The following is a 115,343-nucleotide window of genomic DNA, read 5'->3' on the forward strand; positions in this document are numbered from 1 at the left end:
CCTCTCTGTCAGGTGTCACGCCATTCTGCGCGGTCCTTGATGATGCGCTCGTTTCGGCGCGATCATGGCGGGATGGTGGCAATCCACGGTTTCGGGAGACCAGTCCCGAAATGAGCCAGTGAGAGTTGCAAGGGGCCCTATCGGCGTGTTTGCCCGTCAATAAGGCACCACGATGCTGCAGTGCCGCATTTTTCAGCGACCTCTTGGGGCATGATGAGGTCGTGGCATCGCCTGTAAAATGCGGGGCCACAAACTGGATAGTGGCAAAATGAATCATTTGGCATTCCACCGACAAGACGCAGGCCAGTGAGGCACCAAACTTACATTTTTTCGGGGGGGCACGTGAATACGACAAGCCAAGCTACTAAAATAACGAACCTAATCTACAACTGTGCGCAGAAATCGCCGGGTCAAACGCACACATCCGGTAGCGCGCAGCTTGATTTGTCGGATGGGGTTGGCTTAATGGCATGCCATAAATCTGGTATGAGGCTCGTGCGGGTATGACTGAGGATTTGGGATCTGCGCAGGGTGGGGCGCCAGCGACAGCCACCGCGCAATGGGTGGCCGACACGCTAAGAGATCGGATCGTAAAGGGGATCTATCCCCCGGGATCGCGGATCGTCGAGCGGACGATTTCCGCAGAGCTGAATGTATCGCGAACACCCGTACGCGAGGCATTGAAACTGATCGCGGCGGACGGGCTGATTGTCATTTCCCGCAACAAGGGGGCACAGGTCGTACAGTACTCCCCGCAGGAGGCCCTGGCGCTTTTCGACGTGATCGCGTCACTTGAAAGTCTGGCAGCGGAGCGGCTGGTAGAGAGTATTGACGCTCAGACGCTGGACCTTCTCGAGGAGATGCACGACCGGATGATGACGTACTATAAGATCGGAAGCCACGACGATTATTTCGATACGAATTCCGAGATTCACGACTTCATCATCGAGTGCTGCGGCAATGCCATCGTCGCGGAAACCCATCGCAAGTTGATGGCGCGTGCCCGTCGTGGTCGCTTCCTTGCGATCATGCAGCCAAACCGGCTGACAGAGGCGGTCTCCGAGCATGACGAATTGATGGAGGCGTTGCGCACGAAGGACGCAGAGCGCGCGGCGAAAGTCTGGCGCAGGCACCTGCTTCACACAGGAGAGACCGTCGCCGCACTGCTCTGAACGCCTAGGTGTTCGCCGCGCGATCCCACAGCCTTTCCGAGACCTTCTGCGCTTCGCATATGATGTCGCGCGCATCTACGAGGGTTGGAGCACGGTCGCGCACCAGCCATTTCCCCTGCACCATGACGTCCGTCACGTTTGCCGCCGAGCCAGAGTGGGCAACGATTCCGAAGCCGTCGATAACCGGGCACAGGTTTGGAGCGAGCGGATCCAGCAAGATGAGGTCGGCGGGATCACCGATTTCCAACCGGCCTGTGGCCCCGTGACCCTTGAGCGCATCGGCCCCTGCACACGTCGCCCAGCCAAAAACCTCCTCCGCGTTAAGATCAAAAGACATACCGGCCTTCCATCGCGCGGCGGCAATTGCCATCCGCATGGCCTCAAACATATCGGCAGATTTCGTGTCTGTACAAAGGGTGATTGTAGCACCTGCGTCGCGGAGCGCCTTGATCGGCGCGGCGGCCCCGAAACTTGCGTTTCCGATTGGAGCATGGGCCACAATTCCGCCGGCCGCGCCAAAGCGGGAGATATCACTTTCGGACATGAAGATACAATGTGCCGCGATCAGGTCGGGGGAGAGCAGCCCGAGATCATCCAGAAATTCCGTCGGCGTCATGCCTTCACGAGCGACGATCTGATCCACCTCCATCTGTGATTGGCTTAGATGTGTGTGGACCTGTTTGCCGGTCTGCTCCGCCAAGGCGCGGAACTCGGTGAACATTTCGCGTGAGCAACTGTCAGGGGCATGAGGCGCGAGGATCGTGGAGATACGGTCGTGGCCCTCCCACGTCTCGATTACATCAAGCGCCGCGCGCAAGGTGGAGTCGCCCAAGGAAGAGTTTCGTTCAAATCGGCCCTCGGACAGCGCGGCGGTGTCCATATCCATCACGCGCCCGCCGACCAACGCCCGAAGTCCAAGTTCATCGGCGGCCCGGGCAAGAGCTTCGGGGTAGCGATAGTAATCAACGATCGTCGTCGCGCCCGCCAGAAGCATTTCGAGCACGCCAAGCCGGGCGAGGGCGAGCGTTTCTTCCTCCGACAACCAATGCCCCTGCGGAACATTGGGAATGTAGGCCGGGGCAAATCCTTTGTCTTCGACCATGCCCCTGACGACCATCAGCGGGGAGTGATTGTGGCTATTCACAAAGCCCGGCAAGCAGAGCGCGCCCCTTGCGTCCACAACTTCGACACCGTTCCTCGCGGGCAAGTCGGCGCCGATCTCTGCGATGCGACCATCGTCATCGACCAAAAGATCCACCGAGCGCTGAAGCCTGATTCCGCAGGAGAGGAGAGTGATATTTCTTAGATGGGATGCCATTTTTGGTTTTCCTGTTGCTCATTCGGTGTGCAGGCTCGGTTCCTTCTGCACAAATTATAAAGTTTCGATATTTTGCGCGGCTGCGACACGTGCATGCCGCGTCTAACCATGCTTCTACGGGACTAAGCCAAATGGCATCCCATTTTCAAGTCGGCATCAGAACCGTTTTTCCAACACCAGAAATTCACCCATCATCGGAGCAACGAGGAACATCATGACACAATCCAAGACCGAAGGTTTGACCCGCCGAAGCCTGCTACGCACATCCGCAATGGTTGCCGTCGGCACGTTGTCCGCGCCCTCCATCCTGCGGGCGCAATCGAGCGAAATCGTGATCGGATGCGCCGGATCGCATACCGCTTGGATGGAGCAGCTGGTCGCGCCGCATATGAAGAAGGCCATCGGCGCCGACATCCTGTTTGAGGGCACGAAGTCGTCGGTGAACCTCGAGAAGATGTCCTCCAACAAGGATGCTCCTTATCTTTCCGTCGTGCAGATGGATGACCCTGTGATGATTCAGGCGGTAGAAGCCGACCTGCTGAACCCCATCACTGCCGGGGCCGTGCCGAACATGACGGACCTGCGCCCGGACGCAGTGCATATGGACGGTATGTGGTGCAACTACGTACAGCCTTGGGCGGGGGTGGCCTACAACACAGACTACTCCGATGGTGTCCCCACTTGGGCCGCGCTTTGGGATCCGGCGAACGCGGGACAGGTCATCATCCCTTCGCTGCAGAACACAGAAGGCATGTGGACACTCTTTGTCGCGGCGATGCTTGGTTCGGGCAAGCCCTTCTCCGAGGCGCAATATGAAATCGACGCGGCCTTCGCCAAGTTGGAGGAACTCAAGCCCAACCTGCTGTCGGTCTATTCGACCATGTCTCAGGCTTTCAATCTTTTGGAGCAGGGCGAGATTTCGATGCTCGCGGGCAACTTCTCGTCCTATACCCTGCCGCGCAAGGGGGAGGGCGTGCCAGTCGATCTCGCGGCCCCCAAGGAAGGCATCTTCGCCATGCCGTCAGGCATCTGTCTTGTGAAAGGCGGGCCGAACCCGGAACTGGCAGAAGCCTACGTCAACGAGATGCTTGGCGCAGAAATGCAGGCCGCAATAGCGGACTTTGCCACCTCTGTTCCGGCGAACACGACCGTCACCGCCGGCGCGGTTATCCCGGAGGGCGTGCCGATCTACTCGCCGGACTGGGCCTTCGTCGCAAAGAACCGCCGGGCGTGGATCGAGCGCTTTGACAAGCTCATGGCACTCTAAGGCGGAATTCGGACATGGCACTGGATCAAGCAAAGCCGACATCGCGATACCTCGAAGCCTGGGGCATCGGGAAGTCGTTCAAGGGAACACGGGTCATGTCCGACCTGAATTTCCGTGTGGATCGGGGGGAGCTTGTATCTCTCCTCGGTCCCTCGGGCTGTGGCAAGTCGACACTTCTGCGCATCATCGCTGGCCTTTTGGAAGGCGACGAGGGATCTGTTGTGCTTGGCGGGCGCAACATCACGCGCTTTCCGGCGCACAAGCGCAACGTGTCGGTGGTGTTCCAGAATTACGCACTTTTCCCCCACCTGACGGTCGCCGAGAACGTGGCGTTTGGCCTGCGGGCGCGTGGCGTGGCCAAGAGGGCGACGGGTGCACCGGTTGCAGAAGCACTTTCACTCGTTCGCATGTCCGAGTTTGCCGACCGCCCCACTGCGGCGCTTTCCGGCGGTCAGCAGCAGCGCGTTGCCGTGGCGCGGGCACTGGTTGTCGGGCCTGACCTGTTATTGCTGGATGAGCCATTTTCCGCGCTGGACCGCAAGCTGCGCGAGACCATGCAAGTCGAGTTGAAGTCACTGCTTCTGGATCGCGGCATTACCGCCATTTTCGTGACGCACGACCAAGAAGAGGCGATGGGCGTCTCCGACAGGATCGCCGTGATGAATGCCGGCAGGATCGAACAGTTTGCCGACCCATCAACACTCTACGCCCGTCCGGCCACTCCCTTCGTTATGGATTTCGTTGGGCTGTCGACCCGGATTGTCGGCACAGTCACGTCGCGGGACGGCGAGGTGATCACGGCGGAAACGCCCTTTGGGTTGCTCAAGGCGCGAAGCGCGGCTCCCGCGGGCGCGCGCGTCCTGTTGGGCGTGCGGCCCGAACTGATCGAGGTGGGCGCGGGAGAGAACACGATCTCATCGACGCTTGCCGATGTGATGGTCCTCGGAGCCAAGACAGTGTTGCACGGGACAGCCGAAGGAGAGGATCGCGTGCTCTGCGAACTGTCCGGTATTCGGAGTGGTTTTGCCCGTGGGCAGGAAATCACGCTTGGCTGGAAGATCGAAGATACGCTGGCATACGAGGTGCCGGCATGAGCGGGCGCATCGACCGTGTTGCGCTTCTCGCTGTGCCGGGTCTCGCATATCTCGCTGTGATCTACGCGCTCCCGCTGCTGATGCTGCTTGCCAAGTCGATCCAGACCGCCGAAGGAATTTCGTTTTCGGAATACCGCGCCTTCTTTGCCGATGACTACAATATTCGGGTGCTTCTGCGCACCTTGAGAGTGGCTGCGCTGACGACGCTGCTTGCGCTGATATTTGCCTACCCCACCGCCTTCGTGATGAGCCGCGCGAAGGGCCCGTGGTTGACAGTGTTTCTCGTCGCGATGGTTTTGCCCATGTCGCTGGGGGTCGTGGTGAAAGCCTTTGCCTGGTCGATCCTGTTTCGCGCCAATGGCTTCATCAACTCATCGTTGCAGTGGATTGGCCTCACGGAAAAACCCGTGCGAATGCTCTTTACCGAAACGGCGCTCGTGGTTGGTGCCGCGAATGTGTTCCTGCCGTTCATGGTGCTTCCGATCTACGCGGTGGTGCGCCAGATGGATCGCGCCTTGCCGGAGGCTGCGGCCTCTCTGGGCGCCGGGCCGTTCTTTCGCTTTTTCAATGTCACCTTGCCGTTGACCCTCCCCGGTGTTGTCGCCGGCTCGGCCTTCACATTCTCCATGGCGATTTCAATGTACGTGATCCCCTCGCTGATCGTGGGAGAGCGGCAACAGACCCTGTCGATGCTCATTGCCCGCAGTTTCCTCTACCTGCGCAACGAACCGCTGGGATCCACAATTTCCGCTGTGCTGCTGGGTATAGCGATATTCGTGGTCGTCTTCTCAAGTTGGCTGGCGCGGCGGCTGGGAGCTCGTTCATGACACAGACTGACAGAATTTTCCGGGCGCTGAGTTGGATCGTGGCGCTTGGCTGCGTCGCCTTTCTGATGCTGCCGATCTTCATCACCGTCGCGGCGTCCTTCTCGGCGTCACCGGTCTATACGCTGCCGCCGCCGGAATGGTCGCTCCGCTGGTATGTGTCGCTGGAACGGCGCTCTGGGCTTTGGGATGCGGTGGTTCTTTCACTCAATCTGGCCTTCGTCTCGACCGTGATCTCATTGGTGCTGGGAACTCTGGCCTCGATCGCAGTGACGCGGGGCAATTTCCGGGGGCGCGAGGCGATTGCCACCTTTGCTGTCTCCCCCTTGATGATGCCGGGGCTGGTTGTTGGGGTGGCACTGTTGCAGTTCTTCCGCGAAATCGGACTTCGCGACGCCTATGTGTCGCTGCTGCTGGGGCATATCGTCATCACCTTGCCCTTTGTGATGCGCACATTGTTGGCCTCCATGGCGGCGTTTGACTTCTCGATGATCGACGCGGCGCGAACGTTGGGGATGAGTTATCCCAAAGCGATCCTCAGGGTGTTGGTGCCCAACCTCGCGCCCGCCTACCTCACATCGGGTCTCTTCGCCTTCCTCGCGTCGATGGACAACTATCCGATCTCCATCTTCCTGACTGACGCGCGCAACAAGACGCTGCCGATCAAGATGCTGCAGTATCTCGAAGAACAGCCTGATCCGTCTCTGGCCGCGATGTCTTCGGGATTGATCCTGCTCGCCGTCGTGGTCTTGGTGTTTGGCGCCCGTACGGTCGGCCTCAACCGCATGATCCAAGGGTGAGTCATGACTGATCGTAGGGATTTCAAGGGCTACTTCGGTGCGGAGCCCGCGCCTTGCTGGCCGGGAGGGGCGCGGCTGGCGGTGTCCTTTGTCGTGAACGTGGAAGAAGGTGCGGAACTCTCCATCGGCGACGGTGATCCTTGCAATGAGGCGACCTATGAGATCCGCGAAGAAGTGAAAGACGTGCCCGATCCCTGCATGGAAACGCATTTTGCCTACGGGACGCGGCAAGGCTATGGGCGCATCGCAGCAGCCTTCGATCATCATGGGGTGAAGGCCACGTTTTCGACCTGCGGACGGGCGGCAGAGCGCAGCCCGTGGTTGATGCAGGACATCATTGCGCGCGGGCATGAGGTATCCTGCCACGGTTGGCTATGGCAGCGTCACGCGCATCTCGAGCGGACAGAAGAGGCGGCGGTGATCGAGCGTACGCACGCCGCGATTACAGCGGCCTGCGGCATCGCACCGGTGGGTTGGCACACGCGCTCCGCGCCGTCGGTGAACACCCGGGAGTTGCTCATCGAGCGGGGTGATTTCCTCTATGACAGCGACGTTTACGATGATGACATCCCGCGAATGGCGGGCGGCCACGTGATCTTGCCCTATGCCTTCGACACTAATGACATGCGGTTTTCCCCCGGGGGCGGTTTTGTGCAAGCGCGGGATTTTAGCGATTATGTCATCGGCGCGTTTGACCGGCTTTATGCCGAGGGGACAGGTGCGGCGCGTATGATCTCGATCGGTTTGCACCTGCGGCTTATCGGACGTCCGGGGCGGATTGGTGGGTTGGAGGCCGTGTTGGCGCATATCGCCTCGTTCGATGACGTATGGATCGCGCCCCGCCGCGAGATCGCCCAGTGCTGGGCCAAGGTGCATGGAGATTCCGCATGAACCCGTTGGATCTCTCGGCCGTTGCACTTGCTCATCGTGTCCGTTCCGGCGTTGTCACGCCATCAGAGGTCGCCATCGCGGCACGGGCACGCGTGGCGGAGCGAAATCCGGCGCTGAACGCGATGACGGTGCTCAATCCATCGCTCGATGAAGAGGCGGCGGAGGTCGCCAGACGGCTCGCGGCGGGAGAGGATCTTTCGCTCGCCGGGGTGCCCGTGGTCATCAAGGACAACATCTGGGTCAAGGATCTGCCAATTACCCAAGGCTCGCGCCTGTTCGCCGAATTTGTCGCGCCGAAAGATGCCGCCGCGGTGAGTAAGCTGCGCGATGCGGGCGCGATGATCCTTGGGATCGCCACCTGTTCTGAGTTCGCCTGCAAGGGCGTGACCAACACGCCGCTGCATGGCATCACGCGCAACCCAGTTGACACGCGGCTTACGCCCGGTGGCTCCTCCGGCGGACCGGTGGCGGCGGTGGCGTCGGGAATGGCTCCGCTGGCGCTTGGCACCGATGCGGGCGGCTCCTCCCGCCGCCCGCCTGCGCACACCGGGCTCTTTGGATTCAAACCGACGCAGGATTTCGTGCCCTACGGGCCGGGTTTCGACGAGCCGGTTGATGGCATCTCGGTTATCTCTCCGATCGCGAGACACCTCGAAGATATCGACTTGGCGATGCAGGTTCTGGCAGGCATTTCGACTGGAAGCGTCTTTGCCGGCACAATCGCATGGTCCGAAGATTTCGGGCTTGGGCAGAAACTCGATGCGGATGTGGCACTGGCGCTGCGCGGGGCCGTGGCTCAGCTGAAACGGCAAGGCTTTTCTCTTGTCGAGACCGCTCCGGATTGGGGCGGGCTTACCGGCGGCTCGGTCATGCCTCTGCAATTCGCGGGTCTGGCGCGATTGTTTGGGGAGGCCTTGAAAGAGGATCGCTCGGTCTTCGACCCGGACCTCGCTCTCCAGATTGAAACGGGGCTTGGCTTGACGGCGGCGGAGGTCGCGAACGCCAAATCGGCCTCGGTCCACATGGGCGAGATCCTGAACGGTTTTCTCGAAGGCTACGACGCTGTCATCGTTCCGACGACCCCGTGCCCCGCGTGGCCGGTGGATCGCTTGGCCCCAGAGTTCATCGGCGGCCTTCCTTGCGCGCCTCGGGATCACGCGGCCTTCACGCCGCAGGCCAATCATGCGGGCTGTCCCGCGCTCTCGATCCCGTTCGCGGAAACAAAGGCGGGCCTGCCGCTCGGCCTTCAGATTATCTCGGCCAAAGGTCGCGACGCGGACCTTCTCGCCACTGCACGCAATATCATGGGCGCCTTGTCCCGCCCAAAACACGAGAGGGCGAGTTGATGCGCATTCTTCTGGTCAATCCCAACATGACGCAATCCATGACCGACAAGATGGCCGAAATCGCCCGCCAGATTGCAGATGGCCGGGCGGAGATCGTGCCCATCACCGCGCCAAGCGGCTTTCCCTATATCGCCTCCCGCGCGGAGGCACAGATTGCCGGGGCTATCGCGCTTGAGATGATCGCTGACAATCTCCACGACATCGATGCCGTTATAATCGCGGCGTTCGGCGACCCGAGCCTCGCAGGCGCGCGGGAGCTTTTCGATGTGCCTGTCGTGGGTATGGCGGAGGCGGCGGTTATGACCGCGGCGATGTTGGGGGAGCGGTTTTCCATCGTGACCTTTTCGCCGGTCATGACGCGGTGGTACACGGATTGCGTTTCGGATACTGGCCTTGCGTCAAGGTTTACCGGCGTGCGTACCCCCAAGACGCATCTTAGTGACGTTGCCAACGCCGCGCGGGATGTACGAGCGGATCTTGTCGCACTCGCACGGCGCGCGGTTGCCGATGATGGTGCCGACGTGGTGATCCTCGGGGGCGCACCTCTGGCTGGACTCGCGACGGAGATCAGTGCGGATGTGCCTGCGGTGGTCATCGATCCGATTGCCGCCGCGGTAGCGCAGGCCATCGCGCTCGCTTCGCTCGGCTCGCGTTTCGCGGACCGGGCGTGCAAGCCCATCGCCAAAACCTCGTCCGGCCTCTCGGCGGCTTTGGCGGCTGTCATCGCGCAGGGGGCTTAGTCGCTCCGCTATCGCAGCGCGTCAGGCGGACAGAAGGCGAACTTCTTCCGCGGCAGCAAGGATGGGATTGATAAGCTGCGCGGCGCTTTGGCCGGACAAACGGTCGGCGGCTGCGCCCAATGGTCCACCCCCGATTATCACGCATTTCGCGCCTGATCGCTCTGCTGCCTCAACGGCCTTGAGGAGTGCAACGTCCAAGGCGGCTTCGTCCGACATCAGCGGCCCGGGGTCTCCAACCGTCAGAAAACAACCAAGGTAGGGGGACCTGGCATGTGCTGCCATCAAGGCGTCGATCCGATCGGCAAGGGCCGGCGTAGTGGTGGCGACGGCAAACGGCTGCTTGCAGGCTCTAGCGGCGGCGCCGCCGATGCCGACGACCGGGATTGTGAGTTGCTTAGCAAGGGTTGCGGCTCCGGGATCGCCAAAAGCGGAGACAATGATCGCTGTGACGTTCGGCGGAATATCCGCTCGCGCCACGTTGTGCGCCGCCGCGTCCAACGCTTCGGGTGTTGTGATGAGGTCGGGGCCTTCAGGGGCGGTCCAGGCCAGCGGGGCAACGGAGAGAGCACGCGCGGCAATCCGGCACATCATGTCGGTCGTGGTGACGTTTGAATTCGGGTTCATCAGTAGAACGGACATGGCGCGCAGGTCTTTCCCATTATAGTTTCGTAAGAGCGCCCGCAAACCAGCCATTCCAGCGCTGCGCTTGGAGAGGTGCCATCGCTCCCGGCTCCGCTCTGTCGCTGCAGGATATCAAAGCCTCGCCAGATGGGCGTTTCTGTTCGAGCCCAACTTTAGATGTTCGGCAATCTACCGGCCAATCCTTTTTGACAGAGGGACGCTCGATTTGGCCCCAATCCCTTCAGCGTGCCCTTCCAAGCCTCAGCCCAGATGCGATACATCCGTCCAGTTGTCATTCTTGCGGATGATCTCGATGATCTGCTGATAAGCGCTGCCTTCCTTGAATGTCGGGTAGGGAGGAACCGTTTCGCCCGAAATGTCGGCTACGAAATCGCGCGCCAGATAGTGCCAGCATTGCTCGGTCTCGCCTTTCACGTCGGGTATGGCATCGGCGATCTGTGGCGGCAAAGGCAGCTCTTGCCATGTCTTGTCCGCGCCGTAGTAGGACAACTGCCCACTGCCATAGTGGCCCTTGATGTATATCGCGCCCTCATTGCCATAGAAAACGATGTGGTCCTCATGAAACCGCGGGACCAAACCGCCATGCTTGAAGAGCACCGAGACAGGCTTTTTCGCAAACGGACTCTCGAGTTGCGCAAGGACGGTATAGGACCATTCCACATCGCTGGTCCCCCATTTCAGGTTGGGATCGTTCAGGTCCTTGGGGATAAAATCGCGCCGCGTGGCAAAGTTATGCACGCCTTCGACAATGGGGGCACGGCCCAGATCGTCGCGGACCTCACCGATTATGGACAGGATCTTTTCGCCGACGACCGAACAGGCAATCGAAAGCGTGTGGGTGAAGTTGTTGTTTAGCCGTCCGCCGCCATCCTTCTTGCGGTGTGACCAACCAAAGGGGATGTCGCGCTCCAGATTGAAATGCGAGATGCATTCGATCTCCGTCGGCTCCCCGATGGCCCCTTCGGCCACCAATTGCTTGGCGTGCTGAACGCTGGGCGCATAACGAAAGCTGGCAGCATAGGCGGTTTTGACGCCTTGCGCTTGGGCCAGTTCATACAGATGCACGGCACTTTCCGCGTTGTCGGTCATGGGCTTGTCACAGAACACATGACAGCCGCGCGCAATAGCCTGTTTGATCGGCTCGTAATGGGCGCCGCCGGGTGTGGCGATAGAGACAATATCGGGCTTGCATGTGTCGAGCGCGACCTGCCAATCGGTCCCGGCGAAGGGAATGTCCAACTCCTGCGCCACCTCCCGGACCACGTGATCCGTACGGCCGACGATTCCGACGATCTCACAGCCTGCACCGCGAAACGCATCGGCATGGCCCTGTCCGGCGAAACCGGTTCCGGCGATCAGAACTTTGAGCATGGCTCATTCTCCCATGACATGTGTAAGGCCCGCACCGCGAGGCAACCTGGGGCTGAAATTCGGCCCACCGGTCCGGTGGGCGTGGGCATCAAACGCGGCGACCGGTCGCCTTGTCGAAAAAGTGGACTTGCGTCGGATCGATGGAGACCGTCAGCGTCTCACCCACTTCCATATCGACCCCGCCATCAAGCACGGCCGTCGCGGAGGTGCCCGCGAGTTCGAAGGTGATATGCGTCTGCGCGCCCGTCGGTTCCACAAGGGTGGTCGCACCGGACAGCGTTATACCGGAGGGATCGCGCGTGAAGTGTTCGGGGCGCATGCCGACGATGACCTTTTCGTTCTCTTCCATCTTCGGGTGTTCGTCCAACACCGGGATGGACTGTCCGCAGGCAAACATCGCCACTGGTCCAGTGTCGGTTTTGACGATGGTTGCCTCAACCAAGTTCATCGACGGGGTGCCGATGAAGGCCGCGACAAAGAGGTTGTCTGGCTTGTTGTACAGGTCGATCGGTCGCCCGGCCTGTTCGATATTCCCGCCGTTGAGAATGACCACCCGATCAGCCAGCGTCATCGCTTCGATCTGGTCGTGCGTGACGTAGATCGAGGTTGTCTTTACCCGCTGGTGAAGTGTCTTGATCTCCGACCGCATTTGTACGCGCAGCTTGGCATCGAGGTTCGACAGGGGCTCGTCGAACAGAAACGCCGCCGGATCGCGTACGATGGCACGCCCCATGGCGACGCGTTGGCGTTGACCGCCGGAGAGTTGTCCGGGCTTGCGATCAAGCAGGTTGTCAAGCTCCAGTAGCTTGGCGACATCCTTGACCTTTTCGTCGATGGCCTTTCGATTCATGCCCGAGAGTTTCAGGTTGAATCCCATGTTCTTGGCCACCGACATATGCGGGTAGAGCGCGTAATTCTGAAACACCATCGCGATATTGCGTTCGCGGGGGTTGAGGTGATTGACCACATTGCCCCCGATCCGGATCTCTCCTCCGGAAGCGGGTTCGAGCCCAGATATGATCCGAAGGAGCGTGGACTTGCCACAGCCGGACGGACCGACAAGCGCGACGAATTCGCCATCTTCGATCTGAAGATCGATGCCGTGGATCACTTCGACCGCCCCGAAGTTCTTCTTGAGACCGGTGATTTCTACTGAGGCCATGTCGTTCTCCTCTCCCTGTAACTGGTATCGTTGATGACGGTTGGTTTTCTGACCTCACGCGAGGACGGCCGCCTTTTCACGAAGAATTTCCTGTTTGAGCGTCTCGCCGGCAAAGTACCGGCGCACATCTTCCACTGCGGCAAGTCCCTGTCGGATATAGCTTTCTCGGGTATGACCGGCGCAGTGCGGCGACAGATAGACGTTGCCTTGCGTCCGCAGCGGATCGTCTTGGGGCAAAGGCTCTATATCGAATGTGTCGATCGCGGCGAAAATCCGGCCCTGCTGCAGGGCGTGGATCATTGCCCCCGCTTCGATCAGCCCAGCCCGAGCAGTGTTGACCAGCAGAGCGCCGGGGGCCATGGCCTCGAGGTGGCTGCGCTTGATCATGCCTTCGGTGGCGGGCAGGTTCGCGGCATGCAGGCTGACCACCCGGCACCGAGCGAACAGGGTTTCCAGATCCAGAAGCGTCACGCCCAACTGCTTTGCCTGTTCGGCGCTGATGAAGGGGTCATAGACCGATACGGTGCATCCAAACGGGCGCAACCGGTCAAGCACAAGGCGGCCGACATAACCCAGCCCCACAAGGCCGACATTCTGTGCCGCCAGAAGCTGTCCGAGTTGACCCGTGCGCATCTCCTGCCAGCCCATATCGCCGCGCAACGCGGCATCCTGCTCCCGGTGCAGCCGCAGATGGGCGAGGATTTGCGTCAGGGTGAATTCGGCCACGGCCAGCGCGATTTCCGGCGCGGAATGGCTGACCCTGATGTGGCCGTCGCGCAGTGCATTTTCCACGCCCAGAGACTTCACGGATCCTGCGGCGTGGGAGACAAAGGCAATTGACCCGTGCGGCGCGAGAAAGCTCGACAAGCTGGGGCTGCGCCACCCTGTGATCGCTGCGGTTACATCCTCCAACGCACTGGCAAAATCGCCCGAGGCCAATGTATCGTCGCTGACGAACACGGGTTCGGCAAACGCCTGCAACGCTGTTTCGACTTCCCGCGTGAATATCCGCGAGCGCACCTCTTCGGGCATCAGCACCGCAACCTTCGGACGGCGGGCGAGTTTGGTAATGCATTGGTCTGTGGTCGTTTGTTGCATCTTATCCCTGCTTGTTCTCTGGCGGCACGGCTGGGCCCACCTCAGCGGTTCGCCGGCTGGATCATCAGTTCGGACACATGCGCCCGGGCCGGCAGTTTCATGACAAACATGCAAGCTTCGGCGATGTCTTCGGGTTGCAGCGCCTTCGCGCGCATCTCTTCGGTCGGGGGAGTAGGGCGTTTTTCCAGCAGCGGCGTGTCGGTCATGCCCGGCAAGATCACGGTGGCACGGATCCCGTTCTGCCATTCTTCTTCCATGATCGCGTGGGTCATTGCCATCACGCCCGCCTTCGTTGCCTGATAGGCCGCGCCGGAAGGGTCAGGTTTGCGGGCCGCCGTGGAGGAGATGTTGATCAGCAATCCGCCGCCGCGTTTGCGGAACATCGGCACAATCACCTGCGCCAAATTGAACGCGGCATTGAGATTGGTGTCTATCATCGATCCCCAACTCTCTTTGGTCAGTTCGAGAAAGGCCCGGTTGACCAGATTGACGCCTATGGAGTTGATCAGGGTATCGACGGTAGACAGAAGCTGAGCATGCGGCGCGAGCGCTTGGGTGAGTTCGGCGGCATCTGAGGCATCCGCCTGAATCCCCGTGACATTCGGCGCGCCCAGATCAGAGGCTTCTTTCGCGATCTCTTCCAGCCTGGCCGCATCACGGCCCAACAACACCAGATTTGCACCCTCTGCCGCGGCGGCACGAGCCGTGGCACGGCCCATTCCGCTGGTTGCGCCTGCGATCAGGATTTGACGGTCTGACATGGTGGTTTCCTTCGTCATGGCATCGCTCTGTGCGAGCGTTCACGGTGGGATTTTGGGGCGGCGGTCGAATTGCGCACGATCAGTTCGGGCCGCAGGATCACATGCGGGTCCTCTGCGCCGTCTTCATCCTCAAGGGTGTGGATCAGGTTCGCGACGATAAGCTCGGCCATCTGGTCTGCGGGCTGACGCACGGTGGTCAGCGGCGGCTCCATGACCTTGGACATGATGATATCGTCGAACCCGACCACGGAGAGATCGTCCGGCACGCGGTACCCGAGTTCGCGCGCGCCAGAGCAGGCCCCGATCGCATACATGTCGTTGACCGCGAAAAGGGCGGTTGGGGGATTGTCCTGGGTCAGCAATTCCCGCGCGGCGGTGCGACCAAGCTCAGCGGCGTGGCTGTCGCCAAATCCGCAGGCATTGGGCCCAAGCCAGATCATGTCATCCTCAAGGATCAACCCGTCCTTCTCCAACTCGCTGCGCATACCCTCAAGGCGGGCGATGCGGCTGGAGGTGCCGATAGGGCCGGAGATGAAGGCGATCCGCTTGTGTCCCAGACCGATCAGGTGGCGGGTCGCGAGCCTCGCGCCAAGGGCCTGATCCACGCTGACCGAGCAGGAAACGACACCCTGCGCGCCTTGCGTGGTCCGATCGAAGGCCGCGATATGCATCCCCTTTTCAGAGTGTTCTCGCAGGTGATCGAAGGAGACGGGCGATGAGCCGAGAATGGTGCCGCGTACGGAGGAGCCGTACAGGGAATTCATGTAGGTGGCCTCGAGCTGCGGATCGCGCTCGGCGTTGCAGATCAGCACCTGATAGCCACGCTTCAGCGCGGCCTTCTCGATCAGTTGCGAGACGTTCCCCCAAAACGGGTTTGCAACCGATGGCACCACAAGCCCCAGCGTCTTGGTATGCCCCGACTTCAGCTGACGAGCGACGGAATTGGGCGTGTAGTTGAGCTCTGTTATCGCGTCCTGCACCCGGCGAAGCGTCCGGGCGCCCATCTTGGCATGTCGCCCATTGATGACGTTCGAAACCGTGCTAACGGATACGCCAGCCTTCTTCGCCACATCCTTGATACCTGCCATCGCTTCAGCCCTACATCCTGCCAACGTGCCAGCCGACAAATTCGGATGGAATCACTCCGTAAGCTCGTTGGTAATACGTTATACATACTACACACTCCTCAAGAAATTTGACCAGAGCATTCTTTCGCTGGGGCGGAAATTTTTGGCGTACAGCCCGAATGAATGGCGGTGATTTTCACCGCGATCTCGTGGTTCGGCTTGTTGTAGTTTGTAATTATATATTGAAATTCAATGTGCTATGTCGACGTTACTGCGGGTGCCCCTCATTCCTCAAGCGGTCGAGGTCTTCCCGATGTGTAAAGTGGAGATTTACAATCGACATAGGTGTAACGTTTTACTATCCTTTGGTGAGGGAGGCCGCGAATCGTGGTGATCCGCATCTGCGATCCGTGAATGGATCGCGTCCTTAGGGAGGATAAAATGATGACAACTCAGTCGCGCAGAGCATTTCTGAAGCAAAGCGGAGCCGCGTTTGGCGGGTTCGCTTTGACGGTGGTCGCAGGGGGCGCCATGGCGCAGGGCAAGACGACCGTTCGCTTCAGTGGTTTCGTTGAATCGGAGGAGCAACTGGCCACAACGCTCAAGGTTCTCAAAGCTTATATGGCGAAGAACCCGGACGTGGAGATTGTGCCGGAATTCTCCAGCTATCGTGCCTTTACCGACAAGCTCGCGACCGAGGCCGCCGGCGGGAATGCCCCCGACATGTTCAGCGTGAACGTCGATCTGTTGGCGGAATATGCAGCGCGCGGTGTGCTGATGCCCCTCACGGAATGGATTCCCGACCCGCTCGATGTGTCCGAATATCAGGATGGCAGCGTCTTTTCCTGCACCTATGCGGGCGAGATGTACGCCATGCCCAACGATGCAATCGCAACCGCTATCTTCTTCAATCCTGCGAAGTTCGAAGAGGTCGGCGTCGCAATTCCAGAGAAGTTCTATACGTGGGAAACGCTGCACGAGACGGCTGTTGCGCTTGGCAAGGAACACGGGCGCGGCTTCTGGGGTATCGAAGATGGTGGCGGCAACAATCTTGCCTGCGATATCTTCCTTCGGGCCGGGGGCGCGGCACTTTTCACGCCCGAGCACACGATCGGGTTCAACGGCGAAGATATGGCGAAATGGTTCCAGTATTGGGAAGACATGCGCCAAGCCGGGGGAGCGCCGCCTGCGGATGTTCAAGCCCAGGCCGGGGATAACTCTGCCTCCTTGGGGATCGTGCGCGGCCGCTCGGCCATGTTGGTCCAGACCACCGACAGCTTCATCGGCATCGGTGCCCTCATGGACACCCCGCTTGACCTCATGATGCTGCCCAACGGCTTTGCGGGCGGCGAGATGAAACAGCATCTTTATGACTATGCCGGCAACTCTACCGGGATCTGGAAGAACGCGGCCAACAAGGAGCTGTGCGTCGATATCATCCGCTTCATGCACTTCGATCCAGAAGGGGTGGAACTTTACTACACCGGTAGCGGCATGATCCCGGCCTCCACCGCTGGGCTTGAGAAGTTCGGCTCCTCCGGCACGCCGGAAGAAAAGAAGCTGGTCGAATATCTGCGGATGCTTCGCGAAGATCCGGCGCCGTCGCGTCGTCCTGGTGTGGGCGGGCTCGGCGGGATCTTCCGCCGTCACAACGAGGCCGTTGCCTTTGGCGACATGACCGCGCTCGAAGCTGGCAATTCGCTGACCGCCGAGATCGACGGAAAGCTGCAGGCGCTCAAGCAATAGGGATACCTCTCGAGGCGGGGCAGGGGGTATCTGTCCCGTTTCCGCATCACCGCGCTCTCGGGCGCGGTGGGCACTCGATGGCTCCAGAGTAGGGAAGTTCCCATGAGCAAGATACAGAATGTCTCCAAGAAGCAGAACGGCGTCGCGTTTCTCTTTCTGTCGCCGTGGATCGTCGGATTTCTTTTCCTGACACTGGGCCCGATGCTGGGCTCGCTGTATCTGTCCTTCACGGACTACGATCTGTTCAGCTCTCCGAATTGGGCGGGCATGGACAATTACGCCAAGCTGATGAGCGACGATCCGCGATATATCGCGTCGCTGAAGGTGACCCTCTCCTATGTGGTGTTTTCAGTGCCACTGAAGCTGGGGTTTGCCCTCTTTATCGCCCTCATCCTGAACCGGGGCCTTCGGGGGCTGGGCTTTTATCGCTCGGTTTTCTACCTGCCTTCGCTTCTCGGGGGGAGTGTGGCGGTCGCGCTGATGTGGCGCCAGATCTTCTCCTATGACGGGATCATCAACCAGTTTCTCTGGACCTACTTCGGGTATGATGCGCCCAGTTGGATCACCAATCCCGACTATGCACTCGGCACTCTCGTTCTTCTGGCCGCCTGGCAGTTTGGCGCGCCAATGGTGATCTTCCTGGCCGGCCTCAAGCAGATCCCACAAGATATGTACGATGCCGCAGCCATCGATGGCGCGCGCCCCGTGCAACAGTTCTTCTTTGTGACTGTCCCGCTTCTGACGCCCATTATCTTCTTCAACTTCGTGATGCAGACGATCGGCGCATTTCAGGCCTTCACGCCCTCCTACATCATCTCGGACGGCACCGGCGGGCCAGCGGATTCCACGCTGTTCTACACACTGTATCTCTATGAACAGGCCTTCACCAACTTCGAGATGGGCTATGCCTCCGCCATCGCTTGGGTGCTGGTTGCCATCATCGGGCTTGCAACGACGATTTCCTTCCTCAGCGCCAAATACTGGGTTCACTACGGGGACGAGGGGTAACAGGCATGACACTCGCAGACATCCAACCGACCACAGCCGATATCAATCAGATCACGGCAAAGACCAAAGCCCGGTCAAAGCTTTTCATGCACGCGTTCCTGATCTTCTTCGCGCTGATCATGCTCTATCCGCTGGTCTGGCTCGCCGTGAGTTCGCTGAAGCCGTCAAATATCATCTTCTCGGACACCAGTATCATTCCCCGGCATTTCGTCTGGCAGAACTATGCTAACGGGTGGGCGGGGGTGGCGGCACCGTTCAAGGTGTTCTTCACCAACAGCTTCGTCATCGCCAGCATCGCGGTGGTCGGAAATGTGCTGTCATGTTCGTTCGTCGCCTATGCCTTTGCCCGGCTGAGCTTCAGCTTCAAGGCACCGCTGTTCGCGCTCATGATGATGACGATCATGCTGCCGGTGCATGCGACATTGATCCCCCAGTACATCCTGTTCAACTGGCTCGGCTGGGTGAATACTATCCTGCCGATCGTCACACCGAAGTTCCTCGCGGTCGAAGCCTTCTTTGTCTTTCTGATGATCCAGTTCATTCGCGGCATCCCGCGTGAGTTGGACGAGGCGGCGGCGATTGATGGGGCGGGACCGATCCGGATCTATTTCTCGATCATCCTGCCGCTGCTCACTCCGGCGCTGGTGACGACAGCGGTTTTCACCTTTCTGTGGACGTATGAGGATTTTCTCACGCCGCTCATCTATCTCACCTCAATCGAAAACTACACGGTGCCGCAGGGGCTTCGACTGCTTCAAGCGTCGCGCGGGGCAAGCACATGGGGCGCGATGCTCGCCATGTCGCTGCTGTCGCTGGTGCCGATGTTCATCGTCTTCTTCATCTTTCAGCGAAAGCTGATCGACGGGATCGCGACCACCGGGTTGAAGGGCTAAGGCCCTTCCCCTCAATCCTCTTGGACACCGAAGGATCCTTGTCAAAATGGCAAAACCGTTGATTTCAGTATTCACCAAACCCTGGACCGATGAGCTGCCTGCGTTGGCTGAAAAACTTGCCGGTCTGGGCTTCGAGGGCGTCGAGCTTGCGGTGCGTCCCGGGTATCAGGTGGTGCCGGAGAATGTCGCGGCCGATTTGCCCCGCGCGGTCAAGATTCTGGCCGAATACGGGCTCAAGACGCCCAGCATCGCGGGCGAAATAGATGAGGCCACCATAGCCGCCTGCGGCGATGCGGGCGTCGGCACGATCCGTATCTGCGCGCCGATTGATCTCGCACGGGGTTATCGCGCGTCGATCGACGAGTATCGCCGCTGCTTTGACGCGCTTCTACCTGCCTTGGAAAAGAACGGGGTCAGCATTGGCGTGCAGAACCACTATGGCAACATGGTGGGCAGCGCGGTCGGACTTGCGCATTTGCTGGCAGGCTACGACCCCAAACTCGTCTGCGCCGTGCTGGATATGGGTCATTGCGCTGTTGACGGAGAGCCAGTCCAGATGGCCGTGGATATCGCCCGCCCGCATATGAGCGGGCTGGTGAATTTCAAAAGCGCCTGCCACCTGCGCGCCAATGGCCCAGAGCTTGAGGCGGAGTATGTGGTCCATTGGACGACCCATGACCACGGCGGATACAACTGGGGCGAGCTTGTTCAAGAGCTTCACCGCACAGGGTTCGATGGCACCTTCTGTATGCCTGCGGAATACAGCGAGCAGGCGGGCAGGACGGGCCAGCGGATGGGCGATGATGTGATCCCATTTCTGAAAAGGGACCTGGCGCATCTCAAACGCCTGATCGCCGAAACCTACGCCTGATCCGAACTGAACCGCAGGCAATCCTTCGGTCCGGTCTCCGCTATCGGGAAGGCTGTGCACAACCGACGCAATCGCAGTTCTGAAAGTTGAATCGATGAGCAAGACAAAAGATCTGACAATCAAGGATGTCCGGGTGATCGTGAGCAGCCCGGGTCGCAACTTCGTGACGCTGAAGATTGTCACCGAATGCGGGATCCATGGGATTGGCGATGCCACCGTGAACGGCCGTGAAATGGCAGTGGCGTCCTACCTTCAGGAACATGTCGCGCCCTGTTTGATCGGGCGAAATGCGCACGAAATCGAAGATATCTGGCAATATCTCTACAAGGGTGTCTACTGGCGCAAGGGGCCGATCAACATGGCCTGCATCGCCGCGGTGGATGTCGCGTTGTGGGATATCAAGGGCAAGGTCGCGGGCCTGCCTGTCTATGAGTTGCTGGGGGGAAAGAGCCGCAGGGCCGTCACCACCTATGCCCACGCCAACGGCGAAACCATCGAAGGCACGCTGGACAGCGCGGAAGCGCTCATCGCGCAGGGGTTTAAGGCGATACGGTTGCAAACGGCCGTGCCCGGGCTGGAAGGCACCTATGGTGTGCTCGGCGACAAGAAGGACTACTACGAACAGCAAAGCAGCCGCCCCCTTCCGCCCGAACAGCCTTGGTCTACCCGCAAATACATGAACTCCATCGAAGCGCTTTTCCGCGAGGCACGTGATCGGTTCGGCGACGATATTGCGCTGACGCATGATGTGCACAGTCGGCTAACCCCGATCGAAGCGGCGCGGCTCGGCAAGATGCTGGAGCCCTACGATCTGCTCTTTCTCGAAGATGCGGTCGCTGCGGAAAATCAGGACAGCTATCGCATCATACGCGACCACACCACGACACCTCTGGCGATCGGTGAGATCTATAACACGATCTGGGATTGCAAGGAGTTGATCCAGAACCAGTGGATCGATTACATCCGCACCGCCACCACCCACGCCGGCGGCATCACCGGTGTGCGGCGTATCGCGGATTTTGCGGCGCTGTTTCATGTCCGAATCGCGCCGCATGGTGCACCGGACCTGTCGCCGATCTGCTATGCCGCGCAGGCGCATCTCGGTCTTTGGGCTCCAAATTTCGGAATTCAGGAATTCGTGGGCTTCGGCAACGAAGTCTCGGACACGGTTTTCTCTCATGATCTGACGTTGAAAGACGGGATGATCCATGTCGGCGACAGCCCCGGTCTGGGCGTTGACTTCGACGAAGAAGCCGCGGCGGCCCACCCCTACAAACGCTCCTACCTGCCGGTCAGCAGGCTGGAAGATGGCACCCTGTGGAGTTGGTAGTCCGCAGATGCCGAGCCCCCTCACACTCAGTAAAATAAGGTAACGAAACATGAGCAACACATTTGGCAAAACCGATCTCGTGACGACTAAGGTTGTCTATGGCTGCATGGGCGGTGCCGGGGCCTTTGGCGCGCAAGAGGAAAAGGATTCCATCGAGGCTCTGCAGGAGGCGCACAACGTCGGCATCAACTTTTTTGACACCGCCGAAGCTTATGGCGCGGGATATTCCGAACAACTTCTTGGCAAGGCGCTGGGTGACAAGCGCGCCGATCTCGTGATCTCCTCCAAGGTGGCCCGTGAGAACATGGCCCCCGGCGACATCATTGAGGCCTGTGATCGCAGCCTCAAGAACCTCGGCACCGACTACATTGATCTCTACATGCTGCATTGGCCGAACCGGGATGTGCCCTTGGCGGAGAGCATCGGCGCGCTGAAAACGCTGAAGGAAGAGGGCAAGATCCGCTGGTATGGAGTGTCGAACTTCGGCAGTCAGGATCTGGACGAAGCGCTGGCTTTGGGTGAAATTTCGGTCAACCAACTGCCATATCACCTGTTTTCGCGCGCAATCGAGTTCGAGGTGCAGCCGAAATGCGAAGCGGCGAATGTTCCGATCATGTGCTACTCCTCGTTGATGCAGGGGCTGCTGGCGGGCAAGTACAAATCGCTTCAGGATTTCCCGGTGGACCGCGCCCGTACGCGCATGTTCGATCACCGCAAATGGGCCGACGTTGCCCATAAGGAAGAAGGCGCGGAGGACGCTGGGCAGGAGTTGCTCGACGCGCTTTGGAAACTGGTCGGCGACACTGGCCTATCGATGGAAGAACTCGCGATCGGATGGCTGAAATCCCGCCCCGCCGTGGGCGGCGTGATCGTCGGCACGCGCAATGGCGAACAGAGCAGGGGCCTCAAGAAACTGTTGGACGTGCAGCTTGACGACGGCGTTCTAAAAGCGCTGGACGATGCCTCGGAGAGGTTGAAGCAGGAACTGGGCGCGGACATCGACATGTGGGGCAAAGGCCGCACCCGCTAGGGATAGGGCCAATCTTCGGAGGCCAGTATGTGCGCCGCAGCGCATGTTGGCCTCTGTTTGCTCTCGCCCGAGATCTTTTCCACCTGACACCATTTCACGCGGATTCCTGCCTCGTTGCTTAAACAGGCGGCGATCTCACCCGCGCCGCCGCAAACTGCATGGCGCATTCTCGAATTGTCTTGCCCCGTCACAAGCCAGTGCGCGAAACAGGTTTCGAACCGACAACGATGCCGGTCCTTTTCCCGATGTTCGGGCCACCCTGAGCAAAGCCGCTCGACCTCCGTTTCCACGGAGTGTCTGCGGCTTTTTTTGTGTTGAGGAGATCAGAATGAAAACCTTCCCGATGTTCCTGCGGATGGACGGGCGGCGCGTAGTGATTTGTGGCACAGGTGCGGAGGCGGCGCGCAAGGCGCGGCTGGTGCTCAAGGCCGAGGCTGAGTTGGTGCTCATCGGGGCACCGCTCGATCCGGAACTTTCCGGTCTTGTGACCCAAGGTCGCGCCACGCATCATCCAGTGGACCGGCCAGACAGTTTCGAGCGCGCCGCCCTCGTTTTCGTCGCGACCGGTGATCTGTCGGAGGATATGCGGCTGTTGGAGCGGGGGCGCGCCGCGGGGGCCGTCGTCAATGTCGTGGATCGGCCGGATCTGTGTGAGGCCTATACCCCGTCCATTGTGGACCGTGACCCGGTCGTCGTGGCCATTGGCACCGAAGGGAATGCCCCAGTGCTCGGTCGCACGATCAAGACCAGATTGGAGGCGATGCTCACGCCCCGGCTCGGAGCGTTGGTTTCACTGGCGGGCCGCCTGCGGGGGGCGGTAGAGGCTTCGATGCCTGCGGAATCTCGGCGGCAATTCTGGGAAGAGGTGTATGGTGGTGAGGTGGCCTCGCTGCATGATCGCGGTGACGAGGACGGCGCGGCGCGGGCGCTCAAGGACGCCATTGCAGCGGGTGCCCCTGTTGCGCGGGGGCGGATATCGCTGGTCGGCGCGGGTCCGGGCGCGCGGGACCTGCTCACACTTCGAGCGGTGCGCCGCCTGCAGGAAGCGGATGTGATTTTCTATGACCGGCTGGTGGATCCCGATGTCCTCGAACTGGCCCGGAGGGATGCGGATCGTGTGTTTGTCGGGAAAGAGGTTGGGGCCTGCGCCTGGCCGCAAGACAAGATCGACCGGCTTATCGTAGCTGAAGCAGGGCAGGGAAAGCGTGTTGTGCGCCTCAAGTCGGGTGATCCGTCGATATTCGGCCGAGCGGCCGAAGAACTCGCGGCGGCACGCACCGCCGGTATCGACATTGAGATTGTCCCCGGTGTCACAGCGGCCTCGGCAGCGGCGAGCGCGCTCGGCCATCCACTGACCGAACGAGGCGAGACGGACACGCTGGTGGTGACCACCGGGACGTGCAAGCCGGGGGACGCGGCCCCGGACCGCCGACTGGTGGCGCAGCCCGGGACATCGGTGTGTTTCTATATGGCCGTGCAACGCGCCGCAGAGGTTCAGGCGGATCTGCTTGCGGCCGGCGCACCAGCGGAATGCCCGGTCGATGTGGTCGCATCAGCCAGCTGCGCGGAAGAACGGACCTTGCGCACGACCCTCGGGGCACTGCCCGACGATCTGGTAAATGCGGAAATCCGCAGCCCCGCGATCCTCTTTTTGCGCTACCCCAAAAGCCTCGCGAGGGCATCGGTCGCCGCCGCATGACGTGCCGGCTTTACCCGAGCGGGTACATATTTCGGGGATTTGGTAGGCCCGGAGGGACTTGAACCCCCAACCAAAGCGTTATGAGCGCTCTGCTCTAACCAATTGAGCTACAGGCCCCACCTGACGCCTTTGCTACCAGAGACGCAATCGGCGTCAACCCAAACCGTTGCAGAGGGCGGCGCGATGGTCTAACGCGGACGCCATGATCAACAGGGGAGCGCGATGAGCGAGCGCAAGACGGGGCTGACCTACGCTGAGGCAGGGGTCGATATCGACGCAGGCAACGAACTTGTGGAGCGGATCAAACCCGCGGCCAAGCGAACCGCGCGTCCGGGAACAATGTCGGGTCTGGGTGGCTTCGGCGCGCTCTTCGACCTGAAGGCCGCCGGATTCGAGGATCCGGTGCTCGTGGCCGCGACGGATGGTGTCGGCACCAAGCTGCGCATCGCCATCGACACAGGCTGCGTCGACACGATCGGGATCGACCTCGTGGCGATGTGCGTGAACGATCTGGTGTGTCAGGGGGCTGAACCTCTGTTCTTTCTCGACTATTTTGCGACGGGCAAGCTGGAGACGGAGCAGGCCGCGCGCATCATCGAGGGCATCGCCGAGGGCTGTGCCCGCTCGGGGGCCGCGCTGATCGGCGGTGAGACGGCGGAGATGCCCGGCATGTATGCGGGCGGTGATTTCGACCTCGCCGGCTTTGCCGTTGGTGCGATGGAGCGCGGTACAGCACTTCCCGACGGCGTCGAGGTTGGCGATGTCCTTCTGGGGCTATCAAGCGACGGGGTTCATTCGAACGGATATTCGCTCGTCCGGCGCATTGTGGAGCGTTCTGGCCTTGGCTGGGATGCGGAAAGTCCCTTTGGGGGCGGCGCCACGCTTGGAGAGGCTTTGCTTACACCTACGCGGCTCTACGTCCGGTCGGTCCTTTCGGCGGTTCGTGCGGGCGGGGTCCATGCTCTCGCCCATATCACCGGCGGGGGGCTGACGGAAAACCTGCCGCGCGTCCTGCCCGAAGGTTGCGGCGCAAAGATCGATCTTGGTGCATGGGAGATGCCGCCCGTCATGCAATGGCTCGCTTCCGAGGGCGGGCTGGACGAGACGGAAATGCTCAAGACATTCAACGCAGGGCTGGGCATGGTTGTGGTCGTTTCGGCGGATCGTGCAGACGCTCTGGCCGAAGGACTGGCGCGTGACGGGGAAACGGTGCACCGGATCGGGGTGATCACGGACGGCGCGGGAGTGTCATACGAGGGCCGCCTTCTTTGAGCCTTCGCGTCGGGATTCTGATCTCTGGCGGCGGGTCCAACATGGTCAAGCTCGTCCAGAGCATGACCGGTTCGCATCCTGCCCGCCCCTGTGTCGTCCTGTCCAACCGCCCGGATGCTGGCGGGTTGGACGTGGCGCGATCCATGGGCATCCCGACCGAGGCGGTGGATCACCGCCCGTTTGGGGGCGACCGCATTGCGTTTGAGGACGAGCTGACCCGCCGCCTTTCCTACTACTCGCCGGACATCCTTTGCCTCGCTGGTTTCATGCGGGTGCTCTCGGAACGGTTCGTGCAGCAGTGGGATGGCCGCATGCTCAACATTCATCCCTCGCTTCTGCCGAAGTACAAGGGGCTCGATACCCACGCGCGGGCGCTGGCGAGCGGAGATTCCACCGCCGGCTGCAGCGTACACCTGGTGACACCCGCCCTCGACGACGGGCCGATCCTCGGGCAGGCGACGGTGCCGATCCATCCCGAAGATACGGCGCAAAGCCTTGCCGCCCGCGTGCTTGTCGAAGAGCACCGCCTATATCCGCAAGTCCTGTCCGAGTTCGTCTCGCGACTGGCTGCGGGCCTTCCGATTGCCCCTGCCGATGCCACGAACTATGCTCAGGCCGCGCAGAAAGGACCGACCGAATGAAGACCGTAACGACCACCGAAGACCTCGCCACTTTCTGCACTGCCGCTCGGAGTTATCCCTACGTGACGGTGGACACGGAATTCCTGCGTGAGCGGACCTATTATTCCAAATTGTGCCTGGTGCAGCTTGCCGTTCCCTTCGAGGGAGATGAAAGCGCCGTGCTCGTCGATCCGCTTGCAGAGGGGATTTCGCTGGAGCCGCTCTACGAGCTTTTCCGGGACAAGGGCGTCGTCAAGGTGTTCCACGCGGCCCGGCAGGATGTTGAAATCTTTCAGGTTGATGGCAACGTCATTCCAGATCCTCTGTTTGATACGCAAGTGGCCGCAATGGTGTGCGGGTTCGGGGAGCAGGTCGGCTATGAGACCTTGGTGCGCAAGATCACCAAGGGGCAGATCGACAAGACGAGCCGGTTCACCGATTGGTCTCGCCGCCCGTTGACGGACGCGCAGAAGACATACGCGCTGGCCGATGTGACGCACCTGCGGCAGGTCTATGAGTTTCTTGAGGCGCAATTGCGCAAGAACGGTCGGGAAAAGTGGGTCTCCGAGGAGATGAAAATCCTTACCAATCCCGAAACCTATGTCGTGCAGCCCGACGAAGCATGGAAGCGGGTGAAAACCCGTACGAATTCTGGCCGTTTCCTCGCCATCGTGCGGGAGCTTGCCAAGTTTCGCGAAACCTATGCCCAGAGCCGCAACATTCCCCGGAGCCGAATCTTCAAGGATGACGCGCTGCTGGAATTGGCCTCCACCAAACCGACGGACTACAAGGCTTTGGGCCGGTCACGACTGCTGCTGCGCGACGCCCGCAAGGGGGAGATCGCCGACGGCATCATCGCCGCCATCGAGGCCGGTCAGGCCTGCCCGCAAGATGACGTGCCACGGCTTGATACCTCGCGGGACAAGTTGCAGGTGAATCCAGCGTTGGCCGATTTGCTGCGCGTTTTGCTCAAGGCAAAGACGGAAGAGGCCGGTGTGGCGCAGAAACTCATTGCCTCCGCGTCCGATCTCGACGCGATTGCGGGCGGAATACGGGATGTGCCGGCGCTTTCCGGTTGGCGGCGCGATGTCTTTGGTGAGGACGCGCTGCGGCTTTGCGAAGGTCGGATCGCACTGGCCGCTAAGGGCAATTCCGTGCGGATCATCGACGTCTGATCAGGGGGGGGCGGTCAGCGGCGGCGGGTGAGCGTGTTCTGTTCGGCCTGCACGGTGACCGCAGAGATCCCCGCCAGATCCTGATTGGAAAAAACCCTCGATACGACGACTTCGCGCGATTTGGAGGTGCCGACAGCCGTACGGCCCTCTGCCTTTGACGCGCGGAAAACCAGCGTGAGCGTGCCGCCGGCGGGATCCCCGGTCAATTCCGCATCATAGGCGCCTTGGGTCGCGGCGATGCCCGTGGCCGTGACGATCGCGCCAGTTCGGGTCGGCTCTATGCGCAGATCGGTGACCTGGGCGATGGCGGGCCGTGTCTCCACAACCTGTACGATGCGATCGGCCCGTACGAGTGGGGGAACCTGCGCCGGGGCGGTGCCCTGAACTTTCGGGCCGAACCAGTTGACCGGGTTGAGCCTGCTGCCCTGTATCTGGGAACAGGCACCGAGCGAAAGCGCCGCGGCGGAGAGCAGAAGAACGGATTTGCGCATTGGATCAACCCCTTGAGGTGCTGCCGGAAGGGGTAGCCGATCAGCGCGCTGTTGAAAAGCGTCTATTGGGGGTGGACCTTGGCGCATGTGCGGCTTACCTGCAAATTGCACTGGACGGGAGAGGCGAGCATGGCGACCAAAGCCTTTGAAGACATCGCGCAAGACTTTGAATTTCTTGACGATTGGGAAGACCGCTATCGCTATGTCATTGATCTTGGAAAGAAGATGCCCCCGTTGGAGGATGCGTTGAAGGTGCCAGCCACCAAAGTGGATGGCTGTGCCAGTCAGGTTTGGCTTCACCCCGAGATCGAGGGGAATACCTTCGCCTTTCGTGGCGACAGCGATGCGATGATCGTCCGGGGCCTCATTGCCGTTCTCGGGGCGCTCTATAACGGGCTGCCGGTGAACGAGGCGGCGCGGCTTGACGCGGGCGGACAGCTTGCACGTTTGGGATTGCAGGATCACCTCTCGGCACAGCGTTCAAACGGGCTCAGGGCCATGATCGAACGTATAAGAACCGTCAGCGCCGAAGCAGCCTGAACCCGGTCCCTAGTCACCGAAACGCCTCTGGCTCAGCGCTCCTCGCCCGCCCAGCGGGAGAGCGTCTGCGCTAAATCTCCATATCCGGTCGGCCTGCGTTCATAGATCAGGCCGAGGTGTTGCGCTATGCCCTGTGCCCGTAGATCCAGCGCGGGGTCGTTCGTCTGGGCCAGAAACACCAGCTTGCGGTAATTTCCAAAATAGACATCGCGCAATTCCGGGTGCCGATCCAGACCGAGTGGCCGAGTGACGAAGGCATCAAACTGACGCGTCAGGAAATCGGTGAGGTAGAAGGCATCGATCTCATCTTCATGATCAGCAAAGGCGTCGAGGCCCTCGAAAAACGCATAGCAGTGGGGACCGCGCACCATCTCGACACCCAATTCGGCGCAGGCCCGTTCCAACTCACCGCCCGTGCCGCAATCTGCATAGACAACGTGAATCGTCTCATACTTGTCGCGGTTGCGAAGCACAGCCTCGTGCACCGCTGACACGATACGCTCCGGGTGATTGTGCAGGATCGCGGGCAGGCATGTGAGATCGAGATGATCCCAGCCGTTCGCCTCCCGCAGGGCGATGATTTCCCGCGCCAATGCCCCACACGCGATGAGCAGAACCGGACCGGCGCCCTCTGCGGACAGGCCAGTTTCGGTCAGGGTGGTGTCGGCGATGTGGTCAGTCATGGGATGCAGTCGATCACAGTTGAGAATGGGCGTTTGTTCGGCGGCGGTTCAGGGGCGCGGGCGCTTTGACTATCGACGGTCTCGCCGCCTCAGTTGCCCTCAAGCGCCTCTGACAATCCGCCGCTTGGGGAGGGGGCATCCACCGTCAGCACTCCGAGCGCATCGAAGCCCCCGAGAACCGCGTCGACCGCGATGGTCGCAAGCACGATGCCCATCACCCGGCTGATGACACTTGCGCCCGTCGTTCCGATGATCCGGTTGATCCAACTCGCGGCAAGAAGCAGCGCCAGCGTGAGAAGCAGGACAAAGACCAGAAGCCCCGCCGTGACGAACTGTTCGACCAGCGGGGTGGAGTGATTATCGGTAAGCACCACGATCGCGAGCATGGCCCCGGGAGATGCGATGGATGGCATTGCGAGGGGGAAGACCGCCCCGGCAAGGTGATCCCGCTCCGCCTCTTCGATCTCGCGCGCAGGCTTGGAATCGCCAAAGATCATGGTCAAGGCAAAGAGGAAGAGGATGATGCCGCCAGCGATCTGGAATGACCCAAGGCGCAACCCGAGGGTTTCCAACAGATATTGACCACCGGCGAGAAAGGCGAGAAGCACCATCGCAGAGATCGCCACCGCGCGCACTGCAAAGCGCCGGTGCAACTTGCGAGGCACCCGCGTCACCGCAAAGAGAAAGACGGGGATGGAGCCCACGGGATCGATCACCACAAGCAGCGTGATGAATTCGCGCAGCAGCGCGGTCCAGTCCATGGAACTCCCTCTTCTTTAGCCGGCGACCCGCGAATTGTGTTTGCGGGCAATGAAATCCTTGGCTGTCTCTACGGCGACGGCCGCATCGCGGCAATAGGCATCTGCCCCGATTGCCCTGCCAAACTCTTCGTTCAGCGGCGCTCCGCCCACCAGAACGATGTAATCCTCGCGGATGCCCTTTTCCTTCATCGTGTCGATCACGACCTTCATATAGGGCATCGTGGTGGTGAGAAGCGCAGACATCCCCAGAATGTCGGCGTTGAACTCTTCGCAAGCCTCTAGATAGCTTTCGACCGGGTTGTTGATCCCGATGTTCTTCACCTCAAAGCCTGCGCCCTCCATCATCATCGTGACGAGGTTCTGGCCGATGTCGTGGATGTCGCCCTTGACCGTCCCGATGACCATCCGGCCAATCGTGGGCGCGCCGGTTTCCGCCAGCAGAGGCTTGAGGATGGACATGCCGCCCTTCATCGCGCCCGCGGCCAGCAGAACCTCGGGGACGAAGAGAATCCCGTCTCGGAAATCCCGGCCGACAATCGTCATGCCCCCGACGAGCGGTTCGGTCAGGACGCGGTAGGGCGCCCATCCCCGTCCAAGGAGGATGTTCACCCCCTCCGCGATCTCATCCTTGAGACCGTCATAGAGGTCATCCATCATCTGGGCGACAAGCTCTTCGTCGTCGAGTTCAGACAGGATCAGGTCGTCGTTTTCGTCCGACATGGGCGGGTTCCTTCGATACGCCGGGTTGAGCGGCTTTCCGACAGCTTGTGCCGGATTTCTATTCGGGGACGCGGCCGTTTGCGACATGGCTCGCGTATCGAACGACTTCTACGGGGAACGCGCGCGGCATTCCAATGAGAAATTCGGGGATTGATTATCGGTTCCTTGCAAGTGTTCTCTGTATGTTCTAACTCCGTGGTCATGGATCACGACGAGGGAACCCGTATCGGTGCCGGGCGCAGGCGTGGGCGCGGCGCGGTCAGCAATGAGGCCAGCCGCTTTGACCTTGGCCGCGAGGTGGAATCGGACGGCTGGGATATCCCGGAGGATCGGGGGCTTCTGCGGACCGAGGTGCGTGAGGAACGCCCTCGTAGCATTATAAACTACGTCCGCTCACCGGATTTGCCATTCGATCGGTCGATCAATCCCTATCGTGGCTGCGAGCATGGGTGCATCTACTGTTTCGCGCGGCCAACTCACGCCTATCTTGGTCTTTCGCCAGGGCTCGATTTCGAAACCCGTCTCGTGGCGCGGCCGGATGCGCCCAAGGTGTTGACACGTGAACTTCGGGCCAAGGGGTATCGCGCGGCTCCGATCGCGATCGGAACCAACACCGATCCCTATCAACCTCTGGAGCGGGAGCGGGGGATCATGCGCGCCTGCCTTGAGGTGCTGGAAGCCGCGTCGCATCCGGTTGCCATCGTCACCAAGGGCGCGGGCATAGAGCGGGATCTGGATATTCTGGGCCGTATGGCCGCGCGCGGATTGGTCCGTGTGGGCATTTCGGTGACGACCCTTGATCCCGGGCTTGCGCGCAAGATGGAGCCGCGCGTGCCGTCTCCTTCTCGACGGATGGCGGCGATCACGCGGCTGAGCGAGGCGGGCGTTCCGGTTCGGCTTATGGCCTCGCCGATGATCCCGGCCCTGACCGATCCTGAACTGGAGGCAATCCTTGAAGCTGGGCGCGATGCGGGTGCGCGGTCGGCAAGCTGGATTATGTTGCGGTTGCCACGGGAGGTCGCGCCACTCTTTCGCGAGTGGTTGGAGGAACATGTCCCCGGACAAGCGGCGCGCGTGATGGCGCGGGTGCGGGAGATGCATGGCGGCAAGGATTACGATGCCCGCTGGGGGCGGCGGATGCGCGGTGAGGGGCCCTACGCCAAGCTCATCGCGCAGCGTTTCGATCTGGCGGTTCGTCGTCTTGGGCTTGACGCCGCACAGCCTCCGTTGACCACGGGCCTATTCCGCCCACCCAGTTTACCAGGAGACCAGATGGCGTTGTTTTGATCATCCCGCCTAGCCTTGATCTTCGCGGCCGCCACGGGCGACGATGCACAGCGCGTCATCATCGAGCGGGCGTTGCAGCACCGCCGCGTCGGGCCATGGGGCATTGAGCCAGAGGTCGACGTCCTCCGCAGAGGTCAGGATGACCGGCATGGCCTTGGGGTGAACCGCGCCGACCGTGGCATTCGCCTCCGTGGTCAGAAAGCCAAAAAGATTGTCGGTCGTCTCGCCATCCTTGAGCTTGCGGACGGATGTCCAGCGGGTCCAGATCCCCGCGAAGAAGGCGAGCGGGCGGCTTTCATCAAGCGCGAACCAAATCGGGACAGCCGGCGCTCCGGGGCGGGTTTCATATTCGGAAAAGCTGGTAAAGGGCACGACACAGCGGTGTTCGGGGCCGAGCCAGCGGCGCCAGTGGGGCGAGCCGGTGTTTCGGATGTTGGTGACACCGGAATCCGTACGGCGTGTCTTGAGGGCAAAGGCGGGCGTCGGCATGCCCCACCGCATTCGGGTAAGTGTCCGACCCTTTGCGCCTTGGGCGACAACCGGCGCGGCCGTGTCGGGAAAAATGGCGGGCATCGGGGCCAGATTGCCCGTGTCGTCTTCCATAACCTTTGCGATCTCGCGGATCGCAGCCTGTCCCTTGGTCAGCGAATAGAGATTGCACATTCTCGACCCCAGTCACCCCGCCGCACGAAGCCCTATCCCGATCCCGAGCGGAGGCCTATTTGCGCCGGCGCCGCCGTGGGCGGTCCGGTGCGACGTGATCATCGCCCGTGCCGTCGGACGCCGAAGAAAATCCGCCAAGCGCGCCCGTGATCATCTCCAGCGTAGGCCGCTCGCCCGCTGGGCGTGTTTCCAGCGCGTTGCGCATGGCGCGAAGGTGCTCGGGCATGGTGCCGCAGCATCCACCGATGATCTTTGCGCCTGAATCCCGCGCGAGGATGGCATATTCCGCCATTAACTCCGGGGTGCCGTCATAGTGGATATGGCCGTCCTCGTATTTCGGAATACCGGCATTCCCCTTGGCGACTACCGGACGGGCGGTGCCCTGCGCGGTGAAGCCAAGCACGGTGCGCAAAAGATCCGAAGCCCCGACACCGCAATTCGCCCCGAAGGCAATCGGCGGATGGTCGAGGGTTTCGACCATGGCGACCATCGCTTCGGACGTCATGCCCATCATCGTGCGGCCCGCGGTATCAAAGCTCATGGTGCCGCACCAAGGCATTCCCGCCAGAGCGAAGGCCTCCGCGGCGGCTTTGTATTCCTCGGGCGCTGAGATGGTTTCAAGCCAGAGCACATCGGCCCCGCCTTCCTTCAGGCCTTCCGCCTGTTCATGGAACATCTCGACGGCGATCTCGTGGGTAAGCGTACCCATCGGGGCCATGATCTCGCCCGTCGGACCGACAGAGCCTGCAACAACGACCGGACGGCCCGCCGCATCGGCCACTTCCCGCCCGAGCTCCGCACTGATCCGGCTCAACTCGCGCGCGCGGTCCTCTGCCTGATGCAGTTTGAGGCGGCTTGCGTTTCCTCCGAAGGAATTCGTGAGAAAGAGATCACTGCCCGCATCGACGGCCCCTTTATAGAGCGCTCTGATCCGGTCGGGGTAGTCGACGTTCCAGAATTCAGGCGGGTCGCCCGCCTCCAACCCCATGTTGAAAAGATTTGTTCCGGTCGCGCCATCGGTCAAAAGCCAGTCGCGTTCGGAAAGGAGCCTGGACAACAGGTCGGTCATGGCAGTGCCCTTCTAGCTAGAGTTGTGGCGGGGCATCTCATGAAACGTGGGCAGGCGCAAACTCAAAACCTTCATGTTCGCCATGAGGTGGAGTGGCCTTTGTCGCGCTCGGCAGAGCATCGGGACGGCGCACGCTGCGCGCGATTTCAAAGAGCGCAAGGGCGAGGGCCAGGGGGCCGGGCGCGGCCGCGTAGAGAGGAACCCAGCGAGGCGCGAAGGCGGCCTTGAACTGTCGCAGACCAGCGGATCCGGCGGCCCGGTCAATCCGCGCGCGCAACTGCGCGGGCACTGCTTCCGAAAGCGATGGCACCGCTGCAAGTGACAAACGCGGGATGCCTTCATCAGAAGCGAGGGAGATTGCCCTGTGAACCAAGAGGTGCATGGTGCCATCGGGCGCGTCCGGGGCGAGGCGCATCAGGTCAAGCGCCCATTCCCTTGAACTCATGTGAAAAGTTGCGAAACCGATGAGGCGCGGACCCTCCCATGCAAGCAGGACACGCTGGGTCTCTATATACGCAGGGCAAAAGCGCCCCATGGAAAATCCGCGCTCTCCGCCGGTACGTTCGGCCCATCGGTCGGACAGGCGGCGCATCTCCCCCAAGGGCAGCGATCCGGGATCAGCCATGATCTCTACCCCCGCATTTTCGGCTTTGCGGAGTTTGCGGCGCAGCCCACGGCGGGCCGATATTCCCAGATCATAAGAAGCGATATCGACAAGCGCCTCCTGTGCGATACGCAGCGTGCTGAACCCGTTCGCCCGAACTACCGCCGCATTTCGCGGCGACAGTTTATAGAGACAGGCGATACGGTCGCTCGCGCGTGCTTCGGCGCGCAGGGAAGGGAGAAGGCTCGATACCTTGCCGTCCAAGGGATCGAAGAGCAGCACACTGGCTTGCCGAGTATGTCGGAGTACAGCCGATGCATCACCTGACTGTAGCAGGGACGCAGCCCCCTGTCGTGCCACGCCGCATTCGGATCGGGGCGCAGTGTCCAGCAGAGGTGTCGGAATGCGTGCCGCCGATGGTTCGGTCTTTGCGCCGGATTTGGGCCGTAGCATGATCGCTCCGGCAACAATCGCGGGCAGGGCGTAATAGAGGGCCCGGAACGCCAGAATGGCCGCTATCAGGGCATAATCCTCACCCGGAAGAAAGGCCAGCAGTGTCAACTCGAACGGGCCAACCCCGCCGGGCACACCAGAAAGTAAAGCCGCGCCAATCGCGATCAGGAAGATCGGGTAAAGCGCGAGAAACGCAGGCGCCGAGGCCTCCGGCAGAAGGATCCAGAGCGCGAAGGCCGCAGCCGCCGTATCAAGTGCGGCGTATCCCAGAAGGCGAAGGCCCGCCGCTGCCGTTGGCAATCGAAGCCGCTGGCCGCCCAGCCGCAATTCTGGGGCAAAAAGGAGAAAACCAAAGAGCGCGATGGTGGCAACCACCGCTGTGGGGGCGATCCATCGGGGAATGCCAGCCGGGCTCGGCAAAAGGGCGAGCGCCAGACCGCACAGAACTGCCAACAGGGTCATGAAGCTGATCGTCAGAAGAAGCGTCACCGCAGTGGCCTGCTTGAGCGACAGTTCCGGAACAAGCCGCCAGCGCGCGATTGTCCCGGTCGCCACACCAGCACCTAAGAGCTGCGCAAGCGCGACGGCGGCGGCACCACTCCTTCCGGCCCGGGCGGGGGTGATGGCGGTGCCCAGATGGCGATGCAGCACCCGCTCATACCCCGCGATGGCCCAGAAGCTCAGAGCGGTGGCGAGAGCCGCGCAAAGCCAGGCTTCGGCGGGTGTCTGCATCAGCGCCGTGCGCAATCCTACCATATCGAGGTCTTTCAACCGGTCATGGAGCAGCCACACGGCCACGGTGCCCAATGCTATGGGCAGGCAAATTCGCCCTGTTTTGCGCCAAACGGGCGCGTCCGACTCGGACCTCACCATTTTGTTACCTTCCACTCATACCCACCTTTTGGCCTACGCGCGGCAGGTTGCTGGACGGTTAAGGTTAGAATTCGCGAGGTTCTGCCTATACGGGAGTATGGGGTCTCTATGCCGCTGTGGGATTGTGTAATTGACGTTAAGTGATGCAAAGTAGCGTCAGGTGTTGGGGAACGTTTTTGGTTTCTGGGGGGAACGTAGGTGGCCATCATGATCAAGATGCCGACAATGCGCGGGGCAGTGTTTGCGATCCCTGCCATGTTGCTCGCCGTTCTCGTTCCACTGGGGTTGATGAATGGCGCGCCGATGCCCCCTCCCTTCTTGCTTCTTTACATGTCCGTCATGGCCGCAGCCCTTCTTGGTGGCTCCGGCACGGGCCTGCTGGCGGGATGCTTTGGGGCAGGCACGGTGGTCTTCTGCCACGTCTCCGGGATCGGCCCGAGGCTGCTTGTCGGGACGATTTTTTCCACCGCCTTCGGGATTCTGATCTATCTCGGCACCGGGATCGTGCTCGGACTTTTAAGAGACCAGCGCGACAGAACCCTGCTGAAGCTTCATGAGGCCGAAGCCGAACTGCGCCTGCGACTTGACGAAGAAACCGCCGCTCTGGAAGCTTCTGCCAAGATCCTCAACGTGAGTGAGGTCCAACTGGATCAGGCGGCGCGGATCGCGAAACTTGGGTACTTTGTCTTCGATGCGCAGCGGAACCTCTGCACAGTCTGCTCCAAACGCCATGCTGAGATTTTCGGTGTCTCGTCCGAAGAATTCATCTCGATGGTTGCGGAGCTTGACGGCAACAGGCTTGCGTTCATCCATCCCGAAGATCAGCCGGAGGTTCGGGAGAAGTATCGGCGTCTTCGGGCAGGTGAAGAAATCGACATGGAGTATAGATTTACCCGCAGCGACGGATCCGAAGGCTATATCCGGGAATTTGTCGTTCCCTACTTCGACGAAGCGGGTAAGGCCGTGCGGGGGATCGGATCGAGCATCGATCTGACCGAAGTGCGCAGGACGGAACAGACGCTGCTGCATACCCAAAAGATGGATGCCATCGGGCAATTGACCGGAGGTATTGCGCATGACTTCAACAACTTGCTGGCCGTTGTTCTGGGGAACCTTGAACTTGTCGAAGAGCAGATTGGCGAAGACACGGAACTTCGCGAGGAAATAGACGCGGCCAAAGGCGCGGTTGCGCAGGGCGCCGATCTGATCCGCAACATGTTGAGTTTCGCGCGCAAGGCACGGCTGCAACCGCGGCAACTTGACCTCGGCAAGGTGGTCGGCGACGTCAAGCAATGGGCTGCGCGCGTCTTGCCGCCCACTATAGAGGTGGAGACGCGGGCAGATGATGATCTCTATCCCGTCATGGCGGACCCTTCATCGACGCAGAGCGCATTGCTGAACCTGATCGTAAATGCCCGCGATGCGATGCCTGACGGTGGCAGGCTGACGATTGAGACGACCAATCTCGATTTCTCCGCACAAGATGGCGAGGAAAGCGGCGATGTTCTGGCGCCGGGGCGCTATGTGCAGCTCGCGGTGCGTGACACGGGCAGTGGGATGAGCCGGGCGGACCTCGACAGGATTTTTGATCCGTTTTACACCACCAAGCGTCCGGGCGAAGGATCGGGCCTTGGCCTGTCGATGGTACAGGGCTTCATGAGTCAAACCGGGGGCGTGGTTCGGGTATGCTCAGAACCGGGGCGCGGGACCACATTCCGGCTCTTCTTTCCGGCACTTGAAGTCGGTCAGGCCGTGGTACGCAACGAGGCTCCGCCGCAAATCGAAGTGCCCACCATCGGTGCGCGCATCCTCGTGGCCGAAGACGAAGAGGGTCTTCGCGACCTGCTGCTCAAGATGCTGAGACGATCGGGATATTTGCCAAGCGTCGCACCCTCGGGGGATGCGGCATTGCTGCTCGATCAACGGGAGGGGCCCTTTGATCTGCTTTTGTCGGATGTGATGATGCCGGGTCGATTGCAGGGGCCCGATCTGGCGACAGAATTGCGCAAGGTGCATCCCAACATGCCGGTGATCTTCCTGACGGGGCAGGGCGGCGATCACGCGGAACTGGCTGAGACAGCGCACGGATTGCGGCTGATGAAGCCGATCCGCCGCGAAGCGCTCATCCGGTCGATAGAATGCGCGCTTTCCGGCACACACATTCTCGTCGATCCCGCCTGACGGCTTGTTCCCCCCGGCCAGAGGCGGGGAGGGACGTTTTCGTCGGGGCTGGCTTCAGACCTCGTCGACGATCTGGCCTTTGGCGACGGGAAGCAGCGCTTCGAGCTTGGCACGGATCTCATCCGCACTGGCCTTGTCCCCAAGATCGGCGGAGACCTTGCGCACCACATCTTCGTAGCCGGGCTCGGCGAAATCGGCCTTGACTACTTCGCGCGCATAGGCCTCGGCATCGGCGCCTGTTTTTCCCATCAGTTCCGCAGCCCAGAGACCGAGCAGCTTGTTGCGGCGCGCTTCGGCGCGAAAGATCATTTCCTGATCGTGGGCGAACTTGTTCTCGAAGGCGGTTTCGCGGTCGTCGAAGCTGGTCATTACTCGGTCCTCTGAAAGGGCTATCCTGCACAAATGATATGGACGTAGCGCACGCCCCGCGCAAGCCCCGCGGCCCGCTTGCGGCAGGACGCCCCATGGAGTAGGGAAAGCGCAACGACACGGGGGAGTCGCCCCGGTGTCTGCTATTGCAGGAGAGCCCATGGCACGGCGCAAAAAAATCTACGAAGGCAAGGCGAAGACGCTCTATGAGGGGCCCGAGCCCGGAACGATCGTCCAGTACTTCAAGGATGACGCCACCGCTTTCAACGCTGAGAAACGCGATGTGATCGAAGGCAAGGGTGTGCTCAACAACATCCTTTCCGAGTATTTCATGCAAGGTCTCAACGATATTGGAGTGCCGACACACTTCCTCAAACGGCTCAACATGCGGGAGCAACTGGTTCGTGCCGCCGAGATCATTCCTCTGGAGATCATCGTGCGCAACTACGCGGCCGGGTCCCTGTCGAAGCGCCTCGGGCTTGAGGAAGGGATGCGCCTGCCGCGCCCGATCATCGAATATTGTTATAAGGACGACGCGCTCGGTGATCCGCTCGTGTCCGAGGAACATATCGCGGCCTTCGGGTGGGCTACGTCGCAGGATATGGATGACATCGTCAGCCTCGCCTTGCGCGTCAACGACTTCATGTCGGGCGTGATGAAGGCCGTCGGCATCCGGCTGGTGGACTTCAAGATCGAAGTTGGCCGGGTCTATGAGGGTGATTTCCAACGGCTGATCGTGGCCGATGAAATCAGCCCCGACAGCTGCCGCCTGTGGGATGTGGAAACCAATCAAAAACTCGACAAGGACGTGTTCCGGCGCGACCTCGGCTCGCTCACGGATGCCTATTCCGAAGTGGCCCGCCGCCTTGGGGTGCTGCCCAAGGGGGCCGTGCCGATGGCCAAGCCGACACTGATCAACTGAACCGGGTGACGCGCATATCGGGCGGCGACACGTGATGAGACCAACTGGGAGCGGAGCCTCCCGAAAACGCAAGAGGGCGGCATGAAGGCACGGGTGCACGTGATGCTGAAGAACGGGGTTCTTGATCCACAGGGCGAGGCGGTGCGTCACGCACTTGGCGCGCTTGGCTTTGATGGCGTCGAGGGCGTCCGTCAGGGGAAGGTGATCGAGCTGGATCTGGCCGAAGGCACTTCGGAGGCGGCTGTGCATGACATGTGCGAAAAGCTTCTCGCGAACACGGTGATCGAGAGCTACACGGTGGAGATGTCCTGATGCGCGCGGCGGTTCTGGTTTTCCCCGGCTCCAACTGTGATCGTGACATGGCATTGGCGCTGGAACGGGCCGGGGCCGATGTGTCGATGGTCTGGCACAAGGAAACGGCGTTGCCCGATGGGGTTGATGTCGTCGGTGTACCGGGCGGCTTTTCCTATGGTGATTATCTGCGCTGCGGCGCGATTGCCGCCAACTCCCCCATTTGCCGGTCGCTGGCGGCCCATGTGGAACGGGGCGGATATGCGTTCGGCATCTGCAACGGGTTTCAGGTGCTAACGGAAATGCGCCTTCTTCCCGGCGCGCTCCGGCGCAATGCGGGGCTGAAGTATATCTGCCGCAACGTGGGCCTGCGGGTTGAAACGCGCGATAGCGCTTTCACCTCCGGCTATGAGGTGGGGCAGGAGATTTCCGTTCCCATCGCCCACCATGATGGCAACTATTTTGTCGATCCCGATACGCTCAACCTGCTTGAGACGTCCGGCCGGATCGCCTTCCGCTACACCGACAACCCCAATGGTTCGCTCGGCGATATTGCCGGTGTTCTCAGCGAAAACCGGCGCGTCCTGGGCATGATGCCCCACCCCGAGCGTGCATCCGAACCCTCGCAGGGCGGCACCGATGGCGCGGCATTCTTTGATGGGCTGTTGGGCGCGCTGGCTGAGGCGTGACTTGAGCCTCACGGCTTGCAGGTCTAGGCTTTGTCGATGAAGCAGGGTTTCCTGAAACGCGTCCTTCGGCCGCGGCGTGGCAGTTTCGGCTGGCGTGTGCGGCTGGCGATTTTGATGGTGGTGGCCGTGGCGACCGCCACCGTCCTTGTCACCAACGATTGGCTCACGACACGGTTCACGGAAAGCACGCGCAACAGGGCCGAGTTGCGGCTGGCGCTTTATAACGGCAACCTCATCTCTGAGTTGCGGCGCAATTCGATTGTGCCACAGCTGTTGGCACGTGATCCCGCGCTGATCGGCGCATTGAACTCCTCGGATTATTCGCAATCGACCGCGCGGTTGATCTCGTTCGTGGATGAGATTGGCGCCGCATCCTTGATGTTGCTTGATATGGATGGGCGGGCCGTCGCGGCCACGGACCGCAATCGCCTCGGCAGCACCCACGCCCAAACCCCTTATTTCGTGGATGCTTTGCGCTCCGCAGGGACGGTGTTTACCTCGCAACAGCGCGAGACCGGTGCCTATGGGTTCACCTACTCCCGCCGGATCGAAAGTCAGGGCAACGCCGTCGGCGTGATTGTGGTGGAGGCGGATCTGGCCAAGTTTGAGCGAGCTTGGGCGGGGATCTCCGATGCGGTGCTGGTGACCGACAGTGAAGGCACGATCATCCTCGCCACCGAGCCCCGCTGGCGCGGGCTGACCGAAGAAGAGGCTCTGAAGGAGCAACCGGCGCAAGGCGCGATAGAGCGCGCGATCCGAGTCACCGCCGATTGGACGGCGCTCCCGGCGGATGCCTATCTCAAGGGTGAGGCCGTGATGCGGCTTGAGAGCCGGGTGCCGTTCCAAGGGTGGCGCATGGCATCCTTCACCACTTACGACAGTGTCCGGGAGCGGGTGAACGGCGTGATCGCGCTGGAGATCATGGCCTTTGCCATCCTGCTTTCGGGGATCTTCTACATCCTGAACCGCAAGACCACGCTCCGCATGGTGCTGTTTCAGCGGGAGTCAGCGGAACTTCGCGCGCTGAACCAACGGCTACAGCGGGAAATTGCCGAGCGAGAGAAGGTCCAGGAAGACCTTGCCGTCGCCGAACAGACGCTTGCGCAAAGCTCCAAACTGGCCGCGCTAGGCGAGATGTCAGCCGCGGTCAGTCACGAACTGAACCAGCCGCTTGCCGCCATGCGCACCTATCTGGCGGGGGCCAAACTCCTGCTCAATCGGAACCGGCCCGAAGAGGCGCTATCGTCCTTTAGCCGGATTGACGATCTGATCGGACGGATGGGGGCCATCACGCGACAGCTCAAGAGCTATGCCCGCAAAGGGGGGGAGCCACTTGCCCCCGTCAACGTGGGTGAGGCGCTGTTGTCAGCAATTTCCCTGATGGAACCGCAGCTTCGCCAGCGTCACGTACGGATCGAACGGGCCATTCCGGACCGCCCTGTTCTGGTGATGGGTGACCGGGTGCGGCTTGAACAGGTGATGATCAATCTGTTGCGCAATGCGATCGACGCCACCAAGGGCGTGCGGGAGCCGCGGATCGACGTGATCCTCGCTGCCGGTGAAACGGCGAGCCTGACGGTGCGTGACAACGGGCCGGGCATCGAGGATCTCGATGCGCTGTTCGAGCCCTTCTACACCACCAAGCAGCCCGGCGATGGGGTAGGGCTGGGGCTTGCCATTTCCTCGGGGATCGTCAACGACCTCGGCGGACGGTTGACCGCGCGAAACGGTCAGGGCGGAGGCGCGGTCTTTGAAGTACAGCTTCCGATCCTAGATGAGGATCATGGCCGCGAAGCGGCAGAGTAAACACGCCCGCAACGTCGGGGCGGTGCAAGAGCAATGGCGGCAGGAGCCGCAGAAGGTGGGTGAAGCATGGCCAAGGCAATGAAAATCGCGATTGTTGATGATGAGAAGGACATGCGCCAGTCCATCAGCCAGTGGTTGGCGCTCTCCGGCTACGATACCGAAGCCTTTGCGAGCGCCGAAGAAGCGCTCAAGGCGATCGGGCCGGATTACCCCGGAATCGTGGTGAGCGATATCCGGATGCCCGGCATGGACGGGATGACCTTTCTGAAAAAGCTGATGGGAACCGATTCCTCGCTTCCCGTCATCATGATCACCGGCCATGGCGATGTTCCGATGGCGGTAGAAGCGATGCGCCTTGGCGCGTTCGACTTTCTCGAAAAGCCGTTCAACCCCGATCAGATGACGCGCCTTGCCAAGCGCGCGTCGGCGCAGCGGCGCTTGACCCTCGACAACCGTGCCTTGCGCCGCGAATTGTCCGATGGTGGCGAAATCATGAAGAAGATCATCGGCAGTTCGCCTTCGATGGAGCGGCTGCGCGAGGATATCCTCGATCTCGGGCAGGCCGATGGCCACGTTCTGATCGACGGCGAAACGGGGACAGGCAAGACACTAACCGCCCACGCGCTGCATGCGGTTGGCGCGCGTGCGGGCAAGAAATTCGTGCTCATCTCCTGCTCTGCGCTGGAGGAACAAGCGTTGTCGCGCCGTCTCTTCGGACCGGTTCTGGAGGATGACACGACGCTTCCCGCCATTGAAGAGGCGCGAGGGGGCACGCTTGTGCTGGAGGACATCGAAGCCCTGTCGGACGCACTGCAGGCTCAGCTTCTGCAAGCCATCAACGATCAGGGCACCCCGTCAGAGACGCGCATCACCGCGATCTGCAACATGCAGGACGAGGGGCGCACCTGCGAAGATGCGCTGCGGCCGGATCTTTTCTACCGGCTTGCCGCCTTGCGGATCACGATGCCCCCACTCCGCCAGCGGGGGGAGGATATCCTGACGCTGTTCACGAGCCTTTGCGATCAGTTCGCGGATGAGTATGGCTGCGACGCCCCGAAGGTCACGGCGCAGGAAGCGGCCCAGCTTTTGCAAGCGCCATGGCCGGGCAATGTGCGGCAACTTATCAACGTGGCCGAACGCGCGGTGCTGCAATCGCGGCGCGGGTCCGGCACAATTGCCTCGCTACTTATGTCCGACAACGAAGAAATCCGCCCTGTGGTGACCACCGAAGGCAAGCCGCTCAAGGAATATGTGGAGCATTTCGAGCGCATGTTGATCGACAACACGATGCGCCGGCATAAAGGCTCCATATCCAGCGTCATGGAGGAACTTTGCCTGCCGCGCCGGACCCTGAACGAAAAAATGGCTAAATACGGCCTTCAGCGGGCCGATTACCTCTAGCGAGAGCGCGCGTATGACGATTGTGCATTGTCATTCGCCTGTCGCTGGTTTTATGTACACTAGAGAGCGTATTTCCTTAACGAAAATCGCTCCAACCGAGAATTTCACCGTTCGGATGTGAGGCAGGTTTGCCCGTTTGAATGGATGGACGAGGCCCGTTCGCGGGCCACAAGACTGGCCCGGAACGCGCCAAGCGACGGGCCTCACGAGTGGCGCGGCGCTATGCGCGCGTCGGAGAAGAAACGCGATGAAGCGCGCGAAACTGGCAGAGTCAGAAGCAGGTACAGGCGGAAACCGCCTGTCGTGCCGCGCGTATCCCCTCGCCCAGACAAGACATGCCCCGCCCGGACTTCGCTCCAATGCGTTTGTCCGCCCGAGGCCATGCAAACGGAAACAATGCCCAAGAAAATGCTTATCGATGCCACCCACGCAGAGGAAACTCGCGTCGTGGTGGTTGACGGAAACAAGGTTGAGGAATTCGACTTTGAATCAGAAAACAAACGGCAACTCGCCGGAAATATCTATCTAGCCAAGGTCACGCGCGTAGAGCCGTCGCTTCAGGCGGCCTTCGTCGATTACGGCGGCAACCGGCACGGGTTTCTCGCCTTTTCTGAAATTCATCCCGATTACTACCAGATCCCGGTCGCTGACCGCGAGGCGCTTCTCGAAGAAGAGCGCGCCTATGTTGAGGCACAGCGCCGCGACGAGGATGACGAAGAAAGCCCCAAGCGCCGCAGTCGTTCGCGCCGTGCACCGAAAGCTGAGAAGACCGGGACCGAAGATGCCGTCGCCACCCGCGAGATAGACGGGATGGAGACCATCGACCTCGATCCTGACGCGGGTTCGGAAGACAAGTCCGGCGCGCCCGAAGGCTCTTCGCCCATGGAAACCGTGGCCGAGACCCCGGTTGAAACCCCTGCGGCGGAAGAAGCCCCCGAGGCCGAGGACACCGAGGTTGAGGACGTCCGCGAAGTGGCGTCTGCCGATGATGATAGTGCGGAGATCGAATCCGTCGCCGATGAGGACGACAGTGAGGATATCCGCCCCGTTCGCAAACCGCGCCCCCGGAAATACAAAATCCAGGAAGTGGTCAAGGTTCGCCAGATCCTGCTCGTGCAGGTCGTCAAGGAAGAACGCGGCAACAAGGGCGCTGCGCTGACCACCTATCTGTCGCTCGCCGGTCGCTATTGCGTTCTGATGCCCAATACCGCCCGAGGCGGTGGGATTTCCCGCAAGATCACGAACGCTCCGGACCGTAAGAAGCTCAAGGAAATTGCCGCAGAGATCGACGTGCCGACCGGCGCGGGCCTGATCATTCGCACGGCCGGTGCGAAGCGGACAAAATCCGAGATCAAGCGCGACTATGAATACCTGCAACGGCTTTGGGAGCAGATCCGCGAGCTGACCCTCAAATCCATCGCCCCGGCGAAGATCTATGAAGAGGGTAACCTCATCAAACGGTCGATCCGCGACCTTTATAATCGCGAGATCGACGAGGTTCTGGTCGAAGGCGAGGCGGGCTATCGCGTGGCCAAGGACTTCATGAAGATGATCATGCCGTCCCATGCCAAGAACGTGAAACACTATCAGGACGCGATGCCACTCTTTGCGCGCAGCCAAGTGGAAGGCTACCTCGCGGGGATGTTCAACCCGACGGTCCAGCTCAAATCCGGCGGCTATATCGTCATCGGTGTGACCGAGGCGCTCGTCGCGATCGACGTGAACTCGGGCCGGGCGACCAAGGAAGGCTCGATCGAGGAAACCGCGCTTCGGACCAACCTCGAAGCGGCGGAAGAGGTCGCGCGCCAATTGCGGCTTCGGGATCTCGCGGGTCTGATCGTCATCGACTTCATCGACATGGATGAGCGGAAAAACAACGCCGCCGTCGAGAAAAAGATGAAGGACAAGCTCAAAACGGATCGGGCACGTATTCAGGTCGGGCGCATCTCGGGCTTTGGCCTTCTGGAGATGTCACGTCAGCGCCTGCGCCCGGGCATGATCGAAGCGACAACACAGCCTTGTTCGCATTGCCATGGCACGGGTTTGCTGCGCTCGGATGATAACGTTGCTCTCTCGATCCTTCGTCAGATCGAAGAAGAGGGCGTTCGCGGCCGCTCCCGCGAGGTGCTCGTCAAGTGCCCCGTGGCCGTCGCGAACTATCTGATCAACCAAAAGCGTGATCACGTCGCCCAGATTGAGGTGCGTTATAGCTTGTCTGTGCGCATCGAAGCGGATGCGACAATGGTCAGCCCGGACTTCACGATGGAGAAGTTCAAGACTGCGATCCGCAATATCGCCGCCGTCGCCGCACCGGTTGTCTCCGTTGATACGTCCCTGATGGATGCCATCGATGCGCAGGCCGTCGAAGAGCCGGACGAAGAGATCGAGGACGAAGTCAACGACGTCCCGGAGACCGTTGAGGCGGAAGAAACACCATCGCCCAAGAAGCGCCGTCGTCGGCGTCGTCGGCGGAAGTCCAACGGTGCGGAGGGCGAGAACGGGACCGATACCGACGCCTCAAATGAGGGCGAAAGCACCAACGAAGCCGCCCCCGCAGAGGCATCGGAGACCGAAGCCGAGACCCCTGCAGAAGAGGGTGAGGAAAAGCCCAAGCGCAAGCGGACCCGTTCGCGGAGCCGTCGCAAGAGCGCCGATGCAGTGACGCCCGTCGAGGGCGAAGCCGCAGGCGCGAGCGAGGAAACTTCCGCAGAGGCGCAACCCGAGGCGGAGGCCGCAGAGCCCGAGGCTGAAGAAAAGCCCAAGCCGAAGCGGACCCGTAGCCGGAGGAAGCCCGCCGCCGAGAAGACAGAGGCCCCCGCGGCAGAAGCACCCACCGACGCAGTGGAATCAGCCCCCGTAGCGGCCACGGAGCCCGCTGCCGAGCAAGCACCGGAGCCGGTTGCCGAAACAGCAGCAGAGCCGGAACGGGCGGCGGAGCCGACACCGGAACCCGAAGCGGCGCAGGAGGCAAAACCCCAGCCCGCAGAGCAGACGCAGGAACCCGAACCGGCGCTCGCGGAGGCGGAACCGGACGACAGTTCCAAGCCCAAGCGTCGCGGCTGGTGGTCGCTCGGTCGCTAAAAGAAAACGAGGCCCTTCGGATCCCTCCGGAGGGCCTTTCTCTTTGCGGTGCTCAGACTTTGCGAATGTAGTAAAGCTGTACCGGGCCATCCGTCTCCGTCGTGAGGAGGGTATGCCCGGCCTCGGTACAGAAATGGGGCACGTCGATCACCGCTGCGGGGTCATCTGCACGCAGGCAGAGTATCTGACCCGTCTCAAGCGCCTTGATCCGCTTGCGGGCCTTGAGAACCGGAAGCGGGCAAAGAAGCCCCACCGCATCGATTTCGATATCTGCTTTCATAGCACCTGATTAGCCGAATTCGGCGGCGGTGCAAACGCGGCAATCGCGCCGCAGGCACGCGGTTGTGACAAGGTGGTTGGTGACGCCATGCATTCGATCAGATAGCACCTGTAGCATGTTCGGATTCGACATCATCGACGCCAGCTTTCTGCCGGCAATGGCCATCGCTCTCTTTGCGGGTGGGCTTTCATTCCTGTCACCTTGCGTCTTGCCGATCGTGCCGCCGTATCTGGCTTATATGGGCGGCGTGACGGTCTCCGATCTTTCGGCCTCGCGGGCACGGGCCAAGATCATGCTGCCTGCGCTCTTCTTCGTGTTGGGGCTGTCGACCGTGTTCCTGCTCATGGGATTCGCGGCATCGGCTGCGGGCGCGCTCTTTCTCGCCTATCAGGAATGGTTCGGTATCGCGGCAGGGCTGGTCGTGATGATCTTCGGGCTGCACTTCCTCGGGATTTTTCGCATCGCAGCCTTCAACCGTGAGGCACGGATAGACGCTGGAGATCGGGGCGGTTCGGCCTTGGGCGCTTACGTGCTGGGCCTCGCCTTTGCGTTCGGGTGGACCCCGTGCATCGGCCCGCAACTCGGCGCAATCCTCTCGCTCGCGGCGGCTGATGGATCCGTGGTGCGTGGGACAGTGCTGCTTGGGGTGTATGCCGCAGGCTTGGGTGTTCCTTTCCTGCTCGTGGCCGCCTTCTTGCCACGTCTCGGCGGGCTCATGGCATGGATGAAGCGGCACATGGAACAGATCGAACGGATCATGGGGCTGCTTCTGTGGACCATCGGTTTGATGATGCTCACCGGGGGGTTCTCCGATCTGTCTTACTGGTTGCTAGAGACGTTCCCCGGTCTTGCCCGTCTCGGTTGAGGCTTTCTCCTTCGCTGCAGCGCATGTAGGCTTTCGGTCGAGCAGCAGAGGTAAAACGTGGCGGGTGATGTAAGGACACGGGCGGTTTTCTACATTCCGGGCTTCGATCCATTTCCGCCGCGCCGCTACCGCGAGTTGTACCGGCGCGAGGCGGCGCAGCAGGCGCAGATTTCCGGCTACCGGCTCAAACTTCGGGGCGAGGGTTCGGCCCGCTGGGTGGTCGAAGCAGAGATTGACGGGGTGGCGACCCGCTCGGAGTTCGAAGTGCTTTCATGGTCCGATCTCGTGCAAAGGGGCATGGGCGGGGGAATCGGCGCAAGCTACATCCAGCTTTTATCGGTCATGCGGGCCTATCTCGGCTCCGGGGCCTTTCCCGCAATGTTGCGCCTGCGGAAGGGGCCTGTGCTCGCCGCCCTCTATCCCGTTCTGATGCTCCTGGGGCAACTCTTCTTTGCGATCTTGCTTGGGGTCATTCTGGGCGGGGTGCACTGGGCGCTTGGGGCGGCGGCGTTCGCCGCGGTGCTTTGGGCTGGCTACCGCGCCGACCGGTACCTCTACGCCTATTACCTGCTGCACGATTATGCCTACACCGCCCGCGATGGCGGAGAGATTTCGCATGAATTGTCGGATCGACTGGCCACGTTCACGGCACGTATTCGCGAGGCGTTGGAGGGAGATGTCGACGAAGTGCTCGTGGTCGGGCATTCTTCGGGTGCCCATCTTGCTGTGATCGCGCTGGCCGATCTGCTGCGTGGCGGCGCGCCCGCCGGTCCGCAGCTTTCGCTTCTCACCTTGGGGCACGTTACCCCCATGGCGGCCTTTCTTCCTCGGGCTTGGCGACTGCGCCGCGATTTGCGGGCTCTCTCCACGGCGGAGGGGTTGAACTGGGTTGATGTGACTGCTCCGGGCGATGGCTGCTGTTTTGCGCTATGCGATCCGGTGGCGGTCTGCGGGGTTGCCCCAGAGGCGCAGACGCTGCCCCTCGTGATGTCAGCGCGGTTCTCGGAAACCCTCTCAGCAGAGCGTCAGCGCCAAATGCGCTGGCGGTTTTTCCGGATCCACTTCCAGTATCTTTGCGCTTTCGACGCCCCGATGGATTACGATTACTTCGCTATCACGGCTGGTCCGACCTCCCTTGGCGCGCGTTTCAAAGGTCGTGCGCATTCCCCCTCCCGGATCGCACGCGCCGCATCACCGCATCGGAGCCTGTCGCCATGACGGACTGGCCCCCGAAACCGGTACCGCGCGCGGAGCGGGTTTCACTGTTGCGCTATGCTCGGCTATTTCGCCGCGATATCCTGTCGGCCCAGCCCGCGCGGCTTTACCGCGCTCGAATGGCCGACTTCAAGACACCGTTCTTTCGCTCCGTTCTCTTGAATGAGCCGTCCCTAGTGGATGAAGTTCTTCGCCAACGCCCCGGAGATTTTCCAAAGTCGGACCGTGTGGGCGAAGGTTTGCGCCCCTTGCTGGGCCGGTCCGTATTTGTGACCAACGGGGATGATTGGGCGCGACAGCGCAGGATCATAGATCCGGCCTTTGAGGGCGGGCGATTGCGCGAAAGTTTCCCAGCGATGCGTGACGCAGCGGATGCCGCAGCCGAACGTCTTGGCGCACGAGCCGGAACCCGGGTAGAGATCGAGGCCGAGGCAAGCCATGCGGCGGCGGATGTAATCTTTCGCTCCCTCTTTTCACTGCCCATAGATGACGATGACGCGGCGCGGGTGTTCGCGGCGTTTCAGGCGTATCAGCGGTCTGCACCTGTCCTGAACCTCGCAGCGCTTTTGCCGCTTCCCCGGTGGATGCCGCGCCCGTTTCGCCGTGGCACGCGGAGCCAAGCACGCAAGATCCGTGCTCTGATTTCTGACCTGACTGCGGCCCGCGCCGAACAGATCGCCCAAGGTAGCGCGCCGTACGATCTCGCCACAAAGATCATGACTACCGTCGATCCGGAGACAGGTGCCGGGTTCACCACGGAAGAGATGATCGACCAAGTCGCGATCTTCTTCCTTGCGGGTCACGAGACCAGCGCCAGCGCGCTTGCTTGGGCCTTGTATCTGGTCGCGGGCGCGCCGGAATGGCAAACTCGCGTCGCGGAAGAGGCCCGCGCAAATCCCGTGGAACAGTTGTCCGACCTCTCGCGCCTTCAGCTCACCAGGGATGTCTTTCGAGAAACCCTCAGGCTCTATCCTCCAGTTCCGATGATGGTGCGCGAGGCGTTGCGACCGGAAACTTTCCGAGGGCGAGATTTTCCACGGGGCACACAGGTTGTCGTGTCTCCGTGGCACCTGCACCGGCACGAACGCCACTGGCATGACCCGGATGGATTTGACCCAAGCCGGTGGCGGAGAGAGATGCCGCGACAGGCCTTTGTGCCATTCTCCGCCGGACCGCGTGCCTGTCCGGGGGCGGGATTCGCGATGGCCGAAGGAGTACTGCTGCTTTCGCGCCTGCTTCGGGAGTTCACATTTGCGCCGGCGGAGACGCCCGTGCCGATCGCGCAACTGACGGTACGGTCCCGCGATGGTATCTTCCTCAACGTCACTCATCGCCGTTGACGTCTCCGGCAGGCGATGCGCCGCCAATCGTGCCGGGGGGATCAGATTCCTCTTGCAGTAGCAGGGGCGACATGATGCATCCTCAACGCTGGAAAATTGAGCCTTGAGGGCGGGTGATATGTGGAATGCCGTTCAACCTTGGCTGGCCGCTGTAGCGGTGAAAGAGCGCTCCCTGCGCTACAAGATCACGTTTGTGGTATTGTCCTGTGGTATCTCCATTTGGCTTCGCTTCGCTCTGCACGATCAACTGCCCCTGGGCTTCCCCTATCTGACCTTCTTTCCCGCCGTGGTCCTGACGACCTTCTTCGCTGGAACCGGCGCAGGCATCGTGACCGGGGTGGTGTGCGGCCTCGCGTCATGGTTCTACTTCATCTATCCGATCAACTCATTCGGGCTTCATGCTTCGACCGCGCTGGCACTTGGGCTCTATATCTTCATCATCGCCACGGACATCATCCTGATCCACGTGATGCGGCTCGTCCTGTTGCAACTCGATGAGGAACGGGACAATTCCGCCAGCTTGGCCCGCTCCCGCGAGTTGATGTTTTCAGAGCTTCAGCACCGGATTTCCAACAATCTCCAAGTCATCTCCGCGATGCTACAGCTTCAGCGCCGTGCGGTGAGCGATGCCACGGCGCGACAGGTGCTCGACGTGGCTGCGGGCCGCCTTGCGGTTGTCGCGCGTGTCCAGCGAAGCTTGCATGATCCCGACCGCCAGCAAGTCGAGGCGGGTGATCTGCTCCGGCGGGTTCTGCCGGATGTGGTGGAGGCAAGCGGATCCGGTCGGAAGGTCTCTCTCGCGATTGATGCGGAGCCTGTGGTGATCACGCCGGATCAATCCATGCCCTTCGGCCTCATCGCGACGGAACTGGTCTCCAACGCGGTCGAGCACGGTCTGCCGGGGCAGGAGCGCTTGGTGATACGTGTACGGCTTGCGCGTGAGGACGGCGCGATCCGGCTCGACGTGCAGGACGACGGGAAAGGCTTCCCCGAGAGCTTCGATCTAAGCACGACGCGCTCGCTTGGGCTTATGATCGCACGGCAGTTTTCAGAGCAACTCGGCGGCGATCTCTCGGCAGAGAATGACGGCGGCGCCCGGGCGGTGCTCATTTTCCCCGAAGATGAAAACCTTGAGGCGCAGAGGAAAGACAATACGGCCAAGCCCGCCCGTGATGCCGCTCTCGCCTGATCTTTCAGAGTATGATCCTGACTTCGGCGTGGCCCTGCGAATGGGAACGACCATAGTCAGCCCGTCCCACATACAGGGCTGCGCCTAAGTGTTACCCTTGCGGGTGAAACGGGCCGCATCCATCGCGGCGCGGCGTATGGCGTTGGATTTGTGTACCGTCTCCATATACTCCGCCTCGGGGTCGCTGTCATAGACGACCCCGCCACCCGCTTGGATATAGAGTTTTTCATCCTTCACGATCGCCGTGCGCAGCGCGATACACATATCCATGTCGCCGCCAGAGGAAAAATAGCCCACCCCGCCGCCATAGATCCCACGTTTTTCCGGCTCCAACTCGTCGATGATCTCCATCGCGCGAACCTTCGGCGCGCCCGAAACCGTGCCTGCGGGCAGCCCCGCAAGAAGAGCCGAGAGCGCGTCATGCTCCTCCGACAGCTCACCTACCACGTTGGAAACGATGTGCATGACATGGCTGTAGCGCTCTATGATGAACTTCTCCGTCGGACGTACGGTGCCGATCTTGGATACGCGGCCAGTGTCGTTGCGCCCCAGATCGAGCAGCATGAGGTGTTCGGCCAACTCCTTCTTATCGGAGAGCAGATCTTCCTCCAGCGCGCGATCCTCTTCGGGTGTGGCCCCCCGCGGGCGTGTTCCCGCGATGGGGCGGATGGTCACCTCTCGGCCAAAGACCCTGACAAGGATCTCGGGCGAAGCGCCGATCACCTGAAAGCCGCCGAAGTTGAAATAGAACATGAAGGGAGAGGGGTTGGTTCGCCGCAAGCTGCGATAGAGCGCAAAGGGTGGAAGCGGGAAATCCTGCGTCCAGCGCTGAGAAGGGACCACCTGAAAGATGTCGCCCGCCCGAATATAATCCTTCGCGGCCTCGACGGCGGCTTTGTAATCTTCCTTCGCGAAATTGGAGACGGGCGGCGGCACGTCCTCTGCTTCGCCCAGATCCCTCGAAACGGCGGGCAGGGCGCGTTCAAGGTCGCGCACTGCGTCCATCACCCGCTCAGCAGCTTGGGCATATGCAGCCTTGGCCGACTGACCTTCACGCACCCACGCGGGGGAGACAACCGTAACCTCGCCCTTGACCCCATCGAGCACGGCCACGACCGAGGGCCGCATGAGCATGGCATCAGGCAACCCGAGAGGATCGGGATTGACGTTCGGCAGATGCTCCACAAGCCGGATCATGTCGTAACCCAGATAGCCGAAAAGCCCCGCCGCAGATTGCGGCAGATCATCGGGCAGATCTATGCGACTCTCGGCGATGAGCGCACGCAAGGTCGCAAGGGGATCGCCGTCTAGCGGTTCGAACGCCCCCTCGTCGAAACGCGCTTGCCGGTTGATGCGGCTTTCTTTCCCATGACATTGCCAGATGACGTCCGGCTTCATGCCGATGATGGAATATCGGCCCCGAACTTCGCCGCCTGTCACGGACTCCAGCATGAAGGCATCCCGCGCCGCGCCCGAAAGTTTGAGCATGAGGGAGACCGGCGTATCGAGGTCAGCCGCTAGGCGGGTGTACACGATCTGGTTGGCGCCGCTGTCATACCCGGCGCGGAACGTATCGAAATCGGTCGTGAGGCTCATGGGACCTACTGGAAATTAACGTTGACGGCGTTCAGGACCTGCTGATCGATACGGACGCCAAGTCGGCTGCGGAGCGCATTGGCATAGGCCGTCCCGATATCCGCGGCGAGGCTCTGCGCGGCCTGATCCGAAATGCGTGTCGCGATTTCGCGCAGGTCATCGGCTTCGGGGTCGGGCTCGGTGATTTCATCAAGGCGCAGGACGTAAACCGCATTTTCGCCTGATACGGTTTCGATATCACCCGTCTCCATGGCAAAGACCGTATCGAGAAGCGCACCCGGCATGTCCGCAAGAAAATCTCTGCGGGTGAGGTTGGTTTCACTGGTCGGAGCAAGACCGGCCTCTTCGAAGGAGGCACCTTCGCGCAGTTGCGGCAGGATCTCTTCCGCGCGGGCGTTTAGCCTTTCGGCCGTCTGCTGGGCGTCCCAGTCGGCGCGCACCTCTTCGGCCACGTCTTCGAACGGGGCGCTGCGCGCGGCGACCACCTCATCAAGACGCACGGCAAAGATACCGCCATCCGTCAATTCGGTGACCTCGGGATAGTCTTCCTCGCTCGCTGTGCGGGCAGCATCGTTAAAGCTGTCGTAGGCAGCGATGTCTTCAGCAATCCCGGCGCGCCAGTCGATCGTGCCGATTTCCATGTCCGTTTCGTCGGCAATTTCCTCGAGAGTTGCGCCGCCGGCCAAGCGGTCATCGATATCCGAGGCTTGGGCTTCGATGGTGCGGCGGGCGCGTTCCATGGCGAGATCCTCCCGCAGGAACGGCACTGCCTCTTCAAAGCTGGTCTCCGTCGCGTCGATCACGCCGTTTACCCGAAACAGGGCCGGGCCGAAGTCTGTATCGATCGGGCCGACCACATTGCCATTCGCTGCGGCAAACACCGGATCACCCGCCGCGCCGAGGCTCTCGCGGGTCACGTCCCCGAGGTCGATATCCGCAAGTTCCAACCCACGAGCGATCACAGCCGCTTCGAAGGGGATTTCAGCAGCGTCGATTTGCCCGCGCACCTCTTCCGCCGCCTCAAGATCCGGAAAGACCAGTCGTTCCACAAGGCGCCGCTCGGGCTGTACAAATTCGTCGATCCGCTCTTCATAGCTCTCGCGCAGGGCGTCTTCGTCCACTGTCACATCGCCGACAATCATGTCGGGCAGTAGCCACGCATAGGTGATGCGCTTGGTTTCCGGGATCATGTAGCGTGCGGCGTTTTCCTCATGAAAGGCGCGCAAGTCCTCATCCGAGGGCTCGGACAGGGGCGCGTTGAGGGTGTTGGCTTCGATCGGGGCATAGGTGAAACTGCGCCGCTCACCCAGATAGGTGAACATGAGCGTCTCATAGGCGTCCGGCATGTCGATGCCGGTATTGATTGCTCGCTCCAGAAGGCCCCGCGCCGCATCGCGCCGCAATTGATCTTCGAACTCCGCTTCGGTCAGGCCGTTGCTTTGCAGGGCAAAGGCATAGGCATCGCGGTCGAAGGTGCCATCGGATTTGCGCAGGTTCGGAATGGCGAGGATCTGCTCGCGCAGAAACTCATCACCGGCGGAGATCCCGAGGTGCGAGGTTTCGACCTCCAGCGCGACGGCCCCCACCAAGCGCGAGATCGCGACCCGGTCAAGGCCGATCGATTGGGCTTCGGCAAAAGGAATGCTCCGCTGGGCCTGCGTTTCCGCTTCGTTGATGACCTGCTGGACTTCGCGGGCATAGCGTTCGATGGCAATTCCCTCGCCGCCCACATCGCCGACGGTTCGAGACGTGCCCGACAAACCCGTCGCTCCGAATCCGGCAAGCCCGACAATCAGGAGGGCCAAAAGGCCGAAGACAAGGAGATTGGAGATCTTTTTCTTCGCAGCCATGTGCTCGTAGCCCTTCCGTCCGTGGTGGCATCTTCTCTATGCGCGGGGCACGCGCGGTGCAAGGCGGGGTTTTCAGGGGGCGAAATTCGCAAGCCTCTCGTAAAGCTCGGTGATCTCCTGCGTGTCGATATTTGCGAACGCGATCCGCACCTCCCGCGCCCCTGCTGGGTCCGCATCAGGCCGGAACATCGTGCCGGGAAGCAGCAAGATCCCGGATTGTGAAACCAAACGCTTCGCCAGAGCATCGGAGGGGATTTCGAAGGGATGTTCGAGATAGGCGAAATATGCACCCACACCTTTGAGCCGCCACCCGAGGCCTGCGAGGCGAGGGAGACCATCGGAAATCGCGCGCCGCCGCTTCAGGATTTCGGCCCGCTCACCCGCAAGCCAGCTATCAAGGTTTTCGATCCCCCAAAGCGCGGCTCTCTGCCCCAGTTGGGGGGGGCAGATTGCGACCGTATCAAGGAACTTTTCCACCTCGGACAAAAAGTCGATCCCCCCGAGGATTGCGCCGGTGCGGTGCCCGGTAAGCCGGTAGGATTTGGAAAACGAATAGAGATGAATGACCGTATCATGCCAGTCTTCGTCCTCCAGAAGAGGATGAGGGGCGCCCTCCATCGCATGGAAATCACGGTATGTTTCGTCTACGATGAGCTTTATGCCAGCATCACGGGCGAGGTCGCGGAATGCCGCTAGAAGCGCGGGTGGATACTCAACCCCGCCGGGATTGTTCGGAGTGACGAGCGCGATGGCGCGGGTGCGCGGCGTGATAAGCTCTTTGGCCCACTGCGGATCGGGGAGCAGATCGTCGCCGGTCGACAGCGGAACAGCCCGCACTCCAGACATATCGAGCCACATTTTATGATTGAAGTACCAAGGAGTTGGAAGGAGGATTTCATCCCCCTCCGCAGTGAGTGCGGCAATCGTTGCGGCAAAGGCTTGGTTGCACCCGGCAGTGATTGCGAACTGATCGCCATCGACACGGCCACCGTAGATCGCAGAGGTCCGCGCGGCGAGGGCGTCTCGCAGCGCCGCATTGCCAAGCACCGGCCCATAGAGATGGCAGGCGGGATCGCGCAACGCCTCCGCCATCGCTTGCTGCAAGGCGTCGGGCGGCGGGTCTACCGGCGCTGCCTGGCTCACGTTGAGCAGCGGTCGCTCAGGCGGGAACACAATCCCGTCGAGCCAACGGCGCGCCTCCATCACGGGGGGCGAAAAGGTCGAAGCGGTGCGGGTGGTCATTGACGTTGGCCCGTGATGAAGTTGGGCGCCCGTGGCGCGAGGAGAGGGGTGACGTAGCGCGGGCGCGCGGCCTCAGTCCGTGCCGCGATACGGCTCGACGTACTGAAGCGCCATGTCCCATGGGAAGAAAATCCAAGTGTCCTGACTGACTTCCGTGATGAAGGTATCGACCATAGGGCGGCCCTTTGGCTTGGCATAGACTGTGGCGACATGTGCCTTGGGCATGTGATTGCGCACGACCTCGAGTGTCCGGCCCGTGTCGACAAGGTCATCAATGATCAAAACGCCGGTGCCATCGCCCACCACGTCCATATCGGGGGATTTGATGACCGTCGGCTCTGACTGTGTCTGGTGGTTGTAGGATTTCACGCTGATCGTATCAACGATCCGGATGTCCAACTCGCGCGCGACGATCATCGCGGGGGCCATGCCGCCACGTGTGATCGCGATAACCATTCGCCATCCGCCATCCGCAGGGCCATGACCCTGGAGCCGCCACGCAAGAGCGCGCGCGTCGCGATGCAATTGATCCCAGCTTACGTGGAAACCTTTTTCGTGGGGTAGGCGATCGGTCATGTCGGGCTCCGTCAGGTCAGGGCAATCTTGAGGCCAAAGGCGGCGAGAAGGGTGCCAAACACCCGGTCCAACCAAGGCTTGGCGCGAATAAACACGGCGCGAGCGCGTGGAAGCGAGAAGAGCCGTGCAACGGCAATATACCAAAGCGTCTCGTTGAGGAAGATTACCGTAACAAGAGCGGCGAGCACCGGAAGCGGCGCGCTCTCAGGCACGAGGCCGATGAAGATCGCACCGAAGAAGACTGCCGTTTTGGGGTTGGCGACAAAGGTCGCGAACCCAAGCCAGATTGCGGCAGACGGACCCTTGGGTGTTTGATCGGAGGCATCGGGCAGGGGCGCATCGGCCTGTCGCCACAAGGTCACGCCAAGGAAGAGCAGAAAAGCGCCGCCCCCAAGTTTAAGCGCGAAAAACAGGCCCGGCACCAATTCGAAGAGCAGCGCAAGGCCGGCCATGGCCACCGACGCCCAGAGGACTGCGCCGATGCCATAGCCCAAGGCGAGTGCGGCGGCGGTCGGAAACCCTTCGGAGACGGCTGTTCGAACCGAAACAACGAAGGAGGGACCGGGGCTCATTGCTGCGACAAGATGTATGTAGGCGACGGTCCAGAAGGCAGTGGCTGTCATGTGCGATCAAATAGAAGACGCAGACCGAGCGCCCCGAGGACTGCGGCGGCAATGCGGTCAAAGCCGGGTTTTGCGCGGAGGTAGGCCGCGCGCACGGGGGGCGATGAAAGGGCGGCGGCGAAAGCGCCGTAAACCACGCATTCAACAGCGAAGTGGTTCGCGACGATCAACGCCTTTTGCGCTGGTGCGAGGTTGCCGGGAAAGATGACGAGCAGCACGGCAGAGGCAAAGAGCACCGATTTGGGATTGGCGAGGTTGACCAGCACACCGCCCACAAACGCCCGCTGGCGCGACGGAAGGCTCATCTCCACGGGGCTGCGGGCATCGCGCCAAATGCCATACGCAATCCAGATGAGATAGAGCGCCCCACCGAGTTTCAGGACGCCGTAGGCCCAAGGCACCAACGCGAAAAACCCGCCGAGACCCAGCAGCGCGAGAGCCGTCCAACATGCTGCCATAAGGCCCAGACCCACTCCGGTGGCGAATCCTGCGCGGAACCCGCCAGCGATACTTGCGCGCATCGCGTACATCATGGCGGGGCCCGGACTCATCAGCGCGGCGAGCAGGGTCAGGTTGAAGGTGATGAGATGGGCGGGCTCCATCCGGCCTCAGCCCTTGGTGATATCCGGCGCGTCTACCGCTTTCATTCCGACCACGTGATATCCTGCGTCGACATGGTGCGTCTCACCGGTAACGCCGGAGCCGAGATCCGAAAGGAGATAGAGCGCGGATTTGCCCACATCCTCGATGGTCACGTTGCGGCGAAGCGGGGAGTTATACTCGTTCCACTTCATGATGTAGCGGAAATCACCAATCCCGGAGGCGGCAAGGGTCTTGATCGGTCCGGCGGAGATCGCGTTGACGCGGATGCCGTCCTTGCCGAGATCCTCGGCCAGGTAGCGAACGGAAGCTTCGAGCGCAGCCTTGGCCACGCCCATCACGTTGTAATGCGGCATGACCCGCTCGGCCCCGTAGTAAGTCATCGTCAGACAGGAGCCGCCGGGTTTCATCATCTTCTCCGCGCGCTGCACGACGGCGGTGAAGGAATATACGGAAATATCCATCGTCATGGTGAAGTTGTCGCGTGTCGTATCGACGTAGCGGCCCCGCAACTCTCCCTTGTCGGAGAAGCCGATGGCATGCACGACGAAATCAAGCCCGTCCCAGTGTTCCTTCAGGCTATCGAAAAGCGCATCCACGCTGTCCATGTCGGACACATCGCAAGGCAGAACGATATCCGAGCCCAACTGCTTGGCCAACGGCTCCACCCGCTTCTTGAGCGCGTCTCCCTGATAGGAGAATGCCAGTTCGGCACCGGCTTCGGCGCAGGCGCGCGCGATCCCCCACGCGATCGACTTGTCATTCGCAAGGCCCATGATTAGCCCGCGCTTGCCCTTCATCAACTGGCTCGACACTGATCGAAACTCCCCTAAAGTCAGACCCTATCGTCGTGTAGGCGATTGCCCGAAAGGCATCAAGCCCGCGAAGACGTAAGGAGAAAACCTATGAGTGAGCGCAGGACCGGCAAGTTCGCCGGGGACGATCCCTTCGCTATTGCCCGAGAATGGCTGGGTGAGGCGGAAAAGACGGAGATCAACGATCCCAATGCCATTGCGCTTGCCACCGTGGATGCGGATGGGCTGCCCAACGTGCGGATGGTGCTGCTCAAGGAGATCGAACACACCAGCTTTGTCTTCTACACAAACTATGAGAGCGCAAAGGGCATGGAAATCGCGGCCACGGGGAAGGCGGCCTTTGTGATGCACTGGAAGTCGCTCCGCCGTCAGATCCGGGTGCGCGGCACCACGAGTCGCGAAGAGGGGTCGCAAGCCGATGCCTATTACGCATCCCGCTCCCTGCCGAGCCGTCTCGGGGCTTGGGCGTCGCGGCAATCCCGACCCTTGCGTTCGCGGGGAACCCTTATGACTGATGTTGCGCGAGTCACCGCCTCCAAGGGGACCAACCCGCCACGACCGCCGTTCTGGGGCGGGTTTCGGATCGTCCCCACGGAGATCGAATTCTGGGCTGATGGTGCCCACAGGTTGCATGATCGCTTTGTTTGGCGACGAAAAGACGCGACGTCGCCATGGGAGGTGACGCGCCTTCAACCATGACATCGCCTTGCTTTCATTAACGTTTCCCGCGTTGCGGGTTTGTCACATTCACAAGGTGACACAGATTTGATCTTGAAGATTTACTTACTTTTCAAAAAGATTGCGCGGAATTGAATGTATTTGGAAATATATGACTGTGAAGCAGGAACAAATCACGCAAGTGATTGGCCGGGTGAAGTGGTTCGACCCGGTTAAGGGGTTTGGATTCATTGTCTCGCCAGAGTGCGACGTTGATATTCTTCTCCATGCGAATGTCTTGAGGAATTTTGGTCAAGGTTCGGTTACCGATGGTGCCGAGATTACCGTCCTCACGCAAAAAACCGAGCGTGGCGTTCAAGCCACGCAGGTTGTCGCTATCGCGCCGCCCGAACCGCAAGACACCCTTCCTCTCGCCGATCTGGAGGGGATCGATCCCGCCCTACTTACCGAAGTCACGCTTGAACCTGCTCGGGTCAAATGGTTCGACAAGGTCAAGGGCTTCGGCTTCGCCAACGCCTTCGGGAAACCCGATGACATCTTCATACACATTGAGATCCTGCGGGCATCGGGCTTTGCGGACCTGCAACCGGGTGAGGCGATCTCGCTTCGGGCGATTGACGGGCGTCGCGGGCTCATGGCAATACAGATCAATGCGTGGGAAGCCGGGATCGAACAACAGGACTAGGGCAGGGCGCGCCGCATTCGCGGTGTTCCTGCTGTTCACGGCTTCGGTCAGTACCGCCGAAGTCGCGGCGTTCTGTAGCCCGGACCGTGTCGACCTTCGTATGCCGGCGGGCACGGCGACTTATACTGTTGAAATCGCTGATACGCAGGACAGCCGCGCGCAGGGGCTCATGTACCGCGAGGAGATGGCGCCAGAGTCCGGAATGCTGTTCGTCTATGAGCGTCCGCATCGCGCGAGCTTCTGGATGCGCAATACGCTCATTCCCCTCGACATGATCTTTGTTGATCCTCGCGGCCGGGTGACGGATGTACATGTCGGCGCGATCCCCGGCGATGAGACTCCAATCACCGGCGGGCCGCGCACACAATTCGTTCTTGAAGTGAATGAGGGGCAGGCGGAGGAGCAAGGCATTGTTCCCGGTGCCCAGCTGCGTCATCCCGCAATTTCACAGGACGGCGCGCTTTGGCCGTGCTGAGACAAAGAAAAGTGTCAGTTGCCAAGAATTTTCCTTCACGCCGGTACTCATAAGACCGGCACAACCACCATTCAGCGCGCGCTGTTCGCCAACCGCGAAATGCTCGCTTCGAATGGGATCTGGTATGACCCCGGTGCGGACCTCTTCGGAGGAACCCGGCACGCGGCCATCAGCTTTGCCCATCAACTCGCATATGCCGACGACGTGGCGACGGATACCCGGTTTCAAACCTACCGCGAACGCATCGAGCATGCCCTTTCAGAAGGGCAGGACATCATCATAAGCGCAGAGCCGCTCTATCGAATGGTGATGGGGGGGGGGAGTTCAGCGCCGAGGCCCGAGGCGCTTACATCGCGCGTGTTTCTCGCTTTTTCGAAGGGTTGCCCGTACAGCCCGTCCTCGCCTTTCGTCGTCCGGATCGATTGATAGAATCTCTTTACCGTGAAAACGCGGTGTCGACCGATCTTGCCTGCGACACGATGGTCGAATTTCTCGCCGCGAAGGTAATTCATAGCTCTTACGGCGCGCGACTGGACGAGTTTGAAACGGCCTTGGGCCCGGCAACCGTCATTCACTTCGAGGCCGCTGTGAGGTCGGGATTGTTGCTTGGTTTCATGCAGGCAATCGGCTTTGGCCATATACCGCTTCAGGAGCCGGAACCTACCCGCGAAAGTGTTTCGCTTCGCGCGGCTCTCTGGCTGATGCGCACCAAGATGGCCGCGAAGACACCGCTTGGCAAACGCGAGTTGTGGCGTCGCTGGTACTTCTGCTTGTCGTCGGGCGCGGAAATCTTGCAGGACCGCGATGGGGAAAGCCTATGGGTCAGCGATCAGCAGCGCGACGCTTTCTTCGATCGGGCCCTGCACGGGTTTCGTTATGCCAGCCTTTGGGAAAAACCCACCTCCGCGATGCAGCCTCTGGAATGGTCTGCAGAGCAGCAGGGATCTGCGGAAGCGCAGTACCTGGCGTGGGTACGATCAAACGCGGCGTGGATCAGATTACGTGAAAAACGAAAGCTTGCGCCCTATGTCTCTGATGCGGCAATCCAGCCCGGTGATCGCTATCTGCGGTATCCGTTCATGAAGATTGCAGAAATATGTTCCGGACGCAGGTAATTGGGCTTTCTTTCCCCGGCGAGTGTCGCTAGAGAGAACCCCGGTCCGGGGCGTGGCGCAGTCTGGTAGCGCACCTGTTTTGGGTACAGGGGGTCGTGAGTTCGAATCTCGCCGCCCCGACCAACTTCCAACATCGATGCATCTCACCCCTTACGGGGTGGTGAGTCGGCCCTGCGGGGCTGGATTCGCGGCAAGTTCGCCGCCGCCGCGCGATTTAACGCCTCATTCCGACGTTAATATTTTGTTAGGGATTTCAGCGCGTTGCAGTCGTTCCCTGTGGATATCTGATGGCCTGTTTGGTCTAAGCGAGCCGGATCATTGGTTTTTTCCGCACATTCGCAAAAAGCATATTTCTACGCCATCCCGGAGCCTCGGGGATGAAGAATCGGGTAGTTATGGGTCAAGCGCAAAATCACCCTATCTAGGGTAAAATATTCGTTGACCCGCTACATATAGATCGTTCAGGTTGTACGGACCATCCGGGTTAACCACAACATATGGTGGTGATCCCAAGACGCAGGCAAACGCAAACTCCACTACCGGCGGCATGGCCGCAGACTTCCCTTGCGGAACACCCCTTTCGGGGGCGGGATCGATTTTGCGCGACGAGCCGGGAATGATGCAGGGGCAAAGGGCAACGCAATGAAGATCGAGAGAAAGTTCACCAAAGCGGGCAACGACGCCTATGCCGATCTGGAGTTCGTGACCACGACGTCCGAAATCCGCAACCCTGACGGCACGGTGGTTTTCCGACTCGACGAGGTGGAGGTTCCCGCAAGCTGGAGCCAGGTTGCCAGCGACGTCATTGCGCAAAAGTATTTCCGCAAAGCCGGAGTTCCGGTCAAGCTCAAGCGCGTTCGCGAAGCCGGTGTGCCCGAGTTTCTGTGGCGCTCCGTCCCGGCGTCCAAAACCACCGCGACCACGGGCGAGACATCCTCCAAGCAGGTGTTCGATCGGCTTGCCGGCGCGTGGGCCTATTGGGGATGGAAGGGCGGCTATTTCTCTTCCGAAGAGGATGCACGCGCCTATTACGACGAAATGCGGGTCATGCTCGCGACGCAGACTGCGGCGCCAAACTCCCCCCAGTGGTTCAACACCGGCCTACATTGGGCCTATGGCATCGATGGCCCCGGACAAGGCCACTACTACGTGGATTACAAGACGGGCGAGTTGACCAGATCGACCAGCGCCTATGAGCATCCCCAGCCCCATGCTTGCTTTATCCAATCCGTGAAGGACGATCTTGTCGGCGACGGCGGCATCATGGACCTGTGGGTTCGCGAAGCCCGCCTGTTCAAGTACGGCTCGGGCACCGGCACCAACTTCTCCTCGCTGCGCGCCGAGGGGGAATCGCTTTCGGGGGGCGGCAAATCCTCCGGCCTCATGGGGTTCCTGAAGATCGGCGACCGGGCGGCTGGCGCAATCAAATCTGGCGGCACCACGCGACGCGCGGCCAAGATGGTCATCGTCGATGCGGATCACCCTGATATCGAGGAGTACATCAACTGGAAGGTGAAGGAGGAGCAGAAGGTTGCCTCCATCGTCGCCGGTTCCAAGATGCACGAAGCAAAGCTGAACGAGATCTTTGGTGCGATCCGTGCGTGGGACGGGGCCACCGAAGACGCTGTTGATCCCACCAAGAACGTCCAGCTCAAGGATGCGATCCGCGGCGCCAAGCAGGTCGCTATCCCGGAAACATATGTCAAACGCGTGCTGGACTATGCGCGGCAGGGATATGCCAGCATTGAGTTCCCGACCTATGACACCGACTGGGACTCTGAGGCCTACGCTTCCGTCTCGGGCCAGAACTCCAACAACTCCGTCCGCGTGACCGATGCCTTCCTCGAAGCGGTGCAGGCCGACAGCGATTGGGAACTGATCCGGCGCACCGACGGCTCGGTGGCCAAGACGATCAAGGCCCGCGATCTGTGGGAACAGATTGGCCATGCGGCCTGGGCCTGCGCCGATCCCGGCATCCAGTATCACGACACGGTCAATGCCTGGCATACCTGTCCCGAAGATGGGGCGATCCGCGGCTCCAACCCGTGTTCTGAATACATGTTCCTCGACGATACGGCCTGTAACCTTGCGTCGATGAATCTGCTGACCTTCTACAAGGACGGCAAGTTTCAGGTTGAAGAATATGTCCACGCGGCCCGGCTCTGGACACTGACACTCGAGATTTCCGTACTCATGGCGCAGTTCCCGTCCAAGGAAATTGCGCAACGGTCGTATGACTTCCGCACTCTTGGTCTTGGCTACGCCAATATTGGCGGGCTGCTGATGTCCATGGGGCTTGGGTATGACAGCGATGAAGGGCGTGCGCTTTGCGGCGCGCTGACCGCTGTGATGACGGGTGTGGCCTATGCTACCTCTGCCGAGATTGCCGGAGAGCTTGGGCCCTTTCCAGGGTATGCGCGTAACGCTGACCATATGCTGCGGGTGATCCGCAATCACCGCACGGCGGCCTACGGTCGGACGGACGGGTACGAAGGGCTTGCGATCAAGCCAGTGGCGCTGGACCATGAGAACTGTCCCGATGCGAGTTTGCTCGACGTCGCAACCTCCTGCTGGGACGAGGCTCTGAAACTGGGCGAGCGCAACGGCTTCCGCAATGCTCAGGCTACGGTCATCGCACCCACCGGCACCATTGGCCTCGTCATGGATTGCGACACGACCGGGATCGAACCCGACTTTGCTCTCGTAAAGTTCAAGAAACTGGCGGGTGGCGGTTACTTCAAGATCATCAACCAATCCGTTCCAGCGGCCCTCGAAAAGCTTGGCTACAGCACGTCGCAGAGCGAAGAAATCGTCGCCTATGCGGTAGGGCATGGGACCTTGGGCAACGCGCCGGGGATCAACCACACCGCACTTGTCGGCCATGGTTTCGGGCAGGGTGAAATCGAACGGATCGAAGCGGCGCTCGGCTCGGCCTTTGATATCCGGTTTGTCTTTAACCAGTGGACCCTCGGGGAAGACTTCTGCACCGAAGTGCTGGGAATTCCGGCCGAGAAGCTGGCAGATCCGACATTCGATATGCTCCGTCACCTTGGGTTCTCCAAGCGAGAGATCGATGCGGCGAATGACCATGTTTGCGGCACGATGACCCTTGAGGGTGCCCCGCACCTCGACCCGGCGCATTATCACGTGTTTGATTGCGCCAACCCATGCGGCAAGGTCGGCAAGCGGTACCTCGGGGTGAACGCGCATATCGACATGATGGCGGGCGCCCAGAGCTTTATCTCCGGCGCGATCTCCAAGACGATCAACATGGCGAATGACGCCACCATCGAGGATTGTCAGGCCGCCTATGAGCGGAGCTGGCGCAAGGGGATCAAGGCCAACGCCCTTTACCGCGATGGCTCCAAATTGAGCCAGCCGCTCGCCGCCTCGCTCGTCGAGGATGATGATGACGCGGCGGAGATTCTGGAACGGGGATCGGCACAGGAGAAGGCGGCCGTTCTCGCCGAAAAGATCGTCGAGAAGGTCATCGTCAAGGAGATCGTCCGTTCGCACCGCGAAAAGATGCCCGAGCGGCGCAAGGGCTACACGCAGAAGGCCATTGTGGGTGGGCACAAGGTTTACCTGCGGACCGGCGAATATTCCGATGGGTCTCTGGGCGAAATCTTCATCGACATGCACAAGGAAGGCGCGGGCTTCCGGGCGATGATGAACAACTTTGCGATCGCGGTTTCTGTCGGGCTGCAATACGGGGTGCCGCTCGAAGAGTTCGTCGATGCCTTCACTTTCACCAAATTCGAACCCGCAGGCATGGTGCAAGGCAACGACAGCATCAAGAATGCCACCTCGATACTCGACTATATTTTCCGTGAACTGGCCGTGTCCTATCTCGACCGTACGGATCTCGCTCATGTGAAGCCCGAAGGCGCATCGTTCGATGCCATCGGTCTGGGTGAAGCGGAGGGCAAACGGCCCGCGACCGAAACGGACGCGGCGGCGAACCGGTCGCTCGCAGTTCTCAAGCAGATCAGCTCCACTGGGTATCTCCGCAAGCGACTGCCGCAGGATCTTGTGGTGCTGCAAGGCGGGGCGACCGGTCCGCGCGCGGAGATGTTGCGGACGGGCACGGAAGACGCGGCGGTGACTGTCGCATCCGAGGTTCACACCACGACGACAACCTCGGTGGCGAGCGCCGTGACCCGTGCCAAGATGCAGGGCTATGAGGGCGAGGCCTGCGGGGATTGCGGGAACTACACGCTCGTGCGCAACGGCACCTGCATGAAGTGCAATACCTGCGGGTCCACATCCGGCTGCAGCTAAAGGGTTTCAGTTGCCCCGGTATGTTTCCGGGGCATCGAAAAAGACGGAAGGGGACCCAAGAGCGCCTTCCGAAGAGACAAGGGGCGGGTGCGCTCGTCCTTAACGCCGATCAAGCCGCAGGCAGAAACGAGCGGTACATCAAATAACGAGCTTGAACGGTGAAACTTGCGGGGGGCATTGCCCCCCGTTTTTCTGTGCTCCACCATCCCGGCACCGCTTGTTTTTTGCGCATATTTCCGCCGTCGATCCTTGACCGTCCCCCTTTGAGGGTGGTTCCGGCGGTGAATTGCCGGTTCGCGGCGAAATTTCGCTGTGCCGCGATGCATGCCCCATTGTCGCGGGGCAAAGCCGTCCCACTTATATGCGCGCTGCACAACGATGTAGGGGACCCACGTGACCAGATTCGCGACCGAAACGATTTCCACTCCGCACCCGAAGTCTTTTAACCGGAGAGCCTTTCTGGCGGCCATGTCGTCCACTGCCGCGATCCCCGCCCTGGGCGGTGGCTATGCCTTCGCGCAGGAGACGCCCGAGGCGTTCAGTTTCGATATTCTCACTGACCGGATGCGCGCCGCGGCGAAGGAGCCCTACAAGGCGCCCAAGCCGGTTGAAGGATTTCTCGCGGATCTCGACTATGATGATTATCAGCGTATCCGGTTCGAGAGGGATCGTTCGCGTTGGCAGGATGGGGATCAGCCGTTCCGCTTGCAGGCGTTTCACATGGGATGGCTCTTTGAAGAGCCGGTCGCGATCCACGAAGTGCGCGATGGCGCGGTGCAATCTCTGGGCTTTACAACATCGGATTTCGAATACGGCGGCGATGTGGGCGAGGGCATTCCACAAGATGCCGAGATGCCCGGCGTTGCGGGCTTCCGGCTCTTGTCCCCGCTCAACCGTGCTGACCGGCATGACGAGTTGATCGCCTTTCTTGGGGCGAGCTATTTCCGGGCTTTGGGCGAAGGCACCGTTTACGGGCTGAGCGCGCGGGGGCTGGCGGTGAACACCGGGCATTCGGATGGCGAGGAATTCCCTCGGTTCTCCGAGTTCTGGTTGGAGCGCCCCGGCCCGGGCGCTCAGACTGTCACAATCTACGCCGCGTTGACCAGCCCGTCAGTCACCGGGGCTTATCGCTTTGTGGTCCGTCCCGGTGAAACCACAGGGATCGAAGTGACGGCGCGGCTTTTCTTGCGTGATGATATCGCCCAGCTTGGCATTGCGCCACTGACATCGATGTTCCTCTTTGGGGGGAGTGATCCGGGTTCCTTCAACGATTTCCGCTCCGCCGTTCATGATAGCGAAGCGCTTATCCTGCATTCCCGCGACGAAACCTTTGTCCGACCCCTGAACAACCCACCGCGGCTGGCAAGTTCCTATCTTGGAACGCGCAGCCCTCGCAGCTATGGCCTTGTGCAACGAAATCGCGATTTCGATTTTTACCTCGATGCCCAGGCCCACTATGAAAAGCGCCCGTCCTTGATGGTCGAACCCCTCGGGGATTGGGGTGCGGGCACTGTTCGGCTGGTTGAAATCCCGTCCGATTTGGAGGGTAACGACAATATTGTCGCTTTCTGGATTCCCGAAGAGCCGACCCGTGCAGGGGATGAGCTGGAATTCTCGTATCGGCTCCACTGGGGGCTAGAGCCGCCCGGACATGTGCAACCCGATCTCGCTCAAATTCTGCGCACTCGGGTGGGTGCAGGTGGTGTCGCTGGGGTTGAGGCCAAGTCTGATCGGCGGAAATTCGTCATAGACTTCGGCGGCGGCGCGATGAGGGAACTTCCGGGCGACGCCGAAGTTACGCCTCATGTGAGCGCGGCGAACGGAACTGTCACCGAGGTTGTCCTGAGCAAGATCAGCGGCACGGATGTCTGGCGCCTCGTGATCGAGGCCGAGGGCCCCGCGGGGGCGGTCGTCGAATTGAAAGCCAAGCTGAGCGGCTACGGACGCGATCTTTCGGAGACTTGGCTCTACCAATGGATGAAACAATGACCACTGAGACTTCTAATTCGATTGATAGTGAGAGAGTTGCGCGGTGGATGCCGCCGGAGGCCCCGCTTGCGATGCCTCGGCAGACGCTTGAGACCGAAACTTTCGGTGCGCGTCTCATGACGCGGTTCGCGGGTGTCTTCATGATCCGCGGTCGAGGCTGATACCGCCATGGCGCTCCGGCCTGCTCCTGATTTTGCGACGCGCGCCTCTCGGGTGTCTGCGCTGACATTTGCGTTTCTGGCTGCCTCTCTGGCGACCGGCTTGCTTGTCGATGCGGCTATTCAGGACGGTGTCGATGTGTGGGACATTGCGCGGGGTGTGCTGATCTTCATCACCACCGCGTGGCTCGCATGGGGGGCGGCGCTTGCCTTCTTGGGCCTGCCTGCTGGTCGGACCGCTCCCTTGCCCGACCTCTCCGGCCCACCCCCGCCGACGGCTGTACTTGTGCCTATCTGCAATGAAGATCCGGTTTCTACCTTTGCCCGCATCGCCGCGATGGATCGATCCTTCGCGCAGGCTGGCTTGCCGCTTCATATCGCGGTTTTGTCCGACACCCGTGACGAACACGCGGCGCAGCTTGAACGGATCACATTTGAGCGCTTGCTGTCCGAAACCAATGGAGAAGGGCGGATATTCTACCGGCGGCGCGCAGACAATCATGGGCGCAAGGCCGGAAACATCGAAGATTTTATCCGGCGATCGGGCGGAGCTTATGAGCTTGCAGTGATTTTGGATGCTGACAGCTTGATGGAGGGCGAAACCGTTCGTGCCATGATTGCGCGCATGGTCGCCGAACCTGACATTGGCGTGCTGCAAACCTTGCCGAAGATCGTCGGGGCGCATTCGTTCTTCGGTAGGGCAATGCAATTCTCGGCGGCGTTTCATAGCCCAACCTTCACCCGTGGTCTGGCGCGGATTCAGGGTGTGACTGGACCCTTCTGGGGTCACAACGCAATTATTCGGGTACGTGCCTTTGCCGAAAGCTGTGCCCTTCCAGAGCTTCGCGGAAAGCCCCCATTCGGGGGCCCAATCCTCAGCCACGATTATGTAGAGGCCGCTCTTTTGGCGCGTGCTGGATGGTCAGTGTTGGTTGATGACCGCTTGGGCGGATCCTACGAAGAAGGCCCCGAAAACTTGCTTTCCTATGCAAAGCGGGATCGCCGATGGTGTCAGGGAAACCTGCAACACATGCGCCTTCTGTTCGCGCCGGGCCTGCCGGGATGGAGCAGGTTCGTGTTCCTTCAAGGAATCTTTTCCTACCTCGTATCAGTACTGTGGGCCGCTTTCTTGATCTCCTCGATCTTGGCAGCGCTGATGGCGGTCGAGCCTGATTACTTCCCCGACCCGCACCAGTTGTTCCCCGTTTTCCCGGATGACCGAACCAAGGAAATCACGGCACTTGCTGTGGGGATCGGTGGTTTGTTGATCGTGCCGAAGGTCGCGATCCTGATGGGGGCAATCCTGTCGGGCCGGGCGCGCGGATTTGGTGGTGGATTTCGCGCGTTTCTGTCCGTGGTGACGGAAATTTTGCTTACCTCGCTGCTGGCCCCTCTGATGCTGCTCTATCAAACCCGTGCGGTGTTTCAGGTGTTCTCCGGCCGTGATGGGGGCTGGCCATCCAGCCAGCGCGGCGAGGGGATCATTCCGCTGCCGAGCGCTTTGCAGGCCGGCGCTTGGATTGTCCTCATCGGAGCGCTGTCTCTGAGCGCGGTCGCTTGGGTCGCGCCCGGTCTGACGCTTTGGTTGTTGCCGGTTTGCCTTCCCATGCTTGTCGCGCCGTTCTTGATAAGCTGGACATCCCGAGCGCTGAGCCATGCGGTCTTCCGCTCGCCAGAGGAAACCGAAGTACCGGCGGTTGTGCGGACGTATCGCGATATACACGTCCGCTGGCGCGGGACAGAGCCCGCCGTGGACTACGTAGAGGCGGATGCCAATGCAATCGCCTGATCAGAAACCGGCCCGTCGGCCTAGAGATCCTCGGATTGATGCCTTTCGGGGTCTTGCGTTGGTCACGATCTTTGTGAACCACGTTCCGGGCAACCCGTATGAGGCGCTGACCATCCGCAATTTCGGCTTCTCCGACGCGGCGGAGGCGTTCTTTATCATGTCTGGCGTCGCTGCTGGCATTGCCTATGGCGGTCGGTTTCAGCCTGAGAGAGTTGCCAAGGATGGGTATTGGCCCGCGATTTCCCCAATGTGGAATCGCGCCTGGACACTTTACCTGACGCAGTTGTTCCTAACGCTCTGGGCAATCGCGATTTATTGCGCTGGCGCGCAATTCTTCGCAGTGCCGGACCTGCTTGAGACGATCAACCTCCGGCAGCTATTCGCCAATACCCAAGCCACGCTCATCGGGATACCTGCGCTGACGCACCAACTCGGCTACGTCAACATCTTGCCGGCCTATTGCGTCCTCCTTCTTGCCGCCCCTCTCGCAATTGCCATTGGTGTGCGAAAGCCCCTTTGGCTTTTGGCGGGATCAGTTGCCTTGTGGTTTGCTGCGGGGGTTTGGCGGCTGAATCTGCCGAACTATCCCAATCCCGGCGGGTGGTTCTTTAATCCCATAGCGTGGCAACTCATCTTTGTTGTCGGGCTTCTGACCGGGATAGCCCTGCGACGGGGCGAGCGGTTCGTGCCGAGATCGAATGGGCTCTTCGCCCTCTGCGCGGGTTTTCTACTCTTTGTATTGGCATGGCGCTATGTCCCGGGGTTCGGCGCTTTTCTCAATAGCCAGATGGCGCGATTGGGCGGGCTTGGCGTCCCGTTCAACATCGTATCGCACGACAAGACGTTTCTTGCCGCACCACGCCTGCTCCACGTCTTGGCGTTGGCGTATGTTTTGTCTTGCATGCCTTCGGTGCTGCGCGCTTCGGGCAGTGCCTTTGCTGCGCCGCTGCGTTTGCTCGGCCGTCAAGGTTTGCTTGTCTTCAGCGCGGGGACGATCCTGTCGCTGCTGTCGAACGTAGCGATGGAAGCTTCGCGAGAGGCCACGGTTCTGCAACTGACACTGCCGATCATCGGCGTCGTCATCATGTTGATCGTGGCGGGATTGGCCGAAACGCTGGGCCGCCGAAAAGCCGCTCCAAGCTATGCGTCAACGCCGGACACGACTGTCGGAACTGGCGGGATCGTGGCGCGGGCCGGATAGATCCGGCCCTTCGCCTCAGAAAAGCTCCACGGGGCAATGCTCCCCCTGAGCTTCATCCCCTAGGATGGTGTTTTTCACGTCAAGCAACTGGCATCGCGCCGTGATGTCGTCGACGGGATAGCGGGCGGAGCCTTGGCCCCGCAAGGCCGCCTCGGCGCAAATGCTGATCACGTCCTGTACGCGCTGCAATTCGCGGTCGAACCCTTGAAAGGCTGGCGGAAGATGCCCGGCATCGGCGAGTGTCGAGAAAAGCTCGGTCTCGATGCCTTTCAGGTTTGCCTCGGCCTGTCGCAGGGTCGAGGCAAGCCTTTCGAACAGGTCTCCCGCAGTCGCATAGGGGGGCTGGTCCATACCTGCGTCCCGCTCAGAGTTTGCCGACGACTTGTTCGATACACCCTTTGATTTCGGGTACGGAGAACGGCTTCTTGATGAAGTTGTTCATGCCGAGAGTTTGCCCCCTCTGGATGATGTCCGGCGTGGCCTTGCCCGTGATGAGGATGAACCCGATACGCTGGGTCGCCGGTGTCTTGCGCAGGCCCTGCAGCAGGTCCAGACCGTTCGCGCCGGGCATGTTATAGTCCGAAAGCACAAGGTGCACCGGGGCGGCCTGAAGCGCCTTGAGTGCAGAGTTCCCATCGTTCGACGTTGCGTAATTCACGATCCCGATCTCGTCGAGAGCCTGGGTGATGAGGCCGCGGCTCGTCGACATGTCGTCCACAACCATGACCTTGAGTTTCTCTTTAAGCGACATCGTCTTGCCTCATTTATGTTTATGCGTTGCTGCGCGCGCCGACGGCATCGGTCAGCTGATAGATTGTTGCGCCCTTCGATGTGAAGCGGCGAGCGGTCGCTCCGGTAATCCGTTCGGAGTGGCCAATGTAGAGAAATCCGTCCTTCGCGATGACGCGTGAGAAGTTCTCCCAGAGGTCGTGTTGGATATTGTCCGGGAAGTAGATCGCGACATTCCGGCAGAAGACCGCATCGAAGGGGCCTTTTACGGGCCAGGTTTTGATGAGGTTCAAATGACGGAAGGTCACAAGTTGACGGATTTCGGTCGAAACCTGCAACGCGCCGGATTGGTCTGTCTCAGTAAAGAACCGTTGTCTGAGTTCTGGTGCGAGATTGGCCAGCGCGGTGGCAGGGTAGATCCCCTTTGATGCCGAGGCCAGGATCTTGTTGTCAATATCGGTGGCCAAGATCTTGATATGACTGAGCTCTTGCGGGGTCATATGCTTCGCAAGTTCGATTGCGATGCTATACGGCTCTTCGCCTGAGGAACACGCCGCCGACCAGATCCGCACGGGCTGACCGCGCCGGGTCTTTTCCCGGATTTGGCCAATCGCATGAGCCGATAGGTGATCGAAGTGGTGCGACTCTCGATAGAATTTCGTCACGTTTGTCGTGAGTTGCGAAACGAAATGCCGTCTTTCCTGTGCCCCTTCGTGCTCCTGGATCAAGGAACAATACTCAGAGAAATCCCGCAACCCGAGTGACCGGAGCCGTTTTGCGAGCCGGGAGTAGACAAGCGTCCGCTTGCCTTCGTTCAACTCGATCCCGGCGTCCTCAAGGGCAAGCCGTGAGAGCGTCCGGAAATCGGCTTCGGTAAAATTGAATTCGAGACCACTCATTGACGTTGCTTACCCGCTCAGGATTCAAGATCGTTTTGGGGGAGGATCCGCTCGATATCGATCAGACGGATCATTTTCTCATCCTTGGGAATGACCCCTGAAATGAAGGCTTTGGTTGTTTCCGAAGCCACATCGGGAGTCGATTGCACCATTTCCTCGCTTACGCCGAGAATGTCGGAAACCGCTTCCACCAACAGTCCGATGATCTGCGTGTTGACGACCGCGATGATGATCACGTGGCGATCATGCGGCTCTGTCGTGGGAAGGCCGAGCCGTGCGGCAAGATCGACAATCGGAACCACGGAACCGCGCAGGTTGATCACGCCAAGCACATAGCTCGGGGCATGGGGCAGAACGGTCGCCTCGGTCCAGCCGCGTATCTCGCGCACCTTCATGATGTCGAAGCAGAAATCCTGTCCCGCAGTCCGAAAAGCGACATACTCGCTGAATTCGGTGCTGTTGGTATCGGGCATTGCTACAGCAGCGCTGGTCATTGCGAAGCTCCCATCGCGTTGGGTTGATATGTCATGAGGGTGGGCTGAGCCGTGTTCTGCTCATAGATCGCATCGGTATCGATGATGAGCGCGATGCGTCCGTCACCGAGGATCGTCGCGGCGGCGATGCCGGTCAGATCCCCGTAGTTTTCCTTCAGGCCCTTGATAACCACCTGACGCTGATCATGGATCGCGTCCACGGTCAGGGCATAGGTGTGATCGTCATCGGTGTTGACGAGCAAGAGCACCTGACTGGAGGTGTAGGGCTGTGCCGAGCGATAGCCAAAACTTGCAGCCAAATCGACCACCGGAAGGAACATCCCGCGGACGGAGACCACTTCGTCACCGGTGCCGAGCATGTGGATTTCCTCGCGCTCGGGTCGCAGTGTCTCGACGATGGCCGTCAGCGGGACAATCATCGTCTGGCCCGCGACCTGCACGACCATGCCTTCCATGACCGCGAGGGTCAGGGGTAGGCTGATGGTAAAGACGGAGCCTTTGCCGGGAGTGGAGTTGATCGTAACCCGCCCGCCCAGAGATTGGATCGAACTTTTCACCACGTCCATTCCGACGCCGCGACCGGAGAGGTCCGAGATCTCGCTCGCCGTAGAAAAGCCGGGGGCGAAAATCAGGTTGTCGATCTCGGTGTCGCTCAGGTCCGCCGAAGGATCGACGATGCCCTTTTCGATACCGATCTGAAGCACGCGCTCCCTGTTGATGCCCGCGCCGTCATCCGACACCTCGATGAAGACCCTGCCGGACCGGTGGGCCGCCGTCAGTGTGACGTGTCCAACCTTGTCCTTGCCGTTCTCAAGCCGTTTTTCCGTTTTCTCCAGCCCGTGGTCGACCGCGTTGCGGATCATGTGGGTCAGGGGATCGGCGAGGCGTTCAATAACGGTCTTGTCGACCTCGGTGGCTTCGCCTTGGGTGATGAGTTTGACCGTCTTGCCCGTGGCGTGAGACGCCTCTCGCACGATGCGCGACATTCTCTGGAACAGGGATTTCACGGGCTGCGCGCGGATCGCCATCACGCTTTCCTGGATTTCCCGGGACAGCTGTTTGAATTCATCAAGTCCAGCCGCGATTTCCGTGCCGGATCCAACGCCCGCTTCCTTGGCGCATTGTGAAAGCATTGCCTGATTGATGACGAGTTCGCCCACGACGTTGATCAAGCGATCGACCCGTTCCAGATCGACCCGGATCGTTGCCTTCGTTGTCTTAGCGGCGGCTTGCCCGCTTTCTTGTTTGGCAGCGGAGCGGGGCTCAGCAGCGTCGGCCGGCTCCACAGCGGAAGCCATGGGCAGATCGGGGGCGGCCGCGGTCGCTTCCGGCGCGTCATCTTCGGGAAAGTCAGCCATCTCGAGTTCCTCTCCCGCGCCGGTGTCGCCATCGTCGTCAACCGGGGTGTCCGCCTCTTCGTAGATCGGATCTACCGTGAGTTCGCAGAGGCCATCCACGAAGTCGAAGACATCCAGCACGACATGTTCGGATTCGTCCGTCATGAGCGTGATCTTCCACGAAAGACAGGCACCAGTTGCGCGCATCGTTTCGAAGGCGGGCAGGCCGCTTGTGTCGACCTCGGCTGTCACAACCCCGAGTTCGGACAGGGCGCGGATCAGGTGCGCGGCGTCGTTCCCGTTGCCGTAAAGCTGATCGAAGGGACGGAAGTGGATTTCATACCCGATCTGGGTCTTTGCCGGGCCAAGATCCAGATCGTCGAGATCAGGCAATTCGAAATCGAAGCTGAGACCCATGGGGGTATAGTCCCCGGCGTCGACCTCTTCTTCTTCGGCGGGGGCGTATTTATTGAGCTCGGCCTCGATCGCGGCGTTGTCCGCCGGATCCACGGGCTCTTCGTCGCGCGCCGCATTGACCAAATCCACGAGCCGGTCGTTGGCGCGGAAAAACACACCCATGACATCTGAGTCGGGGAGCAGTTTGCCGTTGCGGACTTCGTCGAGAACGGTTTCGAAGGTGTGGGCGAAGTGCACGAGCTCATCGAGCTTGAAAGCGCCTGCGCCACCTTTGATCGAATGAACGGCGCGGAATACCGCGTTGATGCATTCGGAATCGACCGCCCCATCGGCGCTCTGATCATTGATGTCCTGCAGGCCCTCCTCGAGCGCCTCCAGCAAATCCTCGCATTCGAGGAAGAATGTTTCTCGGATATCGTTCGTTGACATGTCAGGCCGCGTAATTCGCCACCCGGCGGATCGCCGAGACAAGCTTGGTTTCGTCGAATGGCTTCACGATCCAGCCGGTGGCTCCTGCGTCGCGGGCCTTCTGTTTGAGTTCCGCCGCGCTTTCCGTTGTCAGAACCAGGATCGGAACACTGGTCGGGTTTTCCCCGCCGCGAAGTGCGTCGATGAATTCAAAGCCGTTCATGCGCGGCATGTTGATGTCCGTTATGACGACATCGGGGCAGGCGGCGGGAAGCTTCTCAAGCCCATCCACCCCGTCTACGGCCACATCAACGTCGAAGCCTGCATTTACGAGGCAGGAGCGGAGGAGTTCCCTGATCGTCAGGGAGTCGTCCACGGCAAGAACCTTGAGCGTCATTCAATTATCCTCCGATAAATGTGTCTGCGGAGAAGCCAAGCCGCTCCAGCGATTCCTCGAACCCGCTCGAGCTTCCCTCGATGTCGAAGCTCAGCCCGTCCGCGGCCCATTTCTGGCGAGCGGCAAAAAGGATCTGGGCGCATAGACCGCCGACAAAGCTTACCTTCTGAGCAGACAGGGTCAGCGGGTTCCCCTCATACTCACGCAGTGCATCAAGGAGGCCGGGGGCGGCATCCGTGGTCAACTGGTCCGGCAGTGTCATGGAGTTCGACATCGGCGCCCTCGATCGTTTCTGTTCACGTTGGGAGGACGCTAGGTACAAACCTTTAACAAAGCGTATGCCCTGTTCTGAATGGGGGCTGCGGCGCCAGAGCGCGCCCATAACCATCAGAAGACCAAAGCAAAAAACTACCCCTAAGGTAACGCTCCCAAATGCCGCTGGTTGGAGAGCGTTAATGCACGGTTAGGATGGCGGGCAATGGAGGATTGGCGCGTGCGCCAAAAGCCACGACAAGGTGCGCGAATCTACGCCATCACACCCTCAGTAAGGCTTTGGGTACAGCCCCGTGATAAGCTGTCGTAGACCGAATGCCGCGCCCGCGAAGATCGCGGCGAAGGTGACCGGTGCGGACCACGCAAGAACGGAAAAGGCAGATAGCCCCTGTCCAATCGTGCAGCCGAGCGCCAGCACCGCGCCCACGCCCATCATCGCGGCCCCGAGAATTTGGCGCCGCAACTCCCGAGGGTCCTCGCAAGCCTCCCACCGAAAGCGGCCCTTCAACGTCGCCGCGACCAATGCCCCCAGAACGACCCCGCTCACCGAACCGACTCCAAAGCTCAGGCTTCGGGCGCTGCCCTGTAGTGCATAGAGGAGGGTCTGCGCGAGGGGGGCGGCGAAGGTGTGGGAGAGTGTCGTGATGGGATCGTAGCTTTGCCGAGCCACGAGCGACGTTCCGAACCAGCCGCTGATGATCGCCACCGCGACCACGCCAGCCCAAAGGATCGCGCGCGGATCGCGGCGTACTCCGGCCAGTCCAAAGAGCATGAAGCCGAGACCGATCAGGATCCCCGCTTGCGGTAGGGAGAAACCGAGCAGATCGGCAAGCGCATGTGCCGGGCCGGCTGGATTGTCCGCCATGGCCTGCGGGAATACCGCTTGTCGAAGCGGGGCGAGAGGACCTGCGAGGACAATCCCCGCGCTGATGCCCATGACCAACACGACGACAAGGGATCGCAGATCTCCGCTCCCCAGTCGTGCAAGGGCCCCGAACCCGCAGGTTCCGGTAAGTGACATCCCGTAGCCGAAGAGAGCCCCGCCGAGAATGGAGGCCGAAGGGTACCACACCATCTGATGGTAGAATGTGCTGCCTGGAGAAAAAAGACCAACCGATGCGAGCGCGAAATTGGCGGTGATCGCTATACCAATAGCCAAGATCCACATACTGAGGCGTCTGCTGCTACCGCCGTAGAGCAAATCCTCAATTGCGCCCAACGTGCAGAACCGGCCCCAGATCGCTGCGACCCCCAAGAGCACGCCGCCACCTGCGCCTATCAGGGCCACAAGCTGCGTATCGGTCGCCCAGTGATACATCCTGCGCTCCTCCCCGGGCGAATGGATGTCGACGCTACGGCCTACTTGCAGAAGAGTTCGTAGACCGTCTCCAGCATCCGTTTGGGACGGTCATCTGCCAACCGATAATAGATCGTCTTTCCATCACGGCGAGGCACGACAAGCCCCTCAAGGCGCAGCCGCGAAAGCTGCTGACTGACCGCTGCCTGTCGCGCTGAAAGGAGGTCTTCGAGTTCCGTCACCGACTTTTCCCCCGACACCAGATGACACAGGATCATAAGGCGCCCCTCGTGGCTTATCGCCTTGAGAAACCCAGCCGCTGCGGTGGCGTTCTCCACCATGCGGTCCATATCGGCATCGGACATCTTGTCGTCGAAGACGGGAAGCGCCATGGCTTAGAGTCCCTTGTCTGGGGCGGCACTACCCGCCAGCGTATCGAAATCGGTATGCTCTCGCAGGAATTCAGCGAAGAGCGGCCAGAAAAATGTATCCCCGGGATAGCCCTCGATCCGCGCCATTTCGACATTCTCATCGACAAGCAGGAAGGTCGGCGTAAAGCGTATGGGACGGACGATTTGCAGGCCGTCGGGGATATCGGTGACCTCCACCCGGCGCAACGGCGCAAAGACGCCCTCGGGGGTATTGGGGTAAGCAGGTGCAATCTCTGCGTTGAACTTGGCACAATAGATACAACCACGTTCCTCGACCATCACAAGTTCCACAGCCGCGGCAAGACCGGGCAGGGACAGCGCAAGCGCCATAACGGCGGAGCCGATATATCGGTTGACGTTTTTCACAACCTTTACGTAATTTGAATATGTGAATAAATCAAGGAGCCCAAGAGATGTTCGATCTGAGCTTTGCGGGCGCTGCACTGGCTGGGCTCCTGTCCTTCTTCACGCCGTGTATCTTGCCAATGGTTCCCTTCTACCTGAGCTACATGGCCGGGATATCCATGGGCGAATTGCGCGGCGACGGCGCCATCGCGCCGGGGGCGCAGCGCAGGCTCGTGCTCTCGGCGATCTTCTTCTCCCTCGGGGTCACGACCATCTTCATGTTGCTAGGCCTCGGGGCGACTGCGATCGGGCAGGGGTTCGGACAGTGGAAGGAGCCGTTGTCTTACGTTGCCGCGGCATTTCTGTTTGTTTTCGGGCTACATTTCCTCGGGGTTGTTCGTATTCCGATCTTGTACCGTGAAGCGCGGATGCAAGGCCCTGATACGCCTGCGGGGGTGCTTGGTGCCTATCTCATGGGGCTCGCCTTTGGGTTTGGATGGACACCCTGTGTAGGGCCTGCGCTCGCTTCGATCCTCATGATCGCGTCCGGCATGGGAGATTTGACGCGCGGAACCTTGCTGCTTGGGGTGTATGGCCTCGGGATGACTGCGCCCTTCGTTCTGGCCGCGGCGTTTGCTCGTCCATTTCTGGCCTGGTGCGCGCGCCATCGGGCGGCTTTGGCCAATGTTGAAAAAGTGATGGGCGCCATGCTGATACTTTTTGCTATCCTCATAGCAACTGACACGGTGAACTGGATCGCGCAGAAGATGATCGATTGGTTCCCCGCTTTCACATCCTTTGGCTGACCGGGAGAAAAGACATGAGAGTATTCCTGACTGTGATCGCGTTCATATGGGCCTTTGGCGCGGGGGCCGCGGAACTGGGCGACGATGGTCTGCACAAGGCCCCGTGGATGCGGGACACCTTCAAGGATCTGCGCGAAGACCTTGCCGAAGCGACCGACGCGGGCCAACGTCTTCTGGTCATGTTCGAGCAGCGTGGCTGTATCTATTGCACCAAGATGCACGAGGAAGTCTTTCCCAAGCCGGAGATTTCCACGATGCTGTCGGAGGATTATTTCGTCGTTCAACTCAACCTCCATGGTGATATCGAGGTGACGGATTTCGACGGCGAGACGTTGAGTGAAAAGGACATGGCCCGCAAGTGGGGGATTCTCTTCACCCCGACCATGATGTTCCTGCCAGAGACGGTCGAAGAGGGGGTAAGCGCGCCGCAGGCGGCAGTCGCGACAATGCCGGGCGCATTTGGTCCCGGTACCACTCTCGATATGCTGACCTGGGTTGTGGAGAAGCGGTATCTGGCCGATAACGAAGAGGATTTTCAACGGTACCACGCGCGACGAATCCGTGAACGCGACAATGGCTCGACGGATTGACCCTCTCCTTACGCATATAAGAATTCAATTTTTCGAATTTGTTATTGCGTTGGCCGGGGACGCTGGGCTAGGTTGAAAGAAAGCCGGACGGACGCGGCGACGGGAGGAAACATGAAACACGTGCTACTGACACTGGCAGCCGTGGGATTTGCGGGGCAGGCTTTTGCCACTCCACCAGTTCCTAGTGAGGTGGAATTCGATGAGTATGGCGCGGTCGAAGCGTCGCTCACCGGGGAGCCGGGTGATCCCGCGCGGGGTGCCGAAGTCATGGTGACCCGCAGCTTGGGCAATTGCGTCGCGTGTCATCAGGTTGATGATCTGAGCGAAGCGCCCTTCCACGGTGAAGTTGGCCCGCCCCTGAATGGCGTCGGCGGCTATCGGACCGAAGCTGAGCTGCGCGGAATCGTGATCGACGCCAAGATGATTTTCCCTGAGACAATGATGCCCGGATTTTACAAGACGACCGGTTTCATACGTCCGGGCGATGGCTATACCGGCAAGGCCGCCAAGGAGGAGGATCTCGAACCGATCCTCACCGCTCAGCAGGTCGAAGACGTCGTCGCCTATCTGATGACGTTGCAGGATTGAGAATACGAAAGAGGAGATCGACATGAATCTCACGAGACGTGAAACCCTTGCCGCAGGTGGCGCGGCCCTACTGGCCACGGTGCTGCCGATGCCATCGTTCGCTTCGGTGGAAGATCTGGTGGCTGAGTTTACCGGCGGCGCGGAGATGAAATCCGAAGGACTGGAGCTTATCGCGCCGGAAATCGCCGAGAATGGCAATACCGTGCCGATCGAAGTGTCCGCCCCCGGCGCGACGTCGATCATGGTGCTGGCCACCGGCAACCCGACACCGCCGGTCGCGACCTTCAATTTCGGTCCCTTGGCCGCCGATCAGGCCGCTTCGACCCGAATCCGACTTGCCAAGACCCAAGAGGTCGTCGCGATCGCAAAGCTCGGTGACGGAAGTTTCGCCCGCGCGGCGCAGACCGTGAAGGTCACCATCGGCGGCTGCGGCGGCTGAGTAGAGGAGAAAGAGACAATGGCATCCGGTGTAAAACCGCGCGTGAAGGTTCCCGGCTCGGCATCTGCGGGCGAGACCATCACAATCAAGACCCTGATCAGCCACCAGATGGAATCGGGCCAGCGCAAGGACGGCGAAGGCAACACTATTCCTCGGTCGATCATCAACCGCTTTACGTGCGATTTCAATGGAGAGAACGTTATCGACGTAACGCTCGAACCAGCGATTTCGACCAACCCGTACTTCGAGTTCTTTGCGACCGTCCCGGAAACGGGCGAGTTCAAGTTCACGTGGTACGACGATGACGGCTCCGTTTATGAAGAAGTGAAGGCGATCGAGGTCGCCTGAGCCACTTGACCTGCGTCCGGGGTGAACCGGGCCCGGCACGATTGGGAGGATACGGGAATGAAACGAAAGACAGGACGCGCCTTTATGGCATCCCTGATCGTGCTGCCGGTCATGGCGCTGGCCGAAGCAGATGACGATACGCTCATCATCAACGAAGAAATCGAAATCGTCACCAAGGCAGAAGCACCCGCCCATCTCGAAGGGGTCGTCTCTGAGGTGATTTCCGGCTGGCACTTCCGCTCTGATGAGACGCAGGCGCTGGAACTGGATGATTTCGAGAACCCGGCGCTGGTCTACACCGATCAGGCGCTTGATACGTGGAACGCTGTCGAGGGGAGCGAGGGAAAGTCCTGCGCCTCCTGCCACGACGACGTGGAGACGAGCATGCAAGGGGTTCGCGCGGTCTATCCCAAGTGGGATGAGAAGGCTGGCGAAGTTCAAACTCTGAGCATGCAGATCAACGATTGCCGCGAAGCAAACATGGGTGCCGAGCCCTATAAATACGACAGCGCCCCGATGGCTGCGATGGAGGCACTTATCTCCCTGCAATCGCGTGGGATGCCTGTGGATGTCGCCATCGACGGCCCCGCAGCCGAAACATGGGAGCAGGGCAAGGAACTCTACTATACCCGGACGGGTCAGTTGGAGCTTTCTTGTGCGAATTGCCATGAACAAAACTACGGGAACATGATCCGTGCCGATCACCTGAGCCAAGGCCAGATCAACGGTTTTCCGACATACCGTCTCAAGAATGCCAAGCTCAACACCGTTCATGGGCGCTTCAAAGGCTGCGTACGGGATACGCGCGCAGAGACCTATGCGGCAGGAAGCCCGGAATTCGTTGCGCTGGAGCTTTATGTCGCCAGCCGTGGCAACGGGCTTTCGGTGGAGGCACCGGCGGTTCGCAACTGAGGTAGGGCCCCGCGCCGCTTGACGTGGCGCGGGTTTTTCGTCTCTAATCAATTCAAACATGCGCATGTATGCGCGCAACGCATGAGGCCCCGATGATTTCCCGCCGTGATTTCCTGCAGGTTTCAATGGCCGCTTCGGCGCTTTATGGGGCCTCGGGCTTCGGACAGTGGTCTCGCCTGGCCGCTCAGCAAGCACTGACGCAGGATCAACTGCTGCAGTTCGACGATTTCGGGAACGTTTCCCTCATTCACGTGACCGACATCCACGCGCAACTCAAACCGGTTTATTTCCGAGAGCCGGAGATCAATTTCGGTGTGGGGGAGAACAAGGGCGACGTGCCGCATATTACCGGGGCCGATTTCCGCCGGCTCTACGGGATCGAAGACAACTCGCCCTCCCATTATGCACTGACCTATGACGATTTCACCGCTCTGGCGAAGGGGTATGGCCGTATGGGGGGGCTCGACCGGGTCGCTACCGTGATCAATTCGATCCGTGCGGCGCGGCCTGATGCTCTCTTGCTGGATGGCGGCGATACCTGGCACGGATCTTATACCTGTCACCACACGGCCGGGCAGGACATGGTGAACGTCATGAACGCGCTGAAGCCAGATGCCATGACTTTTCACTGGGAATTTACGCTAGGCCAAGAGCGCGTCCGCGAGATTGTTGGCGGTTTGCCGTTCGCGGCACTCGGGCAAAACATCTTTGACGCGGAATGGGACGAGCCGGCGGAAGATTTCGCGCCCTACAAGTTCTTCGAGCGTGGCGGTGTCAAGATCGCCGTGATTGGACAGGCCTTTCCCTATATGCCCATCGCAAATCCCGGTTGGATGTTCCCCGACTATTCCTTCGGGATCCGAGACGAGCATATGCAGACGATGGTGGATGAGGTCCGGGGGCAGGGGGCCGAACTCGTGGTCTGTCTCAGCCACAATGGATTTGACGTCGACAAGAAGATGGCGGGGGTTGTCACGGGGATTGACGTGATCCTGTCGGGCCATACACATGACGCCCTTCCCGAACCTGTGCTGGTTGGGGAAACCATTGTTGTGGCGTCCGGCTCCAACGGCAAGTTTGTCTCTCGGGTCGATCTTGATGTGCGCGACGGCCGCATGATGGGGTTCCGCCACAAGTTGATCCCGATTTTCTCTGACGTCATCGCGCCTGATCGGCAAGTTGCCGCAGTCATAGAGGAGCAGCGGGCCCCATATATTGAACAACTCAGCGAAGTCATCGGGCAATCCGATGGACTATTGTTCAGACGCGGGAACTTCAACGGGACGTGGGATGATCTGATTTGTAACGCGCTTCTGAGTGAACGCGAAGCAGAGATCGCGCTGTCTCCCGGTGTGCGTTGGGGGCCATCCGTCCTGCCGGGGCAGGCGATCACACGCGAGGACATCTGGAATGTCACCTCCATGAGCTATCCGGAGGCATACCGCACTGAGATGACAGGAGAGTTCCTCCATGTGGTGATGGAGGACGTGGCGGACAACATCTTCAACCCCGACCCTTATTATCAGCAGGGTGGCGATATGGTTCGTGTGGGTGGCATGGGATACCGGATCGATATCACGAAACCTCAAGGTGAGCGGATCAGTGAGATGACCTTGCTCAGCACGGGTGAGCCAATCGACCCGTCGAGGAATTACGTCGTCGCTGGGTGGGCCAGCGTCAACGAGGGCACCGAAGGCCCCCCGATCTGGGACGTGGTGGAACGCCACATCCGATCAGCCGGCACGGTGACCGTGACCCCGAATACAAGTGTGGAGGTGGTCGGCGCCTGAGCCGCCGGACCGGAATTCCAAGGAGGCGAAAGCCATGACAATCCGCAAGACCCCAAAGGGCGCGTCCCGGCGCGCCTTCCTGACAAGTGCGGCCGCAGCGACCCTTGGTGCAGGTGCGGCGCGGGCCGCTGGCGACCCATTGATCACGGAAATTCAGCCTTGGGCGCAGGGCTTTGGCGATGGGGTGGATGCAACCCCCTATGGGCTTCCGATCGAGTATGAAAGCGACGTGGTTCGCCGGAATGTGGAATGGCTTACGGCCGATACGATCTCCTCCATCAACTTCACCCCGATTCATGCGCTTGACGGGACAATCACGCCGCAGGGCTGTGCATTCGAACGGCATCATTCGGGGGCCATCGACATGCGCAAGCAAGACTATCGGTTGATGCTTCATGGTATGGTGGAGAAGGAATTGGTCTTCACCTATGAGGATCTAGAGCGCTTCCCGCGCGAGAGCCACGTTTACTTCTGCGAGTGCGCGGCAAATTCCGGGATGGAATGGGCCGGGGCGCAGTTGAACGGGGCGCAGTTCACCCATGGCATGATCCACAACATGGAATATGTCGGCATTCCGCTGCGGACGCTGCTGGCAGAGGTCGGGGTAAAGCCTGAGGGCAAGTGGCTCTATGTGGAGGGGCATGATGCCTCATCCAATGGGCGCTCCATCCCCATGGAGAAGGCTCTTGATGATGTGCTGCTTGCCTTCAAGGCCAATGGGGAGGCGCTGCGCAAGGAACATGGCTATCCCGTCAGGCTTGTCGTGCCCGGCTGGGAAGGCAACATGTGGATCAAGTGGATCCGTCGGATTGAAGTGATGGCAGGCCCGGTGGAGAGCCGGGAGGAAACCTCGAAATACACGGATACTCTGGCCGACGGGACGTCGCGCAAATGGACTTGGGTGATGGATGCCAAGTCGGTCATCACCAGCCCCAGCCCACAATCGCCGATCCCGCACGGGCCGGGGCCGATGGTCATCACCGGGCTGGCGTGGTCGGGTCGTGGTGCGATCACGCGCGTCGACGTGACAACGGACGGGGGCAAGAACTGGACCGAGGCGCGTCTTGCTTCTGAAGGGAAGGCCAAGGCGCTCACACGGTTCTACCTCGATCTGGAATGGGACGGCGCGGAGATGCTCCTGCAGTCGCGCGCCCATGATCAAACAGGGTACGTGCAGCCGACCAAGGATCAGCTGCGTGAGGTGCGCGGCCTGAACTCGATCTATCACAACAACGGTATTCAGACCTGGTGGGTCAAGGCGGATGGGAGGGCTGAAAATGTCGAAATCTCTTAAGCTGTTCGGAGCGGCGGCGCTCGCATCCGGCGGTGCTCTTTTGGTCGCCTACAATTTCGCGGATCGTAACATCGCGATGGTGCCAGAAGACGTGACCCGAATGAACGGCAACGCGGATCCCGATTACATGATGATGTTCGCCGCCGCTGCCTCCGATGCACCCGCCGACGGGCCATTAGAGCTGGGAAGAGCTGCCACGGGCGAAGAGATCGCAGCATGGGACAAGGACGTCAGTCCCGATGGCACGGGGTTGCCGGCAGGGTCCGGATCGGTCGAGGTGGGGGAGGTGCTCTTTTCGGAAAACTGCGCCTCCTGTCATGGGGAATTTGCCGAAGGCGTCGGCAATTGGCCCAAGCTCTCCGGGGGCGAAGGGACGCTTGCAGATGATGATCCCGTCAAGACTGTTGGCTCGTATTGGCCGCATCTTTCAACTGCTTGGGACTATGTGAACCGTTCCATGCCGTTCGGAAATGCCCAAACGCTGGAGGATGACGAGGTCTATGCAATCGTCGCCTATATCCTTTACTCGAATTTCCTCGTTGAGGACGACTTCGTGCTTTCAGATGCAAATTTTCTGGAGGTCGAGATGCCGAATGCGGGGAATTTCGTGATCGATGACCGCCCAGAGACGGAGTACGGGCGTTTCTCGGGAGAGGTCTGCATGTCCGATTGCAAGGAAGCCGTTGAGATTACGATGCGCGCTGCGGTCCTTGATGTGACGCCTGAAGACGAAGATGCCCCGGCGACGAACGTGGACGAGGCGAGCGTCGAGATCCCCGAAGTGGTTGAGGTGCCTGATGCGAATATCGATCCGGACCTGATCGCCGCTGGCGAGAAAGTGTTCCGCAAATGCAAGGCCTGCCATCAAGTCGGCGAAGGGGCCCGGAACCGGACCGGTCCGCATCTCAACAACCTGTTGGGTCGGCGCATAGGTCAAATAGATGGGTTCAAATACTCAAAAGCTCTCACAGAGATGGGCGATATGGAAAAATCTTGGGACAACCACAGTTTATCCGATTTTCTTGAAGCGCCGAAGGGCTATGCGAAGGGGACGAAAATGGCCTTTGCCGGTCTTCGGTCCCCGGAGGAGCGTGAAGCGATCCTCGCCTATCTCGCGCAATTTTCCGAGTGATGGATTTGGTGATTTTGCCCGTTTGATATGCGTACGGAGCGTTCTGCTCCCCTTGCGGCTGTTTCCCGCGGAGACTAAGACTCCGTTAGGAAATCAGAGTTAGCACTGAACACCGTCTGACCGAGGCAGGGGCATAATGAACGATCCGTACGAAACTTACATGAATACGCTGGTGCCGATGGTGGTCGAACAGACCAGCCGGGGCGAACGGGCCTACGACATTTTCTCGCGTCTCCTGAAGGAGCGCATCATCTTTCTCAGCGGACCGGTACACGACGGAATGTCGTCTCTGATCGTGGCGCAACTCCTTCATCTCGAGGCGGAAAATCCGTCCAAAGAGATTTCGATGTATATCAATAGCCCTGGTGGCGTCGTGACCTCGGGCCTGTCGATCTATGACACGATGCAATACATCAAACCAAAAGTGAGCACGCTGGTGATCGGTCAGGCAGCCTCGATGGGGTCGCTGTTGCTCGCTGCCGGTGAGCCGGGAATGCGGTACTCGCTACCCAATTCGCGTGTGATGGTTCATCAGCCGTCCGGTGGCTATCAGGGTCAGGCAACTGACATCATGATTCACGCGGAAGAGACGCTTAAACTAAAGCGTCGTTTGAATGAAATCTACGTGAAGCATACCGGGCAGACGCTTAAAAAGGTGGAAACCGCGCTGGAGCGTGACCATTTCATGTCTCCTGTTGATGCGAAAGAATGGGGCCTCATCGATGAGATTGTCGAATCTCGCGCCAAAACTGGCGATGGCGAAGCCTGATCCGTCCCTCTTTGAGTGACGAATTTGACATTGTGGCGGCCTTTGTGCTGCCATAAGCTTCGGTCGAAAGAGTGGGGCGACTGCAAGGTTCCGGGCCGAAACCGGAACATGAAAGGTTTGAAATGGCGAACAACGCAGGCGGCGACAGCAAGAACACCCTGTACTGCAGCTTTTGCGGCAAGAGCCAGCATGAGGTGCGAAAGCTGATTGCGGGCCCGACCGTGTTCATCTGTGACGAATGCGTCGAGCTATGTATGGATATCATCCGCGAAGAGACCAAGGCCGGTGGCCTTAAGGCGAGTGAGGGCGTGCCAACGCCCAAAGAAATCTGTCAGGTTCTCGACGACTACGTGATTGGGCAGCAGCAGGCGAAGCGCGTCCTTTCTGTTGCTGTGCACAATCACTACAAGCGGCTCAATCATGCGCAAAAGTCCAGCGACATTGAGCTGTCAAAATCCAATATCCTTCTGATCGGCCCTACGGGTTGCGGCAAGACACTGCTGGCGCAAACCTTGGCCCGGATTCTCGACGTTCCCTTCACAATGGCGGATGCGACTACGCTCACCGAAGCGGGCTATGTGGGCGAGGACGTCGAAAATATCATCCTCAAGCTTCTTCAGGCCAGCGAGTATAATGTCGAGCGTGCGCAGCGCGGCATCGTCTATATTGATGAGGTCGACAAGATCACCCGCAAGTCCGAGAACCCTTCGATCACGCGTGACGTGTCGGGTGAGGGCGTACAGCAGGCACTGCTCAAGCTGATGGAAGGCACCGTCGCGTCCGTACCGCCACAAGGCGGGCGCAAGCATCCGCAGCAGGAGTTCCTGCAGGTGGACACAACCAACATCCTCTTTGTCTGTGGCGGTGCATTCGCAGGGCTCGACAAGGTTATCGCACAACGGGGCAAGGGCTCTGCAATGGGCTTTGGCGCTGATGTGCGGGACGTGGATGCACGGGGTATCGGCGAGATCTTTACCGATCTGGAGCCGGAGGACCTTCTCAAGTTCGGGCTGATCCCCGAATTCGTCGGGCGTCTTCCGGTGATCGCAACGCTTGAGGATCTTGATGAGGAAGCACTTGTCACCATCCTGACCGAGCCGAAGAACGCTCTCGTGAAGCAATATCAGCGACTCTTTGAGCTTGAAGACACGGTGCTGACCTTTACTGACGATGCGCTGCAGTCGATCGCGAAACGCGCTATCGAACGCAAGACGGGCGCGCGGGGGCTCCGATCGATCCTGGAGGATATCCTTCTCGATACGATGTTCGAGTTGCCAGGCATGGACAGTGTTACCGAAGTCGTCGTGAACGAAGATGCGGTTATGACAGAAGCGTCGCCACTCCTCATCCACGGAGACACCAAGGAATCTGCTTCGGCCGGCTAGGCCATTTGCAAACGGATGATGGGGCGGGCCACTGGTCCGCCCTTTTTCATTTTGCTTACCGCTGGACCTTTGCGGGGCAATGCGCGATACCGAACCTAGGAAATGCGGAGGTTGCTATGGGCATTCTGAATACCCTGTTGCGAGCGGTGACCTGGTGGAATGGCCAGACCCTCAACACCCAGCTTTTTACGTGGCGCAAGGGTGTCAAGGTCGGCGAAGACGATCAGGGCAACCTTTTCTATCGCAATGCGGACGACAGCAGGCGGTGGGTCATTTTCAACGGTGAAGCAGAAGCAAGCCGGATCTCACCAGAGTGGCACGGGTGGATGCATCGCACTTGGGATGACACACCGACGGACCAGCCCCTGTTGCATAAGTCGTGGGAGAAGCAGCATCAGGAGAACCTGACCGGCACGGCACTTGCCTATGCGCCGGCGGGGTCTCTGCGTCGACCCAACCCGATCGAGCGCCGCGACTATGAGGCATGGACGCCGGAATAGGGCCCTAGAATGCGTTTTTCCTTTCGTCACCTGCTCGCGACGAAGCCGGTAAAGTTCCTGCGGGCGGCGATATGTTCTGCCGCCGTTGCCTTGGCGCTTCCGACCACCCTGCTGGCACAGACGGAGGCTGCTGTAGAGGCGGGCTCCGGTGCCGTTTTGCGGGGGCTCGACAAGATCAGCGCGTCAACTCAGGATCTTCGGCTCGTTGTCGGAGAGACGGTTCGCCTTGGGTATTTGCAAGTCACGCTCGAAGAATGTCGTTATCCCGTCGGTAATCCGGCGGGGGATGCCTTTGCGCGTATTTCCATTCAAGGCCGCGATGGAGAAGGTCTATTGTTCACAGGTTGGATGATTGCGTCATCCCCCGCGCTCAACGCCTTTGATCATCCACGCTTCGATCTCTGGGTCCTGCGCTGCAGCACTTGATCGACAGATGGCAGGGGGTGCTGATGAATATCGGCGTCCTGCTCTAGTGCCTCTTCCAGTTTGATCAAGTATTGCGCCCGAGGGATTTCCTGACCGCCCAATGAGGCGAGATGGGGTGTGATGAACTGCGTATCAAACAAGGTATAGCCGCAGTTGTCCAAATGCGTAGTCAAATAGGCGAGCGCCATTTTCGAGGCGTTGGTGACCCTGGAAAACATACTTTCGCCGAAAAAACCGCCACCAAGAGACACTCCATAGACCCCACCAAGCAGCGCACCATCATTGCCGCGGACCTCTAGGGAATGGGCATGGCCGAGCTCGTGCAGCGTGAGATAATGGCCGAAAATCTGTTCGTTGATCCAGGTTTCCTCGCGGTCTGCGCAGCCTTCCACCACACCTCGAAAATCCCGGTTCAAGCTCACGGAGAGATCCGTTGTGCGGAGGAACCGGGCGAGGGAGCGGGAAATGTGGAAACCGTCGAGCGGCAGGATGCCGCGCCGCTTGGGGTCGACCCAGAAAATCTCCGGGTCGTCCCGATGTTCCGCCATGGGAAAGATGCCACAGCGATAGGCGCGTAGAAGCAGTTCTGGCGTGAGAACGCTCATGCAATCCGGCCTAGCCGAAGCTCTTTTCCAACCACCCTTCAAGCCAGTGGATGTTGTAATTTCCCTGCTGGATATCGTCTTCTTCCAATAGGGCGTGGAAGAGCGGCACGGTCGTGTCCACCCCATCCACGATCAACTCCCCCAAGGCGCGCCGCAAACGGGCGAGTGCTTCGGGACGGTCGCGACCGTGGACGATGAGCTTGCCGATCAGGCTGTCGTAGTAGGGTGGGATCTTGTAGCCGTCATAAAGTGCGGAATCCATCCGCACGCCCAGACCGCCGGGAACGTGGTATTGTGAAATTCGTCCCGGAGAAGGTGAGAAGTTGGGTAACTTCTCCGCGTTGATCCGCACCTCGATTGCATGGCCGTTGATCTTCAGATCGTCCTGCGTGAACGAAAGCGGGAAGCCGCCCGCCACGCGGATCTGTTCGCGGACAAGATCAACACCAAAGATCGCCTCTGTCACGGGATGCTCAACTTGAAGGCGCGTGTTCATCTCGATGAAATAGAACTCACCGTTCTCGTAGAGAAACTCGATGGTGCCCGCGCCGGAGTACTTGATCCGCGCCACGGCATCCGCACAGATCGCGCCGATCCGATCACGCTCTTCTTGGGTGATACAAGGGCCCGGGGCTTCCTCGAAGACTTTCTGGTGGCGCCGTTGCAAGGAGCAGTCACGCTCGCCCAGATGCACAGCATTGCCTTTGCCGTCGCCGAACACCTGAATTTCGATGTGGCGCGGCGTGGTGAGATACTTCTCGATATAGACTTCGTCGTTGCCGAAGGCGGCCTTTGCTTCAGTGCGTGCCGTCGAAAAGGCGCGCTGAATCTCTGTCTCGTTCCGCGCGACCTTCATGCCGCGGCCACCGCCGCCTGCCGTTGCCTTCACGATCACAGGATAACCGATCTCGGCACAGAGCGCCTTTGCGGCCTCTGCCGTGGGTACACCGCCCACGGAACCCGGAACACAAGGCACGCCGAGGTCCTTCATGGTGTCCTTGGCGGTGATCTTGTCGCCCATGATGCGGATATGCTCGGCAGAGGGGCCAATGAACGTGATGCCGTGGTCTTCGACGACTTGCACGAAATTGGCGTTCTCCGACAGGAAACCATAGCCGGGGTGGATCGCTTGGGCGCCGGTGACCTCGCACGCAGCGATGATGGCGGGCACGGAGAGATAGCTGTCGGTGCCGGGCGGGGGGCCTATACAGACGGATTCATCGGCCATCCGAACGTGCATCGCATCGGCGTCCGCCGTTGAATGGACCGCGACGGAGCGGATGCCCATTTCCCGGGCCGCGCGCACGACGCGAAGCGCGATTTCACCTCTGTTGGCGATCAGGATCTTGTCGAACATGCGGACCTCACTCGATGATCGCGAGGGGCGCGCCATATTCCACCGCGGCGCCGTCCTCGACAAGGATACGCTTCACGGTGCCCGCGCGCGGTGCGGGGATATGGTTCATCGTTTTCATCGCCTCGACGATAAGAAGCGTGTCACCCTCCTTCACCGCGGTACCGACGCTGATGAAGGCCGGGGTTCCGGGTTCGGCCTGCAGGTAAACCGTGCCGACCATCGGCGAGGTCACAGCGCCAGGGTGGCTGGCGGGATCATCGGTGCTGGCCGCGGCATCTGAGGAGCCGGAAGCAGGCGCGGGCGCGGCTGGAGCGGCAGGGGCGGGCGGGGGCGCATAGGCAGCCGGGGCGGGTGCCGGCGCGTTCTTGCTGACCCGCACGTTCAGGGCATCGTTTTCCCCGTATTCCCGTTTGACCTGAAGCTCGGCAAGGTCTTTCGCATTCAGCAGTTCTGCAAGTGCCTCGATGAAGGCGACGTCCGCCTCACGACTTGATTCAGCCATTGGTGCTCATCCCCGTTTCTACGGCGTTGTTCCATGATTTGGGGCTTATAGGCGAAGGTTGCGGCAGTTGGAAGCACTCGAAGCATCCTGTTTTTGTCCCCGCCGCAGGACAAAATTCACAGGCGCCCGAGTTCGCGCTTCTGCGCTTCAGGGTTTCCGGCGCTCGTGGCAGCAGGATCCTGTTGGTCGTAGGGGGTCTTGGGGGTGGATTTTACCAATCCCTCCTCCGGCACTTCCCCCCCGCTACCGACCGCGTTTGCCGCCTCCGGCTCGGGGGTGTGCTCGGCGGGTTGCTGGTCTTCAATCTCCTCGGCGCGTTCGGACAGCAGCTCATTGATCTTCATCTGAAGCTCGGTCGGCGGTGCGCTTGGTTTTTCGGTGGCTTGACGAGAGTTGGTTTCAGCTTCCGTCTTTGCGACTTGCGCCACTACCGTGTCGGGCGGACGGGAGGTTTGCGCCCCCCGAGGCTGCGATGCAGTGTCAGTCGTGGCAGGCAGAGCGCCTGCGGGCAGTGAAGGTAACAACATGATCTCGATCCCAAGTGATTTGCGATCCACACCTCAAAGGATGACGCAGAGGTGTTAACGCGCGTTAAGCCACTCCCAATCGTGCCGCCGTACCGCAGGGGTTGGTTAACGGAACATCACCGCAGGGCCGCTTGGCAAGACGCTGAAATTAGGCGAAAAATGTGGCCATTTCGGTTTGAGTTCAGCGAGTTTTAGCTAAATTGAGGTGAACTTCCGTCGCGGGGCGTGTGCGAAAGGTTTCCCCCGCACCCAACCCTGCGACCTGTATTCGGCTGCAACGAATCAAGGGGGGTAGTCTGGTGTTTGCGCAAACATCTGAATTTCCCTTTACGTATTGGGCAAAGGTTCTTACCAATTACTGGGCTTGGGAACGGTGGCGGATCCATGCCGTACCGTCTCGGGAGAGGGAGCTCTCGGGCTCCGGACAGGGAGGAATAAAAAAATGAATAGACTTTTGACCAGCCGGCGCTCCGCGTTGCGGACCCTTGCGGGGGCAACCGCGGCCGGGCTTGCTGCCCCCGCCATCGCCACGGCGCAGGGCCAGACGACAACCTGGAAGATCCAGACATCCTGGCCGGGCGGCGCAGGGCTTCAGATCTTCAAGGAGTGGTGCGCCTCCATCGAGGAAAAGACCGGCGGTGAACTCGCGTTCCAGCCGTTCGGCGCCAATGATGTTGTCGGCGATTTCCAGCTATACGACGCGGTGAAAAACGGCGTGCTCGACGCGGTGAATCCGTTCACCATCTACGCCCAAGGCATTATTCCGGCGGCGACGTTCCTGACGTCTTTCCCGCTTGGGTTGCGCAACCCGCATGAATTCGACGTGTTCTACTATGGGCTCGGCGGCATCGATATCGCGCGCGAGCTCTATACCGCCCAAGGTATGCATTTTGTTGGTCCCGTGCACCACGGCCCGAACATCATTCACTCCAAGGTGCCGATCCGCTCGATCGACGACTTCGCGGGCCGCAAGATGCGCATGCCCGGCGGCATGGTCGCGGAAATCTTCAATGAGATCGGCGCGGAAACCACCGTTCTTCCGGGATCAGAGATTTTCCCCGCATTGGAAAAGGGCACGATCGACGTTGCCGACTATGTGGGCCCCGCCGTGAACTATGCGCTCGGGTTCAGCCAGGTAACCAAGTATATCGTGATGGGCCCTCCGGGCTTCATGTCGCTGTACCAGCCGGTCGACATCATGGACATCACCGTGGGCCAATCCTCGTGGGATGCGCTCAGCCCGCAGATGCAGCAGTTCGTCGAAATGGAAACTCACGTCTATTCCGACATGCATCACGCCGCGATCCAGAAGGCCGACCAGGAAGCCTGGCAGAAGTTCGAGGATGACGGAACCGAGGTGACTCGCCTCAGCCAGGACGACGTGGAATTGATGACCGAGGTGGCCGTGCCGATCTGGTACAAGTACGCCAACCGCGATCCAAATGCCGCGCGCGTCTTCAAGATCCAGCTCGACTACATGCTTTCGGGGTCGCTCGGCTACGTCGATCCGGCGCTGGTCGACGGCATGGAACTCGATCTTTGACGTTCTGAGATCTGATCAAATCCGGGTCCGTGCGGAGTTTCGCGCGGACCTTTTCATACCCCGACCGGGTTTATCCTAGCCAAGGTCCTTCCATGCCAAGTCTCGATTTTACGCTGCCGCACTGGCTTTATCTTGTGGGGCTCATCGTCTTTCCGCTCGTGGCGATGGCGCTCGCGCGCCGTCCTTTGCCCGAAAAGAGGCGTTATTCGCTCCCGCTGGGCTATCTTATCCTCGTCACCGGCGGGATGCTCGGGTTGCATCGCTTCTACCTCAAGAACCTGTTGGGGCTGGTGTTCATCCCGATCTTCATCCTCATCCTTCTGGCCAATGGCTATTCGCGGGACGCGCGGTCGCAGATGTCGGATGCAAGCAACCTCGTGCGGGTGGCCGAACGGACGATCGAGCGTGAAGAGCCGCGCCTTGCCGAAGCTACCGCCGCATTGCCCGGACTTCGCACCGAAGCAGAAGCCGCCGAAGAGGGCAGTTTCGCCCAACGCCGCATGGAACGGCAGGTGGAGCGCGCGGAGGAACAGATCGCAAATGCCCAAGAGCGGCTCGAACGCTCCCGGATAGACCTGGCCGAGGCTCAGCCTGTCGCTGCGGCGGCCAGCGCTGACCGGGCTTTCTGGTCCAAGGCCGCGCGGTATTCGTTTTACCTACTGTTGCTCATGATGGCGGTGGATGCGCTGTTGCTGCCGGGATTGGTGAGCCGCGCCAACCGCGAGCTTGACTATGAGCTTGGCGACGACACCGCCATGATCGAGGCCGTGGAGGCCGAAGAGGTCCGCCACGACAGCGACTATGCCAAGAACTGGATCGACCGGCTTTCGCTCTTTTGCGGCGAATTCGTCAGCTACTGGGCGGTCATCGCCGTCTTCGTCTACTACTACGAGGTTCTCGCGCGCTATGTCTTCAACTCGCCGACGAACTGGGCACACGAGGCGATGTATCTGATGTTCGGCATGCAGTACCTGATCGCCGGGTCCTACGCGATGCTCACCGAGAGCCATGTGCGGGTGGACATCTTTTATGCGCCGCTGAGCAAGCCGCGAAAGGCATGGGTCGATCTCTTCACGTCGATCTTCTTCTTCATCTTCGCGGGGACCTTGCTTGCCACAAGCTGGATCTTTGCGATGGATGCCATCGCCGTGCCCACGGGCAACGGTGTGTTGTCGCAATGGGCGCGCGGAGAAATGCCGCTGGATGAAATGCTGGCGAGGTTCGACCTCGGTCAACTGACAGATCCGCGGATCCGCTGGGGTGAAATTTCCTTCAACGAATGGGAAGTGCCGCTCTGGCCAATGAAATGGATGATGGTCGTGGGGGGGCTGCTTCTGGTGCTGCAGGGCGTCTCGAAGCTTTCCAAGGACATCCGAACCATCGCAAGGGGGGCCTGAGCAGATGGGTCTTGAAATCGGTATCGAGTGGCTGACACTCATCATGTTCGGCAGCCTTCTGGTGCTGCTGATGGCGGGGCTGCCGCTTGCCTTCGTCACGGGCGGGCTGGCCATCGTGTTTCTCTTTGTTCTGGGAGATTCCCGCGCGCTCAACATCGTGCCTTCACGTATCTTCCCGCTGATGACGAACTATCAGCTTTCGGCCATTCCGTTGTTCATCTTCATGGCGGCGATGCTCGAAAAGGCGGGGCTGATCAATGAGATGTTCGACGTCATCTACAAGGTGCTCGGCGGCGTCAAAGGTGGGCTAGCCTCGGCGACGATCATCGCCTCCACGATCCTCGCGGCGATGGTCGGGGTCATCGGCGCGGCGGTTGTCACCATGGGGATCATCGCGCTTCCCGCGATGCTGAAGCGACAGTACGATCCCAAGATCGCGATGGGTTCCATCATGGCGGGCGGTACGCTGGGCATCCTGATCCCGCCGTCGATCCTCGCCATCATCTATGCGGTCGTGGCCGAGCAGTCGGTGGGGGAGCTGTTCATCGGCGCGGTTATTCCGGGCCTCATGCTCTCTGGTCTCTATATCGCCTATGTAACGGTGCGGTGCTACATCAACCCTCAACTCGGGCCTCCGATCCCGCTGGAAGAGCGCATCAGCACAAAAGAGAAGTTCAAGCTTTTGGGCCAGATGTCCGCACCGATCGCGCTTATCGTCGTGGTGCTCGGCGTGATCTTCTCCGGCGTGGCAACTCCGGTGGAAGCGGCCGGTATCGGCACCTTCGGCGCCTTCATCGTGGCGGCCATCCACCGCAAGCTCAACTGGCAGACGGTGCGCGATGCGTCGATCACAACGCTCAAGGCTTCGGCGATGGTCATCTGGATCATGTTCGGCGCGACCATCTTCGTCGGCCTCTACGTGCTCGAAGGCGGCCAACAGTTCGTGCAGGAAACCATGCAGGGTGCGGGTCTCGGACCATGGGGTATTCTGATCGTGATGCAGATCCTGCTCGTGGTGCTGGGCATGTTCCTTGACTGGGTCGGCATCCTGCTACTCTGCGTTCCGATCTTTGTACCGATCATCAAGGCGCTTGGGGCACAGGCATTCGGCTTCGAGGATCCCAACGATCTCGTGCTGTGGTTCGGGGTGCTCTACCTCGTGAACATGCAGATGAGCTTTTTGAGCCCGCCATTCGGCTATGCGCTCTTCTATCTGCGCGGTGTCGCGCCCGATTGGATCCCGATGACGGATATCTTCAAATCGGCGCTTCCGTTCCTCGCCATCCAGATCATCGGGTTGGTGCTGTGCATGAAGTTCCCCGAGATCATCACCTGGCTACCGAGGCTGGTCTACGGCTAAGCCATTCGCGCCGCGCGGGGCAGGGTCCTTGCGCGGCGCAATTGCTCATGGAGGCCGGATGCGCTATGCCCGCCCCGGGCCCGCGCGGGCCCGGGATGAGAGGTTCGGCATGGCGAAGACCCCCAGCGGCAAAAACACTTCGGGACGCGGGCAACGCGACCTGACGGTCAAGGTCAAGACAGCCCGTGGTCGGCGGCTTTCCTCGACCCGTTGGCTGCAGCGTCAACTCAATGACCCATACGTGAAGCGTGCGCAGGCCGAAGGGTATCGCGGGCGTGCAGCGTTCAAAATCATGGAACTCGACGACAAGTTTCGCTTTCTCGTGCCGGGTGCGCGGGTCGTCGATCTGGGCTGTGCGCCGGGCGGTTGGTGCCAGGTCGCGGTTGCGCGGGTCAATGCGGTTGGAGATCGACAGGGCAGGGCACAGGGCCGGGTGCTCGGGGTAGATATCCAAGAAGTCGATCCGGTGGCGGGCGCAGAGATCCATCAGCTCGATTTCCTCGATGAGGGCGCGGACGAAACCGTAAAAGGGTGGCTCGGCGGCTCGGCGGATGTGGTCATGTCGGATATGGCCGCGGCATCCTCCGGGCACAAACAGACGGACCATTTGCGGATCATGTCACTTTGCGAGGCGGCCGCATATTTCGCGTTCGATGTTCTCGAAGAGGGCGGCACCTTCGTCGCCAAGGTGCTTGCAGGGGGCGCCGAGGGGGATCTGCAAAAGCTCCTCAAGCAGAAATTCACCAAGGTCGCCAACGTGAAACCTCCGGCAAGCCGCGCGGATTCATCGGAAAAATTCGTCGTGGCGACCGGTTTTCGCGGCTAGCATTCAAGGGATTGCGCTGGCACGAGCGTGCCGGTTGACGTCATTTTCCTGCTCCCGGCTTCTGGACCTATCCTTTTGCTTGCAGGGCCAAATCGCGGAAAGTCTTTGATTTAGGCCGCGCCAGGCGTAGGTTCTCGCACATCGCCCGCCGGGAAGCGGCTCCGTGGGAGGAGCTTGCGCCGCGCCCACGGCTGGCTCATAAACTTGCAACTTTTGATATTGGTGGCGCAGACATGACGACAGAATTCCGGCACTTCAACGGTGGTGAGCCGATCGACGCCGAAGCCCTCGGCGCGGCAGTTCAATCTCACCTGACCTATACGCTGGGCAAGGACGCTGCCCACGCGACACGGTATGACTGGCGCATGGCGCTTTCCTACGCTGTACGTGACCGGATCACCGATGCATGGTTCGCGGCCACCCGCAAAACCTACGCAGAAGGCGCCAAGCGCGTCTACTACCTCTCCATGGAATTCCTGATCGGGCGGCTGCTTGAAGACGCGCTGGTCAACCTTGGGCTTGCCGATGCTGCCGAGGCCGCGCTCAAGGCGCAGGGTCTCAACCTGATGGAGGTGGTCTGCGACGAGCCCGATGCGGCGCTTGGCAATGGCGGCCTTGGGCGTCTTGCGGCCTGTTTCCTTGAATCCCTCAGCACGCTCGGCTGCCCGGCCATGGGTTATGGTATTCGCTATGAGCACGGCCTGTTCCGTCAAAGCTTTGAAGATGGCCGTCAGGTCGAGCGCCCGGAGCATTGGCTGTCACAGCAGCACCCTTGGGAATTCGAGCGCCCTGAGGCACGGTTTCGCCTTGGCTTTGGCGGTCACGTCGAACACGTGGACGGACGGGCAATCTGGCATCCTGCGGAGGTAGTCGAAGCCGAAGCCTACGACACGCCGATCATCGGCTGGGAAGGCAAATGGGCCAATACGTTGCGCCTGTGGTCCGCCAAGGCGGTGCATCCCTTTGATCTCGGACGCTTCAACCATGGCGATTTCTATGGCGCGGCGGAACCAGAAGCGCTTGCCCGGACGATCTCGCGGGTTCTCTATCCCGACGATACGACCGATGAGGGCAAGACACTTCGCCTGAAGCAGGAGTTTTTCTTCACGGCTGCCAGCCTGCGGGACATTCTGCGCCGGTTCGACAGCGAGCATGATGATCTGGCTCTGTTGCCGCAGAAGGTTGCGATCCAGCTCAATGATACGCATCCCGCCATCGCCGGGCCGGAGCTTGTCCGACTGCTCCATGATGAGCGTGGCGTAGAATTCCACGAAGCGGTCCGGCTTGCGCGCGGTTGCCTGTCCTACACCAACCACACCCTGCTTCCCGAGGCGTTGGAGGCTTGGGGCGAGGGGCTCTTCGCGCATCTGCTGCCTCGGCATATGGAAATTATTCGCCGGATCGATGAGGATCACGCGGCTCAATACCCAGACCGAGCCTCTCGGATTCTTGACCACGGCACGGTGCGTATGGGCGAGCTGTCCTTTTTGATGGCGCACCACGTGAATGGCGTCTCCGCGCTACATACGGAATTGATGAAGGAAACGGTCTTTTCGGACCTTCACCGGCTGCATCCCGAGCGCATTATCAATCAGACCAACGGCGTCACGCCGCGCCGCTGGCTGAAATCCTGTAACGGCGCGCTTTCTGACCTGCTGACCGAGACGATCGGGACCGGCTGGGTGCGCGACCTTGAACAGTTGTCACGCCTTGAGCCGATGATCGGGGGTGCAGGTTTCATCGAGAAATACGCGGCGGCCAAACGGGAGAACAAGACGGTCTTTGGCAACTGGCTGAACGAAGAGTTCAACCTCAACGTCGATCCGGACGCGATGTTCGACGCCCAGATCAAACGCATCCACGAATACAAGCGCCAGCATCTTGCCATCCTGCAAACCATCGCGGATTGGCAGGCGATCCACGACAATCCGAATGGCGACTGGACCCCGAGAGTGCGGATCTTTGCAGGCAAGGCTGCGCCCGGGTATGTCTTTGCCAAGGAAATCATTCACCTGATCAATGACGTAGCGGCGGTTCTTAATGCAGACAAGGTGACGCGCGAGTATCTGCAGGTGGTCTTTCTGCCGAATTACAACGTCTCACTGGCCGAACGCATCATTCCCGCGTCCGACTTGTCGGAACAGATCTCCACGGCGGGCAAGGAGGCGTCCGGCACGGGCAACATGAAGCTCGCGCTGAACGGCGCGCTGACCATCGGCACGCTCGACGGCGCGAACGTGGAGATTCGCGAACACGTGGGGGCGGAGAATTTCTTCCTCTTCGGCATGACGGCTCAGGAAGTCGTTGCACGGCGTGAGATTGATGGCCACGCGGGCCGCGCCATTGCGGAGTGTCCCGCGCTTGGCCGGGCGCTTGAAGCGGTTCGTTCGGGGCGGTTCAGCGCGGGCGAGCCGGATCGTTATCGCGGTGTGGTTGAGAACGTCTCCGGCCCGGATTACTTCCTCGTAGCATCTGATTTCGCCAGTTATCACGCGAAACAGGCGGAGGTTTCCGCCGCCTATCGCGACCGGGATGCATGGGCCCGCATGGCCGCGTACAACACGGCGCGCTCTGGCTGGTTCTCCTCTGACCGGACGATTGGCGACTACATGTCACAAATCTGGGGGGCGAAGTCGCTCCTGTGATCAGAGAACTTCGGGCGGGTGTGCGCGATCCCCTTGCAAGTGGCCGGGGCGGCTTTAGTCTTGGCTCATGGACAAAGCGAACGCAGATCCCGCCCGCCTTCCGGTTTCCCAAACCGACCTGACCCGTATTCGCGAGGGACGGCATGACGATCCCTTCCGAATTCTCGGACCCCATCAGGTCAGCGGGACCCGGCATGTATTGACCTTTCAGCCGGGGGCCACGCAGGTCACCGCGCTGGTGGGCGATAGCCGCCATCCGCTCAGCGCAGTGACGGGTCATGAGGGGCTGTTCTGGGGCCCGGTTCCCGGGGATGAGGCCTATCGGTTCGCGGCCCGCGCGGAGAATGGCGCGGAGTGGGAACTTGAAGACCCCTATCGGTTCGGGCCGATTTTCACAGATTTCGACGAGTATCTGTTGGGCGAGGGGCGGCACAAGCGGCTGTGGGAAGTGCTGGGTGCCCACGTGCGAGAGCATGAAGGTGTCATGGGCACGCATTTTGCCGTTTGGGCGCCGAATGCTCAGCGGGTTTCCGTCGTCGGGGATTTCAACTTCTGGAACGGGCGGCAGCATGTGATGCGGCGCCGAGGCGCAACGGGAATATGGGAGATATTCCTGCCCGGTGTGCTGGAAGGCGCGGCCTATAAATACGAGATCATCGGCAAGGACGGGGTGCTGCAACCGCTCAAGGCTGATCCCGTCGGATTCGGCAGTCAGCATCCGCCTGCAAACGCCTCCGTCGTGCGCGATCTGCGGGGCTATGGCTGGGACGATGGCCAATGGATGTCGGAACGAGAAGCGCGACAGGCCCGAACCTCCGCGATTTCCGTTTATGAGGTGCATCTTGGAAGCTGGCGGCGGAAAGAGGGCGGGCGCCCGATTTCCTATGTGGAGGCGGCGCAGGAACTGGTGGATTATGCCGTCGACATGGGATTCACCCATCTTGAGTTGATGCCGATCAGCGAGTTCCCCTTTGATGGCTCTTGGGGGTATCAGCCGGTGGGCATGTTCGCGCCCACGGTCCGCTTTGGCCCACCGCATGAGTTCCGCGACCTCGTAGATGCGGCCCATGCCAAGGGGCTCGGCATCATCCTCGACTGGGTTCCGGGGCATTTCCCAACCGACCCGCACGGGCTTGGTCGGTTTGATGGCACGTCTCTCTATGAGCATTCCGACCCGCGCGAGGGGTTCCACAACGACTGGAACACCTTCATCTATAACTACGGTCGGACCGAGGTGCAGAATTACCTCGCTGCCAACGCGCTTTATTGGCTTGAAGAGTATCACGTGGACGGGCTTCGCGTGGATGCGGTGGCCTCGATGCTATACCGCGATTACTCCCGCGAAGATGGTCAGTGGGTCCCCAACAAGGACGGAGGCCGGGAGAATTATGAGGCGATTTCCCTGCTGCAACGGGTAAACACGGAAACCTACTCCGAGAATCCGGGCATCATGACCATTGCCGAGGAAAGCACCTCCTATCCCAAGGTTTCCGCGCCGGTCCACGAGGGTGGACTTGGGTTTGGCTACAAGTGGAACATGGGCTGGATGAACGACACGCTGGAGTACATCAAGAAGGACCCGATCCACCGGAAGTACCACCACAACCAGATGACCTTTGGCCTTCACTATGCGTTCTCGGAAAATTTCATCCTGCCGATCAGCCATGACGAGGTCGTGCACGGCAAGGGATCGCTCCTGAGCCGGATGCCGGGAAACGAGTGGGAGCGGTTTGCCAATATGCGAACCTATTATGGGTTCATGTGGGGGCATCCGGGCAAGAAGCTGCTCTTCATGGGGCAGGAATTTGCCCAGCCCTCGGAATGGAACCATGACGAGGAATTGCCTTGGCACCTGTTGCAGGATCCCGCGCACGAGGGAATGCAGCGTTTGGTGCGGGATCTGAACACGCTCTACCGCGGGGAACCTGCGCTTCACTACAAGGACGCGCAGGAGGACGGGTTCCGCTGGATCGAAGGCGGCGACTCGGAGCGCTCCGTCTTTGCTTGGTTGCGGCGCGGCGGTCCCGAGGATGCGCAGATCGCTGTCTTGTGCAATTTCACACCCATGGAGCAGCCCGCGTATCAGATCGGCCTGCCGTTTGAGGGGAAATGGGCGGAGGTGCTCAACACCGATGCGGGGATATATGGCGGCGGCAATCGCGGCAATATGGGCGGCGTGACCGCCGTAGCCGGCGAAAGTCATGGCATGCCCGCACGGGCAAAGGTCGTCATTCCGCCGCTGTCGGCGGTCTATCTACGCTATGAGGGAAGCTGACCCCTGTGCAAAATGCAGGGGCGGATGACAAAGAGGGAGGGAGACAAGATGACCGAAACACCGATGAGGCTGACACGGCGATCCATGGCGTTTGTGCTGGCCGGCGGGCGGGGAAGCCGCCTGAAGGAATTGACGGACACCCGCGCCAAACCCGCGGTCTATTTCGGCGGCAAGTCGCGGATCATTGATTTCGCCCTGTCGAACGCGCTCAACTCCGGCATCCGCAAGATGGCGATCGCGACCCAGTACAAGGCGCATTCGCTGATCCGGCATTGCCAGCGCGGATGGAGCTTCTTTCGCGCAGAGCGGAACGAATACCTCGATATCCTGCCCGCCTCGCAGCGCGTGGATGAGGTCCACTGGTATCAGGGCACGGCCGATGCCGTCTTTCAGAACATCGACATCGTGGACAGTTATGACATCGACTATGTCGTGATCCTTGCCGGCGATCATATCTACAAGATGGATTACGAGATCATGCTGCGCCAGCATGTCGAGAGCCGCGCCGATGTGACCATCGGGTGTCTGACTGTCCCACGGGAGGAGGCTTCGGCCTTTGGCGTCATGGCGGTAGATGGCGAAGACAGGATCACCAGCTTCCTCGAAAAGCCCGCCGATCCGCCCGGCACGCCTGATGACGATAGCGTCGCGCTGGCCTCCATGGGGATCTATGTCTTTGACTGGAAATTCCTGCGCGACATCCTGAAAAGGGACGCGGATGATCCCAATTCCTCGCATGATTTTGGCGGCGACATCATCCCTCAGATCGTCAAGAACGGCGTTGCCAAGGCCCATCGGTTCGACAAAAGCTGTGTCCGTCACGACAAGGAAGCGCCCGCATATTGGCGCGATGTTGGCACCGTCGATGCCTTCTGGAAGGCCAATATCGACCTTACGACCTTCAGCCCCGATCTCGACCTGTGGGACAAAAGCTGGCCGATCTGGACCTATTCGGAAAGCGTGCCGCCGGCGAAGTTCATCCACGACGAAGAGGACCGACGCGGGCTGGCAATTTCATCCCTTGTTGCGGGCGGCTGCATCATCTCGGGCACCGAAGTGCGGCGATCGCTTCTTTTCACGCAAGTACACACAAATTCCTTCGCCAGCCTCGACGGAGCAGTAATGCTGCCCTATTCTTATGTCGGGCGGCACGCACGGTTGACCAATGTGGTCGTCGATAGCGGCGTGCGGATACCCGAGGGGCTGATTGTGGGCGAAGATCCCGTCGAAGACGCCAAGTTCTTCCGCGTGAGCGAAGGTGGCGTAACCCTGATTACCCAGCCAATGGTAGATAAGTGGACAGCCGCTAAATGAAGAAGGTTCTGTCGGTCGCCTCCGAATGCGTACCCATGGTGAAAACGGGGGGGTTGGCCGATGTGGCTGGCGCGCTTCCGGGGGCCTTGTCCGAGCAGGGGGTCGAGATGGCGACCCTTTTGCCCGGCTATCCCGCCGTCATGGCGGGTATGGGGGAGGCGGTCGAGGTTCGGCGGTATTCAGATCTGTTCGGCGGAGAGGCGCGTCTGCTGCGCGGAAAACTGGGCAAGAGCCCCCTTTTCGTGATCGATGCGCCGCACCTGTTCGACCGGGAGGGGTCTATCTATCTGGGCGCCGATGGGCGTGATTGGCCGGACAACCCGGAGCGTTTTGCCGCCCTGAGCCGGGTTGCCGCCTTGATTGCCGTGGATGGGGCAGATGACTGGTTCCCCGAAATCCTGCATTGTCACGATTGGCAGGCGGCCCTTGCGCCGCTCTATCTGCGTGACATGGGCAATCCGCGCAATGTCCGTACCTTGGTCACGATCCACAACATCGCGTTTCAGGGGCTCGCCCGCCGCGACATGATGGAACGGCTCAGGTTGCCGATGTGGTCCTATGATACGGACGGGATCGAATACTGGGGCCAGATCAGCGCGCTCAAAGCGGGGCTTGTCTATGCCGACCGCATCAGCACCGTCTCGCCCACATATGCAATGGAACTGCTGACGCCCGAATTCGGCGCGGGGCTGGACGGGATCTTGCGCAAGCGCGCCACCGATCTGACGGGGATACTCAACGGGATCGACCTCGAAGTCTGGAAACCGCCCTATCGCACGGTGCGCGGCAAGGCCCGGCACCGCGCGGCGCTTCGCGAGGAACTCGGGCTGCCTGAAGCGGAGGGTCCGCTGTGCATCGTGATTTCCCGGCTGACGGAGCAAAAGGGGCTCGACCTGTTGCTTGAGGCATTGCCGACCCTGCTTGAATGCGGAGGGCAACTGGCCCTGCTCGGAAGCGGGGATGCCAGCCTTGAGGCTGCCTTTGCCCAAGCTGCACGGGGCAGTGAACATGTCTCGGTCCAGATCGGCTATGACGAGGCGTTGTCGCGACGATTGATGGCGGGGGGCGATTGCATCCTGGTGCCCTCGCGATTTGAGCCGTGCGGGCTGACCCAACTTTACGGGCTGCGCTTCGGAACACTGCCGCTTGTCGCGCTGACGGGCGGGCTCGCCGATACGATCATCCCGGCCAACGCGGCGGGGCTTGCCGCAGGTGTCGCGACGGGCTTTCAATTCTATCCGGTCAGCGCACCGGTTCTCACGCAGGAAATTGCGGAGATGTGCGCCGCCTTCCGGAACCACGCTCTTTGGCGCAGAATGCAGAGCAATGCGATGCGCCACCCCGTCGGCTGGGAAACCTCAGCCGTTGCCTATGCGGCACTCTTCGAGGAGATCTCGACGCTATCATGACCGATCAGGTTCCTGAAATCTTCGAGGGGCGCGCAAGCCCCCTCGGAGCGACATTTGATGGCGACGGCGTCAACTTCGCCGTGTTTTCAAAACATGCAACCAAGGTTGAATTATGCCTCTTTTCGCACGATGGCGCGGAAGAGCTGTATCGTATTGCGCTCCCCGAACGCGATGGAGAAGTCTGGCACGGCTTCATTCCCGGTCTGCGCCCGGGCCAGCAATACGGGTTCCGCGCCTATGGGCCATATGAGCCAGAGCAGGGGCATCGCTTCAATCACAACAAACTGTTGATTGATCCCTATGCCAAGAGCCTGACCGGGCACCCGCGGTGGGGCAGCGCGGTGATGGGTTACAACCCGGAGGATGAGGCGCTCGATCTGAGTTTTTCAGAGATCGACAGCGCGCCCTTCATGCCCCGGTCTGTCGTTGTTGATCCTGCGTTTTCGTGGGGAGAGGACATTCGCCCCCAAACGCGGGAAACCGATACGATCTTCTATGAGGCACATGTGAAGGGTCTCACGGCGCGTCGGTCCGATGTCGCCAATGCGGGAAAATTCCTCGGCCTCTCGTCTGATCCCATGCTCGATTATCTGACAGATCTGGGGATTACGGCGATTGAATTGCTTCCGGTTCATGCCTTTCCAGACGACCATTTTCTCGTGGAAAAGGGGCTGAAAAACTACTGGGGTTATCAGACGCTCGGGTTTTTCGCGCCCGATCCACGCTACATGGTGGCTGGGGAAATCTCTGAGTTTCAGCAGATGGTCGCGCGGTTTCACACCGCCGGGATCGAGGTCATACTCGACGTGGTGTACAACCACACCTGCGAGGGCGACCACATGGGGCCGACGCTCTGCTTTCGCGGGCTCGACAATGCCAGCTACTATCGCCTGATGCCCGACGACGCGCGCCACTACATCAACGACACTGGCACCGGCAACACCATCAACATCGAGCATCCCATGGTGCTGCGCATGGTCATGGACAGCCTGCGCTATTGGGTCGAGGTGATGCATGTGGATGGGTTCCGTTTCGATCTCTGCGCGACGCTTGGCCGGACAGCGACCGGGTTCGATCCCGGGGCAGCGTTCTTTGATGCGATCCGGCAGGATCCGATCCTCACCAACGTCAAACTCATCGCGGAGCCGTGGGATATCGGCCCCGGCGGTTATCAACTCGGGGCCTTTCCAACGCCCTTCATGGAATGGAATGACAAGTTTCGGGACGGGGTGCGCCGTTTCTGGAAGAAGGATGACAGCATGGTCCCCGTGCTGGCGGATCACCTGACGGGAACCGCGCTGGCCTTCGACCATTCGGGGCGTCCGGCGACCACCTCGGTGAACAAGATCACCGCGCATGACGGTTTCACGCTGATGGATGTCGTCTCCTACAATGAGAAGCACAACGAGGCCAACGGCGAGGACAATCGCGACGGCCACGATGGCAATCATTCCGACAACTGCGGGGTCGAGGGCCCGAGCGACGATCCCGAGGTGGTTGCCGCGCGCTGGCGCAGGCGGGCCAATCTCATCGCGACGCTGTTGCTCTCACAAGGCACGCCGATGATCCTCGCGGGGGATGAACTTGGCAACAGTCAGGGCGGCAACAACAACGCCTATTGTCAGGACAACGAGATAAGCTGGATCGACTGGGACAATGCCGATTGGGCTTTCCACGCGCTGGTCAAAAAGCTGATCACCCTGCGCAAGGAGCATCCCATCCTGCGTCAGAAGCGCTTCTTGCACTCCAAGGAACGTATCATTGACGATTTCGAGGATCTCTTCTGGTGGTGCGCTGACGGCAAGCCGATGCAGGTCGGAGATTGGCAGAACCCGCGCAAGCGGATGGTCTGCGCCGAATTGCGGACGGCCTCCGGCACGCCGCACTATGGCGCGCGGGAAGAGGCAATCTTTCTGGCCTTCAACGCCGGTGGTCCGCGCCGGTTGCGCCTGCCCCAAGCGCCCGAGGGGTGGTGCTGGGTCAGGCATCTCGATACGGCCGCGCCCGAAGATGGCCTGCGGTCCGTCCGCAGAGAATACCGCATGGCAGAAGACGCCGTTGTCGTTTTCGTCTTGGAACCCAAGCAATAGGGATATCCCATGAGCATTACCACGATCCAGACCCAACCGATTGATGGCCAGAAACCCGGCACCTCGGGCCTGCGAAAGCAGACGCGAACCTTCATGGAGCCGCATTTCCTTGAGAACTTCGTGCAATCGATCTTTGACGGGATCGGTGGCGCCGGGGGCAAGACCTTCGTTCTGGGGGGGGATGGCCGCTATTTCAACGAACGTGCGGCGCAGGTGGTCTTGCGCATGGCGGCCGCGAACGGAGCGGCCAAGGTCATCGCGGGGCAGGGCGCGCTGCTCTCGACGCCGGCTGCCTCCAACCTGATCCGCAAGCGCGGGACGGACGGCGGGATCATCCTGTCGGCCTCGCACAATCCGGGCGGACAAGACGGCGATTTCGGCGTGAAATTCAACTCAAACAATGGTGGCCCGGCGGCAGAAGATATCACGGGCCGGATCTATGAGGCGACAAAGGCCATCTCGGAATATCGCATTCTGGAAGCTCACGATGTGGATCTGTCCACCGTCGGCGTCACGACGCTTGGCGACATGGAGGTCGAGGTGGTCGACCCCGTCGCGGACTATCAGGCGCTCATGGAAGACCTCTTTGACTTCGACGCCCTGCGCGCGCTGTTCAGCGACGGGTTTTCCATGCGGTTCGATGCGATGCACGCGGTGACTGGGCCCTATGCAACCGCGATCCTCGAGGGGGCGCTTGGCGCGGCTCCGGGCACCGTGATCAATGGTGTGCCCAGCCCCGATTTCGGCGGCGGCCATCCCGATCCCAACCCGACATGGGCCAAGGAACTCATGGATCTGATGATGGGCCCCGAGGCTCCCGATTTCGGCGCGGCCTCCGATGGGGATGGCGACCGGAACATGATCGTCGGGCGCGGCGCCTATGTGACCCCATCCGACAGCCTCGCGGTCCTTGCGGCGAACTATGCGTGCGTGCCTGCCTATGAGCAGGGGCTTGCCGGTGTCGCGCGGTCCATGCCCACATCGCGGGCGGTGGATCGGGTCGCCGAAAAGCTCGGGATCGATTGCTATGAGACTCCGACCGGCTGGAAGTTCTTCGGCAATCTGCTCGATGCGGGCAAGGCGACGCTGTGCGGTGAGGAAAGCGCCGGGACCGGATCGGATCATGTGCGGGAGAAGGACGGGGTCTGGGCCGTGCTCTATTGGCTTTCGATCCTTGCAAAGACGCGGAAATCCGTGGCCGAACTCCTTCTTGCCCATTGGCAAAGCTTTGGCCGCAATTTCTATTCGCGCCACGACTATGAAGATGTCGCAACGGACAAGGCCAATGCCCTGATGGATGGGCTGCGAAGCCAACTTGGCGACTTGCCCGGGCAGCGCTTTGCCGGGCTGACGGTCGCGGAAGCGGATGAGTTTGCCTATGACGATCCGGTGGATGGCTCCCGCTCCGAAGCGCAGGGCCTGCGTATCGGGTTTGAGGGCGGGGCGCGCGCCGTGTTCCGTTTGTCGGGCACAGGGACCCAAGGCGCCACTTTGCGCGTTTACCTGGAGAACTACGAAACCGATCCCACGCGGCTTGCCCTTGCGCCGGAAGAGGCGCTGGCCTCCGTGATCCGTGCCGCCGACGCGTTGGCCGGGATCGCCAAACATACCGGGCGGGACGCGCCGGACGTCACCACCTGATCCAAGGAGACATATATGAGCCTACGTGACCAGATCGCCTTCGACGACGCGGCCACGGAAGCGCGGGTTGCGGCCTGCCGTGACCTTTACACCCACGCCGAGACGACGTTTGCTGCTGAACAAGCCATCGCCCGTGATCTGGGCGGGCAGTGGCACGGAGATCATGGGTGCTTTGGCTTTTGGGCACCGGAACTGCTCGATCACCGTGTACCAGACGGGGATATCTTTCTCGAGGTGCTGCGCCCGATCGATCAGCTTGATCTGACGCGATCCCATCAGGACGTTCGGTTCGAGCGGGCCTATCTGCCCGTCATGCGCCATGAGGCACATGTCTTTTGCGTGGCCACGGGGTTGTGTGCTGGGCGCCGCGAGGTGATCGGCGATTTTTATGCGCTGACATGGCGCGATCACGACGGCAACTGGCACCGCATTCTCGACCCGCTGGCCATGTCGCTGCCATTCGGGGCGTTTGCGCCGGCTGAGCTTTATGACGTCGAGGGGATGCAAAACGGCCGTGGGGATGCCTCCTATTGGGAATCCCTGCGGAGGGACGCGCCCCACAAATTCGGCCCGGTTACGAATATCCTGCAACTCCACGTGCCTACGGCCACAGCAGGCGGCACCATTGCGAACCTCACGCGGCTATACGAACGGCTGGCAGAGCGGGTGCGCAATGATTTGCCGCTGGAGCCTGCGGACCTGCTCTACATGAACTATGACGCGGTGCAGCTTTTGCCGGTGGAGCCGACGACGGTTTATGAGACGGGACCGGCCTTCTGGCAGGAAAGCGAAAGCGACGTGGGGCTCACGGTCGAGCTTATGCGCCCCGATACGACGAACTGGGGCTATGACGTGGTGATATCCGGCATGGCGACGGTCAATCCGGTCTTGCTGGAGACTGGACGCCCGGATGAGTTGGTGGATCTCGCCGCCGCGTTGCACACCTTTCCCGGCAAGCCCAAGCGCCTCGTTTTTGACGTGGTTTTTGGCCATTCCGACAATCAGGGGCTCGACGCACTGAACGGGCATTTCTTTGCCGGGCCAAACATGTATGGCCAGAACCTCGACTACCAGAATCCAGCCGTGCGCGCGATCCTTCTGGAACTACAGCGGCGCAAGGTGAACTTTGGGGCCGACGGTGTGCGGGTCGACGGGGCGCAGGATTTCAAGTGGTGGGACGCCGCCGCACAGCAGATGGTGCACGATGATGAGTACCTTCAGAGCATGGCCGATATCGTGCAGGAGGTCGCGGGCACCCAATACCGCCCGTGGTTCATCTTTGAGGATGGCCGCCCGTGGCCCGAGGAGGATTGGGAACTGAGCTCGACCTATCGTTCGGTGACGGAGACACAGCGGGATGATGACGTGTTTCAGTGGGGCCCGCTGACCTTTGCCCATAACACGCCGTTTCTCTACACGTTCTGGCTGTCGAAGTTCTGGCGCATGCGGGAGATGGTGGAGGTCGGGTCGCACTGGATTTCGGGCACCAGCAACCACGACACGCTTCGGCGCGGCACCCAAGTCAGCCCAAAGATGAACGTGAACACGCGGCTCGGCGTCACGAGGATGGAAATTCTCGACAAGGCCTATGACAATCCCGTGGTCGCGACGCTGACCTATGCGGCATTGCCCGGCGTGCCGATGGACTTTCTCAACGCCGCCGCGCGGGCCAGTTGGGGCTTCATCCGCAATCAGGATGATAAATACGGCGTCAAGGTCGTGGCCGAAGAAGCGATCAGCCTCAAGTGGCAGGTGGATGAATACGCCTATTCGATCCCCTATAACTTTCGCCGCCTTAAAGAGCTTGGGTTTGAGACTCGGGGCGATCTCGCGAGGTTCTTTGAATTTCTGCCTGCGTTGGTGGAGGTCACTGAATATGACCTTGAAGAAATCGCCAAGCTGTTGACGCAGGTCGATCCTCCCCTTGCTGGCCCTGCGCGCTATGATGTGGCGACACTCAAGGCGATCGCGCGCGCGTGGATGGACGACATGCACGACTATTGCAACGTCAGCCATGCGTTCACCGCGCTTGATCCCGCGCAGGTCAGCTTTTCCCACGCGCTCCGCGCCTTTCGGCAGGAGCGGCCATGGCTACAGGGAAACTACGGGCCGGGCGACTGGTTCGATTACATGCGGCCGATCGATGGGCGAACGGTATTTGCCGCGCTGCGCCACGGCCCGGACGGGGAGCAGGTGTTTTCCATCATGCATATGGAAGGCAAGTCGACCGGTGACATTGACCCCCTCGCGCATGGCTTCCCCGGCATCGAAGGCTTTGGGTGGGAACTCGCCCTCCGCACCCCGAACATCGGGGCGGATTATGGCGGCGGACCGATTGTGCTGAAGGATTCAATGGCGCTCGTCTATACGCGCAAGCGCTAGGTTCCAAAACCACCCAGCAACGCGGTGAGGTTGCGCGATAGCGCGTCCGAGAGGTACCCGCCTTCTTGTACGAGCAAGGTGGGATATCCCGCTTGCGCGATCCGCGCGCCAATCTCGGTGAACCCCTCTGTCGTGACCTTGAGGCCTTGAAACGGGTCTTCCTCGTGGGCATCAAGACCGGCTGCGATCACCAGAACATCGGGGCCGAAGGCGGCGATCCGCTTCAAGGCGTGATCAAGTGCGCCAAGGAATGCAGCGGTATCCGATCCCATCACGAGCGGCAGGTTGAGGTTCGCGCCAAGCCCCGCGCCCTCTCCGCGTTCCTGTGCGTGACCCCAGAAGAACGGATAGAACCCCTCCGGGTCGGCGTGGATCGACACCGTCAGCACATCGCCGCGGGCATAGAAAATTCCCTGCGTGCCATTGCCATGGTGCACATCGATATCGAGGATTGCTACTCGTTTGCCTTTGGCGCGCAGACGTTCGGCAGCGATAGCCGCGTTGTTGAGATAGCAAAACCCCCCGGCAAGATCGGTAAAGCAGTGGTGCCCCGGCGGGCGGCAGAGCGCGTAAACGGGTCCCTCCGCCGATACGGCGTCAGCTGCGGCAATGGCGGTTTGCGCGGACCAATAGGCGGATGACCAGGTTTGGGCCGTAATGACGCAGGAGGTATCGGCCTGATGGTATCCGGCAAGACCGACGGGTGCGCTTGGATAGCTGTCGGTTCGGCGCGCGGGGTGGATATTGGGGATGACCTCAGCGGAGGCATTCGGCATCGCGGTCCAGCGTGCATGGATCGTCTGGAGGAAATGCAGGTACTCAGAGGTGTGGACTGCGGCGATGGGGCCGATCCCGGCGTCGGGCGGGGAGGCAAAGCGCACGCCTGCGGCTTCTGCTCCGGCTTTCAGCGCGGCGGCGCGCGCAGGTTGCTCGGGGCTGGGGATCTGGCGGCCGGCGCGAAGATAGAATTTGGGGTCATGGGCCGTCTGCCGTTCATCGTAGAAACCCTGCATGGCGATCTCCTGTTTTCGGGGAGGGTCGCACAGGTGGGGAAGCAGTAAAAGGCCATGTCGGGCATGGCAGCGCCCGCCGGAGGGGCGGGCGCGTTTTTCAGGCGGCGAGGGCTTCTTGCGGGGGCTCCTTGGCCCCAGTCATGAAGGCGACCGCGTCGTTCATCGAATAGTCCTGCGGACGGATGACGCAGAGCCGTTTGCCAAGCCGGTGGATATGGATCCGGTCAGCAATCTCAAAGACATGCGGCATGTTGTGGCTGATCAGAACGATCGGCTGTCCACGCGATTTCACGTCATTGATCAACTCCAGCACGCGGCGGCTTTCCTTGACCCCGAGGGCTGCTGTCGGCTCATCGAGAATGATGACCTTGGAGCCAAAGGCCGCAGCCCGGGCAACCGCCACACCCTGTCTTTGACCGCCGGAAAGTGTCTCGACGGCCTGACGGATGTTCTGGATCGTCATGAGCCCCAACTCGTTGAGCTTTTCGCGGGCAAAGGCCTCCATCGCCGGGCGGTCGAGCTGGCGAAGCCATTTGCCCATGATGCCCGGTTTGCGCAATTCCCGCCCCATGAACATGTTGTCGGCAATCGACAGGGCAGGGGACATGGCCAGTTGCTGGTAAACCGTCTCGATCCCGTGCTCCCGCGCATCCAGCGGGGAGGAGAAGTTGACGCGCTTACCTTCGAGGAAAACCTCCCCGGCGTCCGGAACAACCGCACCGGAGACCGCCTTGATCAGGGTTGACTTGCCCGCGCCGTTGTCGCCGATCACGGCGAGGATCTCGCCGGGGTAAAGCTCAAAGTCGCAGTGATCGAGAGCGGTGACGCGGCCATAGCGCTTCACGAGGTTCTTGCCTTGGAGGATGGGTTGTTGCTGTTCCATTAGACCGACACCTTTCTGATCCACTGGTCCACGGCGACGGCCGCGATGATGAGAATACCGATGAGCAGGTAGGTCCACTGTGCATCCGCCCCGAGCAGGCGAAGACCAAGCGTGAAGACCCCCACGATGAGCGCCCCGAAGAGCGTGCCAAGGATGGAGCCGCGCCCGCCGAAGAGAGAGATGCCCCCGATCACCACCGCGGTGATGCTTTCGATGTTTGCCAACTGACCGGAGGTCGGAGAGACAGAGCCGATCCGCCCGATAAGCGCCCAGCCCGCGAAGGCACAGATCAGGCCGGAGAGCATGTAGACGGAGATCAGCACACGGTCAGTCTGAACGCCCGAAAGCTCAGCCGCGTCCTTGTCATCGCCCACGGCATAGACGTGACGACCCCAAGCGGTGTGCCGCAACACGTAGGAAAGCAGCAGGACGAGCCCCACCATGAAGAGAACCCCGACGGTCAGAACCGCGCCGCCGATGTTGATCTTGGCTCCGAAAAGGTGAAGCAGGGGCGCTTCTGCGGCGATGTCCTGTGCACGGATCGTGGCGTTGCCGGAATAGAGGAAGTTGGAGGCCAGAACGATCTGCCACATTCCCAAGGTCACGATGAAGGGGGGCAGCTTCATCCGGGCCACAAGGAACCCGTTCACAAAACCGCAGGCCGTCCCGCAGGCAAGCCCCGCGCCGATGGAGATCGGTGCCGGAATGCCATAGCGAAAGGTGAATTGCCCCATCACGACGGAGGACAGCACCATGATTGCGCCAACCGACAGGTCAATGCCGGCGGTGAGGATCACCAGCGATTGCGCCGCCGCCACAATGCCCACGATCTGTACCTGCTGGAGGATCAGGGTGAGGGCAAAGGGAGAGAAGAACTTTGATCCCAATAGCGCGCCGAAGAGCGCGATCGAAAGCAAGAGCACGATGAGCGGCACCAGCGACGGGTTAAGGTGCAACGCATGCTGGAATTTATGCACGAACCCGGTACGCGTGTCTTCGAATTCGGCGACTTTGGTGCTGGATTGGGCGAGGGCGGACTCGTAGTCATCCCCCGAAGCGGCGGTCTTGGCCATCAGGCTTCCTCCCAAGGAATCAATGTGGGGCGTCTTGCGCGCCTTGTCGTAGGGTCAATCTAACCCCAGATCGCGGCGCAGGTCTATGCCGGGGGCGAAACGCTCGCCCCCAGCCCGCTGGGGATCAGCCCCAGCAGAGATCCATGCCTTCGGAGACGGAGATCGACTCTACGCCATCCACGGATTCATCGGTCACAAGCGATACGCCAGTGTCGACGAAGTCCTTGCCCTCGGTCGGCTGCGGCTTCTCACCGGTTTCGGCGAATTTGGCGATCGCTTCGATACCGAGCGCGGCCATGCGCAGCGGATACTGCTGCGATGTGGCCCCGATAACGCCGTCTGCGATGTTCTGAACGCCGGGGCATCCACCATCGACCGAAACGATCAGAACGTCATTTTCCCGGCCAATGGACTTGATCGCCTCATAGGCACCCGCGGCGGCGGGTTCGTTGATCGTGTAGACCACGTTGATCATCGGATCCTTCGCGAGGAGGTTTTCCATCGCGCGGCGGCCACCTTCTTCGTTGCCGGCGGTGACGTCATTGCCGACGATGCGCGGATCGGTTTCGTCGCCGTTCACATTGGGATCGGCCAGATCAATGCCAAAGCCCTGCAGGAAACCCTGGTCGCGCAGAACGCCCACGGTAGGCTGGCTCACGGCGAGGTCGAGCAGGGCGATTTTGGCGTTTGCGGCTTCGTCGCCGAGTTTCGCAGCGGCCCATTTGCCGATCAGTTCACCGGCGAGGAAATTATCCGTTGCGAAGGTCGCATCGGCCGCATCGACGGGATCAAGCGGTGTGTCGAGCGCGATGACGAGGATGCCCGCGTCGCGCGCCTGCTGCACCGAAGAAACGATGGAGGAGGTGTCGGACGGGGTCAGAAGGATGCCCTTCGCGCCGTCGGCGATGCAGGTCTCAATGGCTTGCGCTTGGGTTTCGTGGTCGCCGTCGATCTTTCCGGCGAAGGTCTTGAGCTCGATCCCCAACTCAGCAGCAGCTGCGGCCGCGCCTTCCTTCATCTTCACGAAGAAGGGGTTGGTGTCGGTCTTGGTGATGAGGCACGCGCTCTCGGCGGCGGCGCTGCTGGCGATGCCGGCGGCTGCGATGATGGCCGCGGATGCGAGCGCTTTGGATAGGTTTGTCAATTGGTGTCCTCCCGTTTGAAGCATGAGCGAGCCGGCTCCTCCCGGTACCCGCTTGCCCTATAGAAGCAACGAATCGCGCGCTCTGTCAATAAATAAATCAGACTGAATTATTATTGACAGGGGGATCAACATCCGGCACCTTCATGGTGCGGATCTCGGGAGGAGGACGCGCGTGAGCGAAGTACAAGATATCAGTGAGCCTGAGGCCACGCAGTCTGCCGTTCGCGGTGGAACGCAAGCGGGGTTGAGGGCGCATAACGAGCGGTTGGTTCTGTCCATGGTGCGCCAGAACGGCCCCTTGGCAAAGGTTCAAATCGCCAAGATGACGGGCCTTTCGGCCCAGACCGTCTCTGTGATCATGCGATCCCTGGAGTCGGATGGCTTGCTCGTGAAGGGAGAGCCGGTGCGCGGCAAGGTGGGGCAACCCTCCACGCCCATCGGGCTTTCGGCCACGGGCGCCTATTTCTTTGGATTCAAGATAGGACGGCGCAGTGCCGAACTGGCACTCACCGACTTTCTGGGCCGGATCGTGGCGCGGCGGATCGTGACCTATCGCTATCCCGAATTGGAAACCACGCTGGCCTTCGCCCAAGAAGCGCTTGAAGCGATTTCCGGCTCACTTTGTCCCGAGGGGCGTTTGCGGATTGCCGGGATCGGTGTGGCGATGCCCTATCAGATATGGGATTGGGAACGTACCATCGGGCTGCC

Annotated in this window: 106 protein-coding genes and 2 tRNA genes (1 of these 108 running past the window's edge); 66 read left to right on the top strand and 42 right to left on the bottom strand. The window is 60.6% G+C overall.

Annotated elements, in window-relative coordinates:
• Positions 1-503: 503 nt before the first annotated feature.
• A complete protein-coding gene (locus BM234_RS02435; RefSeq protein ID WP_092060264.1) occupies positions 504-1,172 on the top strand; it encodes a GntR family transcriptional regulator in 669 nt (222 codons plus the stop codon).
• 4 nt (positions 1,173-1,176) lie between these two features.
• Here the strand turns inward: BM234_RS02435 and BM234_RS02440 are convergent, their stop codons facing one another.
• Positions 1,177-2,490 (bottom strand): amidohydrolase family protein, encoded by a 1,314-nt coding sequence (locus tag BM234_RS02440; protein ID WP_092060266.1) that lies wholly within the window; start codon positions 2,488-2,490, stop codon positions 1,177-1,179.
• Positions 2,491-2,704: 214 nt separating this feature from the next.
• On the opposite strand from BM234_RS02440, the gene BM234_RS02445 reads away from it, so the two are divergent.
• The 7 genes from BM234_RS02445 to BM234_RS02475 are packed head-to-tail and all read left to right on the top strand — an operon-like array spanning position 2,705 to position 9,452.
• Entirely contained in the window at positions 2,705-3,757 is a 1,053-nt protein-coding gene (locus BM234_RS02445) for an extracellular solute-binding protein (protein WP_092060268.1), read from the top strand.
• 14 nt (positions 3,758-3,771) lie between these two features.
• Complete coding sequence (locus BM234_RS02450) at positions 3,772-4,851, top strand: ABC transporter ATP-binding protein (RefSeq protein WP_092060270.1); 1,080 nt, start codon at positions 3,772-3,774, stop codon at positions 4,849-4,851.
• On the top strand, positions 4,848-5,678 hold the full coding sequence (locus BM234_RS02455; RefSeq protein ID WP_092060272.1) for an ABC transporter permease: 831 nt from the start codon (positions 4,848-4,850) through the stop codon (positions 5,676-5,678). Before BM234_RS02450 ends, BM234_RS02455 begins: the two co-directional genes overlap by 4 nt.
• The gene (locus tag BM234_RS02460; RefSeq protein ID WP_092060274.1) at positions 5,675-6,475 is read left to right on the top strand and encodes an ABC transporter permease; all 801 of its coding nucleotides are present in this window, start codon (positions 5,675-5,677) and stop codon (positions 6,473-6,475) included. Before BM234_RS02455 ends, BM234_RS02460 begins: the two co-directional genes overlap by 4 nt.
• A 3-nt stretch (positions 6,476-6,478) precedes the next feature.
• Positions 6,479-7,366, top strand: a complete 888-nt coding sequence (locus BM234_RS02465; protein ID WP_092060276.1) for an allantoinase PuuE — start codon at positions 6,479-6,481, stop codon at positions 7,364-7,366.
• Entirely contained in the window at positions 7,363-8,712 is a 1,350-nt protein-coding gene (locus tag BM234_RS02470; RefSeq protein ID WP_092060278.1) for an amidase, read from the top strand. Before BM234_RS02465 ends, BM234_RS02470 begins: the two co-directional genes overlap by 4 nt.
• On the top strand, positions 8,712-9,452 hold the full coding sequence (locus BM234_RS02475; RefSeq protein WP_092060280.1) for an aspartate/glutamate racemase family protein: 741 nt from the start codon (positions 8,712-8,714) through the stop codon (positions 9,450-9,452). Before BM234_RS02470 ends, BM234_RS02475 begins: the two co-directional genes overlap by 1 nt.
• A 21-nt stretch (positions 9,453-9,473) precedes the next feature.
• Here the strand turns inward: BM234_RS02475 and BM234_RS02480 are convergent, their stop codons facing one another.
• The 6 genes from BM234_RS02480 to BM234_RS02505 all read right to left on the bottom strand — a co-directional run bounded on the left by BM234_RS02480 (position 9,474) and on the right by BM234_RS02505 (position 15,574).
• Entirely contained in the window at positions 9,474-10,091 is a 618-nt protein-coding gene (locus BM234_RS02480) for an aspartate/glutamate racemase family protein (RefSeq protein ID WP_245752454.1), read from the bottom strand.
• Positions 10,092-10,334: 243 nt separating this feature from the next.
• Positions 10,335-11,465 carry a Gfo/Idh/MocA family protein gene (locus tag BM234_RS02485; protein ID WP_092060282.1) on the bottom strand — a complete coding sequence of 377 codons (1,131 nt, stop codon included), beginning with the start codon at positions 11,463-11,465 and terminating at the stop codon, positions 10,335-10,337.
• An 88-nt stretch (positions 11,466-11,553) separates the two neighbouring features.
• On the bottom strand, positions 11,554-12,627 hold the full coding sequence (locus BM234_RS02490) for an ABC transporter ATP-binding protein (protein WP_092060284.1): 1,074 nt from the start codon (positions 12,625-12,627) through the stop codon (positions 11,554-11,556).
• Positions 12,628-12,681: 54 nt separating this feature from the next.
• Entirely contained in the window at positions 12,682-13,725 is a 1,044-nt protein-coding gene (locus BM234_RS02495; RefSeq protein ID WP_092060285.1) for a hydroxyacid dehydrogenase, read from the bottom strand.
• A 41-nt stretch (positions 13,726-13,766) separates the two neighbouring features.
• The gene (locus tag BM234_RS02500; RefSeq protein ID WP_217645939.1) at positions 13,767-14,486 is read right to left on the bottom strand and encodes an SDR family oxidoreductase; all 720 of its coding nucleotides are present in this window, start codon (positions 14,484-14,486) and stop codon (positions 13,767-13,769) included.
• Between the two features lie 14 nt (positions 14,487-14,500).
• Positions 14,501-15,574 carry a LacI family DNA-binding transcriptional regulator gene (locus tag BM234_RS02505; protein WP_092060289.1) on the bottom strand — a complete coding sequence of 358 codons (1,074 nt, stop codon included), beginning with the start codon at positions 15,572-15,574 and terminating at the stop codon, positions 14,501-14,503.
• Between the two features lie 420 nt (positions 15,575-15,994).
• On the opposite strand from BM234_RS02505, the gene BM234_RS02510 reads away from it, so the two are divergent.
• From BM234_RS02510 to cysG, 7 genes are all read left to right on the top strand, one after another.
• Positions 15,995-17,299 carry an ABC transporter substrate-binding protein gene (locus BM234_RS02510; protein WP_175501183.1) on the top strand — a complete coding sequence of 435 codons (1,305 nt, stop codon included), beginning with the start codon at positions 15,995-15,997 and terminating at the stop codon, positions 17,297-17,299.
• 102 nt (positions 17,300-17,401) lie between these two features.
• Positions 17,402-18,307, top strand: a complete 906-nt coding sequence (locus tag BM234_RS02515; protein WP_092060293.1) for a carbohydrate ABC transporter permease — start codon at positions 17,402-17,404, stop codon at positions 18,305-18,307.
• Positions 18,308-18,312: 5 nt separating this feature from the next.
• Positions 18,313-19,200: a carbohydrate ABC transporter permease gene (locus BM234_RS02520; RefSeq protein ID WP_092060295.1), complete on the top strand. Its 888-nt coding sequence runs from the start codon at positions 18,313-18,315 to the stop codon at positions 19,198-19,200.
• 46 nt (positions 19,201-19,246) lie between these two features.
• Positions 19,247-20,071, top strand: a complete 825-nt coding sequence (locus BM234_RS02525; protein ID WP_092060297.1) for a sugar phosphate isomerase/epimerase family protein — start codon at positions 19,247-19,249, stop codon at positions 20,069-20,071.
• A 94-nt stretch (positions 20,072-20,165) separates the two neighbouring features.
• Positions 20,166-21,401 (top strand): D-mannonate dehydratase ManD, encoded by a 1,236-nt coding sequence (gene manD / locus BM234_RS02530; protein ID WP_139226757.1) that lies wholly within the window; start codon positions 20,166-20,168, stop codon positions 21,399-21,401.
• A gap of 49 nt (positions 21,402-21,450) precedes the next feature.
• The gene (locus tag BM234_RS02535) at positions 21,451-22,431 is read left to right on the top strand and encodes an aldo/keto reductase (protein WP_092060299.1); all 981 of its coding nucleotides are present in this window, start codon (positions 21,451-21,453) and stop codon (positions 22,429-22,431) included.
• Between the two features lie 328 nt (positions 22,432-22,759).
• On the top strand, positions 22,760-24,130 hold the full coding sequence (cysG, locus tag BM234_RS02540; RefSeq protein ID WP_092060301.1) for a siroheme synthase CysG: 1,371 nt from the start codon (positions 22,760-22,762) through the stop codon (positions 24,128-24,130).
• A 40-nt stretch (positions 24,131-24,170) separates the two neighbouring features.
• Here the strand turns inward: cysG and BM234_RS02545 are convergent.
• Positions 24,171-24,247: transfer RNA gene (locus tag BM234_RS02545), tRNA-Ile, on the bottom strand.
• 105 nt (positions 24,248-24,352) lie between these two features.
• Here BM234_RS02545 and purM point away from each other — a divergent pair.
• The 3 genes from purM to rnd are packed head-to-tail and all read left to right on the top strand — an operon-like array spanning position 24,353 to position 27,197.
• On the top strand, positions 24,353-25,402 hold the full coding sequence (gene purM / locus BM234_RS02550; protein WP_092060303.1) for a phosphoribosylformylglycinamidine cyclo-ligase: 1,050 nt from the start codon (positions 24,353-24,355) through the stop codon (positions 25,400-25,402).
• Positions 25,399-26,043, top strand: coding sequence for a phosphoribosylglycinamide formyltransferase (gene purN, locus BM234_RS02555; protein ID WP_092060305.1), 645 nt, complete (start codon positions 25,399-25,401; stop codon positions 26,041-26,043). Before purM ends, purN begins: the two co-directional genes overlap by 4 nt.
• Positions 26,040-27,197 carry a ribonuclease D gene (rnd, locus tag BM234_RS02560; RefSeq protein ID WP_092060307.1) on the top strand — a complete coding sequence of 386 codons (1,158 nt, stop codon included), beginning with the start codon at positions 26,040-26,042 and terminating at the stop codon, positions 27,195-27,197. The genes purN and rnd overlap by 4 nt, the downstream gene beginning before the upstream one ends.
• Before the next feature lie 14 nt (positions 27,198-27,211).
• Here rnd and BM234_RS02565 read toward each other — a convergent pair whose 3' ends face one another.
• A complete protein-coding gene (locus tag BM234_RS02565) occupies positions 27,212-27,688 on the bottom strand; it encodes a hypothetical protein (protein WP_092060309.1) in 477 nt (158 codons plus the stop codon).
• 129 nt (positions 27,689-27,817) lie between these two features.
• On the opposite strand from BM234_RS02565, the gene BM234_RS02570 reads away from it, so the two are divergent.
• Positions 27,818-28,228 carry a SufE family protein gene (locus BM234_RS02570; RefSeq protein WP_092060311.1) on the top strand — a complete coding sequence of 137 codons (411 nt, stop codon included), beginning with the start codon at positions 27,818-27,820 and terminating at the stop codon, positions 28,226-28,228.
• A gap of 32 nt (positions 28,229-28,260) precedes the next feature.
• Here the strand turns inward: BM234_RS02570 and BM234_RS02575 are convergent, their stop codons facing one another.
• The 3 genes from BM234_RS02575 to BM234_RS02585 all read right to left on the bottom strand — a co-directional run bounded on the left by BM234_RS02575 (position 28,261) and on the right by BM234_RS02585 (position 30,392).
• The gene (locus BM234_RS02575; RefSeq protein WP_092060313.1) at positions 28,261-28,911 is read right to left on the bottom strand and encodes a DUF1638 domain-containing protein; all 651 of its coding nucleotides are present in this window, start codon (positions 28,909-28,911) and stop codon (positions 28,261-28,263) included.
• 89 nt (positions 28,912-29,000) lie between these two features.
• On the bottom strand, positions 29,001-29,672 hold the full coding sequence (locus BM234_RS02580) for a MarC family protein (RefSeq protein ID WP_092060315.1): 672 nt from the start codon (positions 29,670-29,672) through the stop codon (positions 29,001-29,003).
• A 15-nt stretch (positions 29,673-29,687) separates the two neighbouring features.
• Complete coding sequence (locus BM234_RS02585; RefSeq protein ID WP_092060317.1) at positions 29,688-30,392, bottom strand: corrinoid protein; 705 nt, start codon at positions 30,390-30,392, stop codon at positions 29,688-29,690.
• A 201-nt stretch (positions 30,393-30,593) separates the two neighbouring features.
• Between BM234_RS02585 and BM234_RS02590 the strand changes: the two genes are divergently transcribed.
• A complete protein-coding gene (locus BM234_RS02590; RefSeq protein ID WP_092061320.1) occupies positions 30,594-31,679 on the top strand; it encodes a PA0069 family radical SAM protein in 1,086 nt (361 codons plus the stop codon).
• Positions 31,680-31,688: 9 nt separating this feature from the next.
• Here BM234_RS02590 and BM234_RS02595 read toward each other — a convergent pair whose 3' ends face one another.
• The 3 genes from BM234_RS02595 to BM234_RS02605 are packed head-to-tail and all read right to left on the bottom strand — an operon-like array spanning position 31,689 to position 35,341.
• Complete coding sequence (locus tag BM234_RS02595; RefSeq protein ID WP_092060319.1) at positions 31,689-32,342, bottom strand: SOS response-associated peptidase; 654 nt, start codon at positions 32,340-32,342, stop codon at positions 31,689-31,691.
• A gap of 55 nt (positions 32,343-32,397) precedes the next feature.
• Complete coding sequence (bmt, locus tag BM234_RS02600) at positions 32,398-33,411, bottom strand: betaine--homocysteine S-methyltransferase (RefSeq protein WP_092060321.1); 1,014 nt, start codon at positions 33,409-33,411, stop codon at positions 32,398-32,400.
• 37 nt (positions 33,412-33,448) lie between these two features.
• A complete protein-coding gene (locus tag BM234_RS02605) occupies positions 33,449-35,341 on the bottom strand; it encodes a phosphatidylglycerol lysyltransferase domain-containing protein (protein WP_092060323.1) in 1,893 nt (630 codons plus the stop codon).
• A gap of 207 nt (positions 35,342-35,548) precedes the next feature.
• Here BM234_RS02605 and BM234_RS02610 point away from each other — a divergent pair, with 207 nt between their 5' ends.
• Entirely contained in the window at positions 35,549-37,522 is a 1,974-nt protein-coding gene (locus BM234_RS02610) for an ATP-binding protein (RefSeq protein WP_139226758.1), read from the top strand.
• A 54-nt stretch (positions 37,523-37,576) separates the two neighbouring features.
• Here the strand turns inward: BM234_RS02610 and BM234_RS02615 are convergent, their stop codons facing one another.
• On the bottom strand, positions 37,577-37,891 hold the full coding sequence (locus BM234_RS02615; RefSeq protein ID WP_092060327.1) for a DUF1476 domain-containing protein: 315 nt from the start codon (positions 37,889-37,891) through the stop codon (positions 37,577-37,579).
• Positions 37,892-38,051: 160 nt separating this feature from the next.
• On the opposite strand from BM234_RS02615, the gene purC reads away from it, so the two are divergent.
• From purC to BM234_RS02645, 6 genes are all read left to right on the top strand, one after another.
• Entirely contained in the window at positions 38,052-38,813 is a 762-nt protein-coding gene (purC, locus tag BM234_RS02620; RefSeq protein WP_092060329.1) for a phosphoribosylaminoimidazolesuccinocarboxamide synthase, read from the top strand.
• Between the two features lie 81 nt (positions 38,814-38,894).
• Positions 38,895-39,125 (top strand): phosphoribosylformylglycinamidine synthase subunit PurS, encoded by a 231-nt coding sequence (gene purS / locus BM234_RS02625; protein ID WP_092060331.1) that lies wholly within the window; start codon positions 38,895-38,897, stop codon positions 39,123-39,125.
• Positions 39,125-39,793 (top strand): phosphoribosylformylglycinamidine synthase subunit PurQ, encoded by a 669-nt coding sequence (gene purQ / locus BM234_RS02630; protein WP_092060333.1) that lies wholly within the window; start codon positions 39,125-39,127, stop codon positions 39,791-39,793. Before purS ends, purQ begins: the two co-directional genes overlap by 1 nt.
• Before the next feature lie 36 nt (positions 39,794-39,829).
• A complete protein-coding gene (locus BM234_RS02635) occupies positions 39,830-41,599 on the top strand; it encodes a sensor histidine kinase (RefSeq protein ID WP_092060335.1) in 1,770 nt (589 codons plus the stop codon).
• A 66-nt stretch (positions 41,600-41,665) separates the two neighbouring features.
• Positions 41,666-43,000, top strand: a complete 1,335-nt coding sequence (locus tag BM234_RS02640) for a sigma-54-dependent transcriptional regulator (RefSeq protein ID WP_092060337.1) — start codon at positions 41,666-41,668, stop codon at positions 42,998-43,000.
• Between the two features lie 396 nt (positions 43,001-43,396).
• On the top strand, positions 43,397-46,081 hold the full coding sequence (locus tag BM234_RS02645; RefSeq protein ID WP_092060338.1) for a ribonuclease E/G: 2,685 nt from the start codon (positions 43,397-43,399) through the stop codon (positions 46,079-46,081).
• A 52-nt stretch (positions 46,082-46,133) separates the two neighbouring features.
• On the opposite strand, the gene BM234_RS02650 is transcribed toward BM234_RS02645, so the two are convergent.
• Entirely contained in the window at positions 46,134-46,361 is a 228-nt protein-coding gene (locus tag BM234_RS02650; protein WP_092060340.1) for a sulfurtransferase TusA family protein, read from the bottom strand.
• Between the two features lie 115 nt (positions 46,362-46,476).
• Here BM234_RS02650 and BM234_RS02655 point away from each other — a divergent pair, with 115 nt between their 5' ends.
• The 4 genes from BM234_RS02655 (at position 46,477) to BM234_RS02670 (ending at position 50,970) form a co-directional block, all read left to right on the top strand.
• The gene (locus BM234_RS02655) at positions 46,477-47,226 is read left to right on the top strand and encodes a cytochrome c biogenesis CcdA family protein (protein WP_092060342.1); all 750 of its coding nucleotides are present in this window, start codon (positions 46,477-46,479) and stop codon (positions 47,224-47,226) included.
• Between the two features lie 57 nt (positions 47,227-47,283).
• Entirely contained in the window at positions 47,284-48,444 is a 1,161-nt protein-coding gene (locus BM234_RS02660) for a hypothetical protein (protein ID WP_092060344.1), read from the top strand.
• A complete protein-coding gene (locus tag BM234_RS02665; protein ID WP_092060346.1) occupies positions 48,441-49,781 on the top strand; it encodes a cytochrome P450 in 1,341 nt (446 codons plus the stop codon). Before BM234_RS02660 ends, BM234_RS02665 begins: the two co-directional genes overlap by 4 nt.
• Positions 49,782-49,899: 118 nt before the next feature.
• Positions 49,900-50,970 carry a histidine kinase dimerization/phosphoacceptor domain -containing protein gene (locus BM234_RS02670; protein WP_092060348.1) on the top strand — a complete coding sequence of 357 codons (1,071 nt, stop codon included), beginning with the start codon at positions 49,900-49,902 and terminating at the stop codon, positions 50,968-50,970.
• A gap of 84 nt (positions 50,971-51,054) precedes the next feature.
• Here BM234_RS02670 and trpE read toward each other — a convergent pair whose 3' ends face one another.
• The 7 genes from trpE to fabI form a co-directional block, all read right to left on the bottom strand.
• Positions 51,055-52,566 (bottom strand): anthranilate synthase component I, encoded by a 1,512-nt coding sequence (gene trpE / locus BM234_RS02675; RefSeq protein WP_092060350.1) that lies wholly within the window; start codon positions 52,564-52,566, stop codon positions 51,055-51,057.
• A 5-nt stretch (positions 52,567-52,571) separates the two neighbouring features.
• Positions 52,572-54,416 (bottom strand): peptidylprolyl isomerase, encoded by a 1,845-nt coding sequence (locus tag BM234_RS02680; RefSeq protein ID WP_092060352.1) that lies wholly within the window; start codon positions 54,414-54,416, stop codon positions 52,572-52,574.
• A 72-nt stretch (positions 54,417-54,488) separates the two neighbouring features.
• Entirely contained in the window at positions 54,489-55,658 is a 1,170-nt protein-coding gene (locus BM234_RS02685) for an aminotransferase (RefSeq protein ID WP_092060354.1), read from the bottom strand.
• Positions 55,659-55,730: 72 nt separating this feature from the next.
• Complete coding sequence (gpt, locus tag BM234_RS02690) at positions 55,731-56,234, bottom strand: xanthine phosphoribosyltransferase (protein ID WP_092060356.1); 504 nt, start codon at positions 56,232-56,234, stop codon at positions 55,731-55,733.
• Between the two features lie 11 nt (positions 56,235-56,245).
• Positions 56,246-56,857, bottom strand: coding sequence for a LysE family translocator (locus tag BM234_RS02695; protein WP_092060358.1), 612 nt, complete (start codon positions 56,855-56,857; stop codon positions 56,246-56,248).
• Positions 56,854-57,459: a LysE family translocator gene (locus tag BM234_RS02700; RefSeq protein WP_092060360.1), complete on the bottom strand. Its 606-nt coding sequence runs from the start codon at positions 57,457-57,459 to the stop codon at positions 56,854-56,856. The genes BM234_RS02695 and BM234_RS02700 overlap by 4 nt, the downstream gene beginning before the upstream one ends.
• Positions 57,460-57,465: 6 nt before the next feature.
• Positions 57,466-58,272 (bottom strand): enoyl-ACP reductase FabI, encoded by an 807-nt coding sequence (gene fabI, locus BM234_RS02705; protein ID WP_092060362.1) that lies wholly within the window; start codon positions 58,270-58,272, stop codon positions 57,466-57,468.
• Positions 58,273-58,317: 45 nt separating this feature from the next.
• Between fabI and pdxH the strand changes: the two genes are divergently transcribed.
• The 10 genes from pdxH (at position 58,318) to BM234_RS02755 (ending at position 70,643) form a co-directional block, all read left to right on the top strand.
• Positions 58,318-58,971, top strand: coding sequence for a pyridoxamine 5'-phosphate oxidase (gene pdxH / locus BM234_RS02710; protein WP_281247925.1), 654 nt, complete (start codon positions 58,318-58,320; stop codon positions 58,969-58,971).
• 130 nt (positions 58,972-59,101) lie between these two features.
• Positions 59,102-59,635, top strand: coding sequence for a cold-shock protein (locus BM234_RS02715; RefSeq protein ID WP_092060366.1), 534 nt, complete (start codon positions 59,102-59,104; stop codon positions 59,633-59,635).
• 22 nt (positions 59,636-59,657) lie between these two features.
• Complete coding sequence (locus BM234_RS02720) at positions 59,658-60,110, top strand: DUF192 domain-containing protein (protein WP_245752456.1); 453 nt, start codon at positions 59,658-59,660, stop codon at positions 60,108-60,110.
• An 18-nt stretch (positions 60,111-60,128) separates the two neighbouring features.
• The gene (locus tag BM234_RS02725) at positions 60,129-60,536 is read left to right on the top strand and encodes a hypothetical protein (RefSeq protein WP_092060370.1); all 408 of its coding nucleotides are present in this window, start codon (positions 60,129-60,131) and stop codon (positions 60,534-60,536) included.
• A gap of 26 nt (positions 60,537-60,562) precedes the next feature.
• Positions 60,563-61,225, top strand: a complete 663-nt coding sequence (locus tag BM234_RS02730; RefSeq protein WP_139226759.1) for a hypothetical protein — start codon at positions 60,563-60,565, stop codon at positions 61,223-61,225.
• Positions 61,226-61,271: 46 nt separating this feature from the next.
• Positions 61,272-61,348 (top strand) — tRNA-Pro (locus BM234_RS02735).
• A 519-nt stretch (positions 61,349-61,867) separates the two neighbouring features.
• The gene (locus tag BM234_RS02740; protein ID WP_092060374.1) at positions 61,868-65,506 is read left to right on the top strand and encodes a vitamin B12-dependent ribonucleotide reductase; all 3,639 of its coding nucleotides are present in this window, start codon (positions 61,868-61,870) and stop codon (positions 65,504-65,506) included.
• A gap of 468 nt (positions 65,507-65,974) precedes the next feature.
• Positions 65,975-67,495, top strand: a complete 1,521-nt coding sequence (locus BM234_RS02745) for an OpgD/OpgG family glucan biosynthesis protein (protein ID WP_092060376.1) — start codon at positions 65,975-65,977, stop codon at positions 67,493-67,495.
• A gap of 168 nt (positions 67,496-67,663) precedes the next feature.
• Positions 67,664-69,442, top strand: coding sequence for a glucans biosynthesis glucosyltransferase MdoH (gene mdoH / locus BM234_RS02750; RefSeq protein WP_092060378.1), 1,779 nt, complete (start codon positions 67,664-67,666; stop codon positions 69,440-69,442).
• The gene (locus tag BM234_RS02755; RefSeq protein ID WP_245752458.1) at positions 69,429-70,643 is read left to right on the top strand and encodes an OpgC family protein; all 1,215 of its coding nucleotides are present in this window, start codon (positions 69,429-69,431) and stop codon (positions 70,641-70,643) included. Before mdoH ends, BM234_RS02755 begins: the two co-directional genes overlap by 14 nt.
• A gap of 15 nt (positions 70,644-70,658) precedes the next feature.
• Here the strand turns inward: BM234_RS02755 and BM234_RS02760 are convergent, their stop codons facing one another.
• From BM234_RS02760 to BM234_RS02805, 10 genes are all read right to left on the bottom strand, one after another.
• Positions 70,659-70,994 carry a hypothetical protein gene (locus BM234_RS02760; protein WP_092060381.1) on the bottom strand — a complete coding sequence of 112 codons (336 nt, stop codon included), beginning with the start codon at positions 70,992-70,994 and terminating at the stop codon, positions 70,659-70,661.
• A gap of 13 nt (positions 70,995-71,007) precedes the next feature.
• On the bottom strand, positions 71,008-71,394 hold the full coding sequence (locus BM234_RS02765) for a response regulator (RefSeq protein ID WP_092060383.1): 387 nt from the start codon (positions 71,392-71,394) through the stop codon (positions 71,008-71,010).
• Between the two features lie 19 nt (positions 71,395-71,413).
• On the bottom strand, positions 71,414-72,271 hold the full coding sequence (locus BM234_RS02770) for a CheR family methyltransferase (protein WP_092060385.1): 858 nt from the start codon (positions 72,269-72,271) through the stop codon (positions 71,414-71,416).
• A 17-nt stretch (positions 72,272-72,288) separates the two neighbouring features.
• Entirely contained in the window at positions 72,289-72,765 is a 477-nt protein-coding gene (locus BM234_RS02775) for a chemotaxis protein CheW (protein WP_245752459.1), read from the bottom strand.
• The gene (locus BM234_RS02780) at positions 72,762-74,948 is read right to left on the bottom strand and encodes a chemotaxis protein CheA (protein WP_092060387.1); all 2,187 of its coding nucleotides are present in this window, start codon (positions 74,946-74,948) and stop codon (positions 72,762-72,764) included. Before BM234_RS02780 ends, BM234_RS02775 begins: the two co-directional genes overlap by 4 nt.
• A gap of 1 nt (position 74,949) precedes the next feature.
• A complete protein-coding gene (locus BM234_RS02785; RefSeq protein WP_092060388.1) occupies positions 74,950-75,324 on the bottom strand; it encodes a response regulator in 375 nt (124 codons plus the stop codon).
• 4 nt (positions 75,325-75,328) lie between these two features.
• Entirely contained in the window at positions 75,329-75,586 is a 258-nt protein-coding gene (locus BM234_RS02790) for an STAS domain-containing protein (protein ID WP_217645940.1), read from the bottom strand.
• Between the two features lie 279 nt (positions 75,587-75,865).
• Positions 75,866-76,915, bottom strand: coding sequence for a YeeE/YedE family protein (locus BM234_RS02795; RefSeq protein WP_092060392.1), 1,050 nt, complete (start codon positions 76,913-76,915; stop codon positions 75,866-75,868).
• Positions 76,916-76,956: 41 nt separating this feature from the next.
• Positions 76,957-77,286 (bottom strand): ArsR/SmtB family transcription factor, encoded by a 330-nt coding sequence (locus BM234_RS02800; protein ID WP_092060394.1) that lies wholly within the window; start codon positions 77,284-77,286, stop codon positions 76,957-76,959.
• Positions 77,287-77,289: 3 nt separating this feature from the next.
• On the bottom strand, positions 77,290-77,691 hold the full coding sequence (locus BM234_RS02805) for a thioredoxin family protein (RefSeq protein ID WP_092061324.1): 402 nt from the start codon (positions 77,689-77,691) through the stop codon (positions 77,290-77,292).
• Positions 77,692-77,738: 47 nt separating this feature from the next.
• On the opposite strand from BM234_RS02805, the gene BM234_RS02810 reads away from it, so the two are divergent.
• From BM234_RS02810 to BM234_RS02870, 13 genes are all read left to right on the top strand, one after another.
• Complete coding sequence (locus BM234_RS02810) at positions 77,739-78,476, top strand: cytochrome c biogenesis CcdA family protein (RefSeq protein WP_092060396.1); 738 nt, start codon at positions 77,739-77,741, stop codon at positions 78,474-78,476.
• A 14-nt stretch (positions 78,477-78,490) separates the two neighbouring features.
• On the top strand, positions 78,491-79,066 hold the full coding sequence (locus BM234_RS02815) for a thioredoxin family protein (protein ID WP_092060398.1): 576 nt from the start codon (positions 78,491-78,493) through the stop codon (positions 79,064-79,066).
• Between the two features lie 111 nt (positions 79,067-79,177).
• Positions 79,178-79,654, top strand: a complete 477-nt coding sequence (soxX, locus tag BM234_RS02820; protein ID WP_092060400.1) for a sulfur oxidation c-type cytochrome SoxX — start codon at positions 79,178-79,180, stop codon at positions 79,652-79,654.
• Between the two features lie 22 nt (positions 79,655-79,676).
• The gene (gene soxY, locus BM234_RS02825) at positions 79,677-80,093 is read left to right on the top strand and encodes a thiosulfate oxidation carrier protein SoxY (RefSeq protein WP_092060402.1); all 417 of its coding nucleotides are present in this window, start codon (positions 79,677-79,679) and stop codon (positions 80,091-80,093) included.
• 18 nt (positions 80,094-80,111) lie between these two features.
• Positions 80,112-80,441: a thiosulfate oxidation carrier complex protein SoxZ gene (gene soxZ / locus BM234_RS02830; RefSeq protein WP_092060404.1), complete on the top strand. Its 330-nt coding sequence runs from the start codon at positions 80,112-80,114 to the stop codon at positions 80,439-80,441.
• Positions 80,442-80,498: 57 nt separating this feature from the next.
• Positions 80,499-81,353, top strand: coding sequence for a sulfur oxidation c-type cytochrome SoxA (soxA, locus tag BM234_RS02835; RefSeq protein ID WP_092060406.1), 855 nt, complete (start codon positions 80,499-80,501; stop codon positions 81,351-81,353).
• Between the two features lie 92 nt (positions 81,354-81,445).
• A complete protein-coding gene (soxB, locus tag BM234_RS02840) occupies positions 81,446-83,143 on the top strand; it encodes a thiosulfohydrolase SoxB (RefSeq protein ID WP_092060408.1) in 1,698 nt (565 codons plus the stop codon).
• A gap of 34 nt (positions 83,144-83,177) precedes the next feature.
• Positions 83,178-84,437, top strand: coding sequence for a sulfite dehydrogenase (soxC, locus tag BM234_RS02845; RefSeq protein WP_092060410.1), 1,260 nt, complete (start codon positions 83,178-83,180; stop codon positions 84,435-84,437).
• Complete coding sequence (locus BM234_RS02850; RefSeq protein WP_092060412.1) at positions 84,421-85,569, top strand: c-type cytochrome; 1,149 nt, start codon at positions 84,421-84,423, stop codon at positions 85,567-85,569. The genes soxC and BM234_RS02850 overlap by 17 nt, the downstream gene beginning before the upstream one ends.
• Before the next feature lie 136 nt (positions 85,570-85,705).
• Positions 85,706-86,338, top strand: a complete 633-nt coding sequence (locus BM234_RS02855) for an ATP-dependent Clp protease proteolytic subunit (RefSeq protein ID WP_092060414.1) — start codon at positions 85,706-85,708, stop codon at positions 86,336-86,338.
• 122 nt (positions 86,339-86,460) lie between these two features.
• Positions 86,461-87,723, top strand: a complete 1,263-nt coding sequence (clpX, locus tag BM234_RS02860) for an ATP-dependent Clp protease ATP-binding subunit ClpX (protein WP_092060416.1) — start codon at positions 86,461-86,463, stop codon at positions 87,721-87,723.
• A gap of 116 nt (positions 87,724-87,839) precedes the next feature.
• Entirely contained in the window at positions 87,840-88,223 is a 384-nt protein-coding gene (locus BM234_RS02865; RefSeq protein ID WP_092060418.1) for an NADH:ubiquinone oxidoreductase subunit NDUFA12, read from the top strand.
• Between the two features lie 9 nt (positions 88,224-88,232).
• The gene (locus BM234_RS02870) at positions 88,233-88,649 is read left to right on the top strand and encodes a DUF2155 domain-containing protein (RefSeq protein ID WP_092060420.1); all 417 of its coding nucleotides are present in this window, start codon (positions 88,233-88,235) and stop codon (positions 88,647-88,649) included.
• Here the strand turns inward: BM234_RS02870 and aat are convergent.
• The 4 genes from aat to BM234_RS02890 form a co-directional block, all read right to left on the bottom strand.
• A complete protein-coding gene (gene aat / locus BM234_RS02875) occupies positions 88,607-89,254 on the bottom strand; it encodes a leucyl/phenylalanyl-tRNA--protein transferase (protein ID WP_092060422.1) in 648 nt (215 codons plus the stop codon). The genes BM234_RS02870 and aat overlap by 43 nt on opposite strands.
• A gap of 10 nt (positions 89,255-89,264) precedes the next feature.
• Positions 89,265-90,611 carry an acetyl-CoA carboxylase biotin carboxylase subunit gene (gene accC / locus BM234_RS02880; RefSeq protein ID WP_092060424.1) on the bottom strand — a complete coding sequence of 449 codons (1,347 nt, stop codon included), beginning with the start codon at positions 90,609-90,611 and terminating at the stop codon, positions 89,265-89,267.
• Positions 90,612-90,618: 7 nt separating this feature from the next.
• Entirely contained in the window at positions 90,619-91,113 is a 495-nt protein-coding gene (accB, locus tag BM234_RS02885; protein ID WP_092060426.1) for an acetyl-CoA carboxylase biotin carboxyl carrier protein, read from the bottom strand.
• Between the two features lie 116 nt (positions 91,114-91,229).
• On the bottom strand, positions 91,230-91,640 hold the full coding sequence (locus BM234_RS02890; RefSeq protein WP_139226760.1) for a hypothetical protein: 411 nt from the start codon (positions 91,638-91,640) through the stop codon (positions 91,230-91,232).
• A gap of 442 nt (positions 91,641-92,082) precedes the next feature.
• Here BM234_RS02890 and dctP point away from each other — a divergent pair, with 442 nt between their 5' ends.
• The 11 genes from dctP (at position 92,083) to gghA (ending at position 110,522) form a co-directional block, all read left to right on the top strand.
• A complete protein-coding gene (gene dctP, locus BM234_RS02895; RefSeq protein ID WP_092060430.1) occupies positions 92,083-93,183 on the top strand; it encodes a TRAP transporter substrate-binding protein DctP in 1,101 nt (366 codons plus the stop codon).
• A gap of 92 nt (positions 93,184-93,275) precedes the next feature.
• Complete coding sequence (locus BM234_RS02900) at positions 93,276-94,580, top strand: TRAP transporter small permease subunit (RefSeq protein ID WP_092060431.1); 1,305 nt, start codon at positions 93,276-93,278, stop codon at positions 94,578-94,580.
• A gap of 4 nt (positions 94,581-94,584) precedes the next feature.
• Complete coding sequence (locus BM234_RS02905) at positions 94,585-95,940, top strand: TRAP transporter large permease (protein WP_092060433.1); 1,356 nt, start codon at positions 94,585-94,587, stop codon at positions 95,938-95,940.
• 109 nt (positions 95,941-96,049) lie between these two features.
• Positions 96,050-96,766, top strand: coding sequence for an RlmE family RNA methyltransferase (locus BM234_RS02910; RefSeq protein ID WP_092061326.1), 717 nt, complete (start codon positions 96,050-96,052; stop codon positions 96,764-96,766).
• Positions 96,767-96,999: 233 nt separating this feature from the next.
• Positions 97,000-99,411 (top strand): glycogen/starch/alpha-glucan phosphorylase, encoded by a 2,412-nt coding sequence (locus tag BM234_RS02915; RefSeq protein ID WP_092060435.1) that lies wholly within the window; start codon positions 97,000-97,002, stop codon positions 99,409-99,411.
• 67 nt (positions 99,412-99,478) lie between these two features.
• On the top strand, positions 99,479-101,686 hold the full coding sequence (glgB, locus tag BM234_RS02920; protein WP_092060437.1) for a 1,4-alpha-glucan branching protein GlgB: 2,208 nt from the start codon (positions 99,479-99,481) through the stop codon (positions 101,684-101,686).
• A gap of 48 nt (positions 101,687-101,734) precedes the next feature.
• On the top strand, positions 101,735-103,000 hold the full coding sequence (gene glgC / locus BM234_RS02925; RefSeq protein WP_092060439.1) for a glucose-1-phosphate adenylyltransferase: 1,266 nt from the start codon (positions 101,735-101,737) through the stop codon (positions 102,998-103,000).
• Positions 102,997-104,409 (top strand): glycogen synthase GlgA, encoded by a 1,413-nt coding sequence (gene glgA / locus BM234_RS02930; RefSeq protein WP_092060441.1) that lies wholly within the window; start codon positions 102,997-102,999, stop codon positions 104,407-104,409. Before glgC ends, glgA begins: the two co-directional genes overlap by 4 nt.
• Positions 104,406-106,499: a glycogen debranching protein GlgX gene (gene glgX, locus BM234_RS02935; RefSeq protein ID WP_092060443.1), complete on the top strand. Its 2,094-nt coding sequence runs from the start codon at positions 104,406-104,408 to the stop codon at positions 106,497-106,499. The genes glgA and glgX overlap by 4 nt, the downstream gene beginning before the upstream one ends.
• A 9-nt stretch (positions 106,500-106,508) precedes the next feature.
• The gene (locus tag BM234_RS02940) at positions 106,509-108,140 is read left to right on the top strand and encodes an alpha-D-glucose phosphate-specific phosphoglucomutase (protein ID WP_092060445.1); all 1,632 of its coding nucleotides are present in this window, start codon (positions 106,509-106,511) and stop codon (positions 108,138-108,140) included.
• A 15-nt stretch (positions 108,141-108,155) separates the two neighbouring features.
• Positions 108,156-110,522: a glucosylglycerol hydrolase gene (gghA, locus tag BM234_RS02945; RefSeq protein ID WP_092060447.1), complete on the top strand. Its 2,367-nt coding sequence runs from the start codon at positions 108,156-108,158 to the stop codon at positions 110,520-110,522.
• Here gghA and BM234_RS02950 read toward each other — a convergent pair.
• The 4 genes from BM234_RS02950 to BM234_RS02965 form a co-directional block, all read right to left on the bottom strand.
• Positions 110,519-111,535: a histone deacetylase family protein gene (locus BM234_RS02950; protein ID WP_092060449.1), complete on the bottom strand. Its 1,017-nt coding sequence runs from the start codon at positions 111,533-111,535 to the stop codon at positions 110,519-110,521. The genes gghA and BM234_RS02950 overlap by 4 nt on opposite strands.
• 97 nt (positions 111,536-111,632) lie before the next feature.
• Complete coding sequence (locus tag BM234_RS02955) at positions 111,633-112,418, bottom strand: ATP-binding cassette domain-containing protein (protein ID WP_092060451.1); 786 nt, start codon at positions 112,416-112,418, stop codon at positions 111,633-111,635.
• Positions 112,418-113,491: an ABC transporter permease gene (locus tag BM234_RS02960; protein ID WP_092060453.1), complete on the bottom strand. Its 1,074-nt coding sequence runs from the start codon at positions 113,489-113,491 to the stop codon at positions 112,418-112,420. Before BM234_RS02960 ends, BM234_RS02955 begins: the two co-directional genes overlap by 1 nt.
• A 124-nt stretch (positions 113,492-113,615) precedes the next feature.
• The gene (locus BM234_RS02965; RefSeq protein ID WP_425439215.1) at positions 113,616-114,635 is read right to left on the bottom strand and encodes a sugar ABC transporter substrate-binding protein; all 1,020 of its coding nucleotides are present in this window, start codon (positions 114,633-114,635) and stop codon (positions 113,616-113,618) included.
• A gap of 172 nt (positions 114,636-114,807) precedes the next feature.
• On the opposite strand from BM234_RS02965, the gene BM234_RS02970 reads away from it, so the two are divergent.
• On the top strand, positions 114,808-115,343 hold the 5' end (the start) of the coding sequence (locus tag BM234_RS02970; RefSeq protein ID WP_281247926.1) for an ROK family transcriptional regulator. 688 nt of this gene lie beyond the right edge of the window; the window shows 536 of its 1,224 coding nt (coding positions 1-536); its start codon is at positions 114,808-114,810; the stop codon falls past the right edge of the window.

The sequence above is a fragment of the Poseidonocella pacifica genome (assembly GCF_900111875.1).
Lineage (GTDB): Bacteria > Pseudomonadota > Alphaproteobacteria > Rhodobacterales > Rhodobacteraceae > Poseidonocella > Poseidonocella pacifica.

Coding starts and splice junctions, on each gene's coding strand:
- BM234_RS02435 (WP_092060264.1), top strand. CDS start 504: ATGACTGAGGATTTGGGATCTGCGCAGGGTGGGGCGCCAGCGACAGCC.
- BM234_RS02440 (WP_092060266.1), bottom strand. CDS start 2,490: ATGGCATCCCATCTAAGAAATATCACTCTCCTCTCCTGCGGAATCAGG.
- BM234_RS02445 (WP_092060268.1), top strand. CDS start 2,705: ATGACACAATCCAAGACCGAAGGTTTGACCCGCCGAAGCCTGCTACGC.
- BM234_RS02450 (WP_092060270.1), top strand. CDS start 3,772: ATGGCACTGGATCAAGCAAAGCCGACATCGCGATACCTCGAAGCCTGG.
- BM234_RS02455 (WP_092060272.1), top strand. CDS start 4,848: ATGAGCGGGCGCATCGACCGTGTTGCGCTTCTCGCTGTGCCGGGTCTC.
- BM234_RS02460 (WP_092060274.1), top strand. CDS start 5,675: ATGACACAGACTGACAGAATTTTCCGGGCGCTGAGTTGGATCGTGGCG.
- BM234_RS02465 (WP_092060276.1), top strand. CDS start 6,479: ATGACTGATCGTAGGGATTTCAAGGGCTACTTCGGTGCGGAGCCCGCG.
- BM234_RS02470 (WP_092060278.1), top strand. CDS start 7,363: ATGAACCCGTTGGATCTCTCGGCCGTTGCACTTGCTCATCGTGTCCGT.
- BM234_RS02475 (WP_092060280.1), top strand. CDS start 8,712: ATGCGCATTCTTCTGGTCAATCCCAACATGACGCAATCCATGACCGAC.
- BM234_RS02480 (WP_245752454.1), bottom strand. CDS start 10,091: ATGTCCGTTCTACTGATGAACCCGAATTCAAACGTCACCACGACCGAC.
- BM234_RS02485 (WP_092060282.1), bottom strand. CDS start 11,465: ATGCTCAAAGTTCTGATCGCCGGAACCGGTTTCGCCGGACAGGGCCAT.
- BM234_RS02490 (WP_092060284.1), bottom strand. CDS start 12,627: ATGGCCTCAGTAGAAATCACCGGTCTCAAGAAGAACTTCGGGGCGGTC.
- BM234_RS02495 (WP_092060285.1), bottom strand. CDS start 13,725: ATGCAACAAACGACCACAGACCAATGCATTACCAAACTCGCCCGCCGT.
- BM234_RS02500 (WP_217645939.1), bottom strand. CDS start 14,486: ATGTCAGACCGTCAAATCCTGATCGCAGGCGCAACCAGCGGAATGGGC.
- BM234_RS02505 (WP_092060289.1), bottom strand. CDS start 15,574: ATGGCAGGTATCAAGGATGTGGCGAAGAAGGCTGGCGTATCCGTTAGC.
- BM234_RS02510 (WP_175501183.1), top strand. CDS start 15,995: ATGATGACAACTCAGTCGCGCAGAGCATTTCTGAAGCAAAGCGGAGCC.
- BM234_RS02515 (WP_092060293.1), top strand. CDS start 17,402: ATGAGCAAGATACAGAATGTCTCCAAGAAGCAGAACGGCGTCGCGTTT.
- BM234_RS02520 (WP_092060295.1), top strand. CDS start 18,313: ATGACACTCGCAGACATCCAACCGACCACAGCCGATATCAATCAGATC.
- BM234_RS02525 (WP_092060297.1), top strand. CDS start 19,247: ATGGCAAAACCGTTGATTTCAGTATTCACCAAACCCTGGACCGATGAG.
- manD (WP_139226757.1), top strand. CDS start 20,166: ATGAGCAAGACAAAAGATCTGACAATCAAGGATGTCCGGGTGATCGTG.
- BM234_RS02535 (WP_092060299.1), top strand. CDS start 21,451: ATGAGCAACACATTTGGCAAAACCGATCTCGTGACGACTAAGGTTGTC.
- cysG (WP_092060301.1), top strand. CDS start 22,760: ATGAAAACCTTCCCGATGTTCCTGCGGATGGACGGGCGGCGCGTAGTG.
- purM (WP_092060303.1), top strand. CDS start 24,353: ATGAGCGAGCGCAAGACGGGGCTGACCTACGCTGAGGCAGGGGTCGAT.
- rnd (WP_092060307.1), top strand. CDS start 26,040: ATGAAGACCGTAACGACCACCGAAGACCTCGCCACTTTCTGCACTGCC.
- BM234_RS02565 (WP_092060309.1), bottom strand. CDS start 27,688: ATGCGCAAATCCGTTCTTCTGCTCTCCGCCGCGGCGCTTTCGCTCGGT.
- BM234_RS02570 (WP_092060311.1), top strand. CDS start 27,818: ATGGCGACCAAAGCCTTTGAAGACATCGCGCAAGACTTTGAATTTCTT.
- BM234_RS02575 (WP_092060313.1), bottom strand. CDS start 28,911: ATGACTGACCACATCGCCGACACCACCCTGACCGAAACTGGCCTGTCC.
- BM234_RS02580 (WP_092060315.1), bottom strand. CDS start 29,672: ATGGACTGGACCGCGCTGCTGCGCGAATTCATCACGCTGCTTGTGGTG.
- BM234_RS02585 (WP_092060317.1), bottom strand. CDS start 30,392: ATGTCGGACGAAAACGACGACCTGATCCTGTCTGAACTCGACGACGAA.
- BM234_RS02590 (WP_092061320.1), top strand. CDS start 30,594: ATGGATCACGACGAGGGAACCCGTATCGGTGCCGGGCGCAGGCGTGGG.
- BM234_RS02595 (WP_092060319.1), bottom strand. CDS start 32,342: ATGTGCAATCTCTATTCGCTGACCAAGGGACAGGCTGCGATCCGCGAG.
- bmt (WP_092060321.1), bottom strand. CDS start 33,411: ATGACCGACCTGTTGTCCAGGCTCCTTTCCGAACGCGACTGGCTTTTG.
- BM234_RS02605 (WP_092060323.1), bottom strand. CDS start 35,341: ATGGTGAGGTCCGAGTCGGACGCGCCCGTTTGGCGCAAAACAGGGCGA.
- BM234_RS02610 (WP_139226758.1), top strand. CDS start 35,549: ATGATCAAGATGCCGACAATGCGCGGGGCAGTGTTTGCGATCCCTGCC.
- BM234_RS02615 (WP_092060327.1), bottom strand. CDS start 37,891: ATGACCAGCTTCGACGACCGCGAAACCGCCTTCGAGAACAAGTTCGCC.
- purC (WP_092060329.1), top strand. CDS start 38,052: ATGGCACGGCGCAAAAAAATCTACGAAGGCAAGGCGAAGACGCTCTAT.
- purS (WP_092060331.1), top strand. CDS start 38,895: ATGAAGGCACGGGTGCACGTGATGCTGAAGAACGGGGTTCTTGATCCA.
- purQ (WP_092060333.1), top strand. CDS start 39,125: ATGCGCGCGGCGGTTCTGGTTTTCCCCGGCTCCAACTGTGATCGTGAC.
- BM234_RS02635 (WP_092060335.1), top strand. CDS start 39,830: ATGAAGCAGGGTTTCCTGAAACGCGTCCTTCGGCCGCGGCGTGGCAGT.
- BM234_RS02640 (WP_092060337.1), top strand. CDS start 41,666: ATGGCCAAGGCAATGAAAATCGCGATTGTTGATGATGAGAAGGACATG.
- BM234_RS02645 (WP_092060338.1), top strand. CDS start 43,397: ATGCCCAAGAAAATGCTTATCGATGCCACCCACGCAGAGGAAACTCGC.
- BM234_RS02650 (WP_092060340.1), bottom strand. CDS start 46,361: ATGAAAGCAGATATCGAAATCGATGCGGTGGGGCTTCTTTGCCCGCTT.
- BM234_RS02655 (WP_092060342.1), top strand. CDS start 46,477: ATGTTCGGATTCGACATCATCGACGCCAGCTTTCTGCCGGCAATGGCC.
- BM234_RS02665 (WP_092060346.1), top strand. CDS start 48,441: ATGACGGACTGGCCCCCGAAACCGGTACCGCGCGCGGAGCGGGTTTCA.
- BM234_RS02670 (WP_092060348.1), top strand. CDS start 49,900: ATGTGGAATGCCGTTCAACCTTGGCTGGCCGCTGTAGCGGTGAAAGAG.
- trpE (WP_092060350.1), bottom strand. CDS start 52,566: ATGAGCCTCACGACCGATTTCGATACGTTCCGCGCCGGGTATGACAGC.
- BM234_RS02680 (WP_092060352.1), bottom strand. CDS start 54,416: ATGGCTGCGAAGAAAAAGATCTCCAATCTCCTTGTCTTCGGCCTTTTG.
- BM234_RS02685 (WP_092060354.1), bottom strand. CDS start 55,658: ATGACCACCCGCACCGCTTCGACCTTTTCGCCCCCCGTGATGGAGGCG.
- gpt (WP_092060356.1), bottom strand. CDS start 56,234: ATGACCGATCGCCTACCCCACGAAAAAGGTTTCCACGTAAGCTGGGAT.
- BM234_RS02695 (WP_092060358.1), bottom strand. CDS start 56,857: ATGACAGCCACTGCCTTCTGGACCGTCGCCTACATACATCTTGTCGCA.
- BM234_RS02700 (WP_092060360.1), bottom strand. CDS start 57,459: ATGGAGCCCGCCCATCTCATCACCTTCAACCTGACCCTGCTCGCCGCG.
- BM234_RS02715 (WP_092060366.1), top strand. CDS start 59,102: ATGACTGTGAAGCAGGAACAAATCACGCAAGTGATTGGCCGGGTGAAG.
- BM234_RS02740 (WP_092060374.1), top strand. CDS start 61,868: ATGAAGATCGAGAGAAAGTTCACCAAAGCGGGCAACGACGCCTATGCC.
- BM234_RS02745 (WP_092060376.1), top strand. CDS start 65,975: ATGTCGTCCACTGCCGCGATCCCCGCCCTGGGCGGTGGCTATGCCTTC.
- mdoH (WP_092060378.1), top strand. CDS start 67,664: ATGGCGCTCCGGCCTGCTCCTGATTTTGCGACGCGCGCCTCTCGGGTG.
- BM234_RS02755 (WP_245752458.1), top strand. CDS start 69,429: ATGCAATCGCCTGATCAGAAACCGGCCCGTCGGCCTAGAGATCCTCGG.
- BM234_RS02760 (WP_092060381.1), bottom strand. CDS start 70,994: ATGGACCAGCCCCCCTATGCGACTGCGGGAGACCTGTTCGAAAGGCTT.
- BM234_RS02765 (WP_092060383.1), bottom strand. CDS start 71,394: ATGTCGCTTAAAGAGAAACTCAAGGTCATGGTTGTGGACGACATGTCG.
- BM234_RS02770 (WP_092060385.1), bottom strand. CDS start 72,271: ATGAGTGGTCTCGAATTCAATTTTACCGAAGCCGATTTCCGGACGCTC.
- BM234_RS02775 (WP_245752459.1), bottom strand. CDS start 72,765: ATGACCAGCGCTGCTGTAGCAATGCCCGATACCAACAGCACCGAATTC.
- BM234_RS02780 (WP_092060387.1), bottom strand. CDS start 74,948: ATGTCAACGAACGATATCCGAGAAACATTCTTCCTCGAATGCGAGGAT.
- BM234_RS02785 (WP_092060388.1), bottom strand. CDS start 75,324: ATGACGCTCAAGGTTCTTGCCGTGGACGACTCCCTGACGATCAGGGAA.
- BM234_RS02790 (WP_217645940.1), bottom strand. CDS start 75,586: ATGACACTGCCGGACCAGTTGACCACGGATGCCGCCCCCGGCCTCCTT.
- BM234_RS02795 (WP_092060392.1), bottom strand. CDS start 76,915: ATGTATCACTGGGCGACCGATACGCAGCTTGTGGCCCTGATAGGCGCA.
- BM234_RS02800 (WP_092060394.1), bottom strand. CDS start 77,286: ATGGCGCTTCCCGTCTTCGACGACAAGATGTCCGATGCCGATATGGAC.
- BM234_RS02810 (WP_092060396.1), top strand. CDS start 77,739: ATGTTCGATCTGAGCTTTGCGGGCGCTGCACTGGCTGGGCTCCTGTCC.
- BM234_RS02815 (WP_092060398.1), top strand. CDS start 78,491: ATGAGAGTATTCCTGACTGTGATCGCGTTCATATGGGCCTTTGGCGCG.
- soxX (WP_092060400.1), top strand. CDS start 79,178: ATGAAACACGTGCTACTGACACTGGCAGCCGTGGGATTTGCGGGGCAG.
- soxY (WP_092060402.1), top strand. CDS start 79,677: ATGAATCTCACGAGACGTGAAACCCTTGCCGCAGGTGGCGCGGCCCTA.
- soxZ (WP_092060404.1), top strand. CDS start 80,112: ATGGCATCCGGTGTAAAACCGCGCGTGAAGGTTCCCGGCTCGGCATCT.
- soxA (WP_092060406.1), top strand. CDS start 80,499: ATGAAACGAAAGACAGGACGCGCCTTTATGGCATCCCTGATCGTGCTG.
- soxB (WP_092060408.1), top strand. CDS start 81,446: ATGATTTCCCGCCGTGATTTCCTGCAGGTTTCAATGGCCGCTTCGGCG.
- soxC (WP_092060410.1), top strand. CDS start 83,178: ATGACAATCCGCAAGACCCCAAAGGGCGCGTCCCGGCGCGCCTTCCTG.
- BM234_RS02850 (WP_092060412.1), top strand. CDS start 84,421: ATGTCGAAATCTCTTAAGCTGTTCGGAGCGGCGGCGCTCGCATCCGGC.
- BM234_RS02855 (WP_092060414.1), top strand. CDS start 85,706: ATGAACGATCCGTACGAAACTTACATGAATACGCTGGTGCCGATGGTG.
- clpX (WP_092060416.1), top strand. CDS start 86,461: ATGGCGAACAACGCAGGCGGCGACAGCAAGAACACCCTGTACTGCAGC.
- BM234_RS02865 (WP_092060418.1), top strand. CDS start 87,840: ATGGGCATTCTGAATACCCTGTTGCGAGCGGTGACCTGGTGGAATGGC.
- BM234_RS02870 (WP_092060420.1), top strand. CDS start 88,233: ATGCGTTTTTCCTTTCGTCACCTGCTCGCGACGAAGCCGGTAAAGTTC.
- aat (WP_092060422.1), bottom strand. CDS start 89,254: ATGAGCGTTCTCACGCCAGAACTGCTTCTACGCGCCTATCGCTGTGGC.
- accC (WP_092060424.1), bottom strand. CDS start 90,611: ATGTTCGACAAGATCCTGATCGCCAACAGAGGTGAAATCGCGCTTCGC.
- accB (WP_092060426.1), bottom strand. CDS start 91,113: ATGGCTGAATCAAGTCGTGAGGCGGACGTCGCCTTCATCGAGGCACTT.
- BM234_RS02890 (WP_139226760.1), bottom strand. CDS start 91,640: ATGTTGTTACCTTCACTGCCCGCAGGCGCTCTGCCTGCCACGACTGAC.
- dctP (WP_092060430.1), top strand. CDS start 92,083: ATGAATAGACTTTTGACCAGCCGGCGCTCCGCGTTGCGGACCCTTGCG.
- BM234_RS02900 (WP_092060431.1), top strand. CDS start 93,276: ATGCCAAGTCTCGATTTTACGCTGCCGCACTGGCTTTATCTTGTGGGG.
- BM234_RS02905 (WP_092060433.1), top strand. CDS start 94,585: ATGGGTCTTGAAATCGGTATCGAGTGGCTGACACTCATCATGTTCGGC.
- BM234_RS02910 (WP_092061326.1), top strand. CDS start 96,050: ATGGCGAAGACCCCCAGCGGCAAAAACACTTCGGGACGCGGGCAACGC.
- BM234_RS02915 (WP_092060435.1), top strand. CDS start 97,000: ATGACGACAGAATTCCGGCACTTCAACGGTGGTGAGCCGATCGACGCC.
- glgB (WP_092060437.1), top strand. CDS start 99,479: ATGGACAAAGCGAACGCAGATCCCGCCCGCCTTCCGGTTTCCCAAACC.
- glgC (WP_092060439.1), top strand. CDS start 101,735: ATGACCGAAACACCGATGAGGCTGACACGGCGATCCATGGCGTTTGTG.
- glgA (WP_092060441.1), top strand. CDS start 102,997: ATGAAGAAGGTTCTGTCGGTCGCCTCCGAATGCGTACCCATGGTGAAA.
- glgX (WP_092060443.1), top strand. CDS start 104,406: ATGACCGATCAGGTTCCTGAAATCTTCGAGGGGCGCGCAAGCCCCCTC.
- BM234_RS02940 (WP_092060445.1), top strand. CDS start 106,509: ATGAGCATTACCACGATCCAGACCCAACCGATTGATGGCCAGAAACCC.
- gghA (WP_092060447.1), top strand. CDS start 108,156: ATGAGCCTACGTGACCAGATCGCCTTCGACGACGCGGCCACGGAAGCG.
- BM234_RS02950 (WP_092060449.1), bottom strand. CDS start 111,535: ATGCAGGGTTTCTACGATGAACGGCAGACGGCCCATGACCCCAAATTC.
- BM234_RS02955 (WP_092060451.1), bottom strand. CDS start 112,418: ATGGAACAGCAACAACCCATCCTCCAAGGCAAGAACCTCGTGAAGCGC.
- BM234_RS02960 (WP_092060453.1), bottom strand. CDS start 113,491: ATGGCCAAGACCGCCGCTTCGGGGGATGACTACGAGTCCGCCCTCGCC.